We start from the raw sequence: 114,825 nt of genomic DNA on the forward strand, positions 1-114,825 counted from the left end.
TTTCGAGTATTTCGACGATATATCTTGTGTTTTGCAGGTCATCTAGGTTGACACGTAATGCAAAATGATAACGGTTGACTGTAAGACGGATGATTGCACTCGGATTTTTAAGAAATCGATTCACAGATTTCTCTAATGACAGATACGTAATTGGTGGAATGTTCGACATCATATTGAGTAATCGTGCCCTGCGCAGCTCAATCGAATCATCTGACTCTCGCTGCACCTTGAGCATTCTCTCCCACCGATTCAATCCCCACGTCGCTGTTAAAGGGAAGAACTGATCCGTTACATCAAAAATGGATTCGTCCAATTGTTCAAACTCTGGCGCCTCCGTTTTTAGTAAATGATCCACATCATAAATCTCTGTGAAATATGGCGGCAAGTAGTTTTTCATTTCATCAAGTTTGCTCAATAACCTTCACCTGCCTCAGACGTGGTATCTCAATGTCCTGTAATACTAAGTTTTTTGACTCCCCATTCAATAAGACGTTTGCATAATCGGACACGCTCTCTGAATGGTACAAAATATCATTTAAGGCGGACATTCGAATCGTACTTTTTTCAAATGCGATTGATTTTAACAGTGCTTTGACCTTTTCTTCTATTTCTTTTTGCGCACCTTCAAGTGTCCAGTCCATCTGAAGTTCGACGGACACTTCTATGTCAATATCTAGCCACTTGGCACTTTCCACGGTTGCTTTTGAACCAATAGGAGCTTGCCCTTCTCCTTCTCCCGGTACAGGGTCAATATACTCCTGGACCCTTTTGACAAGAAGCTCAGAGGCTACATCTAGATTGCCGTCTGTGATCACAATTTTGACCGTTCCCTCTCCATTCCATAACGGGAACACTTTCGCTCTGCCGACACCAACCACTTCCTCGGCCCACTTTTTGTAATGTGCTCTGTTGGCACTGACAGCCTCTCGCCTTGCGCGTATTAAATACCGATCGTATAATGACGCATCATCTTCTTCCTCTTGCCCTGGTATCACCAATTCCTTCATGATCATCGACTCTAGACCCGGAATTGTATCAAGCGATAGCAGCGGCTGACCTGTTAATTGCCCATTGCCGGCTGTACCTGTTGTCTCGCATTCTAGTGTACCGTCCTTTGAAAATTGAAAATAAACATCTTCAATAAAGAATCTTGATCCTGCTGGAATGTTTACGTTCTCTGGTTGAATGGTTACGGACCAGACCGCTGTGGTGGCTGGCTTTCGCTCAATCCCCACTTCTGCTGCTCGTCGATCTAAAAATTCCCCCTGTGCTGTATCAGCAAAGACAAGCTCAAACACTTGATCAAGCCAAATATACGACTGAGCCAGTTCAGCAGCAGCAGGTGCCAAGGCATTCCAAATGACGCTGTTTTCTCTTTTATCTATGTCATCTGGCAGCCTGTCCAGCATTCTTTCCATCAACGCCTCATACGTTTGCTCCTCAAACATCTCCCTCCATCACCTCCTCTATTTCTAATGTGCCTTCATCTGTGACAATGGCTAGTTTGACTTGAAAGGCATCATTTTGCTTCGTGACCTCTATCTCTTCAATATGATCAATCCGCTCATCAACGACCAATGCTTCTTCAAGCAATCTTGGAATCTCCATTTCTTTGTATTCATCAGTTGCTTCAGTATCAGTCAATAGCTCCTGAATTTCAGTGCCAATGTCGTGACTGTAAATGGGATGTGCATAGCGCTCTGTTCGCAATGTCATATAAATAAATTGACGGATCGCTTCAATGCCTGTAATGGCTTCATTTGTCAGCCTACCATTTTCAAAATCTATGCGATACGTCGTCGAGGTTTCTACCTCTTCGTCTTCTTCTGTTTCCTCGATTTCTTCCTCTGGTGAAAGTGCCACGTTCATCACCTCCCTTACAATTTGTCGATGATGTAGAAGGACTGCCCTCCTGCCATTGCGAGTACCATAATGCTGTCTCCCCTTTTCAACTCATCATCCTCACCCTTATTTAAGCGTTTAGGCCAAATAAGCAGTTCTTCCGGAATGATCAGCTTACTGTTTTCATTTAATCGGATGTGAAGAGGCGAAGCCATTGTGACCTCTCCAATCACCAGATCAATTGGAGAAGCTGCATCTACTGCATTGACAGCGAGTCGTTTAATTGCTTCACTTAATCTCATGCTTGATCACCCTTTGGCATGGAATTTTTCTCAACGACGTCAATTGTCATGGTGTGCTTCACTCCATTGAATTCATGCTTGTCTTGATCGATCCAGTAGGTTTTTTTGATGTTGATTTCAGGGATTTTCAAATAGATTGGCAGACCGCTTTGCAGTTCAGGGATTCCGAGTGCTTGTATGCTTTTCACTTCTTGTTTGACGCCTTTTTTCTCAGCTAGGCGTACTTTCGCTCTTTTTTGAAGCTGCGGCTGGTTGATTTGACCTGTGACCGTCTCCACATGCTGTAAAATGCCGTACTTACTCTGACCCGCTTTATCCTGTTCGATCACCACAATATCTGATTTGCTACCTTTTTTCTTATTCTTCCCCTGTTCGTCTACAGACGTGCGCATCTTCACACGTGTTGCTGTCTCTTCAATGGAGGTGCTGTACTGATAACCGATGAGGTTGACGCCTGATTCAATGACCCACACGTCCTCTGGATCGGGCCAAGCTCTCAGCCCCATCTTGCCTTTAGCAGAAAAAATTTGATAATTTCTACCGGTTTGCCGCTTCGTTTCCTTCAATGCTTTTAAAATGATGTCATATAAACTCGTGTCATTTTTAAAAACGAGAGACTTCATGACATGTCCTGTATTTGCGATGGATGTCATAGGAATTTGAAAGTCTGCCCCGATCCGCCTCAAAATTTGATCTGCCCGTTGATTTGAAAAAACATATACATCTTGGTTTTTCACTAAATATTGGAGCATATCGTATGCGGTAAAGGTCAGCTTTCCTTCAACAGGCGTCCTAGAAAACACGATGCCTCTGAACAGCTCTTTTCCTTTCCATTTAAAAAGAACCGTGTCTCCTTCTGAGACACGGTAATATGTTTGACTGCCTTGCTTTGTGATAATGTTCGCCTGAATAGAGCGAGGGGCCTGATACCTTTGCCCCTGAAGTGTCACACTCTCTGTGACAAGCTCATACATCGTGCCGCTTCTGATGGCAAAAAGCTCAATCAATGTCAGCCCCCCTATTGTGGTATTTTCAATTTTTGCCCTGGAAAAATCCAATATCCCGGCTGTTTAATATTGAGTTTACTTCGTTTGATCATCGCTGCTTTATTGGCATTCCAAATACGCCGCCATTTTGTACTATCGCCATAAAAACGGCCTGAAATGGCCCAAAGAGTATCTCCTTTTTTGACAGTGTACAATTTTGGTGGTGTTTTTGAGGGTCTTTTCTTTTTGGTTTGTTTCGCTTTTTTCTTTCGTTTGATTTTCCTAGGCGATGCGGTTTTATATTCCTTTAACGCGATCGTAAATTCACGATCGCCTATGTCATAAGACCCTTCCTTGTGAGTGAAGCTCTCAATGCTGCACGTCATATTGATTTTAGTCCCTGTCACAATCAGTCGCACAGACTTCTTTGAACGCATCATTCGTTCAATTTTCGCTATTGCATTCTCTGGTGATGGAATGCTTTTATATTCTGCAATTGGCGAATATTTCTTAGGAAATAATGAGGTGAATGATACTTGTTTAGCCGATGGTACATCAATAAAAGTCAGTTCTCCAAAAGAGGAGACCTTCACTGTTTCATTTTGCACATTATTTGTGATCTCAAGTTCGGATGGAAGCACAGGGAATCGCAGCTTCTCCTTGCCTTGGGAAATCCACAATTGATACACTGATTTACCCATCGATCACGACCCCTTTCGTTCCTGTCTGAAGTTCTACTTCCAATTCGTCTACAAGCATTTGTCTAATTTTTTCGACAAGCGATTGCTGATCCTGTCCATTATGGAAATGCTGATCACCATTGAACTGGATGGTGATTTGTTTATTACCTGACGTTGTTGCATTCCCAGCTGGCTGTGCTGAGGTGACTTGCTGCATCTGTGATTCTGGTAAAGGAGCAGATGCATTTGATGGATCATAGACTTGCATTCCAAGTGCCTTCGCTGCCTGCGTCAATAAATATCTCCCGCGAATACCTCTTTCTTCTGGAATAATCCATTCGCGTTTGTTTCCTTCACCGACTCTAGCTACCTGCTCCTGAGTAATCAATCCGCCATTGGCGTAGCCTTTATAAGGACCGCCTCTTCTCATACTCCGTAATCCCGGTGTATTGAAGACTGTTCCATATCTGCCCTTAATGTAGTTAATGGCTGCTACGGCATTATGAATTGGGTTCCAAATATCATTCATGCCCTTGCCTTTATTGGAATGGAAGGTCGGTCCAATGGTTTGCATTAACCCTTTAGAAGGCGTTCCCTTCTTGGCGTTGGAATCCCACAAGTTGATGGCTTTCGGGTTACCATTTGATTCGTGCTGAGCGATTGTCATAAGACCTGGAAGCCAGCTCATCGATGTACCAGTGGCCATCAGAGCTGCCATGAGCCATTGCTGAACACTAAGACCTGAAGCACCCATACCGCTGAACGCTCCGATTAATGAACCCGCTTGATTTTCAGCAAACTTTTTCACATCAACTGAATCGAGCCCTTTGACGACACCAATCGATGCGAATTTCCCTAGACTCATCATGACACGTGAAGGAGAATGAATGTCTAGTTCTTCTCTAAACGCCTGTTCCACTTTCTTCGCCATTTCTTTGGCAGCTTGTGTGACTTCACTTGCTTTTGAACGCATGCCGCTATTGAAGGCGTCGATCATTCCTGAACCCCATCCTGGTGATTCTTGTTTGGCTTGCAGGAATGGTTGTTTGACGTGTTGGTCTACGTATTGGCTTGTGCCAATTGATGTGGCATTTTGACCTGTTGCAAAGCCACTAACAGTTCCAGAACCCCAAGTTGGTGATGCTGTCATCACTTGTTGGTATGGTGCTTTTACACGACTTTGCAAAAAGCTATCAGTTCCTGTTGGTGTCATTTGCTGGCCAGTAGCAAATGCCGATACCGTTTGTTGTCCGTACTTTCCTGAATCTGATGTCATTTGATTAAAGGGCTGCTGAATGTTTTTTTGCTTCCATTGATCAAGTGAAACCACCTTTTGATTCAGCCCTTGTTCAAAATCATGATTAAATTGCTCGCCTATGCTGGCAGCTTGGATGTTTCCATTCATTGAAACCGTTCCACCAATCGAACCGGCAGAAGCATTTGGCGTTATTGGAGCTGGAGAGCTAGAAACTGGACTTGCTGCTCCGCTGCTGCTTGGCACAACAGACATTCCAAGATGAGAAGCAGCTTGTGCAAGCAACATCTTCCCACGGCCCCGGTTATTTTGAGTTGGAATGACAAATTCGTTACCCGCTTCACCAATCCATGATAAGGTAGGCTGGGTGATATAGCCGCCTGTGGCTTTTTGATCAGGTTTAAAATCTTTCCGACCTTTTTCCCGACCTTTTTCAAATTTTACAATATGCTTACCAATAACTTCCGCGCCTTTACTTTTAATTAAATCCCAAGTATCTCCTAAAATATTTTTACCCCAAGACTTTACATCATTCCACTTATTTGTCCACCAGTTCTTATTAAATAGGGTAGAAGAAGCAGTTGCTTTGGCAGCTGACCAAATTGTTTTGGATTGTTCCCATTTATTTTTCGACCAATTTTTTACATCATTCCACTTCTCGCCCCACCAATCTTTATTAAAGACAGTTTCACGGATTTTTCCTTTAATTGAGTTCCATATATCAACGGCACCATCCCATTTTTCTTGTGTCCATTTTTTTACGCTATCCCATTTTTCTCCCCACCACTCTCCGTTAAAAACGGTCTCACCAAGTTTTTTTGTGATAGAATTCCATATCTCGACTGCACCGTCCCATTTTTCTTGTGTCCAATCCTTGATAGCATCCCACTTCTCGCTCCACCATTCTCCATTAAATACAGTAGATTCCAAAGTTCCAGTAACGTACCCAGCCTGTTCTGCCCACCATTCTGAATTAAATAGTGTATTAGATGCTGTTGTTTTTATATCTTCCCATTTTTCACTTAAGTTCCCTAACGACTTCTCTGCGGAGGTTTTAACACTTCCCCACTTTTCACTCCACCAATCTTCACTAAATAACGTATTTGAAATATTCTCTTTTAATTTTGAGGTATCAAATACTTCCCCAAGTTTTGATCCACCTAAAGTTCCGGCGATGCTTCCAGCAACACCACCAACAGCAGCTCCTACAAATGGTATAGGAATTAGAGTTTGGCCTATTGCTGCTCCACTAATTCCTCCCGCTAGCCCTCCAGAGAATCCGCCTACTTTTTCTCCAACGTTTTCTTTCGTTGTTCCTATCAAATCTGTGGCACTTAATAAGTTCCCCAAGATAGGCACTCTCTTTAAAAGCTGGCTACTTCCTTTTCCTATATTTTTAAGTACATCTCCTAATCCACTTAGCCCCCCACTACCTTTCATCAAGCCCGCAAGTCCGGCTACAGAGGCTACTATACCTGTGGTTTTCTTCAATCCACTAGGTACTTTTTCAAAAATCTTACCTGCACTTGTTTTAAGTTTTCCTAATCTACCTTGAGGTCTTCTATACCTCTCAGTTCTTGTTATGGCGGTAGGATTTGAGGGTTGTCTTTGTGAACGTCCATTTCTATTTCTAGTCCTATTAGAGCCACGCCTACTTAAACCACGAGCACAACAAGGGCAACAACTACTACGAAACAAACCTTTTCCATCTCGATTATTTTGCTGCGTATTAGGAGTTGGATTTGTTGGGGTTTCTGTCGTTTGATTTTGAGCTGATGAGTTAGTGTTGTTTTCGCTCGATTGGTTTTTCGGACCAAGGATCAAATCTAATCCTTTGTTAAACCATTTATCTAGATACTCTTCAGGATTGATTTTAATTTTCTCACGAATTCGTCCGATTACTTCTTGCTTGTATTCGTCTATTTTCGTTTCAATCCAAGGTAGCGCCTTCTCATCCCAAAATTTCCTAGGGCTTAATTTTTCCTTCAATTTATCTGAGACGTCACCTGCATATTTTTCAATTTCTTTTAACGCCTTGTTCCCCAAATTCCCCAGCCAGCTTTGTTTGTTTTCCTGCGTTTTTGTAGCAGCTGTCGCATTAGGTTTCTTTTTGATTTTCTTTTCTTTCACAACTGACTCTGCCTGATCTCGTTTTTTCAACTTACTCTTTGCATTGTCTTGAACAGATACTCTGATCTCATGTTTAGCCATTGTCAAGCTTTTGAGTGTCTTTTTGATTCGTTGAATGGCAGCGGTGGCTTGGTCAACCATGTTTAATCTCATATAGTACGTTCTGTTCATGAGCTGAAGGATTGATTTTTTGATTGATGACATTTTTCCTGACAACTGATCATTCAGTTTGAACGTCAGCAGCATTGGACTTGTTCCGGATTGTTTCAATCGATCTATACTGGATTTAATGACATCTAGTCCTTTTGCTTGAATCGATATGACCATCTGTTTCGGTATCATGTTCAGCTGGTTTGTTAATGATTTGAGATCACGATAGATTCCTTGATCTAGCTTCATGGACAATACAGAAAACCTTCTCATCGATAAATTGAGGTTCCTTAGCTTCTTTTCATCCATTTCCAGGCTTATTTTCACCGGTTTTCTAAATGGTTTGAGCTGCTTCTCAAACGTTTGAAAACGTTTTTGAATGCGCAACAGCTTATTTGATACTTTGTCTTCTAATTCAAATCGTGCAGTGAGCTTCGCCAGTTTATTTCCCTCCTTTCTTTGCTTCTTTTTCTAGCATGTCGAGTTTGTAGCTGATGAGTCCGAATAAGAATGCCTTAAATTGTCTTGGTGCTTCGTATAAATCGAGGAGTTCTGATGGGGAATAGTGAAGCTCATGCATGGCGTAATATAAAAACACCGCTTCCTTATCCCCATCTTTTATTAGTTTTTTGCTGCGTCTTCTAAATCTTCAATTTCGTCTTCAAATCCGTTGATTTCAATGGCTTTGTTTAACCAGTTTGCGTATTCACCGCCGACAGATAAAACACGTTTTGCAACTTCAACTGGATCTTGTGTGCTGTAGGCTTCTCTTAATTCCTTTGAGCGGAAATCTGGATAAATCGTCGATTCAATGGCAATTCGTGCATAGAAGCGCTGGCTGTCTAAGTCTTTTACACGCCCTCTGCCTTTGACATTTTTGAACGTGGTGTTTTCTTTTTCCAGTTCATCAATACGTTCCGTGGTAATCGCTTTGAAGACAAAAGGAATGACATTCCCTTTTTTATCAACAAAACGCTTAGAAATTGGTACTTTGACCTCTTCTGCTTCTACTGTTTGTCCTGGCATAAAAAATGAAAGATCAAATGTTTGTTTTTCGCTCATGTTTAAAAACTCCCTTTTGTTTGTTTTTTGAATGCAAAAAAGCACATCCATTTTTGAATGTGCTTTCCAATCTTTTCATGTATAATATAACTCGTACAATTGAACGGCTTGCTCAAGGGTGTCTGGCTCATCCCCGATAGGAAGGGGGTGATGCTCATGTCAACGTTCCAAGCGATTTCCCTAATGCTTTTATTCGGGATGTTTATCCTTGCTTTGTTGACGTATATAAACAAAAAATAGACTCCCCTTGAGCTTTGGTAGGTGAAAGGGAAAGTCTATCCTTAAAACTATCTAATTGATAAGCCAGCCCCTTGAAGGGCCTCATTGTACATTGCCGGGATGTTAGCGCATCCTGGCTTCTTTTTATTGTATGCAAATCGCTTTGCATGTAAACATCATTTTGTGTGTCATTGAATGCCATGTGCATTACAAATGCATTCATTTTTCATTACATTTGCATTATAGCATATTTGGTCTTTATTTAGCTAATTAATTAGCTAATTTCCTCCACATTTCTTAGAAAGAATTCTTCAGCTTTTCAGGCAGATCAAAGTCTTCAAATGTAAATGGAACTTCTTCTTCAAGTGCCTCTGAATCGACATCTAGTCCAGCAATTTTAGCTGAATCAAAGTTGACATCGAATAATGTCACACGCTCTGTGCCTCGGCCTGATGATTTATCATCAATTACCGCTTGAAGAGTGAAATAAGGATCTTCCCCTTTTTTCACATAGTTGAGCATAAGTTGAACGAAACGTGACGTAACTTTATAGAATGTTGCCGTTCCTGTTCCGTTTGCCCCTGTTGTTTTATGACCAGTCATTCGGCGGCCCATTACGTTCACTTCTGATTTATTTTTCTCCACGTTTGCTTCAAACGTTTTGATAAAGGCAAGCTCCTCACCTTCTAAGAAAAGACGACCTTCTTTACCTGAGATTGTATTTTGCGCTTTAAAAGCCATCTTACTTCACCTCCACATTGAAATAGAATTTTTCTGCTGCGTCTACTGGCTGTACTGCTAAATCGATGATAAATCCATCACGATCTTCATTGAGGCCAATGACGATATCTGTTTCTGAGTTAAAGCCTGTAATGCCGCTTCCATCTTGAAGTTGTGTGAGATACTGTGTAATCAGTGTTTTCACAAGCTGCACACCGTCGTCTGATGCTGGAATGTCATTGCCATTGGCTTTGCGTAATTTAATCAAATTTTTCAGTTCAAATGTTAAATCATTGTTGATTGCATCTAGCACACGGATGATTTTGTTTTTCGCCATTTGCTGGTTCTTTTCAACCGTGAAGCTTGTCAAAGAGTTAATATCTTTTTCAACGCTCACCGTGCGGTCTCTTGCATCGAAAGTGAAAAGAAACTCTCCTTGTGATAAACGGTATTCTACTTGATCATTATCAAGACGCTCTAATGTATCGACTGCGCCTTCGTATTCAACAAAGGTCAGTGACTGATTAAAATTCGCTCCTGCACTTGCTCCTGCGACCCAAGCTGTTGTTTGAGCAGGCGTCAGTTCTGTTCCGTCTTCTAAAACAACACCGCTTGTGACATTGATGATTCCTTCTTGATCAGCTGCATAGTTAGCCACAACGCCTTGCACCTTACGTCCTTGCTTATCACGTAAACGCTCAATAAATGACGCGAATGTCGCTTTTAATTGCTCACTATTATCGACTGGAAGTGCAATGACATCAAAGTATTCCGTTTCAGCTGCTTCTAGGAAAGCTGTATAATCTGCGACACTTGCCACACCGTTTTTTCCGCCGCTTAAAGCCGCGCCAGCAGTAATGACCGCTTCACCTTCACCAGAAAATTGAACGTATTTGTTTTTCACAAGATCTTTGACATCTGTGACCACCTGTTTATCGACAATATCTGTTCCAAGATAGGTGATGACGTCACGCTTTGTGCTGTCGAGTACATTTTCTGCCACTTGAATGGTGATCTCATTTCCTTTTTGACCACCATAATTGGCTGTGACCACAAAGTTTTCTGCAATTTCCGCTTTGGCTGGCTCTCCTTCATTTAAACGATAAAGTAAAACCGTTTGCGCTTTTTTCTTCGCTTCACGGAAAAGAAGAAGTGACTTATCATCAATGTTAAGCCCGACCTTTTTATTTAAGTCTTCCATATCGGAAACGGAAATAAAGGTTTTTGGTTCTCCCCAGCTCATGACAAGAGGAAGTGCAACTGTTCCTCGCTCGCCTAAAGTAATTCGCTGCTCTGCTGTTGTTTTAAAATTAAAGTAAATGCCAGGACGCTTTTTCTCTGTACCTGGTGTAAAAGTGCCTCCGTTCATCCTTTAAACCTCCTTGGACAAAAAAGCATCGATGTGCTTCTTTGCTTCTGTTTTTGTAATTGGTTGATGTTTGATATAAAAAAGAGCACCTTCAAGGATTTCTGGTTTTACCCCAAAAAGATCCTTGCTGTGCTCTTTTAAGGCTTCAAATGAAAAGCCAAATTCTTTTTCTTCGCCCGCTGTTTGATCGAGCTGTGTTTTTTTAGTCTTGCTCACGTTTGATCACCCCATCTGAAAAATTGATATCTTCTAGGCTTGGCTGTTTATCTCGGTTGTACCAATAGCTGCTATCCCACGTCAGGACAATCGCTGCTACACCTTGATCTATGATTCTTGTTTCCACTCTTTTTATGCGGACATAATCATCAAGCACCTCTCCATCTTCACTGATCATCTGAATGATTTGACGATCAGCAAGCAATGCATCGACGACTGTTTCCGCCGCATCATGCGCTTTTTCTGTATCCATATGAAACACTTTCACTTGCAGCGAATAAGATTTCATAAAAGTAGACACTGTATCTGGACCACTAATGACAGTCACTGGCGGCACATAAACAGATGGCACTTGGAAACGCTCTGGCAGAAGACGATCATACATTTTCACAGGAAAGCGTGTGTATATATAATGCATGATTGCCCCGACTTCTTGATTCATTCCATCACCTCCCAAAATGTCGATCGATCCAGCTTTGAAGCTTTCGATCCAGCGAGTGTTCAAACATTTGTTCATAGAGCATGACGGCATGATCCCAGTACCCATTTCCTTCAATCCATTGAGATGAAAGCATCATGCCAGTACTGGCATTCGGATCATATTCAAAGCGGCTGCCGTTCCATCTGCCAGGCACCCATCTTCGTTCTCCATTTGAAGAAATGGCATGTCCATCGTTCACGTAAGAGGCATAATCAAGCTGTGTCCCCACTTCTAGCGTGAGCCCGCCTCGGGAAGTGAGAAAGTAATTCTCCTTGTCACCTTTTTGAAAGGAATTGAGGAGACGGCCTGTATCAACAGCCTTTTCTTTGATGATTTCATCTTGAATGATGTCTAGAAACTGTAAGCCCATTTCCTGTAACCACTCTTGATATTGCGCCGTTAAGCCGATACTATTTGCCTGTTGGAGCTGGGATAGCAGCCGGTCAAGTCCATCAATTTTCATAAGTTTTCCTTTCTGACGGCCATCACTTCCATGTGATGATTTTTCACTCTTTTTGGCTGCTGCAACTTGAGTGAGATGCCGTTCCACACCATTTTGTCATGCAAGCGAATGTCGCTTGCTAAAGGGAAATGGACGAGATAGGACTGATAGATAACTGTATTCGGTTCTTCTTGCACGAGTGACTGGCTTTTTTCTACAACATAGCAAGCCACATCTCTCATACTTGGTGTATCAGGATAAGTGAGGTCCGTTTGCAGATCCCCTGCTGGTATACCAAATTTGCCACGGACTGCCCCCTCATTCTCTAAGTGAAAAAGATCACAGCGATCCGTTAATAGAGAATCATAGCTCATAATGATCTCACCTTTAAATTGGCGCTGCCGCCAGTTAATGAAGGTTCAATATAATCAACAAGAAGGGCATACACATAAGGTCTGCCTTTCACTTTGTCCGCTGCCTTTGCATATGAATAATCACCCATTTTTTCTGAAGTCAAGCCTTTCATCATGGATTCATCATCATTCAGCATGGCAAAATACTGGGCCATTTTTAATAAGGCGATCCTTGCTTTTTCAGGAATGGGCTGATATTTTTCATGCGTAAAATCGTGCCCGACCATTTGAAATACCGCTGCTTCTGCTTCAATAATATCTGCCGCTAGTCTCTCTACAGAACGATTTTTCACGCGATCAAATACAGAATAGGCTTGTAGTTCCTCAGCAGAAATGATCATAGCCTGCTGTCACCTACTCTTTCACTTTCATGACTTTGGCTACAGCATCCTCTTCCTCAAATTTGCTGTCGAGCTTCGCTGTCAGAACAATGATAAACTTACGGCTGCGAATATCTTTTTCTACTTCAATGCGAATATTGCGAGAAAACCCTACGATAATGTTTTTCGGATGTGTCAGTAAAATATCTGATACATCTGTTCCTTCTTCATCATATGGCTGCATATTGGCAAGACCTTTGACCGGAACACCAAATGCAGAAGAAAGGCCGCCTTGAATCGCCGCATCTCCGAGACCTGTCTGACGGTTTGCTACTTGGTCTTTCCACTCGACCTCTAAACTTGGGGATGTATAAAAACGGAAATCCTGAGGTACACGTAAATATTTTGACGGCATCGCTTTATAGGCTTGTTTGAACATTTGACGGCTAATTTCCGCTCCATTCGCATCGACAATATGAGAAACTGCCTGTTTTCGTACGCCATCCATTTGAGCTAAAAATGGATCTTGTGATGTTGTATCACCGTTGACGATCAGTTCTTCAATATCGACTGCCGCTCGTTCCGCCAGCATTTGCATAATGGTCTGCTGAATCCCGTCTTTTTCAATGTTGTTTTCAATGCTGTCGTACGTCATATGAATCTCAGCAATGACTTCTTTTGCATTGAGCTGAACAGTGCTTGTCGCTGGGACAACACGGTCTTTTGCATCAAGCGCTTTGCCTTCTTCTGCTGGGCGTAAAATGCGCTGACCGAAGCCGATTTTTTCGATTTTTTGTGAATCACTTTCCATTGGAATGATACGTGCATCATTTAAAACGGTTGGTGTATTTTGCATCATTCTAATGAATGTGTTAGATTGGGCTGCGTTCATGAGACCGCCTGTTTTTAAGCTGGCAAGTGTCATTTCAGCCTTGCGAATCAACTCTTGATTTCTCACACTTTTTCCTCCTTATTTAGGCTTATAGTAAGCCATCCCATATGGGCTTTGTCATATCATTTTGTGTATCGTGATTTGTTTGTTTAGAAATGCCCCGCGCTTTTTCAAGCATGTGTATCCGCTCTGAAATAGGCAGTAGCTGCTGCTGAAGCACATCCTGAATCGCTGCTTTTTCTCTGCCTGCTGATTTCTCTAAGGAAGAGAGCTGATGGCGAATTGGCGCAACCACTTGCTCCAGCACTTTTTGTACAGGTTCTTCTTCACCTGTTTGATCTGTCCCTTGTTTATCCGCTTGTTGTAAAACGTTGTCGATGGCCATTTTTGCTTTTTCTAGTTCGCGTACTTGATCAGTCGTTAATCCGGCATCTTGCTTTTGAACGGATGCTGGTCTTTCACCAATCGTTTGGAGGACATCATTTGTTTTCAACACATCCTGCACAATTGGAATCAATTGTTCAAGTGCCGCTCTTACGCTAGACTCATCACCATCACTTGACTGCAACGTTTCCAGCAGATGATCTAAAACGCTCCAAAATTGTTGTGGCATATTTGCACCTTCCTCTTTCAAAAAGAAATTTTTCAGCAAAGAAAAAAGCCCTCTCTCGTTCGTTTCTTGAGATAGGAGCTGATCGTGTTCCTCTATTGCGATGATGTCTGCTGTTCCAGCCATTGAGTAGCCTGTAATATGGCCTTGCTGAATTTGGTCCCAAATATCTTGTGATGCCTTTGTCACAAGTACCCAAGATCCTTTTTGAATCAGCTCCCCGCCTACTTCAAAATCCGCTGGGGCAATGTATGATTCGACGACTTCGCCAACACCGTCTTGAAAATCATGCTGTTTATCAATATGACGGGCATCTTTCATAAAACCGTGTGCTGCTCTTTCAATTTCTTTGGCTGACATAAAGTCTTGATGTGCATCAGGTGTATTCGGTTCATACACGACGCCATATACGAGGCGATGCGCGTCCTCTGCCTTCGTCAGGACACTGACTTCTTTTTGAAAGTCAGGCTGCTTTTTCTTTGCTTTCATCAAGAAAAATTTCTTTTGGTTGGCGGCCTTGTCCACATAGGAAACATGCGTAATTTTTGCGTTTTTTAATTCCCTTGGCATATGTTCACCCCCTTTCAAAAAAGCTCACGTCCTTCTATTTCTCTAGCCGGTTTGGCTCAGATGGAGACAGCCCATCAGCTGTTTTTATGCGGCTTTCTAAAGGTCGGTGGTAGAATTCTTCCGGCCATTCCTCTAACGTCTTGCCAAGAATACGCCCCGCAAGATCTCGTAAATCATTTGGCGATACTGCCCCAGCCTGAATAAATGGTGTCAGAACCTTCGCTATCTCTAACGGATCTCTAAAGTCAGGGCCATTTAATAGAAAGCGGACATGCCATATATCTAAATCCGGGAGAAAAAGAGTATTGAGTTTCCCTGTAATAAGATGCCGCTCTGGCTGAAACACTTGCTCCTCCGTTGTTTTTCGCGCGGTATCTGCTGTGGCCTTGTTATAATCTTGTGACTCTCCTGTGTAAATAGGCGGCAGACGAAAAGCGGAGCGGATTTTGTTTCTCGTCTTTTCATCGTATTCTAAAAAGAGCGCATCCTCTTGTAGGATTTCCGCCAAGGATTTAAAGTTCACTTTGACATTTGATACATCTTCTTCACCTGTTAATCCTTTTTCTGTCGGAAGCCCTTCTACTTCAAGCAATAAAAACTTATGCGCATGGTCAGAGCCTTCAATATCATCCATATAATCTTGTAGCTGCTGATAAGAAGTCTCTGACAGCATGCCGTTTTCGACAATGATGGCACCAGGTACATGCCGTCCTTGCTTAAAATAAAGATAATTCAGCTCTTCTGCTTTTCGTGCGCCATACATATTGACGATGTTGCCAATCCAGCGGGGAATCCCATACGTCCCACTGCCAATTTTAAAATGAATGACTTCTGTTGCTTGAAGCGGTTCTGGTGTAGCATCATCGTACTTGCCTGTTTCACAATTTAATATGCGCGGATCACCATACTCCTTGAAAAAGACTTTCTTCTCATTGATGACCTGCACATATTTTCGGAATCGTTTCTTGCGATTCATCGTCTTTAATTCGCCGTTTTCTGTAAAGCGGAATTCGACGTCGACTGGCTCACTCAGTTTGCAAATGCGGATATGGAGTGCATCCAAATACTCGATTCCTGCCGGCTTTCCTTGTCCATCCCGCAGCACCTCTAAAAAGCCATTTCCTGTTTTCTCCCGGTCTTCTAAGACATAACCAAGAATCACGTCAGCAGACTCATCATAGTTCATGTATTTCGTAAACTCTTCGAGTCTTGTCCATTCCTTCTCGGCTGTCTTCTTTTTGACCGGTTTCACATCTTCCGCATTAAAATCAAAGGCGTATTCCACCCCAAATCCAAAACCTAAAATGTTTGTTCGATACGCATCTATACATTGCTGAAGAATCGTTGAGTATTCTGCCATGCTTTTTAATTCATTGATATGGTAGGGCGGGGGGACAATGTCATCTTTTTCGTATGAAAATTCATCCTCATACATTTGTTTTGTATGATCAGACATGTTGGCCTTCATAATCGTTGCTTTTAATTGTTTCATTGTATGGACCTCCTCTCTCGGTTTGGACGGACACGCTCTGAAGCAGTCTGTTTCAAATCGGTCACTTCATAATCATCTAGCGCATACCAAATGGCGGATAATGTGTGTGGATCGATTTGAAATTCATCTTCCTCTAAGCGGCCGTTCTTATCTGCCTTATAGGTTAGTGATTGAAGTTCATAGATGGTATAAGGGCAAGCATCAGAACAAATGATTTTCTTAAATCGTTTGATTTTCTTTGTATATTGCAAACGTGAGCCTTGGAACTTATGTGCAGCGACCATTTGAAATCCGCGCTGCCGAAAATAGTGAATCGTTTTAGGCTCTGCTGCATCTGCCTTAATCAGTTCCTTTGATTCAACAAATTCTTTCAAATCAACAGCTGTTTCATCATCTGTTTTCCCGCGGTCGTAATATTCCCAATAAATATATAAGTACTTTTTTTCATGATCGACAGCTAACCGAATGAGCGCATTGTAGGATTCGACAAATCCAAAATCCATCCCCGCCCGTTTCAGCGGTCTTTCAATCTGCCCGATCGCTTCTAATACGTCAGCATGCTGTCTGACCTCAAATTGCGGAAACACTTTTGTGCCATTGATACCGAAGTATCCCTTCCTTGCAATTCGATAAAGATCTGGATCGTATTCTTTCAGCTCATCCAGCTGCTTGACATAGCTTTTAGGAAGAAATAGATTGTCTTCTGCTGTTGAGTGGTGATAGTACGTATCTTTTATCACGATGGTTCGCTGTTTGTATAAGGTTTCGTCATCAAGGACAAAACGTTTCAGCTGCTCATCTCGAAAGAAATGTCTGTACGTCCAATTATCCTGACCAACGGGATTCGTCGATAACATCATATAAAGAGGTAAAACCGGATGTCTCAGCCTTCCAAGCAGTTCTTTAAACCCTTCATAAGAAACCTCGGAACACTCCTCAATCCAAATCATTGAGATGTTGTTGATCGACTTCAATTTCTCAGGCTTGTCCAGTCCTTTAAATAAAATGCTGCTCCCATTGCGAAAAGTGAGAGCAAGCGGTGAACTGCGGCACTTTACTAGATGATCGATGCCAAGATCGCTGACGATTTCTTGTAAAAGAGAATAGGTCGACTCCCGGTGCGTATCATACACTTCTCGAATGACAAGTGCTGTCCGTTTTTCCTCAAGCAGCTTTAAGATCAGCTTTAAAGCAATGTGATAGCTTTTGGATGAGCCATAGCCGCCTACTAAAAACTGAAACTTTTGATTCCAATCGAACAAAAAGTGTTCAAAGTGAGGATTGACTTCTTTTTCAATCAACGGCGTCATGAATCGTCCTCTTTTCTTTTGATCATGATATGAAGATCTTCTTCTTTTTCCTCACGAACTGCTTTTTTTGTTTTTTCGATTGTCAGCTCAATTTGCTTCAGCCTTAATCTTCGTTCATCTTTCGCATGAGCGAGCTCTTCAAACTGTTTAATCAGCCGTCTTAGCTCTCCCATTGCACGAGATTGGGCATTTAAAAAAGTGGCATGCCGATCCCATGAAAATTGAAACGAAAATTCCTCTGCCGTGATCTCTGGCTCTGGATGAATGCCTTCACCTGTTTCTTCCTCTAATGAAGAAGGCAAGTACGTCGCCTTTTTCAGTTCTTTGATCATGTCATCTTGATCTGCTACATGCATGATGCGCTGCGCTCGAATAATGGCTGCGTATTGAATTTGAATTTGATCCCAGATGATATCAAGAGATGTGCGCCCATCCATTTTTTCCATGATTTCAATCGTTTCATCTGAAAGAAATTGATGAAAAATCGAGTGCGCCTGCTTTGACGGTGTTTTTTGTCTTTGCCAGCCGTATCGTCTTTTCCATGATTTGACGGTATGGATGGAGACGTTGTAATGATCTGCTAGCTGCTGGTACGTCATCCCTTTCATATAATCCTGCTTAGCCTCTATCCGTTTATCTTTCATTTACATTCACCTGCCGCCTCCTTTTAGTTCGAATGATTCCCTGAAGAGGAATCATTTGTGCCGGGCTAGCAAACATTCGTTTGGTCTTTCTAACTATAGGTGGCAACTGTAAGACAAGCTTTTGAAGATTGAGTGATGAAAGAAAAAACGCCTATTCAGCAGCTTTGAATAGGCGTTCTTGTACTTTTTTGGACATTTTGGTCCGAGCTCTTTCCATATGTTTTTGGACTGTTCCTTTTTTTACATCTAGCATAATCGCAATCTCGCTAAATGACAGACCCTGCGTTGTGTGCATAAAAAATACGTCTTTCTCTCGATCTGTTAAAACAGACAAAGCTTCATCGATGCGCCTTTTGTCTCGCTCACTTACCTCTCTTTCTTTCTCTTGAATGAGGGTGTATTCATGTGATAAAGCCTCTAATACTTCTGGATTGGCAAGAATGGTGCGCTGATACACAGATCTTCTGTCTAATCCTCTGCGTGCGCCTGGCTCTCTACCGATTTGAAGCCATTCCACCACGTATTCTAGATCGCTGACCATACTGGCGATCATTTTTTGATCATGTTTGTCCTGATCTGACATCTGTTTCTCTTCTTTGTCTTTCAATTGTTCATATCGTTTTCTGGCATCTTTTAAACTTCTTTTATATTCGATCAGTAAATCTTGCATCTGTGCTCTCTCCCTTTTTTAAGAAAATAAAAAACGGACACCAATCAGCCCCTTTTTATAGGGTCTTGATCAGTGTCCGCAGGCTTTCCGTCTTGGACTTATTCAGTTATTCTTGTTCATCAGGCTAGCTGATTTTAAAACCAATCTCGTGATCGACTCTTGCAAAATGTCCTTTTGCTGTTTGAATAATCGTTTTTCCATGCTCAGGTACATCCATCATATAAGCCGTTCCTACGTTTCCATCTAACACAATGACTTGAATCTTTCCTTTTTCCATTTCACCGACAAATGTCTGGTTTTCTTGAATCATGAGTTGTTTTGGCTCGTTCATATGCTTGTCTCCTTATTTGGTGGTGAGGATCTCATATCATCACCCATCGTATTTAAAATGATTTCCATTCGAGGACGCATGCTATAAAACTGTGAAACTCTTAATTCTACAATCTGTAAAGAGGCGTCATCGGCAATGGCATGAAGTGCTTCTTGTATATACTGCAAACTTGGTTGAAGAATGCTGATGTGTACTGGGCGTATCAAGCCTTTTTCAGCAGATGTACGCGTGTCTTGGCTGTTCGCTAGATCAATGGGCATATTGTAAAATAAGCGAATGTCGAGTGATAATGCGCCTTTTATTCTGCTTGAGCATTGCGCTTTTGCGGCTGCTTGAATTCTGTTTATCAATGTCTCTTTTGTGCATAAATGTTCTTTTTCAATGATAAAATGAAGGACCATGCTACGATCTCCCGTCATCCTTCGCCCACTGCCGAATGTCTTGTTCGTTTTGACCCGCATTGAGCAAACATTTCAGGAATGTCATGATTTGCTTCAATCGATTCATGTCGCATTCATCCTTTCCTTCTTATTGTCATCAACGTCTTTTTCTGCCATGAGGGTCATGTATGTGCGTTTTTCTTCTGCCGTGGGGAAAGCAAACATCGGCTCTTTTTGATGAAAAGTGATCCAGCCGCCAGCTTGTACTAGGCAATGCTGTGCTTCTTTTCGGGCATCAAATGTCATCTGATGTCTCATCATCATCAAATCCTTTCTCACGGTTCTCGTCCTCTAATCGATAACCATTTCGGGACATTTCATATGGCCAGTAACGTTTTGGATAGCCGAAATCATTCATTTGTGTCACCATCGGATGTTCGATATTCATTCTGTTTGTCTCCCCTTTTTAAGAACGGTCTTCCTCAAGAATATTACTCTCTTTGTGTAACTTTTGACCAAAAAAAAGCTCTTGAACACCGATATTTAGCAAATCTGCAATATGCTTGGCTATTTCTAAGCTGGGCTTTGTTCGGCCCATTTCTATATTTGCATAGCCACTCGTGTACTTATATCCAAGTTTTTTCGCCATATACGTTTGTGTTTTTCCTTGTAATATTCGTTCTTCTCGTAAATTTTCAAGTTTCATGTTTCCACCTCTTACTCATTATGTGTAAGTTATATTCATTATGATAATATACACAAAACGAGTAAGTCAATCATATTTTTATTCTTTTTGTGTATTTATTTATCTTTTCCGTGTAATTCATGATAAAATTTACACATAATATGAAAAAAGGTGTTTCCGATGGATAATTTGACTGGAAAGATTCTAACTGAATTAAGAGAGAAACATGGATGGAGTAAGTCTACCGTTGCCAAAAAACTTGGATTAAAGGCGATGTCAACCTATGCTAACTGGGAATATGGATTGAGAAAGCCAGATGGTGAAATGATTGTGAAAATCGCCGAGTTATACGGTGTCTCAACAGATTATCTTCTCACAGGTAAAGACAAAAACGCCTCTGATGACGATCTTGCAGATGATCCTGATTTGCAAATTGCGTTTAAAGCTGCCTCCGATTTTTCTGAAGAAGCACGAAGACAAACCATCGACTTTATTAACTACATTAGAGAGAAAGAGAAACAAAAAGGCCGTCAGCCAAAACAGACAGACGACAAATAAAAGATCTCTTTTTATAAAGCATCACATAGCTGGGTAGATACCCAGCTTTTTTTATGTCTCTTTTTCCTCCTAAAAAAGAATGACATATGAATAAAAAATCATGTTTTTTTTGGGTAAAATCGTCTTCCCACACATAATATGTGACAATTTTCACCAAAAATACTCATTTTTCCACTTATTTTGATTGACATATAATTCTATTATTATTAATATATGTATATACCAAAAAAAGGAGTGTTACCGATGAAAAAATTAATGAAAGCTTGTACATTGTCTTTAGCTGCTTTAGGTGCTCTTACGTTCTTCCAAACTGAAGGTGCTCATGCAGCTGCACAGCCTAAAGAACCAGTTATAGCAAAAGCTCCTATTATGAATAAAGTGATTACAGTGAACCGCACACTTACTGTAGGTTCTTCAATTGCTGTCTCACTTCCAGCTAGCCAAATTTCTGTATCAGGCGCAACGTATGCCATTCAATTAGACCAAACTGCTCCAAATTTCACTTGGATCCGTGCTGTACAACGCGGTTCTGTTACAGTGTCTTACTATAATTCACTAGGTGAGCTCGTCATTAACTATATTACTGTTCGTTAAGCGATTTTTTTCATATGAAAAGGCGATGACTACATGTTCATCGCCTTTTTGTGTTTTTACTTTTAAGCTGCTTACCAGTGCTTGCCAATCTATATCTATTATGTTAACTTTTAATAAAAATAAGTTTACATATTGAGAGGGGCTTATGATGGGAAAAATAACGTCTTTGTCTTGGGAAACGATCGTGAAGAAAGCCATCAATCATGAACAGATTACGATGGAAGAAGGTCTAAAAATTCTTGGAGCAGACGACGCAGAGTTGCTGCCTATTATGCATGCAGCTTATCAGGTGAGATTTCATTTTTTTCAAAAAAAGGTGAAGTTAAATATGATCTTTAACGCCAAAAGCGGATATTGTCCTGAAAACTGCGGGTATTGTTCACAATCGGTGATTTCAACAGCTCCTGTTGAGAGGTATACAATGCTTGACCAAAAAACCATTGTGGCCGGTGCGCGTGAGGCGTTAAAAAGAAAAGCAGGGACTTATTGTATTGTAGCAAGCGGGAGAGCACCTTCGCACCGTGAATTAGATGAAGTCACCGCAGCAGTGAAGGAAATTACTGAGACAATGCCTTTGAAAGTTTGTGCATGCCTTGGGTTATTAAATGAAGAAAAAGCGAAGCGGCTGAAGGAAGCGGGTGTTCATCGGTATAATCATAATCTCAATACACATCAAGATCATCATGCTCATATTACAACGACCCATACGTATGATGACCGCGTATCGACCCTTGAGAAGGTCAAACAGTCAGGGATGTCACCATGTTCAGGGATTATTATTGGGATGGGCGAAACCAATCAGCAAATTGTCGAAATGGCTTTTGCGCTTAGAGCCCTTGATGCGGATTCGATTCCCGTCAACTTTCTCCATGCAATTGAAGGAACGCCTCTTGAACATCAAGAACGCACACATCCGATCAAAGCGTTGAAGGTTTTGGCACTGATGCGATTTATCAACCCGGCTAAGGAAATTCGAGTATCTGGGGGAAGAGAGTTTAATTTACGAACGCTTCAGCCTCTCGCATTATATGCAGCGAACTCTATTTTTGTAGGCGATTATTTAACGACAAAAGGACAGCAAGTTCAAACCGATCATCACATCATTGAAGATTTAGGTTTTGAAATAGAAGAATGTGCGCTTTAAAAAAGTCTGCCGATGAATCGGCAGACTTTTGACGTTGAGATTAGAATCTTTTATGGAAATCGACAGTACCGCTTCCTTCTTCGCGGTCAAAGCTGCCAACAAAAGTCCAGTTAATATAGCCGCCGTCACCATTGTTGACAAACGTACCATCTTCAAATACCCAAATACCAAACGTAATGCCGTCATATTCAACACTATCATAATAGACAACATTGTTCAGTCCGCTAAAGTCATGATCTTGGCTTAAGTTTTGAACAACTACGTTGTAATTTTGACCTGCTTCATAGAATGCACTGTATGCCGCATTTTTTACAAATCCATCACGATTTTGAGATGATTTTACTGCTTGTTCAATTTTATCGGCAATGGCTACTGGATCAATCGAGACACTTCCATCGACACCTGTTGTCGTAGCAGCTTCAGCCTTTTGACCAAAAGTCGTAAGAGATAAAGGGACAGCAACCATTGACGTAGCAATCACAGAGCTAACAAAAAATTTACTTGTTTTCCTCATTATTTCTAACTCCTCCTTTAATTGGTATGTTTATGTACTACCCTTTTCTTTGTCACTTAAACACTAATTTAAGAAAAAACTTCTTTTTCTACCAATTAAGAGGCTGTTTTTACTGTTTAAAAGGGCAAAACAACAAAAAAACTACTCTTTTAAAAGAGTAGTTTTCCATCATTACATAAACAGGATAAATAAAATCAGACCTAGGATGATTCGGTAGATCGCAAAAGGCACAAGTTTGATTTTATTAATCAGTTTTAGGAAGAATCGAACAACAAAGAGAGCCACAATAAACGCACTCACAAAGCCCACAATAAAGAATGGAAGCATGTCTGTTGTTAAATATTCGGCATTTTTAACAAGTGTCAAGAGGCTTGCTCCCGCCATAATCGGCATGGCCATAATAAACGTAAAGTCAGCCGCCGCTCGGTGATTCAGACCAAGAATAACACCACCTGCTATTGTAGAACCTGAACGCGAGAAACCTGGCCATAGTGCTAAACATTGAAATAGCCCGATATACAGCGCTTGTCTGTACGTCATATTATCCACAGAGCTTGTTTCTGTTTTACGTTTATTGATCCAATCAGCGACAAGCATCAGCACAGCCCCTAAAATCAAACCGACGGCGACCGTTCTCACATCAAACAAATATTTATCAATATAATCTTCAAATAAGAATCCTAAAATGACGGCTGGGACGAGTCCAACAGCAATTTGAGCAATGGTCAGCTTATGTCCGCTGCGTTTTTGTTCTTCTGTGATATTTTTCTTTAAGCCTAACAAGTTCAAAATACGATCTTTGAACACGATCATGACAGCTAAAATAGAACCTAACTGAATCACGACTTTAAATGTGTTTGCAGCCTCTGGCGTAATGATGTCTTTTGATTTTAGCCAAAGATCATCAACAATGATCATATGTCCTGTAGACGAGACAGGTGCATACTCTGTTAATCCTTCGACAATTCCTAAAACCAGTGCCACGAATAAATCCCATAGATTCATGATTTTCTTTCCTTTCAATTCTGATCTTTTGAACTGGCCAAACATCTATGTCCACATAAAGACAAGCTTCCTTTTTCGAAAGCTCGTCTTTATGATACTATATTTTTTTCTAAAAAAGATTATGACATCAAACCTTTTCTTCTTTATACAAATTGGATCGCATTTTGAACCAGTCAAACAGGTGGGTCGTGATCACTTTCAGAACGGCATACGTCGGAATCGCAACAATGATGCCGACGACACTGAACAATTTACCTGCTGTTAATAGAACAAAGATAATCGTGATCGGATGGATATGAAGGTTTTTCCCCATCACCTGAGGAGAAATGAATTTCCCTTCAATGAGCTGAACCACTGTCCAGACAATGATGAGTTTTAAAAGCATCACTGGTGATGTCACAAGCGCAATCACAATCGCTGGTGTAATCGCAATGGTTGGACCAAGGTATGGCACTACACTTGTACATGCCGCAATAATCGCCAGCAGCAGCGCATAGTCAAGTCCAATAATCATATAGCCAATTAAAAGAAGAATACCGATACAGAAGCTGACAATGATCTGCCCGCGTATATAAGAACTCAGACGATGGTTCATTTCGTGAAGCACGATATGAGTATGGTCTCTTAGCTTATTCGGAATAAATTTCAAGAAATAGTCAGGCAGTTTTTTGCCGTCTTTTAATAGATAAAACAGAATGAACGGAACCGTCACGATCGAGATAATAATTTCAGTAAGCGCCCCTAAGAAAGTGCCGACTCCGGTAAAAGTGCTTTCCAAAATCTTCGTCGCTTGACTTGACGCTTTACTTACCAATTCAGAGACGTTAAAGTTCATCGTTTTCTGCACTTGACTAATAAAGTTACTTCCAGTTAATTGTCTAATCTGTTCTTCTACCGTATCAACGTATTTTGGCAGATTATGAAACAGACTCATCGTTTGTGCTTGTAAAAAAGGAATAATGGACACGATGGTCACTGTAATAATCCCAATTATGAGAATATATAAAAGCAAGATCGAAAAGATCCGTTTGACCTTAAATTTCTCTAATAAATTCACAATCGGATTTAATAAATAATACACAACCCCCGTTAAAATAATCGGTAAGGCAATGGTTTTGATGAGTACAATGAGCGGTGTGAAAATAAAAGATGTTTTCATGAAAACAAGGATATTCAAACCTATTAATAGCAGAATGAGTAAAAAGAGAACAAACTTGTTATCAAGAAAAAATTTTCTAAATCGACTGCTCCACATTTGCATAGAATTCATATCTTTCCTCCAAACACGGGCTATTTTATTAGTAAATTGTACACTACTTGATCATCATTTTGTGATCATTGTTTCAGCTTTTTTTCACGTTTCGCAATGGACATGGCCCATCCAATCAATATCGGTTGTCCGATTAATCTCATCCATAACAAGGCTTGTTCTGTGCTCTCTTGCCCTGGAAATGGAATCCCTTCTCTCGCAGCAAAAAGGTTCGCAGGGAAAATGAGCACCAGATAGACAGCGATCATTTTTGCTGCCACAATCCTTACGTTTGGAAGAAGCAGTAATACGGCCAGCAGCCATTCCAAGCATGCGGTGGCATAAATGATGCCATAGGGAAATGGCCATCCAGACATCATGCGGGCAAAGCCGCTTGGCTCTATCACATGAAAAACACCGGCTGCTATGAATAAAAGCGCGAAAGCGTATGTACTTCCTATATGTAGGATGCGCTTCATGTTCGTTTCCTCCTCCCTCCTTCTCAAGTATTACCCGAATGAAGGAGGAAACTATCCACTTTTCGTACATTTATATTCTTTATGTAAGACGCATCAGCTAAGGTAAAGGTTTCATCCGCTTTTCAATAAAAAAGAAGATTCTTTCATACAAACGCTTTCAAAGCATGTATAATCAGAGAAAAGCAGAAGGAGGGAATGTGATGATTCGATTTGCTGTCATCGGAACGAATTGGATTACAGATCGATTCTTACAGGCTGGTGAAGGAGTGGAGGATTTTACATGTACGGCCGTCTATTCTCGGTCTGCTGAAAAAGGACAGGCATTTGCAGGCAAGTATGGCATTGATACCGTCTTTACTAATTTACAGCAAATGGCGGCAAGTGATGCGTTTGATGCTGTGTATATCGCAAGTCCAAACGCCCTTCACAAAGAGCAAGCGATGCTGATGATGGCGCATCAAAAACATGTATTATGTGAAAAACCATTGGCCTCTCACCGTAAAGAGGCTGAAGAAATGATTGCTGCTGCGAAAAAATATCAGGTGTGCTTAATGGAAGCGATGAAGACCACATTTCTGCCGAATTTTCTTCAAATCAAGCAGCATCTTGATCAACTAGGCCCCATTCGGCAAGTGATCGCTCATTACTGTAAATATTCCTCAAGATACGATGCCTACCGAAACGGTGAGATTCCAAACGCTTTTAAGCCGGAATTATCCAATGGCTCCTTAATGGACATCGGCGTGTATCTTGTCTTTCCCATCATTTATTTATTCGGGCTGCCACATCAAATCACCGCAAGAGGCTATACACTTTCTTCTGGAGTAGATGGGAGCGGTTCATTACTTTTACAATATGAAGGACATCAAGCACTTCTTTTCCATTCAAAAATCTCAACATCTCATGTATCTGCTGAAATTCAAGGGGAGGATGCCACAATGGTGATTGATCAATTCCATCGCCCTTCTCGTATCATCATCCATGATCGGAATGGACAGCAAACCGATATTTCTATCAAAGATGATCAACCGGCTATGTATTATGAAATCGATCACTTCATTCAATGCATCAAGCAAAAAAAGGGGCAGTCTCCAATCAATACATTTGCCTTATCCGTTCAAACCATGTCCGTCATGGACGAGGCGAGAAGACAAATGGGCATTATCTATCCAGCCGACAGACAAATGTAATGAGGCATTGAATGAACAAAGGGCGTTTTACAGCCCTTTGTTTGTTCGTGTGAATCTAGTTTGCCGCTAATACATCGGCAAATGCTTTCACATATGGCGGAAGGTCCGGCGGGCGTCTGCTAGATACAATATGACCATCTGTCACAACGGCTTCATCAAACCATTCTGCTCCAGCATTCATCATATCATCTTTAATACCAGGTGTACTCGTTACTTTTTTACCTTTCAGGATACCAGCTGAAATGAGCACCCAGCCGGCATGACAGATTTGTCCGATCGGTTTGCCCTTTGCATCAAACGTACGAACGATGTCTAATACTTCTGGATATCGGCGCAGTTTATCGGGCGCCCATCCCCCAGGAACGAGAACCGCATCATAATCATCTGCTTGAATGGAATAGAAGTCTGCATCTGATACAGCCGGCACTCCGTACTTCCCGATATATTCATGATCTGCTTTTTCGCCTACGAGATGGACAGTTGCCCCCTCTTCTCTTAATCGCAAAACGGGATACCATAGCTCTAAATCTTCAAAATCATCACTGACTAACGCAATGACCTTCTTATTTGATAAACGCATAACATCTCTCCTTTTCTTCGGATTTCCTCTATTGTACGAGATCATCTCTTAAAAAGAAAAGCGGTTCCCCTTGAGGAGAACCTCTTTCTATTATTCACTGATCTTGAATTTTTTAATTAAGTCACGCAATTCTTCCGCCATTTGGGAAAGCGTCGTCGAAGAAGAACTAATCTCTTCCATTGATGCCAGCTGTTCTTCTGCTGATGCCGCGATATCTTGAATACTTGCTGAACTCTCTCTCGATACATCTGCAATTTCATTCACTGCTTTAGAAATTTGCTCAGATCCTTTTGAAAGCTCACGAACTGTCGTATTCATTTCATTGATTCTTGTCGCAATTTCTGCCGTTTGCTGATTGATTTGTGAGAAGCTTTCTTTTGTTTGATCTGTAATTGATAGACCATTTTTTACTTCTTCATTCACAGATTTGAACATATTTTGAGACGTTTCAATTTCAGAGACAATTTCTTTGACGAGTTTTTCAATCTCTTTTGCAGAATCTGATGATTGAACCGCCAGCTTACGGACTTCTTCTGCTACAACCGAGAAGCCTCTGCCTGACTCGCCCGCACGTGCTGCTTCAATGGCTGCATTCAGAGCCAGTAAATTCGTTTGATCTGCTATACCGTTAATGACACCTAAAATGTTGGTGATATCTTTTGATTTATGCTCTAATCCGTTGATCACACTTTCAGCTTCTTTCACTGAATGATCAATCGTTTTCATTTGGCCAACTGTCTGTTCAACAAGCTGTCCGCCTGTTTCTGCGACTGTTTTTGATTGAACCGATGATTCTGTAATGACATCAGATGTTTGTGCAACTTCATTTAGCCCTTCGTTCATTTGTTTCAAGTGGGCTGCACTTTGTTCCACCATTTCACTTTGATTTTCGTTTCCGTTCGAGAATGTTTCAATGGATGATGTAATATGTTCGGTTGCTTTTGTCGTTTGACCTGCACTTGCCGTCAGTTCTTCCGACGATGACGCCACGTTTTCAACAGATGTCTGTACAGCTTGGATCACATCTCTGAGTGACTCACTCATTTCATTAAAACTTGTACCGAGCTGACCAATCTCATCCTTTGACCGGACATCAATTTTCTCTGTTAAATCTCCTTCGCTAATCTTCTTAGAAGAGGAGACAAGCATGGAAAGTGGTTTTGTAATAGAACGGATGATAAAGAAGATGAGAATACCGCCAATGATGAGCGCACCAGCTAATATAATGGCCGCCATATTGAAGACTGGCTGCGCCGCTTCTTCTACTTCATTGACAAACATTGTACCGGCAATTTTCCAACCAGTCGCTTTGTTTGTTGTGAACTCCATTTGCTTTTCTTTTCCTTCAAACATATAACTCATTGAACCTTTGTCTTGTGTATAAAGCTTGTCTACCCAATCACCTGTTAATTTTGTTCCTGCTTTTTTCGTTGGATGTGCCACGTATGTCCGATCTGGGCTTCCGATAAAAGCATGACCTTCTTTACCAATATTGATACTATTAGACTCTTTTACTAGATTCGCAATGTCCAGGTTCATCGCAATAACACCAGAACCATCCTCTAGTTTTTTAGAAATCGTCACAACAAGTGTACCAGTTGATGCGGTTGGATATGGAGCGGAAACTGACAGCTCACCGTTTTTCGCCCAGCCATCTTTGTACCAATCCCGCTCAGTTGCGACATAATCAGCAGGCATTTTTTGATTTGGATATCTTGAGAACACTTTTCCATCACTTGAAGCAACAAAGATGCCTTCTGTGTCATCATTCATGCTCATGAATTGCTCAAAGCGCCCTTGAATATCAGTCGTTCCTTTTTGCCCCAGCTTTTTCTTCGTAATCCATTTGCTAAAGAAATCGGCTGCGTCTGTTTTTACTTTCACAACCTTCGTAATGTTTTTATCCAGCTGTTCTACATTTTCCTTTGCACTTTGCATGATTTGATCATTTAAAGAGGTGCTCGCCGTATGATATGAAGAGAATGCCAATACGATAATTGGGCATAAAAGAATAAATAAGAAAGAGAAAACGAGCTTTTTTGATATAGATGGTTTTTTGAAATACTGTATGAAATTCATAAAAAAGAAAACTCCTTTTAGTAAGATAGTATATATATCGGAAGTACTACTAGGTTCTTTACTTTTTTAATTTATTAAAGTCTAGGTAAGTCCAAAATACCCAAATTATGTGCAAAGAACGGAAAAACACCTGACGTCAAAACGTCAGGTGTTCCAAATTATTGACAAAGGGCTAAAATGAATTTGATTTTAGCCCTTTTCTTCTTTTCAGCGTGATAGAAAACCTTTGCAGCCCTAGGAAGGACGAGTACTGGCGCGGAGCGAATTTGAATTCGTGAGCACCAGCACGCAGGACTGACACCGAATGCGAGGGTTTGTCTACACGCTGAAACACCTGACGCCAAAACGTCAGGTGTTCCACTATGACTCTTATATTTTAAATTGTTTGATGAGCTCTCTCAGTTCTTCTGCCATTTGGGATAAAGTGGCGGAAGATGAGCTGATCTCTTCCATTGATGCCAGCTGTTCTTCTGCTGAAGCCGCAATATCTTGGAAACCTGCGGAACTTTCACGTGAAAGCTCTTTGATTTGATTGACTGCTTGTGAAATATCGTTTGAGCCATGAGAAAGTTCTTGGGCTGATCCATTCATTTGTTTCATTTGTTCTGTCATTTCTGATGTCTTATGGGTGATTTTCTCAAAACTCACTTTCGTTTCATCTGTAATGTTTAATCCAGATTGAACTTCACCTGCTACTTGTCTAAACATCTTCTGCGACTTTTCAATTTCATCTACGATTTCGTTCGTCAGACTTTCAATTTCTTTTGAAGAGCTGCCTGATTGCTCTGCAAGCTTGCGAACTTCTTCAGCGACCACAGAGAAGCCTCTTCCTGCCTCACCTGCACGTGCGGCTTCTATCGCTGCATTTAAAGCAAGGAGGTTCGTCTGATCTGCAATGCCGTTGATAACTCCAAGAATGCTTGTAATGTCCTTAGATTTCTGTTCTAGCCCTGCAATCACAAGCTCCGCTTCTTTCACTGCTTGTTCAATCGTTTGCATTTGACCTGCTGTTTTTTGAACGAGCTCTCCACCAGCCTGAGCGGTTTTGCTAGACTCGATAGATGATTCCATCATATGAGAAGTCGTGTTGACCATATGTGATAAGCTGCGATCCATGTCGTTTAACTGGACAGAGCTTTTTTCGATCATCTCATTTTGATGTTCATTGCTGTTTGAAAACTGTTCAATAGATGAGGTAATATGCTCAGTTGCTTGGGCTGTCTGTCCTGCACTAGCTGTTAATTCTTCAGATGAGGCAGCCACATTTTCAATTGAATTCTGGACGGCTTGAATGACTTGTTTCAGCTTTGCCGACATATCGTTAAAGCTCTGTGCAAGCTTGCCGATTTCATCGTGTGTGCGCACCTCGATATGCTGGGTGAGATCCCCCTGACTGATTTTCTCAGCCGATTCAGAGAGCTCTATGAGTGGTTTTCGGATCGATTTAATAATAAAATAAATCGCGATTCCACCGATGACAATCGCAGCAGCTAGGATGATCATGGTTAAGTCAAGCACTGGCTGTGCGGCTTCCTTCACTTCGTTGACATACATTGTTCCCGCAAGCTTCCAGCCTGTTGCTTCATTTGTGTCATAAAACATTTGCTTCGGCTGTCCGTTGAATTCATATTCGAAACTGCCTTTTTTATTGTGATACATCTTTTCGATGAAATCGCCTGTCAGTTTCGTCCCGGCCTTTTCCGTTTTATGAGCAATGTAACGTTGGTCTGAGGTAGCGACAAACGCATAACCTTCTTGACCAATTTTGATGCTGTTTGTATCTTTCACAATCGTGTTCAATCGTACATTTATACCAATGACACCAGAACCATCTGCTAACTGTTCTGATATTGTGATGAGCAGGTCATCTGATGACTTGTCTGTAAAAGGATCTGAAATGATGAGTTTGTCGTCTCCCATTGATTGTTGAAACCATGGTTCATTTTTTGCGCTTTTGGCACTGCCTTTATGAATCTCGGAATATTCAGTTAGTTTACCATTCTGATCTGCAACAAATACTTCTACGACATCGTCGTCTGTTTCCGATAGTTGCTCTAATTTCACCTTAAGTAAATCCTTATTTTTAGAGGCCAGTTCCTTTTTTTTCACCGATTTAGATAAATATGAAACAATATCAATTTTAGGCTGTACATCTTTATTGATCAGTTCATTTAATTGATTCACACCATTTGCAGCGCTGGACATAATCTCATCATTGAGAGACTTAGACGCCACTTCATAGGAAAATGCGGCCAACACAAGAATGGGCACTAGGAGAATCGCTAAGAATGCAGTAATTAATTTCTTTGACATCGTAAAGTGCTTAAAAAAGTTGATTTTTTTCATGACTCTACTCCTTTTGGTTTATGATTTGGGATCATCCCCCTCTATTTTTAGGTAATACGGATTATTTTTCAAGGTATAATGTTCAAAAAACCACCAAAATAATCATATTTACCTATTTCTTTCGTTATATTCAGTTCAAAAAAGAACCCCCTAGCTGGAGGTTCTTTTCATTTTGTTTATTCAACTTTAAATTTGCTAATCAAATCACGTAATTCTTCTGCCATTGAAGAAAGGGTGGCTGAGGATGAGCTGATCTCTTCCATTGATGCCAGCTGTTCTTCAGCTGAAGCGGCAATGTCTTGAATATTGGCGGAGCTTTCACGTGATACGTCTGCAATTTCACGGACAGCCTCAGAAACATGTGCAGATCCTTTTGACAGCTGGACAACTGTTCGATTCATTGTTTGGAGCTGATCTGAGATTTCTTTGGTCATGTCGAAAATATTGTGGAAGCTGACTTTCGTTTGTTCAGTAAAGCTTAAGCCTGATTGAACTTCTTGATTTACTGCCGTGAATACTTCTTGTGATACATCAATATCTTGAACGATTTCTTTGATTAAGTTTTCAATTTCTTTCGCTGAGTTGGCAGATTGAACAGCAAGTTTTCTTACTTCTTCTGCTACAACGGAGAAGCCTCGACCAGATTCGCCAGCTCTTGCTGCCTCAATCGCTGCATTCAGCGCAAGTAAATTCGTTTGATCTGCGATGCCATTAATGACACCAAGAATCTGGGTGATATCTTTTGATTTGCTTTCCAGCGCACTGATGACATTCTCTGCTTTTTTCACTGATTGATCAATCACGTTCATTTGAGAAGCGGTTTTTTCCACTAGCTGTCCGCCTTCTCCTGCAATCTCTGTTGATTTGATGGATGAAGCGGTAATCGATTCAGCCGACTCATTCATGTGCTGAAGGCCTCTGTTCATTTCTTCTAACTCTTCTGAGCTTGATTCCACTTTATCATTCTGGCTTTCGTTACCAGTAGAGAATTGTTCAATGGCTAATGTAATATGCTCTGTTGCTTTACTTGTTTGTCCTGCGCTTGCGGTCAGTTCTTCTGATGAAGAAGCGACATTTTCAACAGAGGTTTGGACGGCGCCAATGAGGGATCTTAATGAGTCAATCATCGTATTAAAGCCTTTACCAACTTGTCCTATTTCATCATCTGATTGAATCTGAAGTTTATCACGTAAATCACCATCGCTGACCTTTTTCGAGAAACGGGCAAGATTGGATAATCTAGTTGAAATAGAGCGGACAATAAAGAAGATGAGGGTTCCTGCTACGATCAGTGTCACACTGAACACAATAATGGCTGTATTGAAAACGGGTTTAGCTGCATCCTCTACTTCTGATACGAGCATCGTGCCGCCGATTTTCCAGCCGGTTAGTTCATTGGTGACATACGCCACCTTTTTATCTGTTCCATTGAGTGTATAGCTGCCGTTTCCTTGTTTGTTTTTAAAAATAATGTTCGCCAAATTCTCATTGACTTTGCTTCCTGGCTTTTGGGTTGGATCTGCTAGCACGGTTTTATCCTTCTCCATGATGAAAGCATATCCTTTTTGACCTATTTTAATTTCTTTTAGCTTTTGAATGAGGCTGTCAATTTCCATATCAAGACCAATTACCCCTGAGCCATCTTTCGTTTTTTGGGCAATGGTGATGACCATTTTACCTGTAGATGCTGCGACGTATGGCTTCGTGATGACTTGTTTACCATCAGCACTCATGGCCTCTTGATACCACGGACGCTCTCGCGGGTCATAGCCTTCAGGCATTTTTTGAACTGGGTATTGCATGAACAAGCCCTTTTCTGAACCCGCATAAATGGCTGAGACATCTTTTTCATTAATTTTTCCGTATTGCTGCAATTCTTTAATGGTAGCTTTTCTATTTTTTTCTTGAAGATTAGCCGCTTTGAGATCATCTGTAAACAGAGTCACAGCCTCTGCCTTGTTCCCAATATTCTCATCGATTAAGGTATCAAATGCATTGACCTGACTCATCGCACTGCCCATAATCTGTTTGTCTAACTCTGTTTTTGATGTAAAAAATGCACTGATTGTGAGTGCGACGGTTGGCAGTATGAGGACTACCAAAAAGGCAATAACTAATTTTTTAGAAATGGATGGTTTTTTGAACCATTGGATCATTTTTCCCATTTTCTCTTTCCCCCTTTACTTCTCTAAAGTTATTATCGGATGAAAGGTTTATTTTTAGAGGGCTGGAAATGACGTTTAAAAATAAAAAAAATACCCAGACAATTCTGGATATTTTTTCATCGTTTTTTAATCAATTTTAAATTGACTTGTCAGCTCTTTTAGCTCCTCAGCCATATTGGCAAGTGTGACAGAAGAGGACGAAATTTCTTCCATAGATGCCAATTGTTCTTCAGCAGATGCCGCAATATCTTGAATGTTCGCCGCACTTTCTCTTGAAACTTGACGCATCTCCTGCATAGCTTGTGACACAAGTTTTGATCCGCTTGATAGGTCAACCGCTGTATCATTTAATTGAGTGAGCTTTTTCGACATACCTTCTGCCGCCTCATAGATGTTTTGGAAGCTTTCTTTTGCTTCTTCTGTCATCCCAAGTCCTGCATTTACTTCTCGGTTAACAGCTTTGAACATCTCTTGAGATTTGGAAATTTCCAACACAATTTCTTGGATCAGCTTTTCAATTTCTTTCGCTGAATCTGCGGATTGGACCGCTAGTTTTCTGACTTCCTCTGCTACGACAGAGAAGCCGCGCCCTGATTCACCTGCTCTTGCTGCTTCAATGGCTGCATTGAGTGCAAGTAAATTCGTTTGATCTGCGATGCCATTAATGACATTTAAAATGCTCGTAATATCTTTAGATTTGTATTCTAATTCTTTCATGACTTGTTCTGCTTCTTGTACAGATGTGTCGATATGTTTCATTTGATTCGCTGTGCTTTCAACGATACGTCCGCCTTGTCCAGCCGCTTCTGTCGATTGAATGGAGACAGCAGTCACTTCTGATGAAGTTTGTGACATACCTTGTAATCCTTCATTCATTGCGACAAGCTGATTCGTGCTAGATTCGACTTTCTCATTTTGTGCTTCATTCCCATTTGAGAATTGTTCAATCGACATTGTGATATGCTCTGTCGCCTGACTTGTTTGGCTGGCACTAGCAGTCAGCTCTTCTGAAGCTGAAGCCACATTGTCGACAGATTGCTGGACCGCTCGAATAACTTCACGCAAAGATTCACTCATCTTACTAAAGCTTCTTGTGAGGTCTCCTATTTCATCCTTCGATTTGGTTTCGAGGGTTTCCGTTAGATCCCCTTCACTCACCTTTTCTGAGAAATCAACAAGCCTTCTAAGTCCAATTGTGATGGAGCGAACGATAAAGAAGATAGCGATACCGCCAAGGATAAAAGAAGAAATTAAAAGAATAATGGCAGAATTCCAAACTGGCTGTGCTGCTTCTTCTGTTTCTGATACAAACATCGTTCCAGCAATTTTCCAACCTGTTAAATCATTTGTCACAAAAACGAGGCGTTTTTGCTCTCCTTTATTCTCATAAGTTGATGTTCCTTCTTTGCCGCTGTAAAGGATTGATGAAATATTTTCTGTAACTGCAGAGCCTGATTTTTCTTCTGGGTGAGCTACAATCTGTTTGTTTTTATTTGCAATAATTGGATATCCTTCTCGTCCAATTTTAATATCTTTGATTTTATCGACGATATCTTGAACATCAATATCAATCCCAATGGCTCCCGACCCGTCCTTCAGACGCTGAGCGATTGTGACAACCATGCCGTTTGTTGTGGCAGAGATGTATGGATTGGTGACCACAGGTTCGCCTTTTTCGTCCTGCATCGCCGCTTTATACCAATCACGAGTTGTTGGATCATAGCCTTTTGGCATGTCCACTTTAGGGAACTGAATAAAATCACGATTTTTACTTGCTGCATAAAATCCAACTACATCATCTTCATTGATTTTACTGTATATCTCAAAATGCTCATACAGTTCGTCCTGGTTTTTCTTTTTAAAGTCTGCAGCACTGGATGTTTCGGTAAACAGTTTGACTGCGTTCTCCTTATTCAAAAGCTTTTGCTCGATCATGTCATTCAGCTCATTGACTCTTGCGTTGGCTCCGTACATGATTTCATGATCTAATTCTTCTTTGGCAATCTGATATGAAATCGTACTGAGTGTAATGATAGGCAAGACGAGAACAAGTGTGAATGAAATAATCAGCCTTTTAGAAATCGATGGTTTTTTCAACCATTTTATGATACTTTTCATGTTTTTCCTCCTTTTAAACGTTATGTTTTATATCGGACAGCTTCATATTATTTTCATGTTTTTCAAATAAAAAGGATGTCTTTTTGTTTATTTTCACAAATTGATTCCTTGCCCAAGCATCCCGCATACGCTAATACAAAAGGGGGCGCTTTTCATATGATTATCCTTTCAGGACAGCCAGTGACAAATGAGCAGCTGGCATCGTTTCAGCTAGAAGGACAAAAGCGGATCATTTTGATGCAGTTACAAGCCTCAAATGATACGTTCCGTTATAGGCAGGCATCTGATTTGTTATTTGAGGTGACTTTACGATCGAATATCATGAATGCGGCAAGAGATTTGAACAAGAGCGGTGCCTCATTTGCTATCTTTCAAAGGTCCCGTGCGAATGACGCCTATTGGCGTGTATCAGAGGCCGGAGCGTTAGAACTGCGCTATCAAGTCGAGCCATCTACGGGGATTAAAGACATCTTTGAAAATGGCTCAAAATATGCCTTTGAATGTGCCACAGCGATTGTCATTGTGTTTTATATGGGAGTCCTGCAAACGGTAGGAGACGAGAAGTTCAATCGAAGACTTAGAAGTTTAACGCTGTATGACTGGCACTATGATACATTATCCATTTATACAGAGCGCGGAAATGATTTTATTTATGGGGATTGCCTATATTTCGAGAATCCAGAGTTTAGCTATCAACAGTCTCAATGGCGCGGAGAAAATGTGATTTTCTTAGGGGAAGATCAATATTATGGGCATGGGCTTGGGATCTTAACAGCTGCAGAGATTATCGATAAATTAAATGCCAGAAGACGGCCAGGGGCTGTTCAGTCCGCTTATTTACTGCCGCAGACTACTAGGATGGATGTTATTTATCTCAGGCAAATGTTTGGTAGCTAAAAAGGGCCTCTTGTCTATAGGTTATGACAAGGGGCCTTTGTATGCCTTGCGTTTGCGGTAATCATGGAGCGTGCCAAGCATTGTGTTTGCTAGGATTTCCATTTCTTCTAGATCGTTTCTTGTGACTGGAGGGTCGTGCTGATTCCATTTGACATAACGAACGAAATAGTAATGACGAATGGGGGTAAGGACGGCAGGGGAGTGCGGAAAATCATCAAATAGAAATTCAATTTGTCCTTTTTTCCGATATGAATGTTTTAAGATTTCCATCCTGTCACACCACCCATTATCAAATTATTTCTGCGTGAGTTCATGCATGATCTCTTCAACGGTTAAAATCGAGAGAATGCGGCCAACCCCCTGACCTGCCCAAAGAGCCATTTGTTCTCGGTTTCCTGCAGCAGCTGCCGCTTTTCGCATCGGTGTTGTCCATACATGCTGTATGGGATAGGGGAGAACCCGGTCTTCATTTCGTCTTTCTTCCTCCATCCACTGATTGACAATGCCTCTGGCTCTTTTCCCAGAGAAAAGCCGTGTCATCGCTGTTTCACTGCCTTCTGCCTGTAACAGCGCCTTTTTGTACACATCTGCCGCAGCACTTTCTTGACTCGCTAAAAATCGTGTCCCTATTTGAACCGCATCCGCTCCAAGTGCTAGTGCTGCTTTCATAGTGGTCCGGTCTGTGATCCCTCCAGCGGCGATCAATGGGATATGACAGACGGATATGACATCACTGATCAGGCAGAAAAGTCCCTGCAGAGCATCTCCCTTTGAAGGTAAGAAGGTGCCTCGGTGCCCTCCTGCTTCACTTCCCTGCAGGACAACGGCATCCATTCCTTTTTCTTCTAAAAGTAGTGCTTCTTCTTTTGTTGTAGCTGTTCCGATGAGAAAGATCCCCTTTTGTTTCAGGTGATGAATTGTTTGTTCGTTTGGACAGGCAAATGTAAACGACACAGCTGGGACTTCTTCTTCTTGAAGAATCTTGATTTTTTGTTCATAGTCCTTCCATAATTCTTCTTCTCTAGGGATCATCTGTGCTTCTTGTATGACAGGCAGCCGGTCTGTCCAAAATGATACATCTTCTGTTTTCGTTTCTGAAATGGGTTCAGGGACAAACACATTCACTTGAAATGGACGAGATGTCAGCTGTTTGACCTGTCTGATTTGCTGCCTCATCTTTTCAGGCTGTACATAACCACTTGCTAAGCTACCGAGACCGCCATATTGTGAAACAGCAGCGACAAGCTGCGGCGTCACCGCTCCTCCTGCCATTGGTGCTTGAATGATGCCATGTTCAATTTGAAGTAACGCTGTGAATTCTCCCATCTTCTCCCCCACCCTTACTCGTTAGATGATACCTGTACATAAAAGTGACGATGTCTCGGTCCGTCAAACTCACAAAAATAGATTCCCTGCCACGTTCCAAGCACAAGATCACCATGATGGACAAGAACGTGCTGAGATGCTCCCATATAACTAGCTTTCATATGCGCTGCTGTATTTCCTTCCATATGACGATCTTTTGGATGTTCCCACGGAAAGACTTCGTCAAGCCGGCGCAGCATATCTCGTTTGACGTCTGGGTCGGCATTTTCATTAATGGTGATTCCAGCCGTCGTATGTGGACAATAGACCATAACCGTTCCGTTTTGAATCCCAGTTTCCCGGACATATTGCTGAACTTCATGGGTAATGTCTATCATGTCATCGTGTTTGTCTGTTTGTACGTTGATTTTTTTCATTTCTCTGCTCCTTTTGATCATGTCTATAAAACCATACCCTTTTTATGTGAAACCAATCACTGCCGGTTGGCAGAAATAAATCTTCTTACCTAAAGTTTACCAAGCAAAAAAACCTCGTCAATAGCTCCGAGGTTTTTAGGAAAAGTGAACCTTTTTTACTTCTATGGTTCGAATATGATGATCTTCTGCATCGACGATTTTAAATTCACAGCCTTCTGCTTCAATGATATCTCCAATGTCAAAATCAATTTTATGCGTCATCATCCACCCTGCAATTGTATCAACATCATCATTTTCAATCGCTAAATCCAATAGATCATTTACTTCATCGATCAAGGCTTTCCCATCCATCACATAATGAAAGTCACCTTTTTTCACAATATGAGGGGTCTCATCTTGATCATATTCGTCCCGAATCTCCCCCACAATTTCTTCTAATATGTCTTCAACTGTGACGAGACCAGCTGTTCCGCCGTATTCATCTACAAGCACCGACATATGAATCCGTTCCTTTTGCATCAAAATCAGCAGTTCTTGAACCGGTGTACTTTCAATGACTCGAATAACAGGGCGCATTAAGTCTTCAATGGACACCTCTTGATTGAGAAAACTTGCTTTAAATACGTCTTTGCTATTGATCACACCAATGACATGATCTTTGTCTTCTTTAATGACAGGATAACGTGTATACCTTTCGTTCAGCATATAATGCGTCACGTCTTCCAGGCTCTGTTCAATTTCAATGGCTGAGATTTCTGTGCGCGGGATCATGATCTCTCTCGCCACTCGGTTATCAAATTCAAATATTTTATTGACATATTTGTATTCAGATTGGTTGATCTCGCCCTTTTCGTAGCTTTCAGAAAGGATGAGACGCAATTCTTCCTCACTGATCGCCACTTCATGTTCTTTGACAGAATGAAAACCAAATAATTTCACAATGCCTCGTGCAGCCCCATTTAATGCTTTAATAAACGGGTACATGACTTTATAGAAAAAAATAAGAGGTTTTGCCGTCACAAGACTGACGGCTTCTGCCTTTTGAATGGCAATCGTTTTGGGAGCAAGTTCCCCAACGACAACATGCAAAAACGTAATGATCACAAAGGCAATGATAAACGATATGATGTCTGTCAAAGCGGAATGAAGCCCTGCCTTTTCAAAAAGCGGATGCAGGAAATGTTCCACAGTCGGCTCCCCTAACCACCCTAAGCCTAATGCCGTGATGGTAATGCCAAGCTGACAGGCAGATAAATATTCATCAAGGTTGGTTGTCAGTTTCTGAACATGAATGGCTCTCTTATCACCGCTTTCAATCAGCTGATTGATTTTTGAGCCTCTAATTTTCACAATCGCAAATTCAGTGACAACAAAAAATGCTGTCGCAGCAATGAGTAATAGGACTAAAAATACGTTTAAAATATACAAAAAAACCCTTACCTAACACGGGTAAGGGCTCACCTCCTCTGGCGTCAATTAATCATTACGGCCATTTAGGAAGATCATTACAAAACGGAGCAATTCAAACAGGGAGACAAGGGCCGCTGCTACGTACGTAAGAGCTGCAGCATTTAACACCTTGTTCACGCCTCTTTCTTCACTGCTTCTAATGATTCCTTCTGAAACAATGATATTCTTTGCACGAGAACTTGCGTTAAACTCAACAGGCAATGTCACTAGCTGAAAGAACACAGCAGCTGAGAACAGAACGATCCCAAGCCCGATTAAGTTAAGGCTGCCGAGCAATAATCCACCTAGGAAAAGAAGCGGGGCAACACCAGATGCAAAGTTCACGACAGGGAAGATCTTATGTCTCAAGACAAGCGCACCATAGGATTCCTGATGCTGCAAGGCATGTCCAACCTCGTGTGATGCGACTGAAATGGCCGAAATGGAATGGCCATAATACACTGGTTCAGATAAACGAACCACACGCTGCGTCGGGTCGTAATGATCAGTCAAAGTTCCTCTTACCGGTTCAACGGGTACGTCGTATAACCCGTTGCGATCTAAAATATATCGAGCGGTTTCAGCACCTGTTTTCATACTGGCAGCTTCAACCTTTGAATACTTTTCAAAATTATTCTTTACTTTAAATTGTGCCCAAAAAGACAATCCCAATGCGGCAAATGTTAAAAAATAAAAAAACAGCATGCTCATCAGCTTCCTTTTATTTTATATATTTATTTACAATTTTAATGACTTTTATGTAACGTGTACAGCAAAAAGCACTAGGTCTTTTTAAGTGGAATCACTACACCAATGAAAAAGAAGAACATTCCGATGCATGCTGTATAAAATGTCACCGTTCCATATAGGTCTTGAAAAAAACGAAGCCACGAGAAATCATTCATGAAATGGTTCACCGCATTTAAATCAAACACGAGTAAAATCACCGCAGATGATAAAAAGTGGGCGCCGATAAAAAGAAGTACGGTCTTTTGAACAAACGACATTCGCATTCCCTCCTTCTTCTCTCTTATTTTAAGATATGGGTTCTATTTCAATACATGACGATGATGAAAAATTGTTTCCTAATCGGGCATACTGACATTAGCAGTCTCCCTGAAAGGACGAGTTCGATGAAATCAAACCGTATCTTTATTGCCTGGCTAAGATGGCCTCTTTACGTTCGCATTGCGATCATCATCTGTTTCTTGCTTCTCTTTTTTGGACAATTAATCGTCATACTTGAACCAAAGCAGTATCATACGATCTTTGATGGGATCTGGTGGGCGCTCATTACAGTGTCTACTGTGGGATACGGTGATTTTGTGCCGCAAACCATGCCTGGGCAAGTAGCAGGGATGGCGCTCATTTTGATCGGCGCCAGCTTTGTCACTGCATATTTTGCCACGCTTGCTGCCGCTGTATTTAGCAAACAGCACCATTATGTAGAGGGGAAGGTGGCTTTCAAGGGGAAAGGGCATCTTATTATTGTCGGCTGGAATGAGAAAACGAACAAACTGCTTCAATCGTTTCAAACCATTGATCCCGCCATGCCGATTGTACTCATTGATGATTCCTTAAAGGAAGGACCTCTTTTAGAGAATGTCCATTTTATTAAAGGCCATGGTACAGAGGATGCCACACTTCGCAGAGCAAATATTATGAGTGCTGATACATTGATGATTACCGCTGACCAGCATGAAAATGAAGTGACGGCTGATATGCAGAGTGTCTTAACCTTGCTTGCGGCAAAAGGATTAAATCCTTCGTTATATTGTTTAATTGAAATTTTAACCGATCGCTATGTGAAAAATGCTGAGCGGGCTGGAGCCAATCAAGTCATCCATACTTCTGATGCCGTGAATCATTTAATGGTGGAGCATTTTCTTTTAAAAGAACAGCTCATGGCGTTAAAAATAAAAAGAAACATGACCCTCCATAAACAGATCACCATCATTCCAGTACCGGCTTCATTAGCTGGAGAGACATTCTTAACGGCACTTCATCATTTTCTAGAGCATCATGTGATCATTGTAGGCGTACAAAAAAAAGAAGGACCCATGATGAATCCTCCTTTTGGGTATGAGCTTCATCCAGAGGATGAGCTGATCAGCTTTTAAAGCAGTACATCTTCTAATTCTTTGACGAGTGAAAAACCAATTTCGGCATAAGCCTTTGACACATCTCCGTCTTTCTCTTTCGGTTCTTGGAATTGGTTAAAAGATGCCCCGACATTTCCAACCATCGCATGGTCATCTAATTTATCTTGATAGACATGCTTTAAGAGAAATGGATGTCCCATTTTCACCACAACGCCTGGCTGATCCAGCTGTCCTTTCTCGGCTGTAAACGGAACTCTGAGAAAGGTATAGCCGTCACGGTTGTCAATTTTATAATCAAAATATCCATGATCATAATCCCAATTCCCATTAATGACATATCCGAGCGGCTTCATGTTTTCTTCTAAATGGTACAGTGAAAAGCTTTCACCAGTTAGCCTAGATGGTACATGAATCATACAGAACCCTCCTTTTTGTATAGGGTTCGTTAAAGAGAGGAATTCATACATTTGCCTTTCGTGATTTGCACATTGTTTGTAAAAGCAGCATCAAATAAGGCCTGGCTGGATGATGCATTTGTCTCGTTCGCACTGCCCGCTCCTGATGTTTCTTTCGTAGCACTCATTGGACAAATCCGCCCAACATTCCCAAAGTTAACGATGGCCTGCCCGGAAATGTCATGGATATAAATATGATTTGTTCTCATCGCTTCATCAACCTCCTCCATTGATTATTCTATGTATAGAGCTTAGTGAGGCTTGCACTGACACCATGAGAACATAAAAAAAGGCACACCTTATGCAAAGATGTGCCTTAGCGTGTAGACAAACCCTCGCATTCGTTGTCAGTCCTGCGCGCCGGTGCTCACGAAAGTCAAATTCGCTCCGCGCCAGTACTCGTCCTTCCTAGACTTCAAAGGTTTTCTATCACGCTAAAAAGAAGACAAAGGGCTAAAATACAGTTCATTTTAGCCCTTTGTCAACAATCTGAGGCACACCTTATGCAAAGATGTGCCTTTTATTCTTATGATTGCTTAAGACGGCTCTCAAGTTCTGCCTTTTTCTCTTCGAAGCCCGGTTTTCCTAATAAAGCAAACATGTTCACTTTATACGCTTCTACTCCAGGTTGGTCGAATGGATTGACGCCTAGTAAATACCCAGACATCGCACATGCTTTTTCGAAGAAGTACACGAGATATCCGAATGTATAAGCATCCATTTCAGGAATCGTCACAATCAGGTTCGGTACTTTCCCATCAGTATGTGCAAGCATTGTGCCTTCAAATGCTTTTTTATTGACGAAATCAACCGTTTTTCCTGCAAGATAGTTTAACCCATCAAGGTCTTGTTCTTCTGCTTCGATGACAAGTTCATGTCGTGGCTTGTCTACATTCACGATGGTTTCAAACAAGTCTCTTCTTCCTTCTTGTACATATTGACCAAGTGAATGAAGATCCGTTGAGAAGTTGGCAGATGAAGGATAGATTCCTTTTTCATCTTTCCCTTCACTTTCACCGAATAACTGCTTCCACCATTCCGCAAAGTATTGTAATCCTGGCTCATAGTTAATCAGCATTTCAATTGTCCGTCCTTTATTGTAAAGAACATTACGGACAACCGCATATTGATAAGCCGCATTTTCTGAGAGCTCAGATGAAGCGAAGTCTTCACTTGCTTTCGCAGCACCTTCCATCATTTGATCAATGTCTGCACCGCTTACAGCGATTGGCAATAGACCAACTGCTGTTAAGACGGAATAGCGTCCGCCGACGTCATCAGGGATGATAAATGATTCATAGCCTTCTTCAGTTGCTAATGTTTTGAGTGCCCCGCGTGCCTTGTCAGTTGTCGCATAGATGCGTTTTTTCGCTTCTTCAGCACCATATTTTTCGATAAGGAGCTTTTTAAAGATACGGAACGCAATGGCTGGCTCTGTTGTTGTACCAGATTTTGAAATCACGTTAATGGAGAAATCGGCATCTTCTAGCAGATCCATTACATCTGTTAAATAAGAAGAACTGATGTTGTTTCCAATAAAGATGATTTGCGGTGTTTTGCGTTTGCCTTTTGGCAAAGTATTATAGAAAGAATGGTTTAAAAACTCAATGGCCGCACGTGCCCCAAGATAAGATCCACCAATTCCAACAACGAGTAATACATCAGAATCAGATTTAATCTTTTCAGCACTTTTTTGAATGCGGGCAAATTCTTCGCGATCATATTGCTTCGGTAAGTCAACCCAGCCTAAATAATCACTGCCAGCACCCGTTTGTTCATGAATATTATGATGGGCCACCTTCACAAAATCTTTTAAATATGTAAGCTCATGTTCTTGAAAGAAAGGTAACGCTTTCGAGTAGTCAAATTGAATATGTGTCATCGCTTGTAAGCCCTCCATTACGTTAGTTCTGTCCCTTTCACTTTAGCGGAACTAGCTATTGAAATCAAGTGATCGTCATTGGTACAGCAAAAAGCCGCTCCTCATGAAGAGAAGCGGCCATCCAAATTATAGAGAGGCTTTTAAAATCGCTAAAATGTCATCACGGTTTAGTTTCATAAAGTTACCAAAACCGCCATATTCCATTTCTTTTGCTGCGATGTCAGCAATTTTGTCCAGTTGATCTTCACCAATATCATAATCCGCTAAACGGCTCGGTGCACCTAGGCTTGTCCAGAAGGCTGACAGCTTGTCGATTCCTTCTAATGCGATGTCACGATCCGATTTTCCTTCTGTCTCAATGTCAAACATGTTCAGCATGAGGTTTTTAAAACGTTCGACATTATGATCGAGTGTATGACGCATCCAGTTTGGGAAGAGGATCGCAAGTCCACCTGCATGCGGTATGTCATAGACTGCTGATACTGCATGCTCAATCGTATGAGATGCCCAGTCGCCAAAATAGCCCATTTGCAGCGTGCCATTTAAAGCAATCGTTCCTGCATAAAGGATGGTTTCACGGTGCTCATAGTTTTGTAAGTCTTCAAGTAGCTTTGGTGCTGTCTCGATGACTGTTTGAAGAACAGCAAAACACATCCGATCTTGTAGAGGCGTATTTTGGACATTATGGAAGTATTGTTCAAATACATGGCTCATCATATCAACCATGCCATACACCGTTTGATTCTCTGGCACAGAATATGTGTGCTCAGGATCTAAAATTGAAAAAGCAGGGTGCGTGACTGAACTGCCCCACACGTACTTTTCATTTGTTTCCCAGTTCGTGATCACAGAATCCGGGTTCATTTCTGAGCCTGTCGCTGCAAGTGTCAATACTGTGCCAAATGGCAGTGCTTTTTGAGCGGTCGTTTTCTTTGAAATAATATCCCAAACATTCCCGTCATATTCAGCTCCAGCTGCAATGGCTTTTGTACAGTCGATGACACTTCCCCCACCAACTGCTAATAAGAAATCAATGTTCTCATTTTGGCAAATGTCGATCCCTTTTTGCACTGTAGTGAGACGAGGGTTCGGTTCAACTCCTGACAGTTCAAATACGTCAGCCTCTGCTTCATTTAAAGCGCTGATTACTTTATCATAAAGACCATTTTTCTTAATACTGCCTCCACCATATACAAGAAGCACTCGTTTTCCATAACGAGCGAGTTCGCTTTTTAGTTCGTCTAGTTGTCCTTTTCCAAACATTAATTTCGTTGGATTATAGTAAATAAAGTTCTCCATCTGTTCTACATCTCCTTAAAACATTTATATCCAAAAACATGAAAGACTACTGTAACATATGTACATGCAGAACTCAAAAAAGATAACTGCTTAAAAGCAGCTATCTTTTCCATGTTCGATTATAAAGAAGCGTTTAAAATAGCTAGAACATCTTCTTTGTTCAGCTTTTTAAATTGGCCAAATTCACCACGTGCCATTGCACGGTCTGCAATCAGATCAATTTTCTCATCGTTGATGTCATAGTCAGCTAAACGGTTTGGTGCTCCTAAACTTGTCCAGAAAGCAGAAAGTTTTTCGATTCCTTCTAAGCCAACTTCTTCGTCTGTTTTGCCCGCAGGGTCTACATCGAATACACGCACTGCTAATTGCTTGAAGCGACCTGGGTTTTCTTGAATGACATGTTTCATCCAGTTCGGGAACAAGATCGCAAGTCCGCCTGCATGAGGGATGTCATACACCGCGGATACCGCATGCTCAATATTGTGAGATGCCCAGTCTCCGCGTGCGCCCATTGAAAGCATTCCATTCAGTGCAATGGTGCCTGTGAATAAAATCGTTTCACGAAGCTCATAGTTTTCCAAATCATTGATCAGCTTTGGTGCTGTTTCAATGACCGTACGAAGAAGTCCTTCACACATACGATCTTGGTAAGGTGTATTCTCCGTGTGATGGAAATATTGTTCAAACACGTGAGACATCATGTCGACCATGCCATAAATCGTATGGTTTTTTGGCACAGTAAATGTATTGACTGGGTCAAGAATAGAGAATTTAGGGAAGACAGCTGGACTGCCCCATCCGTATTTCTCATTTGTTTCCCAGTTTGTGATGACGGAGCCAGAGTTCATTTCAGAACCTGTCGCGGCAAGTGTTAATACTGTACCAAATGGGATGGCTTCCATTGGGACATGCTTACGAGTGACGATATCCCAAGCATCTCCATCGTATTTCGCACCAGCTGCGATCGCTTTGGTTGCGTCAATGACACTACCTCCGCCGACTGCCAAAATAAAATCAATTTGGTTCTCTTTGCAAAGCTCAACCCCTTTTCTAACCGTTGTTAAGCGCGGGTTTGGCTCAACACCAGCAAGCTCAGTGATTGCAGCTCCTGATTCTTTTAAAATGCTGACAACTTGGTCATAAAGGCCATTTCGTTTAATGCTGCCTCCACCATAGACAAGCAATACGTTTTTTCCGTAGTGTTTTAGTTCATCTGAAAGGGCTGATACTTCTCCCTTTCCAAAAATTAATTTCGTTGGGTTCCAATAAGTAAATCGATCCATGTGATCTCCTCCTCGCGCTACATTATGCGCCTCTTTCATTCCAAAAGTAAAGTAATTTGCTTTCATCCATTTTCTTACGCATAGTTTGGCTAAAAATCTGCAAAATATAAATGTATTGATACTGTAGCGAAAGGAGGAATCACGATGAGTGCTATTCAGCGTATTGCCCTCGTGCTCACGATTATCGGTGCTATTAACTGGGGACTAATCGGCTTTTTTCAATTTGACTTAGTAGCAGCGATCTTTGGCGGTCAAGGTGCTGCATTATCACGTATTATTTATGGTCTTGTTGGAATTGCAGGCCTTGTCAATCTTGGTCTGTTGTTCAAACCTAGTGAAGAAGCTGTCCGCCGTGACGAGCCAAATCCAGAGGTCCGCTAATGAAAAAGACATAAAAAAAGACTGCCTATGAGGCAGCCTAAGGCACCGTTTGAAGCGGTGCTTTTTTTATTTCTTGATAAGGTCTTTACGGTTTGATTGCTCAATCCACTCTTCAAGTTTATCTTTCAGTGTATTGAAACCTTGTGGTGCAGCAGCTTCTTCTTTCACTTGCTGTGGTCTTTGTTTCTTTGGTTTGCTTTCTTTTCTTTCAGGTGCTTCTTGCGTTGCACGGATAGAAAGGCTGATTTTACCAGCATTTTCATCTACAGAAAGAACTTTCACTTGTACTTCGTCACCAATCGAAAGGTGCTCGTTGATGTCTTTTACAAAACCGTGTGTCACTTCAGAAATGTGCACAAGTCCTTGAGTTTCTTCATCTAATGCAACAAACGCACCATACGCTTGTAATCCTGTTACTTTACCAGTGTAAACACTGCCTACTTCAAACTTTGTCGCCATGATAACAACTCCTAAATAAATGTTTTAATATTCGTTTATACGCAATTAAAAACTATATCACAGAACGGTCTTTTACGCAAAATATTTTTTAATTGGGTTTAGATCCGTTCAAAAGGGGGAATACCTGAAAACAAGAATGCTTTCTAGTATTCCCCCCTAATTTGAGAGGCATGAGTCCAGATGGATTGATGCCTTTTTTTATTTTAAGATAGCAGGTGCCTCTTCTTTCACTTGTCTATTCTGCAAAAAACGCTGGATTCTTGAAAGTGATTCCTGCAAGTGATCGAGTGATGATGCATATGAACAGCGAATATGTCCTTCACCACTTGGACCGAATACATTTCCAGGGACAACCGCTACTTTCTCGCTAAGCAGCAGCTCCTCAGCAAATTGTTCTGAAGTCATGCCTGTGCTTTTAATGGACGGGAAAGCGTAAAACGCTCCGTTTGGCTGGTGGCAAGTGAGTCCAAGTTCATTGAGAGAGCCGACAAACAAATTACGGCGTCTTCTGTAGCTTTTCTTCATTTTCTCCACATCTTCAAGTCCATTTTTTAATGCTTCTTCTGCGGCATATTGTGCCATAGCCGGTGCACACATCATAGAATATTGATGTATTTTCAGCATGGCATCACGGAGGACTGGCGGTGCTGCCACATAGCCTAAGCGCCAACCCGTCATAGCGAACCCTTTGGAAAAACCTGAAATCAAAATCGTTCTTTCCTTCATATCTTGAATCGCCGCTACGCTCGTAAAAGCTTCATCGTACGTCAGCTCTGCATAAATCTCATCTGTGATGATTAAAAGATCATGCTCCTTTGCAAACTGAGCAATATCTTCAAGCTCTTCTTTCGAGTAAACAGACCCTGTTGGGTTTGATGGAGAGCATAGCAAGATGGCTTTTGTTTTCGGCGTCAGCTTCGTACGAAGATCAGCAGAATCGGCTTTAAAATCTTTTTCAGCCGATGTACTTAAATAAACCGGTACACCGCCCGCAAGTGTCGTCAGAGCCCCATATGCGACGAAACAAGGCTCTGGGATGATCACTTCGTCCCCGCTGTTTAAAATGGCGCGAAAGGCCAAATCAAGCGCCTGGCTACCACCAACGGTAATAATGAGTTCTTCTTCAGGACTGTATTCAATTTGAAACCGCTTATATAAATAATGGCTCAATTCTTTTCGCAAAGAGAGCAGCCCAGCATTTGCTGTATACGAGGTCAGTCCTTGCTCTAAAGACATAATACTGGCTTCTCTCACATTCCAAGCTGTCACGAAATCCGGTTCGCCGACCCCGAGGGAGATAACCCCTTCCATTGTGGCTGCCAAATCAAAGAATTTCCGAATACCTGACGGCTGAATGCTTTGTACCGTTTCAGATAAATAAGACTTTTTCATTTAAGGAGACACCACGATTCTTTTGTCATCGTCCCCTGTTTCAAAGACTTTCCCATCATGCTTATATCTTTTCAAAATAAAGTGGGTAGTGGTTGAAACAACAGAATCAAGTGTCGATAATTTTTCAGATACGAAGCGGGCGATATCAGACATGGATCTTCCTCTGATCACAACAGATAAATCATACACGCCTGACATTAAATACACGGACTCTACTTCTTGGAACCTGTAAATGCGTTCAGCAATTTCATCAAAACCGACGCCTCTTTTTGGGGTCACTTTCACATCAATCATCGCTGTAACGCCTTCGTGTCCGTCTACTTTTCGCCAGTCAATCATGGTCGAATAATCAATAATGACTTTTTGATCTTCGAGCTTTTGGATAATGGCTTCTGCTTCTTCTGATGTCACACCTGCCATTTTTGCAATTGTATTTAAATCGGCGCGGCTGTTTTCATCTAAAATCTCTAATATTTCAGTTTCTTTTTCGGTTAGTTTCATTGATTTCACACCTCTGATTGTAAAAAGCTAGTTTTAAAAAATCTTCTGAACATTATAGCACGTTTTTCCCATTATGCTAAGCAGGGAAAAGATTCTAATCGTAGCTTAAAATCCACTTTTTAGGGTACAATACAGTCACCTAACAGAGAGTGAGTATCAAATATCGGAGTTGATGAGTGTGGACATTGTACAGCCATCCTATATGAAAAGTAAATTCGGTTTAGATATCTATTACGAACACTATCCAAATGAAGGTAAGAAGACATTGATTTTGATTCACGGCCTCTTCTCATCTACCTTCAGCTATCGAAAGCTCATCCCGCTTCTGAAACAAGACTTCAATTTAATTGCGATTGATCTGCCTCCATTCGGGCAGTCCGAAAAATCGAATACGTTCATTTACAGCTATCGCAACATGGCAAAAATCATTATTGAACTAGCTGGTTATTTGCAGATTCAGCATGCGATCCTCGTGGGGCATTCCATGGGGGGACAAATTGCTTTATATGCTGCATCTGAGCGTCCCGACCTATTTGAAAAAGCTGTTCTTTTGTGCAGCTCAGGGTATATGAATAAGTCCAAAAAGTCGCTTGTTTACAGCACATATATTCCTTATTTTTATCTTTATTTAAAAAGAAAGTTGTTCAAGCAAGGTATTATGAAGAATTTAACCGCTGTTGTGCATGATCATTCGATTATTGATCAAGAGATGGTGGACGGATATTTAAAGCCTTTTTCAGATGACCAAATTTTCAGAGGTATTTTTCGTTTGATTCGGCACAGGGAAGGCGATTTAGCGTCAGATGTCTTAAAGAAAATGGAGACACCTGTCCTGCTGATTTGGGGGGAGGAAGACCGGATCGTTCCTATTCAAATTGGCGAAAGACTGCACAAGGATCTGCCGCATTCAACCTTGCACGCATTAAAAAAAACCGGGCACCTCATCCCTGAGGAAAATCCGGTCTTTGTGTCTGATCAAATTGGTCATTTCAGCCTGTCTTAAAGCGAGCAGGAGTTACCTTCTCTTATGACAAAAAGCTGATTTGCGATATGCTGGCAGCTTTCCATCGGAAGAAGCTGATCAAACGAGTGATGGTAAATGGCTTGAATGTCTTTCGCGAAAGATAACGGGTCTTCTGCGTCGTATAAGGCACTGATGACGTCAGCAGGCTCCGTTTCGTAAAAGTCCTCTCCATATTGAAAAGGGTCCCATGCCTTAATGACTTGAATCATCTCTTCTACAGCTTGACTATCTTTCATGGGTATCACCGCTTATAATAAATTTTGTGATGTTTATTTTAGCACAACCAAGAATGGTTGAAAAACGGCTAGAGGTGGGTTTCATGAATTTCGACGAACAGATCATACGTAAAGGTTCAAAATCAGTCAAATGGGATCAAGCAGAGTCTTTGTTCCTGACAACAGATGCGCTGCCAATGTGGGTAGCAGATATGGATTTTAAAGCGCCCCAAGTCGTGCTTGATGCTTTAAAAGAACGATTAGATCACGGCATATTCGGCTATGCATTTCAGGATCAGGATACGCAGCAAGCAGTAGCTGACTGGCTCAAAAGAAGACACGGTTGGACGATACAAACAGAGGCCGTCACCTTCACACCAGGTATCGTGACAGCACTTAGTTTTGCGGTACAAGCCTTTACAGCTCCGAATGATGAAGTGGTCATTCAGTCACCGGTGTATACGCCCTTCTATCAAATGATTGAAAGAAACGGACGTATCGTCTCAACCAATCCTTTAAAAATAGAAAACAACCGCTACATGATGGATTTTGATGATTTAGAGAAGAAATTAAGCAGACCAGAAGCAAAGCTGATGTTTCTTTGTCATCCGCATAATCCTTCAGGGAGAGCTTGGTCAAAAGAAGAATTAAAGCGTGTAGGAGATTTATGTGTACAGTACGGTGTCACCGTCGTGTCAGATGAAATTCATTCTGATCTGATGCTTTACGGGCAGCCGCATGTGCCTTTTGCCAGCCTTTCTGATGACATAGCTAACATCACGGTAACGTGTATTGCACCGAGTAAAACATTTAATTTAGCTGGTCTTCAGGCATCTGCCATTATCATTTCTGATGAAGAAAAAAGAACCCTTTTCACCAATGAAGTGCAAAGAAATGGATTGTCTAAACTGAATGCCTTTGCGATTCCTGCCATGGAGGCGGCCTATCGCCACGGAGATGAGTGGCTTGATTCACTTGTTCTTTATCTCGAAAATAATATGAAGATCGCAATGGATTATATTGATGAATATCTGCCGAGCATGCGTTATATGAAACCAGATGCTTCTTATCTATTGTGGCTGGATATTCGTGATTATGAGCTCACTCAAGCAGAATTAAAACGTAATCTGCTGAAAAAGGGCAAGGTCATACTAGAGCTCGGAAACGTATATGGGCACGAAGGAGACGGCTTTATTCGAATGAATCTAGGCTGTCCTGCCGGAACAGTGAAAGAAGGTCTGAAGCGCCTTCATCAAGCATTCACTCTATCATCCGAATAAAACCATTTCTATCAAAAGAACATCCTAGCGGGTGTTCTTTTTAAAGAAAAAAACCCTCCTATTATCATATCTACTTTGTACATGAAATGATATAATGAGAGGAATTACAATTATTTACGAGGAGAGCATTTAAATGGAAATGTTCAAGGATTTTCTGCTCCATGTATCTTTTATTCTATTTCCAATCTTTTTATATCATGCACTATGGCTAAGCCGGACCCCTGCTCATTTCCCTAAAACGAATAAACTGCTCATCACCATATTTGCATCCATTTCATCAGCACTATGTATTATGTATCCAGTTGGTTCGATTTTAGATTTGCAGACTGGGCTTCAATCGATTCCCCTTGTACTGGCTATTTTATACGGGGGATATACCGCCGGAATCGTCGCTATCTTGGTTAGTTCAACCGTAAAGTTCGTGATGTATGGCTCTTTTTTATGGGTTGGATTGATTGTTGTACCGATTTACTTTTTCATCCCTTTCCTGCTTTACCGGAAATGGCGCCAATATTCTAAGCAGAGAAAGCTTTTATACGGAGTCCTGATTGCGTTATCAAAAGGGATGTTTATTTACATTGGACTGCTTGTGGTCAGCTTAATAGAGTACAGCCCTGCATTCATTATGCAGCAAAAGCTGCTTGAATTATTTTTCTCAACTCTTTACTACATATTCTTTCTTGTGCTGAGTATTTATTCCATTGAGTTTGTGAAAGAGAATGCGCAAATGAGAACACAGCTTGTCCAATCAGAGAAACTGACGATTGTGAGTGAACTTGCAGCAAGTGTCGCCCATGAAGTCCGCAATCCACTGACGGTGGTGAGAGGATTTATCCAACTGCTCTTTTCAAGTGACAATACGAAAGAGCCGTCAACCAATAAAGATTATAAAAATCTCGTTTTATCTGAACTTGACCGTGCGCAGGATATTATTACGAGCTATCTTGATATTGCGAAACAAAATTATTATCAAATTGAGTCTCTCAATTTATCTAAATTACTTGAAGAGTGTGCGTCGCTGATGACATCCTATGCGAATTTTAAGTCGGTCACGATTCATCAATCGATTGAACCAGACTTATACATCCAAGGTGATGAAACGAAAATCAAACAAGTCATGATTAATTTAATCAAAAATGCAATTGAAGCAGCGCCCGAACACGAAGGTAAAATCGAACTGTTTGCTTCAAAAGAAAATCATCGAATCTGCCTTTATTTCGTTGATAACGGTGTAGGCATGTCAGAAAGCCAAATGAAAAAGCTTGGTGAACCCTATTACACATTGAAAAATAAAGGAACAGGGCTTGGGCTGACAGTAACATTTTCCATCATTGAAAATCATCATGGAACCATTCGTTTCAAAAGCTCATTGCAGTCTGGTACAACAGTCACCGTGAAGTTTCCTGAAGATACAAGAAGAAAATGATCAATCCATTTTTTTTGTCCTTTTTTCATCGATCTGCTCCTGCTTCTTAGAAGCACGAACGATCAAACGAAAGCAAATAAATGCAGCAGCAAAGAAAAGCACCGTCGTGATTGCCGCAGGGATATACTCCCTTTTATTTTCAGGAAAATACAGTAGAAAGAATATGATGAACGACATGATTCGCTCTTCCCCCTTTTGCTCGTTTACTTCACTATATTGGCTAAAAGAAAGGAAATACCTTCTTATGCGAAGGAAATGGAGGAATTTCATATGACAGACATTCAGATTGGACAAATCGTGAAAGGTTTTTACAAAACAGGTGTTTACATTGGGGAAGTGACAGCCATTAAACCATCTACTTATCTCGTTCAAGTAAAAGCGGTTTTAACACACCCCACTCAAGGTGACCTGCATCATCCAAAAGAAGCGGACGTACCTTTTTTTCAGGAAAGACGGGCTTTGGCCTTTAGGGAACAGACGAATATCCCTCATCATATGGTCAAGCCTTATGATGGCGACATACCTGATTATCAAGTATCGCTGAAAGACGCCGTAGACAAATTGAAAAAAGGGCTCAGTGCGGATGATTCCAAGTGGGCTGAAAAATCAAGAGCGTGCCTCTCTTCTCTTGAAAAAGATTATTTTCCAGAAGACGCCCGCTAATCTGCCGAATCAAAAAAGTGAGAGAAGTCAATGAGTTCACCAATTTTGGTTGTTTGCGGATTTTCCACATAGGATCGATCTTTTTCAAAAAGGGTGAACAGCTGATAAGTGGTCATGGCATCATCGAGTGCTTTATGATGCTTACCAGCTCCTTCACTGCCGTACTCCTTAGCTGCTTTCCGAAGTCCTGTGAGTGTTCTATCCCCAAAAAAGGTTTTATATTCAAAAGCCAGATCCCTTTGATTCCCCTTAAAAGGAAAACCAATATGATTGAGCATACAGTTTTGCTTCAGTACCTTCATGTCCATATTTCCCCATGTGATAATCTCACAGTCTTCTCCCCCATCGAGTGACACGAGCTTCTCGATAAACGCCTCAAAAGAAATCCCGCTTTCTACATCCTGCTGCGTAATGCCAAGGAACGATTTACAGCGCTTTGTCAGCTTCGGGAACTTTTTCGGTTTGACATAGCTTGAGAATGTGTCTATGATCGTTTCATTTGATGCTTTGACGACACCGGCTTCAATGATTTCCGGGAAAAAATTTTGCGGATGATATTTCCCATCAGGCATCGTAAATTCAAAATCGACCACAAGCAGCGTCTTCTGTTCCATCAGTCTCACCCCACTTTCTCGTCTGTTTTCTATCCTGCTACTATTATATTAAGACGGACTTTGAAATCACTTCATTTTCGTGAAAATAATGCAGATTCACTATGCCCAACCTATTCATCAGATGAAAGATCGTTTATTTTCCTTTATAATTATTAAGGAACACGAAATAAATAAAGAAGGTGGTCTTTATCACAAACAGGAAGAAAAACTTGTACATCATGTGGTTTGTGAACTTTTTTGTATCTGCCAGCATTACAATGATCGTCCCTTTTTTATCACTTTACATAGAGTCTCTTGATAGCAGTTATTCGAATGAATTTGTTCAAAGATGGAGCGGCTATGTCTTTGGGGTTACGTTTTTAACAGCCTTTCTCATTTCTCCAATTTGGGGACGGATTGGTGACCGGCATGGCTATAAAAAGATTTTGCTCATTAACGGCATTGGGATTGCAACAAGTATTTTATTAATGGGGCTTGTTCAAACCGTTTATCAACTATTTGCGTTAAGGCTTTTCATGGGGCTTGTGACAGGCTTTATTTCGACTTCGATGGCACTGATTTCTGCACAGACCGAAAAGGCAACAGCCGGTAAGACCCTTGGTACGATGCAGATGAGTAATGTCGCCGGAGGGTTATTCGGTCCATTAATGGGTGGATTTATGGCAGACAGTGTCGGATTCATTTATACATTTTTCTTAACAGCTGCTGTCATATATGTGTCAGCGATTGTCATTATCTTCGGTGTGAAAGAACAGCCGATCCGTTCAAAAGAAGCAAAACGGGTTTCTTACTCACGGAAGGACGTCCTTGTCCATATTTTCAAACAGCCTTTACTTGTCGTCACCATGCTTCTCACATTTATTACGCAAGTCGGTAACTTTAGTATTCAGCCGCTTTTAGCCTTGTACATTCATGATTTACACGGCCCCGTCAATCTTGCCTTTTATGCAGGACTGGCGTTTTCTGCAACGGGGCTTGGCAATTTGCTGTTTACACGGAAATGGGGTGACCTTGGAGATCGTATTGGTCACGATAAGGTGCTGCTCGCCCTTCTCATCCTCTCCTCCATTTTATTCATCCCGCAAGCGATGGCGGATTCCTACGGGATGTTAGTGATCTTCCGTTTCTTATACGGTATGGCACTAGGCGGCATCATTCCTTGTACGACGGCCTATATTCGGATCAAAGCGCCTGCCTCTATGCAAGGGGAAGTGCTTGGTTACAATGTCAGCTTCCGCTTTCTTGGAAATGTCGTCGGACCCGTCATAGGCGGCATTGTGGCGAGTCATTACGGAATTCCAGCTGTCTTTTATGTCACCGCCGGCATTTTCCTTTTCGGGGCATTATTTTTATGGGCGGTCCGCTCACAATCAAAGACAAAAGAGAGGAGTGTCTGATCCATTATCAGATACTCTTTTCTTCTGTCTAAATGCCTTGTTTACTAGACTTCACGTCTATTCTTTTCTAAAAATAACCTTCTCGTAATCGCAAAAGAATGGTACGATATGGCTAGAAATCCGAAGAAAGTGAGTGACCTCATGTTTCGTGCAATCATTGGTTGGTTATTACTTGCTGCCCTCATCCCATTATTTGTTCTGACTTTTTATCTATCAAAGGAAGAAGCCGCAAGTGTAAAACCTGTTAACGAAGTGCTTGATCAAAAAATCAAGCTGGAAAAGGTAGACTTTTCCCAAAACAGTTATATGTATGATCGAGATGGTTCTCTTATCTCTGAGATCGTATCAAACGATGAGAACCGTGTTTTCGTGAAGTACGATAAAATTCCTGATTCCGTAAAGGAGCTGTTCCTCCGATCAGAGGACCGCAACTTTTATGACCATAAAGGCATTGACTTTATGGGCGTGATTCGTGCCCTTGCCGCAAATGTGAAAAACCATGGCATTAGCCAAGGCGCCAGCACCATCACACAACAGTTATCCCGTAATTTATATTTAAGTCATGAACGTTCATTCAGCCGAAAGTTTACAGAACTGCTCTATTCCTATGAGCTCGAGCGAAAATTTACAAAAGAAGAAATTCTCGAAAGCTATTTAAATACGATTTATTTCAGTAACGGGGTTTACGGTGTCGGTTCTGCGGCTAATTACTATTTTGATAAGCCGCTTAGTTCTTTGACGCTTGCACAGATGGCATTTATCTCTGCGATTCCTAACAACCCTACGCTGTATGACCCATTGAAACAATTCAAACATACAAAGAAACGCCAGGAACGGCTGCTTGGTATTTTAGAAAAAGATGGTGTCATTACTAAGAAGCAATACAAAAAAGCGGTGAAAGAAAAAATCAGCTTGTCCTTAAGTGAAAAGAAAAATCTTTACCCTGACTATGTGACATACGCCAATGAAGAATTTACCGATCTGGTCTCTGATCAGGAAGGCTTTACAAAACGATTGAAAAAAGCCAAAACAGCTGGCGCAAAAAAGGCAATTCAAAAAGAATTATCAGAAAAGGTCAGTGCATTGCTTCAAGATGGTGTGAAGATTTATACAGCACTAGACCCTTCCTTACAACAAAGAGCGGTTTATCAGCTCAATGCACAATTGCCTTATCAAGGTGTGGAAGGCGGTTCAGCAGTCATTAACCACCAAACCCATCAAATCGTCGCACTTGCTGGCGGGAAGAATTATAAAAAGTTTGATTTCAACTACGCCTATCAAGCGCAAAGACAACCAGGTTCCGCAATTAAGCCGCTGTTAGATTATGGCCCTTATATTGATCAAACCGGTGCCACGGCATCAAGTAAAATCAGTGCCGGCAAGTTTTGCAGTAGCGGATATTGCCCGCAAAACTATAATCATAAAACGTATGGAACTGTAACACTTGAAACAGCCTTTAAGAACTCTTACAATACACCAGCGATTCGTATGCTTGATACAGTCGGTGTCAAAAAAGGCTTCAGCTATTTAGAAAAGTTTTCATTCGAACATATTGTCGCAGATGATTACCGCCTCCCTTCTGCTCTTGGAGGATTTACAAAAGGCTTCTCGCCGCTAGAAATAACCGATGCCTATACCGTGTTTGGCAATCAAGGTGCCTATACGCGAAATCACTCCATTACAAAGGTCACAGACTTAAACGGCAAAACCCTTTACAAGTGGAAAGAGTCGCCGAAGCAAATCTACTCTCAGCGTACAAATGAAACAATGCGCAAACTGCTTGCCTCTGTTGTGAAAAGTGGAACAGGGAAAAAGGCGAATTTCAATTCTCCTTACATTGGGGGGAAAACAGGGACATCCAATGACTACAAAGACATTTGGTTTGTTGGCCTGACAGATCAATACACAATGGGTGTATGGGTAGGAAGAGATAGAGGAACCGTTGAATCGATTTATAGTTCAAGCCCGCACTTACGTATTTGGAAACAAACTATGCAATACGCTAGATAAACAGGAGGTTTGATTGCGATGCATTCCACACAACCCTCTCACTTCATTTTATTTGACGGTGTCTGCAACGTGTGCAGTGGTGCTGTTCAGTTTATCATCAAGCGCGACCCGAATGAGCGGATGATGTTTGCTTCTTTACAATCAGATACAGGGCAGCGTATTTTAAAAGAAAACGGCTTGCCTTTAGATGAGTTCAATTCATTCATTTATATTGAAAATGGGACCCTTTATATGAAGTCAACAGGCATCTTAAAAGCGGCGCGGCATTTAAAAGGGATATACAAATGGAGCTATTTACTCCTCGCGATCCCTCGTCCAATCCGTGACTGGTTTTATCAGCTCATTGCAAAGAATCGCTATAAATGGTTTGGTCAAAAAACATCCTGCATGATGCCTACACCTGATATTCAGAAGCGGTTTCTTCCATAAAAAAAGCATCCTCCATCATCGGAGGATGCTTTCTTTCGTCTGATTAAGCTGGCAGACTCGCCATCACACTGTTATAAAGCTTAATAAATAAGTACAAAATGCCGATCAAAAACGTGGCCCAAAACAGCAGAATAAACATCATAAACCCAATTAAATTCAGCATGGAAAGTGATTGATAAATGCGTACCACAACCCAGATAAAATAGACGAGACTTGCTAAAACAAAAAGCCCAACAAGCAAAATGAGCTGCTGCGTCAATAGAAATGCAAGTAAGCTGGCAAACAAATAGACAACCGATGCAATCCGAATTTTCTTTAAGTTCTCCCCTTCAGGGTCCTTTGCAAAAAAGAGCAGCGCTAGCTCTAACACCGTATCTGCAATGAGTTTTAAAGCAGATAAAATCATAAAATAAACAAGTGCAAATGCGGCAAACAAAGCAAGACGAATGCCCTGTTCAGAGAAAAATTCCAGCATTCCTTTTAAAATCCCTGCTTGGGTCAAGAAGTCAGTCGTGATACCTACTGTAAAAATAGAAAAGGCAGAGCTGAATAGCAAAATCGAAATCAGCGGAAAATATCCAGTCAAATATGTATTTTTCATAAATAGATCCTTTCTCATAAGCTCATTTTTATTATGGCTCACTTAAAACGGATTGACAAGATGCTTTCCAAGTAAACTGGAATCTAAATCAAATTTGTGATTTTGCACGTACATTCCTTCACAAACTTACATTTTCCCGTTAAAGTATTACTATTACGAAAAAATTGCGCGTTAGGGGTATACTCGTGAAAAAAACTTTAAGACTGCAAACACGGCTGACGATCTTTGTCTGTATTGTTGTCCTGATCTCCCTCTGTATCACATTCTTTACGATCTGGTCAGAAACAGCCAAAAATATTCATCAGCAGGAACGTGATATCGCCCTCTCCACTGCCAAAATGGTCGCAGAGGCTCCGATCACAGCAAAATCATTGGAAAAAGATCAATCATATACAGCACTGCGAAAATATACAACAAATGTTCAGCGTATTACCAAAACCGAATTCGTTGTCGTCATGGATATGAACGGTATCCGCAAAACACATCCGAATCCGCAAAAGATTGGGAAGCGATTTGCTGGCGGTGATGAAAAACCGGCATTACAGGGTAAGGAACATATTAGTACCGCATCTGGAACACTTGGCAAGTCCATGCGTGCCTTTGTTCCTGTTTATAACCAATATGGCAAGCAGCTCGGGGCTGTGGCAGTTGGGATTACATTAAAGGAAATTGATTTAATTATTCATCAAAGCCTGCTCCCGCTCTACTTTGTCACATCGCTAAGCCTTTTATCTGGCATTATCGGTGCACTCATTGTGGCACGCAAAGTGAAGAAGATTATGTTTGGACTAGAGCCAGATGAAATTGCCACATTATTAAAAGAACGAAGCGCCATGCTAGAATCAACAAAAGAAGGCATTCTTGCCGTCGATCAGCACGGTAAAATAAAGCTGGCAAATGCAGAAGCTAAACGCCTTTTTCATAATATGGGCATTATGGTTGACCCTAGAGAACAAGATGTACAGGCCCTTCTTCCTTCAAGCGGCTTAAAGCAAGTAATCGAAACACGGAAACCGCTGCTTGATCGCGATGTCAGAATGAACGGATTGGAGCTGGTCTTTAATGAGGTACCGATTACGGTAAAAGGAGAAATTGTCGGAGCGATCGCAACCTTCCGTGACAAAACAGAAGTCAAACATCTGGCTGAGCAGCTGAGCGGGGTGAAGATGTATGCCAATGCGCTTCGTGCCCAGTCACACGAATTTATGAACAAGCTTCATGTCATTTTAGGATTGGTTCAACTGAAGAACTATGATGACCTTGGCACCTATATTAAAGATATTGCGATTTATCAGCAGACAGAAACAAATGAAATCATCAACCATGTGAAAAACTCAGTCTTAGCAGGGTTTTTACTAGGAAAACAAAGCTACATCAGAGAACAAGGCGCAGCTTTAGAAGTCAATTGCAGTACACAGGTACCAAACTCGGAGGACCCAGCAGTCACTCATGACCTTATTACGGTCATCGGTAATCTGTTAAATAACGCACTCGATGCCGTTTCTCATACAGAGAACAAAAATATCTCCATCTCATTCAGATATGTCCAAGAGCAGCTTCATATTGAAATTACAGACACAGGTGTCGGTCTGACAAAAGAAGAACAGGACATCATGTTTGATCAGGGCTTTTCAACAAAAGGAGAAGACAGAGGATTTGGCCTTTACTTTGTTGACCAAAGCATCAAAAAACTGAACGGACATATGATCGTCACAAGCGAAAAAGGAGAAGGAACGACCTTTAGTCTCCGTATTCCATATAAACAAAAGGAGGATTCACATGATTAATGTGTTGATCGTAGAAGATGACCCAATGGTCGGGGAGCTGAATAAACGCTACTTGACCCAAATAGAAGGTTTTGAATTAAAAGGGATTGCCACCTCATTTCAGAAGGCACTAGACATCTTAAAATCAGAAATCATTCACCTTGTATTGCTTGATATTTATATGCCTGGACAAAATGGGCTCGCCCTATTATCAGAAATTCGTGAGCAAAATCATTCCGTTGACGTCATCGTCATTTCAGCTGCAAATGAAGTGGATGTCGTACAGCAAACGATGCGAAACGGAGCTGTCGACTATTTAATCAAACCTTTTGAGTTCGAACGCTTCCAATCAGCACTGGCAGAATATAAAAGAAAACATGCCCTATACCAAACGATGAACAGCATCTCTCAAAATGATTTAGACGCGAAGCTTTTTCATAAAAAAGCAGAGGCGGAAAAAGTCCTGCTGCCAAAAGGCTTAACGAAGAGCACACTCAAACTCATCTGGACAAGCATTCAATCATTCGGTCAGCAGGCTTTCACGACCGAAGACCTAGCCAATCATACAGAAATCTCCCAAGTTTCGATTAGAAAATACTTGAAATTTCTTGAGGATATCGAAGTGGTTGATGTAGAGATGGCATACGGGACAATCGGCCGCCCTGTTTTCCAATATAAACTGAATACAAGCAACATGAATTTGATACAGCAATATCTTTAATTTGACACATCTGACCTTTCACAAAGGCCAGATGTTTTTTTATGGCATACGATGTCACAAACCCCTTGATATCAGCGGTTTCACTGTAGTAGAGCACATCATAAAAGCGGCATTATATCATATTTCAGCACATAAAAAGACATCGAATTTAGCCTTTTAACATTTTTTTAAAAATAAAACAAATTTCTATTTATTTATTCGATGGGAAATGATAAATTATGATTGATTAGTTCAACGAGATATAAGTCTGATGTCTTACATCTTCTCTCCTGTTTCCATCAATTTTAAAAGAATGCAGGATAAAATACCCTTTTCAGAAGGATAGGAGAAGGCAAGAGTCGGTCTTTTTTCGCGAGACTTTTCTGAAACTTTTAAATTTTATAGGGGGTTATGTTTTGAAGAAGCGCAAAATTGGACTTGCATTGTCCTTAGTCGTAGCAGCAGGAACCATCCTTGGAGCATGCGGCAACTCTGGCTCAAACAGCGGTGAAAACAAAAAAGATAAAGATCAATTCACTGTTGCAATGGTAACTGATGTCGGTGGTGTCGATGACAAATCGTTTAACCAATCTGCTTGGGAAGGTTTACAAGCATTTGGGAAAGACAACAATTTAACAAAAGGTAAAAACGGCTTTGATTACTTACAATCTAAATCAGACGCTGACTATACAACAAACTTAAACACACTTGCTCGTGAGAAATTTGATTTGATTTACGGAATTGGTTTCTTAATGCAAGATTCTATTACTGAAATTGCGAATCAACGTAAGAAAAACCACTTTGCCATCGTTGATGCAGTTGTAAAAAAAGACAACGTAGCAAGCATTACATTTAACGAAAACGAAGGTTCATTCCTTGTAGGTGTTGCAGCGGCTCTTTCTACAAAATCAAACAAAATTGGTTTTGTTGGCGGCGTTGATTCTGAATTAATCAGAAAATTCGAAGTTGGTTTCCGTGCAGGCGTTGAAGCAGCTAATCCAAAAGCAAAAGTTGAAGTGAAATATGCTGGGGCATTCGATAAAGCAGACATCGGTAAAGCAACAGCTGAAAGTATGTACAAATCTGGCGTTGACGTCATTTACCACGCAGCAGGCGGAACTGGAACTGGTGTCTTCACAGAAGCGAAAAACCTGAAAAAAGCTGATCCTGACCGCAAAGTGTGGGTCATTGGTGTTGATAAAGACCAGTATGATGAAGGTAAAGTACCTGGAACAAAACAAAGTGTCACTCTTACTTCTATGATTAAGAAAGTAGACACAGCGGTACAAGACTTAACAACAAAAGCAAAAGAAGGTAAATTCCCTGGTGGCGAAGTGATCACTTACGGTCTGAAAGAAGGCGGCGTTGACATCTCTCCATCTCAAGAGAATCTTGATAAAGATGTATTGAAGAAAGTCGAAGAATGGAAACAAAAAATCATCAAGGGTGAAGTGAAAATCCCTGCAACACGTGATGAACTAAAAGATTTTAAAGCTTAATTTGTGCATCGGGATAAGCGCGCCTTATCCCCTTGCCTCTCCTTTACCTCCTCTTTATTCGTAAAAGGTGGTAAAAGAAAAGCTGCAGCCTTGTTTTGCAGCTTTTCTTTTGCTAGTTTTTATCTTCATCAGCACCCTAAAAAAGGAGCGGTTAAACCTGTGGATTATGTCATTGAAATGTTGAATATACGCAAAGAATTCCCTGGCATTGTAGCAAATGATAACATTACGCTGCAGCTAAAAAAGGGCGAAATTCATGCGCTGCTTGGTGAAAACGGCGCTGGAAAATCAACGCTCATGAACGTGCTTTTCGGACTGTATCAGCCTGAAAAAGGTGAAATCAAGGTACACGGAAAACCGGTTACAATCTCTAGTCCAAATGATGCAAGTGATTTAGGCATTGGAATGGTCCATCAGCATTTTATGCTAGTTGATACATTTACTGTGGCTGAAAACATCATTTTAGGAAAAGAGCCAAAGAAATTTGGAAAGATTGACAAAGAACAAGCCATTCAGCAAGTGCAGGAACTTTCTGACCGTTATGGACTGAAAATAGACCCTGCCGCTAAAGTATCTGACATCTCAGTCGGTATGCAGCAGCGAGCAGAAATCTTAAAAACACTATACCGCGGCGCTGATATCTTGATCTTCGACGAACCAACAGCCGTCTTAACACCTCAAGAAATAAAAGAACTCATACAAATTATGAAAAACTTAATCAATGAAGGCAAATCCATTATTTTAATTACCCACAAGCTAAAAGAAATTATGGATGCCTGTCATCGCGTGACCATTATCCGAAAAGGGCAAGGCATTCGTACACTTGATGTGGAACACACAAACAAAGACGAGCTTGCCAGTTTAATGGTCGGCCGCGAAGTCTCATTTAAAACAGACAAAAAAGCAGCCTCCCCTGCTGAAGAAGTCTTGCAAATTCAAGATCTCACTGTCAAAGATGCACGAGGAATTGAAGCCGTGAAACAACTCAATTTATCAGTGAAAGCTGGTGAGATTGTCGGAATTGCGGGTGTAGACGGAAATGGTCAATCTGAATTAATTGAAGCCATTACAGGTCTGAAAAAATCCGAATCTGGCACGATCATGCTAAACGGGAAAGCCATTCAAAATCTCCCGCCTCGTAAGGTCACAGAATCTGGTATCGGACATATTCCTCAAGACCGTCATAAGCACGGACTTGTCCTTGACTTTTCAATTGGAGAAAATATTTCCTTACAAACGTATTATCAGCGTCCATATTCGAAGTTTGGCTTGATGAATATGAAAAATATTTATCAAAAAGCAAAACGAATCATTGCTGAATACGACGTACGGACACCTAGTGAATATACAGAAGCACGTGCGCTATCAGGCGGTAACCAGCAAAAAGCCATTATTGGCCGTGAAGTTGACCGAAATCCTGATTTATTAATTGCCGCACAACCGACACGTGGACTTGATGTCGGAGCCATTGAGTTTGTTCATAAACGTCTGATTGAACAAAGGGATTCAGGCAAAGCTGTTCTGCTCATATCCTTTGAGCTTGATGAAATTATCAATGTCAGTGATAAGATTGCTGTTATTTTCGAAGGCAGCATTATTGCCATTGTTGATCCAAAAGAAACAACAGAGCAAGAACTTGGTCTGTTAATGGCTGGAAGTACGCAACAGGAAGTGGGGAAAGAAGCAAATGTCTAATCGCTTAACAAATCTGCTGATTCCGCTTATAGCCATTGTACTTGGTCTTTTCGTTGGGGCCATCATTATGCTGGCAAGCGGTTATAGTGTCATCGAAGGTTATAGCGCCCTTTGGAATGGCGTATTCGGTGAAACCTATTATATGGGAGAAACCATCCGACAAGTCACGCCTTATATTTTATCAGGACTTGCTGTTGCCTTTGCATTTCGGACAGGCCTATTTAATATCGGGGTAGAAGGTCAAATGCTGATTGGCTGGGTAGCTGCTGTATGGATCGGCACAACTGTCCATGCACCTATGTATATCCATCTGCCTCTTGCACTGATCACAGCAGCTGCTGCTGGTGCATTATGGGGCTTTATTCCCGGATTTTTAAAAGCTCGTTTTTACGTACATGAAGTCATTGTCACCATCATGATGAACTACATTGCCCTTCATGTCACAAATTATTTAATCTCAAATGTCTTAACAAACAATAAAGATAAAACAGAAAAAATTGATGCAACAGCTTCCCTTCGATCTGGTTTTTTTGAGCAGATCACTGATTTCTCTAGAATGCATAATGGGATTTTTGTTGCCATTATTGCGGCTGTTGTCATGTGGGTTATTATCCAGAAAACCTCTAAAGGGTTTGAATTACGCGCAGTTGGGATGAACCAGCAGGCCTCTCATTATGCTGGGATGAACGTTCGACGCAACATCATTTATGCGATGCTCATTTCTGGTGCCTTTGCAGGTCTTGCAGGTGCGATGGAAGGACTCGGAACATTTGAATATGCTTCGATTAAAGGATCATTCACTGGCGTTGGTTTTGATGGAATCGCTGTTGCCTTATTAGGCGGAAATACAGCTGTTGGTGTCGTCTTAGCGGCATTATTGCTTGGTGGATTGAAAGTCGGTGCTTTAAACATGCCGCTTGAATCTGGCGTACCGACTGAGGTCGTTGATATTGTGATTGCGATCATTATTCTTTTCGTTGCCTCAAGCTATATCATCCGTCTTGTCATTCAACAATTGAAGAAAAAGGGGGGAAAATAAGTGGGATTTCTGCAAATTCTTGAAATCATCGTCCCGGCTACACTTGTTTATGCTGCACCACTTATTTTAACCGCTCTTGGAGGCGTCTTTTCAGAAAGATCAGGTGTCGTCAATATCGGTCTTGAAGGTTTGATGGTCGTCGGAGCATTTTCTAGTATTATCTTTAACTTAATGTTTGCTGATACGTTTGGTGCCTTGACCCCCTGGCTCGGTCTTCTTGTTGGTATGGCCATTGGCGGCGTGTTCTCACTCATTCACGCTGTTGCCACTATTACGTTTAGAGCAGATCAAACGGTCAGTGGTGTTGCGATTAACATGCTTGCCCTTGGTGCTACGCTGTTTGTTGTCAAACTGATTTATGGCAAAGCACAAACGGATAAAATTACAGAACCTTTCTATAAAGGAGATATTCCCCTTTTAAGTGACATTCCGATCATTGGTGATATTTTCTTTAAAGATGTGTATTATACGTCCATTCTCGCATTGGTTCTTGCGGTTGTCGCTTGGTTTGTTTTATTTAAAATGCCGTTTGGCTTGCGACTTCGTGCAGTCGGAGAGCATCCAATGGCAGCTGATACAATGGGAATCAAGGTATACCGGATGCGCTATATCGGCGTCTTCATTAGTGGTCTATTTGGCGGTCTTGGCGGAGCTGTGTATGCATCGACCATCGCTCTTGATTTCTCACACGCCACCATTACAGGTCAAGGTTTCATTGCGCTAGCCGCCCTTGTTTTCGGGAAATGGCACCCATTTGGCGCTATGGGCGCTGCTTTATTCTTTGGATTTGCACAAAGCTTAAGCATCATTGGCTCTCTGCTTCCGCTGTTTCAAGATATCCCGAACGTATACATGCTCATTGCACCATATGTGCTGACGATCCTAGCTCTTACTGGCTTCATTGGACGAGCAGACGCACCAAAAGCACTTGGTACCCCTTATTTAAAAGGAAAACGATAAATAAATACCATGTATGATCAATCCCCTGAAGGACAAACTATCTTCAGGGGATTTTTGTATGATAAAAACGACAAAACCCCCGTTTATTTTACTTTTATTACACTTAATTTAGTTTAATAAATAGATGAGTGTCACAGAATCTTCTACAATTGAGACAAATAGCATTTGGGGGTGTTTATGTGGCTAATACACAACAATTGAAATCGATTACAAACGATTCTGACAATAATAAAAGCGTTTTCCGAAAAATTCTTTCTTGGAAAATTGGTGTTATTGATCTACCTGTGTATATAGTACTTGCAGCGATTATTTTAACTGCCGCTTATTTTAATAAAATTCCAGCAAATATGCTTGGTGGTTTCGCTGTTATTATGATTTTGGGGATTTTCCTAGGAGATGTAGGACAACGTATTCCAATCTTAAAAGATATTGGTGGACCGGCGATTCTTTCTTTATTCGTACCATCGTTTCTGGTCTTTTTTCATGTTCTGAATCCAAACTCGTTGGAAGCGGTTACGTCTCTGATGAAAACGTCAAACTTCCTATACTTCTATATATCTGCTCTTGTAGTAGGTAGTATTCTTGGGATGCAACGAACTGTTTTAGTACAAGGCCTTATTCGTATGTTTGTTCCTCTTGTTGCAGGTACAATTACAGCTGTAGCTGCTGGAATTCTAGTGGGTCTTCTAGTTGGTTACACACCGCATCATTCGTTCTTCTTTATCATTGTACCGATTATTGCCGGTGGTGTCGGTGAAGGAATATTGCCATTATCAATTGCTTATTCACAAATTCTTGGTGTATCAGCAGAGTCATTAATTTCTCAATTGATTCCGGCTGCTGTTATTGGGAACGTCATTGCCATCATTTGTGCTGGCGCAATGAAAAAGCTTGGTGAAAAACGTCCTGAACTAAACGGGAATGGACGACTTGTTAAATCAAAAGAAGCAAATGAAATCTTTGAACAGCCTGAAATGGATACTAAAGTTGACTTCAGCTTAATGGGTGCAGGTGTGCTTGTTGCATGTACAATTTTTATCTTTGGCGGCTTATTAGAAAGTTTTGTTCATATTCCAGGTCCAATCTTAATGATTGTTCTTGCTGCATTAATCAAATACTTAAACGTGATGCCTCAGCATTTGCAAAACGGCTCACAGCAGTTCTACAAGTTTGTATCGAAAAGCTTTACATGGCCTCTAATGGTTGGTTTAGGAATTCTATACATTCCACTTGATGATGTGGCCACTGTTATTTCGATTCCTTTCGTATGTGTATGTATTGCTGTTGTTCTAGGCATGGTTGGTTCTGGTTACTTTGTTGGTAAATTCATGAACATGTATCCAGTTGAATCTGCAATTGTGACTGGCTGTCACAGTGGATTAGGCGGTACTGGTGACGTTGCAATTCTTTCAGCTTCTGGAAGAATGGGCCTTATGCCTTTCGCTCAAGTCTCTACACGTCTTGGCGGAGCAGCAACCGTTATTTGCGCAACAATCTTACTCAGAATGTTTACTTAAAAAAGAAACAAAAAGCATGTCCTTTTCATAAGGGACATGCTTTTTTTATATTTCTTTTCTCCCATACATCCTCATTCATCAGCTAATACAATTCGTAAATATTCCCGAGGCTGAAAAGGATACTGTTTTGCCTGAGGATAGGTCATATGGAGGAGTTGTTCGGAAAATAGCGGCCATTCACTCCCGGCCTGCCACCTTTTTTGATCATTTCGTTCAATCAAGAATGCTCCTCCTAAAATCGTGCAGAATATGCTTAAGCTGATGGTGATCTTTCGTTTCATTTGATCAGCTCCTTTAAGAAAAGCATGTACGAAATACAAAACAATATACAACGAGTTTCATTTTTGATAAAATATTTTTTGTGGTCAAAAGAACTCAAAATAAATTCAATTTGCCGTAAATCAGTTCAAACCAATGCACTATGTCTGTATTTACGCTATAATTTTAATTACCAGTTCTTTAGAACGTGAATTTATATTGATCAAAGGAGGTTCATTTTCTTGCAGCTTATTCACTTCGCCATCCTATCACCTTTTTTACTTGCCTTTGTCGTCCCTTTTCTCTTTAAATACGTAAGGCGTATACATACAGGATGGTTTGTTCTCATCTTGCCTATTCTTTTATTTACCTATTTCATCCAAATGCTCCAGATCACCTCGAATGGACGAACGTTGTTCTCACAAGCTGAATGGATTCCCTCTCTAGGGATGAATTTCACTGTGTATGTAGATGGTCTCAGCCTGTTATTTGCTTTACTCATCACAGGTATTGGTGCACTTGTGGTACTGTACAGTATTTTCTACTTATCAAAGGAAAAAGAACAGCTTGGCTCTTTCTATACGTATTTATTAATGTTTATGACCGCTATGCTTGGTGTTGTCCTCTCTGACAACATGGTCGTACTTTATTTGTTCTGGGAGCTAACGAGTATCTCTTCCTTCCTCTTAATTGGATATTGGTATAAGCGTGAGCGTTCTCGTTACGGAGCAACCAAATCACTGCTTATTACTGTGTTTGGCGGATTAGCTATGCTTGGCGGCTTCATCCTCATTTACCTGATCACTGATTCATTCAGTATTCGCGAAGCAGTCAATCAGCTTCAGCTCATTATGGCATCACCTTATTTCATCCCTGCGATGGTTCTCATTTTACTAGGGGCCTTCACGAAATCAGCGCAGTTCCCATTTTATATTTGGCTGCCTGATGCTATGGAAGCACCAACCCCTGTAAGCAGTTATCTGCATTCTGCTACTATGGTCAAAGCCGGTATTTATCTGGTTGCCCGCTTTAGTCCGATTTTTGCTATATCAGAGGTGTGGTTTTGGACCATTTCGATTGTCGGACTTATCACACTATTCTGGGGATCTTTCCACGCCGTTCGGCAAAATGATTTGAAAGCCATTCTGGCCTTCTCGACAGTGAGTCAACTCGGTATGATTATGCTCATGCTAGGAGTAGGCGCAGCTGCCATTCATGAAAACAACCCTGCCTTTTTTGGCGCAGCCGTTCTTGCTGCTATTTTTCATCTCATTAACCACGCGACCTTTAAAGGTAGTCTCTTTATGGCAGCAGGGATTATCGATCACGAAACAGGTACACGTGATATTCGCAAATTAGGTGGATTAATGACCATCATGCCAATTACCTTTACAATTACGTTAATTGGTACATTCTCGATGGCTGGACTCCCGCCATTTAATGGATTTTTAAGTAAAGAGCTATTTTTCACAAGTATGATCCGGATTTCTGACATCAGCTTTACGGATGTTTCAACATGGGGGGCTGTCTTCCCTGCTATCGCATGGCTCGCTAGTGTGTTTACGTTCATCTACAGTATGATGATCGTCTTCAAAACATTTAGAGGCCGTCTGAATGTCGATCAATTGGAGAAAAAACCGCATGAAGCACCGATTGGTATGCTGATCCCGCCAATTATTTTAGCTGCACTTGTGGTCACGTTCTTCTTTTTCCCTAATATTCTTGCCTATTCTGTCATTGAACCTGCCATTCAAGCGATCATTCCAGAAGCCATTCAAACAGGAAGCCGCTTTGCCGTAAAAATTGAAGCGTGGCATGGATTCCAGCCAGAGCTTTACATGACAATTGGTGTAGTTGCGCTCGGTACCATTGGCTATTTAACGCTGTCAAAATGGCGCCCAATGTACAACATATTTAAGGAAAAATGGTCATTTAACGCTTTGTATGATCGTTCGCTTATAGGTGTAGAAAAAGGGGCTTACCGCCTAACAAACAGCTATATGACAGGATTCCTTCGTGACTATCTTGTCTATGTATTTGGGTTTATGATTATCGTGCTTGGCAGCGTGATGTTCTACAAGCAAGCCTTCTCATTTCAAACTGAGCACGCTGCATCAATCGGCACGTACGAAGTCATCCTTTCACTTGTGATGGTCGCAGCGACAGTCACGACTGTATTTGCTCGTTCACGCTTAACAGCTATTATTGCGCTAGGTGTTATGGGCTACACGCTGTCATTGTTCTTCGTGATTTTCAGAGCACCTGACCTTGCGCTGACACAGCTCATTATTGAAACCATTTCTGTCGCGCTGTTTTTACTTTGCTTCTATCATTTGCCAAAGCTGAGCCTGAAGCAAAAAACACGAAGATTTAAATTAACAAATTTGATCATCTCATTAGGTGTTGGAGTCGTTGTCACCTGTCTTGCTTTCGCTTCAACAAGCCAGCAATCTCTTGACACAATTTCAACGTACTTCATTGAAAACAGCTACAAACTGGCTGGCGGAGACAATATTGTCAATGTCATTCTTGTCGATTTCAGGGGCTTTGATACACTCTTTGAGATTACAGTGCTGGCCATTGCGGCACTCGGTATTTATGGATTATTGAAGGTAAAAGCACAAGGAAAACGGAAGAGAGGCGTACGGCGATGAGAAAGATTGATACGAATGATATGCTCTTACAAGTCACAACTAAAATTACAGCATTCATCATCTTGCTTTTCTCACTTCACCTATTTCTTGCAGGACATAACAATCCTGGCGGAGGATTCATTGGCGGTTTGATGAGTGCTGGTGCTGTCGTCCTTCTGCTTTTAGCCTATGACCTTAAAACAGTCAGACGCATTTTACCATTTGACTTTATTTATGTGGCTGGTGTCGGTTTGCTCGTTGCCATCCTAACAGGTATGGGATCTTTTCTGTTCGGAGCACCTTTCCTATCCCATGCATTTGATTATTTCCAACTGCCGTTTCTAGGGAAAACAGAACTGGCGACAGCGGTCCTGTTTGATATCGGTGTGTATTTAGTTGTTGTTGGTGTCACCATGACCATTATTCAAACGATTGGAGAGAAGGAATAATGGAATTTCTAATGTCTATTATCGTCGGAATCATTTTTATGGCAGCGACCTATTTAATGCTTTCAAAAAGCCTTCTGCGGGTCATCGTCGGTACTGCCGTTTTAAGTCACGGCGTCCATTTGCTTCTATTAACAATGGGCGGCTTAAAAAAGGGAGCACCTCCTATTTTGAAAGAGGGGCTCACATCCTATGTAGATCCATTGCCACAAGCATTAATTTTAACAGCCATTGTCATTGCTTTTGGTGTAACATCCTTTTTGCTCGTGATGGCCTTCCGTGCCTTCCAAGAGCTGAGAACAGATGACATGGATCAAATGAGAGGAAATGATCAGCATGAATAATCTCGTGATCCTGCCTATTTTAATACCATTACTAGCTGCTACATTATTGATCTTTATGAATAAAAACACCATGCTGTCGAGAGGCTTTAGTGTGTTTGCATCTCTTTTAGCCATTATCTGTAATGTCTATTTGGTCCAAACGATTTTCACAAACGGCATACAAACCCTTTATTTGGGCGGCTGGAAAGCACCGTTTGGCATTGCCCTTGTGGCCGATCAGTTTGCTGCGCTTCTTGTGCTGACCGCTTCCATTGTTGGACTTGTCACAGTTCTTTTTTCCTTTCAAACGATTGGGAAAGAAAGAGAGCGGCTGTTCTATTATTCTGGTGTCCAATTCTTGTTAGCTGGTGTCAGTGGTGCCTTTTTAACGGGAGATATTTTCAACCTGTTTGTCTTCTTTGAATTGTTGCTGATGGCATCTTATATGCTCATTGTTCTGGGTGGTTCAAAGCCTCAGCTTCGTGAATCACTGAAATATATTGTGTTTAATATTATCTCATCGGCATTATTTATTGTTGGCGTAGCGTGTTTATATGCAGTCACAGGCACACTGAACATGGCTGATTTAAGTGTGAAAATAGCTGAATCTGGGCAAACAGGGTTAATCACCGTGATTGCCATTCTGTTCCTGATTGTATTTGGCTTAAAAGCTGGGGTCTTCCCGCTTTATTTCTGGCTGCCAGGGTCTTATCATGCTCCGCCAGCAGCGATTTCAGCTTTGTTTGGTGCACTGCTGACAAAGGTCGGCCTATATGCAATTGCCAGGGTCTTCACACTTATCTTTATACATGATACAGGTTTTACACATACACTTATGGCTTGGCTGGCCGCTCTAACGGTTATATTCGGTGTCATTGGCTCTATCGCCTATTCTGATGTGCAAAAAATTGTGATTTATAACATTGTCACAGCTGTTGGTGTCATTTTGTTTGGGATTGCGGCCAATACACCGGCATCACTTCAAGGCGCCATTTATTACCTCATTCACGATATGGTGATCAAAGGAGCTCTATTTATGCTCGCAGGGGCACTGTTTGTGTATGCTGGAACCAACCATCTGAAAAAAATGGGTGGGCTGATTCAATCCCAGCCTCTACTCGGCTGGATGTTCTTCATATCGGCTTTATCACTTGCGGGTATTCCTCCGCTAAGTGGATTTGTTGGCAAGCTGAAAATTGTTGAAGGTGGGTTTTCTGCTGGGTACATGACGTTCTCTATCCTTGTTTTACTGTCCAGTCTTCTTGTCCTTTATTCTGTTATGAGGATTTTCATGCTCGCGTTTTGGGGAGAGGAACAGGATATGCGAAGAAGAAAGCCATCCATTAGAGGAATGGTGTATCCTGGGGTACTGCTTGTTGTCTTATCGCTTGCGATTGGATTAGGCACAGAATTCATTGCACCTTATATCAATCAAGCTGCGGAAATGCTTTCAACACCAGAAAAATATATTCAAGCTGTGCTGAAGGAGTAGATGAACATGGCCTTTCAAATATTATTAAACGCTCTCCTCGCCTTTACATGGATGTTTATGAATGATACATACAGAGCTGCAGACTTTGTATCAGGCTTTGCACTAGGGATGATCGCCATTTTTATGCTGCGGCGATTCTTCCCGCAACGTTTTTACGGCTATGCCCTTTATGCGATTTTCAAGCTCGTCATCATTTTTATCAGAGAGCTGCTTCTTGCTAATTTGAGTGTACTCAAGACGGTGTTATCTCCAAAGCTTAAAATCAAGCCTGGTATTTTCGCCTTTCGTACAGATTTAAAAACAGATTGGGAAATCACCATACTGGCCAATATGATTACATTAACACCTGGTACACTGGTCATCGATATTTCCGATGATCGCTCGATTTTATATATTCATGCGATGGATATTGAAGATGCTGAAAAAGCCATCCACGATATTCGGGTATCATTTGAAAAAGCGATTCAGGAGGTGAGCGGTAAGTAATGGAACTGATCTTGCAAATGTCACTTGGAATTCTTGCGCTGTCTACTTTGCTTTTTGTCATACGGGTCATCAAAGGACCTTCTATTCCTGATCGCGTTAGTGCGCTTGATGCGATAGGAATCAATTTAATTGGGATGACAGCCATCGTGTCTATCTTACTGAAAACCACTACGTTCTTTGAAATTATTTTACTGCTCGGTATTCTTGCCTTTATCGGCACTGTCGCTTTTTCCAAATTCCTTGAGAAAGGGGAAGTGATTGAAAATGATCGTCATCGCTAAAGCTATTGTGATTTTCTTTATTCTGCTTGGCGCTATCCTCTGTTTGATTTCAGCCATTGGTGTCCTTCGCCTGCCGGATGTTTACACACGTATGCATGCTGCATCAAAAGCATCGACACTTGGTGTTGTTCTCATTTTAGTTGGTGTATTCTTTCATGAATGGTTTCTTGCAGGGATCATCTCTGCGAAAATCCTGCTTGGGATTGTCTTTATCTTTCTGACCGCACCAGTCGGCGCTCATTTGATCGGAAGAGCCGCTTACAACACTGGTGTGAAAATGGACAAACGAAGTGTCCAAGATGATTATGGCGGTTTCCGTAACTTTGTCATTAAACGAAAAGAAGACTCTTATTTATAAATGAAGAACCTGACATTCAGGTCTTGTTCACTTTACCCGCATGTTCATAAAAGGGTATTAAAAAAAGCTTCCGCTGCACCGGGAGCTTTTTTATATGCGATCAATGACAGCGAGTGTACATCTTGACGTACAGATATGACGGTCTCGATCATCTTTTATATCGATTTGGAATACCATTGTACGCCGTCCTACATGTACAGGAACAGCTGTAGCTGTCACCACTCCATCACGTACAGATTTTAAATGATTGGCATTGATTTCAATACCTGAACAAACCTGCTGAGTTAAGTCTAAATGAGCAGCAGCACCCATGCTTGCCACTGTTTCTGCTAGAGCAGCTGATGCTCCTCCATGCAGTAATCCAAATGGCTGTTTTGTTCGGTGATCGACTGGCATTGTCGCCACGCATCGTGACGTATTGCATTCCACAATCTCAATCCCCAGTGCCTCAAGCAGTGTATTTGAACCACTCACATCCATCAAGGCCCTCTCCCTTCACACGTTTACAGGACACTTTCCGATTTTGCAATTAACACCGCTTCTGTTCGAGATCCAACATTCAGCTTATTAAAGATGGAGGTCAAACTGTATTCAATCGAGCGTTTGCTCAAATGAAGCACATCGGCGATCTCTTGGTTTGTGTACCCTTTTTCCACTTCTCTTAAGATTAAACATTCACGCTCTGTTAACAGCTCATGATCCGTCTGCTGCGCCTGTTCTGGCTTCTCTTGCTGCTGTGAAATTAATTTCTTTAAATAGGATAGCTGAATGACAACTTCTCCTTGCAATGTGCGGTGTATGTATTCAATAATTTTGTCTTTTGTCTCTGTTTTACTTATTGCACCATGCAATCCAGCTCGAATGGCCTCTTCGAAATAATCATCTACTTCATATCCTGTATAAATGATAATTTTCACTTGTTGATTCGTTTCTAGAATTTGTTTGGCAATGTCCATTCCATTGATATCCCCGAGATTTAAATCCATCAAGATCACATCATAGATGGAAAAGTCATGCGTCTTTAAAAAGGCGCCTTCTGCATCAGGACTTAAACAATCGACTGATAGCTGCTGATCTGATTCTAATATGCTTTTTGTCCCTTCCATGACAGCCGGATGATCATCAATGACCAATATCTTCTTCATGTCTTCCTCCCTTTAAATCACTCACTTCCATTTTATATAAAAGACTTGGCAGATGCCAAGTCTTATTCCTTAAGAAATCGTTACAATTCCATTTCAATTTTCACCTTGAGCCCTTTTTCAGGTGCCGTGTGAATTTGAAGCTTTCCATTTAGAGCTTTGACTCGTTCCCTTATGCCAGAAAGACCCATGCTCATCGTGTGCTGATCAAGCTGGCTTGCATCAAATCCGACTCCATCGTCCTCATAATGGAGAACAACTTGATCTTTAATACAAATGAGCATCACTAAGACTTGGCTGGCCTTAGAATGCTTCAACGCATTGGATAACAGCTCCTGCACAATCCGGTAAATATTCAGCTGTGAGTCAATATCAATGTCCAGTTCTTTATCAAAGCGGGTTGTATTCAGCCTAATATGAAATGGCGCTTCCTCTTGAATTTGCGAAGTCAGCTTCGAAATTGCCTTCACTAACCCCAAATCATAGAGGAGCTGTGGCCGAAGTTCATGACATGTTTCTCTCGTGGTTTGAATCACCTTAGACATTTGTTCATTCCATGAGATCAATGAATTTTCAATAGATGTTGGGCATTGGTTGTTTTGGAAATTGGTTAAGAACATCTCGGACTGTCTCTTCAGTGAAATCAAATCCTGCAGCACAGAATCATGAAGATCCCTCGCTAAATCTGAACGCTGCTTCTCTTCCATGGCGAACATGACTTTCTTCAGCCAGGCGGGATTGGCTTCCCGCTGTTTCAAATCCTCAAGATGCTCCATCAGTTCTTCGATCTTAACGACATTTTCTAAACTGACACTTGTGTAAAATGCCAATGTTTTCAGCCATGAGATTTCATCGCGGGTCAGCTTAGGTGTCCGTAAATTAGATAAACAGCAAATCACAAACGAGTGACCACCCCGCTCACCAATTTTCATCATGAATCCTTTATCCAACCCGATGATTTTACCAACTTCACCTAACATATCTTGAAATTGGTCCACATAATCTTTCCATAGCTGGCTTTCTTCTATTGATTCATCAATTTCAACAATTTGTCCATCTGCCTTCACTTCAAGCACAAAGGCTTTGTTCACAACAAGTACTTCTAAGATGGTGTATTTTAAATGATACAATACTTGATGAAGTGATGACGCCTCACGAATAAGCTGTGTGAATTTAAATATACTATCCTGATAATTATGCTTCTCTGAAAAACGCTTCAATCGAAAACGGAAATCGATAATTTCTTTAAAGTAGAAGACGGTAAGCATAAGAATGTACGTGATAATCGTAAATTTCACTGTATAGAAATTTGCATTTGGCTTTTGAATAAAATCAAAAAGAACAACCACTAGTATTGTTGGTGTAATTGCTAAAAAACCGTAGTATTTAATCCTTCCCATAAAGAAATCAACATTATATAGCTTATTTGACATAAATTGATAGACTAAGAAAAAAGGAATTAAAAGAACAAACGATGCAACAACATACGGTGAAATAAAATATATACCAAAAAAATAAGGAATGATAAAAAATAGCATGAATGGACTGAATGCTGAGATTAAAATGAGTGCAAATGCTCGAAGTACATTGCTGACTTCATTGTCTTTCAATTTTTTAGCAGCCCTTATAGTGATAATAATCGAAAGGAAAGCCAGAACAAAAAATGAAAGTAAATTGACATATGCTAATAGATCTACTGGTCCTGCTTTATTTTTATAGAATAAAACTAATAAAACGTTAGTCACTGGAACTAGATACAAATAAAAAAGAACTCGACGACGAATAATTTCTGTTCCTAATTCTTTTAAATATTGATACATAAAGTGCATATATAGTGGAGGTACAATATTCATTGTAACGATTACAAGAATACGACTGATAGCCTCTCCTTTTCCAGAACCACCAGAACTTACATAACCTATAGACACCGCCAAAAGAAATAAAGCTAAAATATAAGCTGACTCTTTTTGGTTTGCTTTATTCATTTTTAAAATCATAAATATACAAAATAGACAGATGGAATAAAGAATGACTGGTATTAGATAAATAAACAGATTCGCTTGACTCAATAACCTTACATTCTCTAAATCAATTTTATCACCATGTCTATCAACGACTAAACTTTTAACATTAGCTAAAAAACCTCTTTTAACTTCTTCAACTGGTTTTTTATTCCCATTCACTTCAAGTATGATATCGCCTTTCCTAACTCCAGCTAGATAGCTATCTGTAAAATTATCGACATCCACTACCTCAAGTTGACCGTGACTATTTTCCTTAACAGCTGCTCCAACAAAAATATTAAATACGTTGATATAAGAGATGTAAATCACATAGATGAAGCTAAGGATAACTAATATAACTGTTAACTTAGAGTAAAACTTTCTCATAATATTTATCTACTCAAGCAGTTGCCCATATGATTGCTTTAATAACGTCTTCTTTCTGGAATCCGTCAACAATAATACTTGCAGTTTCTTGATCAACGTGAAGCAATGATGCGTTCCCATTAGCGATTTGATTTAATGTTGAAGGATTCTCCACTAAATAACTAACCAATTCCTGAATTTTCATCTTCTCCATCTCCAATTAAAAAAAGTATCAGTTTTTTCTTTTTTGAAGCCTCTAAATGTAGTTTCTTGAATGCTTCTTTAAACTTATTTCTGAGAAGGTTTCTCATAATAAATACATATTGTTGAGCACCAGATTTTTTTAATTTATCCTTTAATTCTTCAGAGCCGGCACTCTTATCCTTTGATTGAAAATAACTGAGCAAGTCTGAACTAGATGGATTAAACTCATTTTTCAAGTAAACTAGCGGTAATGTTTGCATTCTTTTAAAGTCAATATTATCTTTATTAAAAAGACCTAGATAGTCATTTTCAAGCTGTTCCGCCATTCCTAGGTAATAAGCATATTCTTCTACCTTCTTTTCAAAAGAACCTGTTGCCAAAACAACCCCTAACACACAAGGTAATACAAACAGTGACCCTGCTTTTAACTTCATGATATTTAAACAATCCTGCTCATTTTCTGGCTCCAGTGTCATATCTATATGCTGCCCTTGCATTGACTGAATGGAATAAGAATATACATTGTTTAAAAGCTTCGCTCCATGATCAAGCTTTGAAAACACATCAAAACTCAATGCAAAGAGAACATTCGCCGCATTAATCGCAATTCCGCTCTGACATTTCATCCAAGGATACGAATCATTGTCCTGATCTTCAATATCATCTAATATATCGGCAGATAAGATGAGAAGTTCAATCCCTGCTGCCAGTTTTGTAATCGCTTGCTCGTCTTGTCCGCCAAATGCCTCATAATGTTGGTAAGCCAATTGTCCAAAAGGAAATTCATTCTTTATATCTGTAAATTCGAGAAGCAGCTTTTGTAAATCATTTTGCCTGACTGCATGTTGAATAAAATCAGACATTTTCTGCTTGATTTTTGTATTCTCTAGATAGTTTAGCATACTCGATCTTGATCCTCACCCTCTCGCCTCTTATTTTACTAAAAAGAAATAAGCAAATGTCCACTGACATCACTATTTAACAATTATATAATAATATATCCTTTTTTTGTATGTATTTGGATAAAAAAAAGACTTGATGGTTATCAAGTCTTTAAGAAATTTTCACATATTCATATTTGTCGTATTGATCAATGCTTTTGTTAATGTTATGAAGAGAAGCCGTTGTTTCTCTAATTTCGTTTTCAAGTTTCCATAATAATTGTTTAAGTTCTTCGATTTCATACTTTTCCATCGATTCCACTCTCCTTTTTTGGAAGATCAATGTATTTGTGTATGTTGATTGGGTCATAAGTATTTGATCTGTTACTAACAGTGTAAATGCTATTGAGTATTTTTTCACCGAAAAGTATGCACAAAATGTGTGCGTGATACCGCAAAATTCAATAGGTCTTTTTTCATCATTTTCAGACTTTTCAAATGATACTTTTATCTCAATTTCAAAGGAAATACGTCATTTTTGCGACATGAACAGGCATCATTCGTCACAATTCTTGTGTAACAGAACGTATGATCCCTTCTGTTTCCTCGGTTTTTCATGTTATAGGTCAGACTACAGGCTCTACTGTAGACACCGCAATTTTTTGGCGACATTCACCGAAATTGACCGCAAAAGTACCTATTTTTATGATGAATATGCAAAGGTAGAAAGATCATTTTGATTCTTTATTCGGATTTTCTTCATACATTTAGAACAGATATCCGTCCAAATTCACTTCAATGAGAGAAGAGGTGACCATGTGTTTTACTATGTTCCTTATCCTCCTTTGCAGGTTCCCGCAATGGGGAACGCATACCTGCGAACACCTATGACTTTTCCTCCAGTAGATGCTCATGCGTTTCAAAAGGCTGCAAAGGAATCAACCCGTCTCGTTGCTGATGCATCCCTCATTACACAGCAGATTTCCGGTTCGCTTTCGTTTGGACAGCGAATCATGGAAGCTGCTGAACGTGCTGACACCGCAAGTGTGATTCGAATGCTGAAGCAGATTGGGGTGAAAAGCAATATCGATATCCGCTTTAGTCCAGAAGGCATCCGCATCTACTTATCCCTCTCTTCAAGCAGGCTTTTTCTACTTTTACAGTGGGGATAACAAAGAAAGAAGCCGCTCTAGTGTGAGCGGCTTTTCTTAAGATTCAAACATTTTATGACACCATTCAATGGCTTCTATATAACAGCCGTAGGCTTCCTGCTTAGGGAGACTTCCACCTAACATTTCATCATCCCATTCATTTCGTTCAATACGTTTGGCAACGTCTAACACAAGGAAATAGTCATTTTCATAGCCAAGCAGTGCCTCACCTACTTCATCCGAAAGAGGCAGTTCTTTCACAAGTTCAGTAATGTCCGCCCTGACAAGCGTATCAATGAGTGAAAACATACCTGTTAGCATATAAGAAGCGGGATGTTCTCGTTCAGTTCGACTAGCAATGAGTTCACACGTTTTGGCACGAATGAACGACATTTTGATGATTTCCTTTTGGCTTGAGTTGGCTTGGACATTTAGTTCTTTAAATGAAAGGATAAAGATCCATCGCCGTATTTCATTAAACCCAAGCAGGATAATCGCCTGACGAATACTCTTGATTTGATAAAGACGTCTCATGCCGCCAGAATTCAGCATTTTTAATAATTGATATGAAAGGGAAAGATCACTTTCTATAAAGTGCGTCACGGTCTGAATATTCGGCTGCTCCTTGCTCAGCTCATTCAATAGCTGATGGTATGCGTGGAAGCTAGTCGATAAGGCTCGTCCCGAAATGACGTGCGGCTCACTAAAGAAATATCCTTGAAACAAATGGAAGCCAGCTTCTAACGCTTCTTCATATTCTTTTCGCGTTTCTACCTTTTCAGCAAGGAATCGAAGTCGATACTTTTTATATGTATGTAAAATGTCTCTTCGTTCTTCACATGTTGTTTTCAGAAAATCAATTTTTAAAATATCAATGCAATAGAGGAGTTCATCGAGTAACTTGTCATGAAAATGTGTTCCACTCAGAAAGAAATCATCGAGCGCAATCGTGTATCCCCACTTTTTTAATTGCTTACATCTCATAATAAGTGCCGGAGTAATCGGTACATTTTCTAATATTTCGATCACAAGCTGATGTGGATCAAAATAAGTGAGCAGATCAGACGAAAGCAAGCTTTCGGTGAAATTGATGTAGCATCGTTTTCCTTCTGTCAGTGTTTCGATGCCAATGTTTAAAAAACTATTGATAATGAGGTCGGTTGTCGCTTGATCACCATCTTCAGCGCTATATGTATTGGTTTCACTATCTCTATAAAGCAGCTCGTATGATACGACTTGTTCTTTTCTGTTAAAAATAGGCTGCCTTGCAACAAACACCCTCAACTGCTCCATTCCTCCTTTATGCAATGACAAACAAGATGTGCTTTCAGTATACCAAATGATTGCCCATAAGGTTCATTTTGAATCGTCCAACATTAAAAAAAGAGACCATCTGGCTTGATGATCTCCTTTCCCGGGGTAATCAGCTTTCATAAAGCTCTTTTTTGATTTTATTTTTCACATCATGGATAAACTGCATCTTATTATCCCAGCATTTTTGACTCAAATCGACTGGGTATTCTTCTGGTTTGCTGATTCGTTTGTATTCCTCCCAGAAGAGTCCGAGACTGTCCTGCACATATGCTTGAATCGTTTGGATATCTGGATTATCATACACCAGCTTCCCTTGTTCAAAAATTGGGACATGAAGGTCCTTTGCCACAAAATTTGTCACGAATTTGCTGATAAATGTATGAACTGGATGGAACATTTTCAGCTTATCTTCACTTTGAACATCTTCTTCTTCAAGGGCAATGTAGTCTCCCTCAGAGTGATGATTCAATTGATTGATAATGCGATACACTCGTTTACGGCCTGGTGTTGTCACTTTCTCTGGGTTAGAAGAAATTTTGATCGTGTCATTCATCTGACCGTTTTCTTCAATCGATACAAGCTTATATACAGCACCAAGAGCTGGCTGATCGAATGCGGTAATTAGTTTCGTTCCAACACCCCATACATCAATTTTTGCACCTTGTGCTTTTAAGTTCATAATGGTGTGTTCATCAAGATCGCTTGATGCAATGACTTTTGCGTCATGGAATCCAGCTTCATCCAGCATCGTTCTCGCCTTTTTAGACAAGTAGGCAAGGTCTCCGCTATCAAGTCTGACTCCAATAAAGTTGATTTTGTCTCCGAATTCTTTTGCTACCTTAATCGCATTTGGAATGCCTGATCTGACCGTATCATATGTATCCACTAAAAAGACACAGTCTGTATGTGTTTCGGCATATTTTCTAAATGCAGTATATTCGTCGCGATATGCTTGTACAAGGGCATGGGCATGTGTGCCTGATACGGGAATATTGAAGCGTTTCCCTGCACGGACATTACTTGTTGCCTGAAATCCGCCGATCAGTGCTGCTCTTGCTCCCCACATGGCTGCATCCATTTCATGGGCACGTCTTGTTCCGAATTCTAATGCTGTCTCATCTTCAATGATTCCTTTAATACGAGCCGCCTTTGTTGCAATTAGCGTCTGGAAGTTCACGATGTTGAGCAGTGCCGTTTCAATTAGCTGCGCTTCAACAAGTGTTGCCTCGATGCGCATAATAGGTTCATTCGCAAAGACAATTTCTCCTTCTCTCATTGAATGAAGTGTCCCTGTAAATGACAATCCGCTTAAGTATTCAATGAAATCGCTTTTATAACCGAGTTCATCTTTTAAATATGCAAGGTCGCTCTCGGTGAAGGAGAAGTCCGATAAATATTCAATCGCTTTCTCTAAACCAGCAAATACAGCGAAGCCGTTGTCAAATGGAAGCTTTCTAAAGAAGAGTTCGAAGACTGCCTTCTTCTCATGAATGCCGTCTCTCCAATACGTTTCTGCCATGTTAATTTGATAAAGATCTGTATGTAGTGATAAACTGTCGTCAATAAACCGATGCTCCAACTTCCATTCTCCTTCCCTTACTTAACCACTTTCGCACCAAGCGTATGCTCAAAGTGAGAAAGTGCCCACTCGTGCCCCGCTTCATTAAAACTCGCCACGGCATTCTCATGAATCACAAGTTCAAAGCCTTTATTGTACGCATCAACAGCTGTATGAAGTACACAAATATCGGTACACACTCCGGCTAGGTGAAGTTCAGTGATGCCACGCTCGCGCAGTTTCATTTCTAATTGAGTGCCTGCAAAAGCAGAGTATCTTGTTTTTTCCATATAATAGACATGTTTTAAATGTGTTGACGTGTGAAATAGTGAACTTAGTTTTCCGTAAAGTTCAATTCCTTCTGTCCCGCGAATATTATGGGGCGGAAATAACTTTGTCTCTGGATGATATGGATCTTGCTCTTCATGATGATCGACGGCAAAAACAACAAAGTGTCCTTCATCAATAAATAAAGAAGTGATCTCTGTGATCTTCGACTCAATCGCCTGTCCAGGCTTTCCGCACGTCAGTTTTCCATCGTCTGCAACAAAATCAACTGTATAATCAATACAAATCAATGCTTTGCCCATCCGCATCTCTCCCATATGCTCTTTTGAATCATTATAGCTTATTCATTTCACTAGGGAAACCTATTCAACAGATTCACGAGAAAAAGCTTTTTGAAAAAGCTCATCTTCTATATAGATGTGCTCTTGATTGATCGCATGCGGCACCTCTATCACAAGCCCAAAAGGTGAATGTGACTCGTGATGGTTGACCACTTTAAAAGAACAACTAGCGGCATTTGCCATTTTGACATATGGAGAATAAGAAGCATATGACAATTCACCATTTAAAAGAACAGTGGCCTCTCGGTTTGCCTTCAATACTTGCTCTACCTCTTGATACGGTTTATGTCTCGATACTTGCCCTTTTGTCAGAGCGAGAAGAGCACGTTCTCTTAATGAGCCGAGAAACATTCTTCGTTCATCGGGTTTTGTTTCAGCATGTCCAAATATCCCTTGCTGCAAATAAAAGTCTACGGATTCTTCTTTCATTGCTGTGTTCACTCCTGGTTTCTGAATTTACATTTCTGTGACCCAGTGCACAATTTTTTGTGCGAGTTCACGGGCTTCGTCTATTTCTACTCTTTTGTTTAAAGATTGTTCTAGTGCTTGCTCAAGCTGCGTTTTTTCGTCTTCATACGCGATAGAAATACTCCATTCCATATCAGGTACAGCGACAAGCGTTTTATATTCTTTTTTATTTTCATGTAAATATACATTGTAGGTTGTTGGTTGCCCGCTTGTCAGATGCGCTTTTCTTATTTTCATTTGATGTGTTTTACCCCCCTTTTCTTCTTCCTTCTTCTATCCATTGTACCATAAAAAAAGACAGCTTCTGAAAAGGAGACCCTTTCAAAGCTGGCTATGCGTTAAAGCTCTTTTGCTGGCTGATCAGGTTTGAATCCCAAACAAATGTGACGTTCGGATTGTTGAAGAATTGAACAAAGTCTCCTGCATTATAGGTGCCTGAACCACCAGCGGAATGATCCACACTTTTTGGCGAAATGGCAAACACATCGCCGAAATGTGCAGAACCGTTTCCTATGACACGGTCAATATGAATGGGTCCAACAATTGCTGGCATCTTTCCACCACCTTTACTACCCTCATCATATGCCTAGCGGAACAATACGTGTCTATCCAACATAAAAAAGACAGCTGATATGTCGTATGATCAGCTGTCTTTCTATGCATTAAATGATTGAGGCTGGCCAAACAGTGTAAAGTCCCAAAGCATGGTGGCATTCGGATCGCTTGTCAGGGACATATAATCACCTGAATTAAAAGCTCCCGCTCCACCGGTCGAGTGATCTACAGCCAAAGGGGCAATGGCGAGAACGTCACCAAAAGTAGCCGAGCCGTTTCCGCCTAAAGACTCAATATGAATGGGTCCAACAATCGCAGGCATCTTCCTTCTCCTCCCTATTCGCTTATGTGAGTTATGTTATGCAAAAAGGGAAAAGTTGTGCATCTGCCCTAAACGTTTAAATGCTGTTCTTTTCGAGAGCGCTGACGCAGCTGAACCAATCTGACAATATTGAGTGTGATGGCTTTAAGCAGCGCATAGACAGGGACGGCAAAAATCATGCCAAGGATTCCGCCAAAACTTCCTGCCCCAATTAATAGCAAGATAATTGTTAACGGATGTGTGTTGAGACGTTTTCCAATGATCAATGGAGAAATGACGTTTCCATCGATCTGCTGAACAACTAGAATGACAATAACAGTCACAACCGCTTTTCCAGGCGAATCAAGAAAAGCAATGAGCACAGCTGGTGCCGCACCAAGATATGGCCCAAGATATGGAATGACGTTTGTCACCGCAATAATGATGCCGAGAATGAGTGCATATTTCACACCAATTAATAAGTATCCGATAAAACAAGCAACTCCGACAAATAAACAAACAACGATTTGCCCTTGTATGTAAGCAGCAAGCGTATCGTTTAATTCTTTAAAAATCTTCAATCCTTCCTTACGGTAAGGCATTGGCAAAAATTGAACGAGCTTGTCCGGAAACTTATGCCCGTCTTTTAGCATGTAAAATAAAATGAATGGAACGGTAATGACTGCGAGGGCAATATTCGCAATCACGCCAAACACCGCCGACATACTTGAAGCAATATTTTCCGGTAAATCTTTTAATGTCGAAACGATCGACTGTTCAAACTTCGAAACAGACACATAATCTTGGTTCATCATCCATGTAAATGTTTTAGAATGCGAGAAGTCATTAATAAATTTCTGCATGTCCGTGACATACCCCGGGAAGCTTTTGACAAGTCCACCCACCTGCGTGACAATGACAGGTCCAGCAGCATTGACAACAAACGTGATAAGCCCGATGAATAGGAGATAAATAATCAGAATGGCGAGCGTCCTAGGTATCTTCTTCGACAAAAATCGAACAATCGGATTAAAGATGAAAAAGAGAATACCTGCCAGTAAAATAGGAACAAACAACGTTGAAGCAAATAAAATGATCGGCTGAAATAAAAATGAAACTTTTGTTGATACATACACAATCAGTAAAACCAGTAATATTTGGAATGTCCAAAAATGAACTTTAGATTTTAACAAAGATGCTCCTCCTGTTACGTATTGACCTTATTAAAAAACTACTATTCAACCCACCTTCTGTCAACTGCTTCTTGTTTTAGAACCATATTTTTTGAAAAAAAAAGAACAATTGGTATATCATGCACTTTTTCCAGATATACATTCTGTAAGCATTGAAAAAAGCAGACATCTGTGCGTCTGCTTGTTACACTCTTTCACTGTGATCAGGCATCACCGACACGATTTGCTGGATCCGCACATAAAACACTGATTTTGCCCCCGCCTCAATCACAATATGATCCGGCATCACTTCCTTCAATTTTCCACGTACTGTATCTTTCACTGTTTGAACAATCAATCTCATACCGACTACTTTCTGCAATGTTTGATAAACATATGGATCAACTAATGAAACAAGCTGTGGACTTCCTTGTTGTGCCATGCTACCTGCCCCTTTACTTGTGTATTTACCCACAGCGTATGCAATGACCCATGTGAGTGTCACTCAGCAAACCTACAACATTATTACCGTATTTTTACATTCCATATTTTTTTACAATTTTTAGAAGTATAATAGATTGGTGCTGCCAACATCTTAAATTATTTGAAGAGGTGAATGATCTTGAAAAAATTAATCTGTATCGTTGCTGTCATGCTCTTACTATCCTCTGCAAGTTATGCGCACGCAGGCACAATTGGAGATGCACCTGGTACACCAGGGAAGTGGTTTAAAGGCGAAGAACCGGTACAAAAAGACCTGTCAAAACCCCCACTTGTTTTTGTTCATGGCATAAACAGTTCTTCCTCCACATGGTCTGATCGAAACGATATGGCAAAACAAGCTGTTCTGAACGGATACGAAAGCGCGTTCATAGATTTGTATCCAGATCAGGACATGAAAAAGAATGGGAAACTATTAGCAGAAAAGTTAAAAGAAATCTATGAATTTTTCGGCAGAAAACTGATAGTAATCGGTCATAGTAAAGGCGGAGTGGATACGCAGGCTGCACTCGTGTATTACAACGCTCATCCATTTGTAGAGAAAGTCATCACACTTGGCTCTCCACATTATGGGACGCCGCTTGCGGATTTAGCCTATAGCAAAGGCGGAAGCTGGCTTGCGCAAATCCTTGGACAAAAGAGCGACGCGCTCTATTCTCTGCAAACCGGGATGATGGCAGCTTTTCGAAGTGAAACCGACCGGCTGGAGACGTTTCCTCATAAATATGTGACCTATTCTGGTTCAGATTGGGGAACCTTTGGCGGAGTGCTTTATTTAGGCGGCATGTATTTAAAAAGCTTTGGTGCAAACGATGGCGCTGTGACGGTCAGCAGCACAAAGCTAGCATATGCAAACAATATTTTAACAGGAAAGTGGGATCACTTTTCGATCAAAAACGGCACAAGCATGTTCCCCGTATTTCAGGCACAGCTGCATGCAAGTACCGCAAGCGCTGAAAGTGAAGACGAACAAGAGCAAGAACCAGTCTCTTCAGAGCTAAATACAAACGTTTATGTGAAAGGTGGAGAAAGTGAAAAGGATAAAACAGAAGCGTTCTATGTAGAGGAAGGAACGAATGGCCTATCGATTCAATGGTTAAATGAAAGAGAGGAAGTCAATCCAGAAATCGTTGCACCAAATGGCGATATCTTAACCAATTTGACGACATCCGAAGCATCATTCCCATATGAAGGCGCCTATTCACACCATGTACAAATCAATAAACCCGTTCCAGGAAAATGGACGATTCGATCAAATTCATTAAAAAAGGATCCTTATTTGCTACTTGTATCCTTTGATTCACCATTGAATGAAGAAATCAAAATCGTTGCAGCGAAATCAGGAGATGCATCGACACATTCGAGCAAGCTGATTAAACGATTAAGCAAAACTGTAGAGACCACATATTTTAAAGATGCCGAGAAGGATCATCCACTGAAAACGAGCTCTTCATCAGCCGTTCAATTGAAAAAAGAAGGTGCTTATTCCGTCACGGTCCATTACTCAGGCCTCACTGCATCAGGAACATCGGCATTTAACCGTACTGTGATCCGAACATTGTATGTGGATCAGCACGGAACGATTCATGGAGATATTCCATATTAAACAGAGCGTTTCATGGGCTGAAGCGCCTGCTGCACCTTCTCATCCAAATCAGCAATTTTTTTGAGCGCAAGTGATTCATCTATTTGTCTGTAATGATGGTGTCCACCAGGCTCTTCGTCCATTTCATCTGCTTTCTTCACAATTTGCTGGAGTGTGTCCTTATGCAGGTCGCCCTCTGGCAAATATGAATCTGTGTGAAGCAAAATCGCAAGGGCAATCTCTTTGGCTGCTTTTGGTTCCTCGCCGAGCCGTATGAGCAGTTTATGTGCCCGCTCTGCCCCTTTAATGGCATGAATATCATTCCGTCTATATGTCTCGTAATCCCATTCTCCGCCTGCTGTATACCATTCATAGTGGCCGATGTCATGCAAGAGTGCTGCTTTCACAGCAAGATCCGGGTTAATCCCCGCCTGCATCGCCAGTTTGAATGCGTGATAAGCACAAGCAATGGCGTGGGCTTTTCCTGAACGATTTAAATATTTTTGAGCGACTGGATGGGTGTAAACATCCATTAATGTAACCTTTCTCATGGAAACCCCTCCTTATCTATATTTTTAGCATCCTAACATATTCTGAAAAGAAACTCAAATGTTCTGTCATATTTCCGATGAGTCTCAAGTTTAGCTTATGCTCGATAAGCTGTCTTTGCTTGTACAATACGAAAAAAGCAGCCGTTATGACTGCTTTTTTTCATACTCACGGGCATCATATACACAACCACCAGCTGGGTCATCTGCTAGAAGGTCGAGTAAAATACCGGCCACTTCATCTGGGCTCTTTAGCGTACCTGTTTCATGTAATTGCTGAAACCGTTCAATTTGTTCAAAGTCCTGTTTGGAGGATTTCCGAATCTCTCCCTGCATATCCGTATCAATCGTACCGGGTGAAAAGGAAAACGTGGTGACAGGATAAGCTTCGTCCTGCTGTTCCTCATGTAAAGTCCTCATAAACATATCAAGCCCTGCTTTTGAGCTGCAATAGGCACTCCATCCTTTGTACGGATTTTTAGCTGCTCCAGAAGAAAGATGCACGATGGTTTTCTTCCCTTCAAGAGATTGTGTCTCTCTCACAAACACGTGACTGAGCAAAACAGGGATGACAAGGTTCAGCGTATAATGCTGATGAAGCGTATCTTCTCCGCCTTGCCCTGCACGTTTGATAGGAGTGACCATTCCTGCATTATTGACAAGCAAGACGTCATCAGCGTCTGCGAGAGTTTGCGAGGACAAGATGCCCTGAAGCCACTTTGCAGCCGATTCCTCATCAGTGAGATCGACCTGTGAATGCGTGAGGTGTGGATGGGATATTGGCGACTCACTTCTTGCAGCGGTGTACACGTTATCCCCGCGTGAAAGTAGCTGTTTGACAAGTGCTAAACCAAATCCTTTTGATCCGCCTGTGACGATTGAAATTCGAATGACAATCTCCTCCCTTAATAATACTATTTTAAATAGTGAATCGGTATCACATCAAGCAATCTGCATAAAGAAAAGCCTGCCCTTTTCAAAAGGCAGGCTATTTCTTTTCCGTCTTCACATTCACCTTTGGAATCAGAATGATCATGACAATGATGCCAAAGGCGATCAAGATGCCAAAAATGATTGGCAGAAGCGCCGATCTCTGCTTTTCATGATCATCGCCAGAAGGAGTTGATACAGCCGAATCGCTGAAAGAGATATTCATCTCTTTCATCATACGAGCTGGCGTTTTAGGCGGATTTTCTTTCAGATCACTAAAAATTTGCGGCGAAAGTTGACCACCAGAGGTCTTAGGCGGGTCAGCAAAGTGAATGTCCGTTTTAACTTTAGATGTTGTTTTGCTTTGTTCGTATTTCGTTTGATCCCTCAATATACTCGAATTAATATTGAGGTTCTTTTCTTGATATTCATTCGGCTTGACATTCGTATCCGTATCTTCACCTGTAGCAGCAAAAGCAGCAGGACTGAGGAGAAAAAGGGATATGACACCAAGTGCCATCCCTTTGACGAATAGATTAAGCCTCATGAGTGACATCACGTTCCTCTGTTTTGTCTTTCCATAGCTTCTTCACTAGTGGAATGACCATGAACAATATCGTTAAAATCAGTAGCCCTGTGATGCCCATACCGAAGTTGTCTCCATTTCCATATTGGATGGACAGATACACGTCTGTCACTGGATTTGTAAAATGGAAGTTTGGCATGACCAAATCAATTAACGGTGCAACAAAGAAGAAAATAAGCGCCGTTGCTGCCATCCATCCGGCAATTGAACCGAAAAGGAAAGCTGTGCGAATAAAGGCAGAGCATGCCACTAGCAGCAAAATCGTAAAGATCGACCATTGAATGGCTTGGTCATCAGCTAGTTTGTAAATGTTGAGTCCAAACAGGCTGATCATGAGCCCGACTAGCAGATTTAAAATACCAAACAATGCACCTTTGACCAGCATTGGCGCTGACGCATAGTACGAGCTAAAAAAGCCAATCAACAAACTGCTGATCATGACAATAACCAAAATGACTACTGGCGGTACAGTCTGCGTTTTTTCTTCAGGCACATCGCCGCTAATTTTCAGTGGATTGGCTAAATGGTTATACACATAGTTGCTGTTGCCTTGATCGTCTAAAGTGTTTCCTAAAATACCCTTCAAATCTTGTTGAACAAGCTTCGTAGAATTGACATTCTTGCTCCAGTTTTCGTTCAGCGTATCCGCTTTTTCTTGAACGGTTGTGACACTTTCTTCGATATTATTCGTATAATCTGCCACCCCTTTTTGACGGTCAGTTAACGAACTCATATTTTCAGAAAGACGAAGCACTTCCTGACCAATTGAATCCTGTGCACTCACAACAATCGAACTGCCCGCAAGGTCCGCCGTATACACCGCATCTCCTTGATCAGCCATTTGTTCAGCTACTGTGTCCGCACTTTCAGAAATGGCATTTAACTCCTGTTCCATGCTTGCCTGCTGAGTCGAAATGTATTCTGCGTAGCCATCTGAGAACTTTTGCATCTCATCAATAAAGGTAGACACATCATCATTTGACGTCAGCATTTGATTTTTGAGTGTATCCCAGTTTTCCGTTTCTTCTTTTTTGATGGAAAGGATGGACTGGATTTCATCTCCTTTTGTGTCTAGTAGAGATGAATTGTTTGTTGGTTGATATAGGTTCCCAAGCATCATCTCTAGCTGAGACAGTTGATTGGAGTATTCCATTAATTTTTTAGTATTTGTTGATTTTGTTTCAAACTTTTTCTCAAAAAGATTATCTTTAAAAACTTTAACAATCGGTGAATTTCTGCTCTCTAACTCTTTTACTTTGCTCAAAATAGTTGATTCCTGATTTTTGATTTCATTTGGAATCACATTATATCGATCTTGCAACAATAGGATCGTCTTTTCAAGCTTTCCTACTTTTTCAGAAAGTCTCTCAAGCTCTTTACTCATTTGACTCACTTTGCCTTTTAATTCTTCATTATGAGCAGCAGCTTTCTCTTGAATCTTCTTTTTTACTTCTTCTAAACGAGTCGAGAGTGCTTTAAGGTCATCCTTCGATGAATTCGTGCTGCCGGTATCTGGCTGAGCAGGATTTTCATCGTTGTCACCATCTTTATCACCTTCAATAGAAGGCGGTGTCTCTTGATTTGCTAATTGATCCGCGAGATCGTTCATTTCTGTTGAAATTTGAGAGAGCTCATTTGTTTCTTCATCGAGGTTAATTCCAATCTCTTCTGGGTTTTCATTATCTTGATCTGATGGCCCGTCGTTACTGGAATCATCTGGCGATTCAGTTTCAGCCAATAGCTGTTCTCTTTTTACGTTTAGCTTCGTCAGCAAAGCTGTTATTTTATTTTTATAGTCCTCTAAGTATTGACCTTCATAATCCTTCAACAGTTCTTCTTGAGACGTCTTCACAAGTTCCTTTAATCCCGACGATTGCTTAGGGATTGCGTCTTCTCTTGCCTTTTGAACAGATTGAATTGCGCTGTCCGTTGTTTTAAGCTGACTTTGGACCCCATTGATGTCGGTTTTGAGTCCGCCCATTTGATCGCTAAAGCTGCGGGCATTTTGGTTTTGAATCTCTGCAAGCTGTTTGAGTCCTTGCTGGATTTGTTTTTTACTTGTCGATTGCGCTTTGATCAAGAGATCCTTTTGTTTGTCTTGATACTGCTGATATCGATCGACTACTTTTACGAAATCCTTCAGCTGGCTTTTCGCTTCTTCTGTTGTACTTAAACCGTCTTTATACTGCTTTTGTGAATCGGCCATCGCATTTTTTAGTTCTTCTATTTGTTTCTTCTGCTGCTGGACGGCATCAGATAGTTTGTTTGAATTTGGCTTATAGAAGTTGTACATCGTGTTTTGGAATTCGACCTCTTTGCCAACAATATGCTCAAACTCTTCTCTGACATTGCCTATTTCCTGTGATACAAAACTCCAATATAAAGTCGACATTTGTTCATTCATTTTCTTTTGAGCATTTTCTAACTCTCTTTGTACTTTTTCTTTATTCACTGCATTGAGCTGATCTTGGATTGAGAATTGGATAGATGCCTTCTCAGGATGATCCTTATCATAGCTCAGCACATTTTTAGAGAAGTCAGATGGAATATAGAGAACTGCATCGTACTTTCTATTTTTCAGTCCATTTTCTGCCGCACTTCGATTGACGACTGTCCATGTGTAATCTGGACGCTCTGATAATGCCGCCACCACATCCTGTCCGAAACGAGCGGTATTTTCACTTTCGCTCGCCCCCATATCCTCATTGACCACGGCAATGTTACGTGTGGCATTCTTTTTCTGTTTTGCCGGATCATCCCCAATGAGATGGAAAAATAGAACCGGCAAGACGAGAATCAGTATCATGGTCGACACGATTTTGATGGAGCTTTTTTGCTGCTCTGTCATTGAACACTCTTCCTTTCTACCGCACATAAAGGAACCTGGATTTTCTTCTCTTTCCCGTTTTCAACCAAATATCCGAAACCTGGCTGAATCTCTGGTTCTTGTCTTGCATACGGAAGCGGTATGATGTTTTGCTCTGATTTTTTCATCAGTAACATGGCATGACGAACCTGTTTGATTTCGTTTGTGAGTGCATCATAGCCTTTACTGAATTCGGTATGATTCCCTGATGCGATCAAGCTGAAGCCTAAGTGTGCATATGACTTCATGAAATCAGCCAATTGATCTTGAAGACGCGGGTCGATCGTCTGCTGAAAACGTGTGATGCCATCGATGACGAGCACAACTTGAGGAAATGACAGCTGATCAGTCTCCCCGCGGCGCACAGCTTCGACATACATTTCTTCTCGAACCTTAAATAAACGGTCCAGTTCCTCTGCCCATTCCGTGATATCATCCTTTGTTTCAAGATAATCAATGTTTTCTTCTTTCGCATAATGAGAAAGACCACGATCAATGGAATCAAAGACGGCCAATTTTTCTGGTGCTGCTTCTAGTAGCTGATCAAGCATCAGTTTTGTCACGTTTGTTTTCCCACGCTGCGTTTGTCCGATAATGAGGCAGTGTTTATTCTTTTTCAAATCAAAGTAAACAGGTGCCACAGATTCCTCATCCAGTCCTACTGGAATGTCATATGGCTGCTTTTGATCATCTAAACGACTCTCAAGCTCATGAGCAGTCAGCTTATCAGGAAGCATCGGCACAGGTTTTGGTTTTTCAGCTGATTCAAAGCGAGCATCTAGAAGCTGAATCTCTTGTTTTAAATGCTCAAACAATTCAAGATCATTCTCTCCTTCGACTGGCAGGAACATTTGGGCAAAATAAAGCTCTTCTTTGTTGATAATGACTCTGCCTGGAACTGGCTCTAAGCTGAATTTCGGTCTGCCAATAATGGAGTATGCCTCTCCTTGATCCATTAAGTAATGGACAATCTTTGTTTTCAAGTTGTTCATAAGCGATTGACGGACTGCATTTACACGAGTCGCTGTGATTAAGAAATAAATGCCTAACGATTGTCCATCACGGCTTAACTGAATAAATTCAGATTCGAGTTCATGCATTTCGTCTTTCACAATGTCAAAGTTGTCAATCACGATAAATATGAATGGAAGCTTTTTCTCATTCAATGCATTATACATTTTGATATGACTCATTTCCTGCTGTCTAAATAAACGCTTGCGATATTCAACCTCTTCACGCAGACGCTTCATCGACTTTTGAATCTTCCTCATTTGATCCATTAAGAAATAATCAGCCGTATGCGGAAGTTTGGCAAGCGGTAGCAAGGTGCCGTTACCGAAGTCATAAATATATGCATGCCATTCTTCAGGTGAATATCTTTCTGCGAAGCTCATAAGCAATGTTGTTGCAGCAAGTGATTTGCCATAGCCGGATGAACCGAAGATGCCAATATTTCCATCCTCCATCATTTGATAAGATAGTGGATGCTGGCTTTGCTGATCTGGCTCATCGACAAGAGCGAAATGGAAGACGTGCTCTTCACTTGATGCATAACGTGTTTTTGGAATCCGCTCTTCAAGCGGTGGAAGCCATGGACTCGGAAGCTTTTCAATTCCAAGCTCCTGCTGCATACGTTCAATTTCATCCACAACAGCGGAAATTTCCGTCACTGTCTCTTTTTTCACCGCTGGCTCTGTACTTACCCCTGATAATGGGATCAGTCCAGTGTCCGTTACAATGGCAATGTCATCTTCTGATCCATAGCCATCTTCCATATACGGTGCACCACTCCAAGCCGACTGGAATAATTCATAGATTTCATTGTTCCCCACTTGTAAATATCCACGACCTGTCACAGTAATTGACGCTGCATCACTATTTTTCAAAATTTCCTTACTGTCTGATGCATCTTGTACCTTTAATGCGACCTTAAAGCGGGAGTTACTCCAAATTTGATCATCAATGACCCCGCCGGGCTTTTGTGTCGCTAAAATGAGATGGACACCGAGACTTCGTCCAATCCGCGCGGCACTGACAAGCTCTCTAATAAAATCTGGCTCTTCACTTTTTAATTCAGCAAACTCATCAGAGATTAAGAACAAATGAGGCATCGCCTGTTCCGCCTTTTTCTCTTTATAGAGTTTCGTATAGTCATTGATATGATTCACATGATACTGATCAAACAAGCGCTGTCTTTTCTTCAGTTCACTTTTAATAGAGGCAAGCGCTCTTTCACTAAAGTTTTTGCTACCTTCAATGTTTGTGATCGTACCAAGTAAGTGCGGAATATTTCGGAACGGCTGCGCCATTCCGCCTCCTTTGTAATCAATAAGCAGGAACGCCACTTCATGCGGGTGAAAGTGTACAGCCAAGGATAAAATATACGTCTGTAAAAACTCACTTTTTCCTGATCCCGTTGTTCCTGCTAACAGACCATGTGGTCCATGTGCTTTTTCATGCAGATTCAGATCGACAATATCGTTTTTTCCTTTATAACCGATAGGCACAGATAATGACTTTGCTGTTTCAGATGTCAGCCATTTTTCACGAATGCCAATGTCATCTACCTGTTTGGCATGAAACAGGTCAAGGAAGGAGACCGTTTCTGGAATCGAGTTGGTCATCCCGACTTGATGATCTAATGTTCTTAAGGTTCTGGCAAACAGCTCATTGTCCGCTCGCTCATGTGCATCCAGCTGAAATGGAATTCGTACGGCCTTCTTATGCTGAATGAGAATATCTCCTTCTTCTTCGTTAATGTAACGAACAAGCGTTGAAATATTTTCAGCCAAGCTTTCCTTTGTTTCTGCCGCAAAGATAATTGAGATGCCTAAATCCGTCCGGCTGCCTTCTAGGTATTCTAAAATCACATGTTCCGCAATGAGTTCATGGTTTGTCACGATAAACACAAAGTGAGGCGTAAAGATTTTCTTCTCTTTTTCCTCTTCCAGATCACGCTCTCGTAAAATTTCATAAATAGAAGACAAGAGCTGATCACGTGTTTGTTCGTTATATATAAACCCTTTCCCGTATGTATGAGGAAGTTGGAAGTGCGGCAGCCATTTCATCCATTCCCAGTTCTCATACTCCTGTTCATTAAAGATAAAAACAAATCTCAAATCATGATAGCTGTGCGAGAAAGCAAGCTGGCCGACAAGCTGGTGAAGCTCATTTTTGACAATTGCTGGTTTTCCTATTAATCCGGTTGGACCGTCCGCAAGACCGAACGTAATCGGTACATCTTTTACCTCGCGATAGACGTTTTGCATATGCTGGGTTTGTTCCATTAAGTCATCGATGTCACGATTGGCCATATCGCCGCCGCTCGTCGATAATTCATAACTTGAAGGAACTGCACCTGTCCCTAGACGCAGCTGTAAAAAATCATCACTGACAAGCGTCTTTTCCCAAATACGCCCGCTGATTTCTGATGTCAAATATTTCATTTGTTCAAATGATGGATAATGATACGTTAAAATAAATTGTTGACGGTCATACAGCTCTTGTAACTCTTTCCGCTTATTTTCTAAGTAAAGAGAGTAAACGCGTTGCCGCTTCTCTTCTCGTCTTTTGCGCTGGGATTTCTCTTTAAAATATTGAACAGACGATGTAATTAACGTCATAATAAACATTGCCATCGACACGACAATAAAGATGCCTCGCGGCTGTACAAGGGCCACGATCCCCATGACAATCAGCATGACAAGCGGCGGAAGAACCACGAGCCAAAGTCCTCTGCCGTTATTTTCACTCTCCTGTGAAGGAAAGCTGAAAGACACCCGGTCATCTGGCAGATCGTAAATCAAACGTGGTGTTCGTCTATATAAAGGATATTTTTGTTTCGTTTCGGTACTCGGCGGCCTTGTTTTTTCTAAACGTGTTTGAAATGGTTCAAATGCTGTTACTTGCAATAAATCATCATCTTTCAATGACAGCGTCAAAAAGTTCCAAAACAGCTCATCTCCAGCAAGAAGCTGCTGTGGACCGTGCAGCTGTTTCCCGTTCACATAGATCGTTTCATCTTGGGGAATGACATACCAAGTGCCTTCTATTTTTTCCAACGTGAAGGATTTGGCATCTTGAAACATTGAATGAGCTTGTTCTTTCCACACATCCGCTTCATCTATTTCTTCACTTGAAATAGTCACTTCGACTCTATTTCCTAGGTAATAAATGGATTGATCATGATGTGAATCCATCAACATGAGTGTGAGTGAACCAACCTGACATGGTTCATGTGGAAGTAAGTGACCTATCTTCTTTTCGCCCTGATAAAGAGAAAAGCCATCATTCGTTTCATCTGGAGATAAACGAATCAATCCTTCATCAAACGAAAGGGAAGGAATTGTTACTGTATGCTCTATTTCAGGTCCAATCACAGCTTCCCGGTTGAACTGCTCATCTAAACGGACGGTTTGATAATCTTCCTCATAAAAAACCCATAGAAGACTCAAACGCTCCACCTCCTCATCGGACAGCACCAACTGTCAGTTGTATCGAAAGAATTATTTTTTCTCATCTTTTTTCGTCTGAGAGGTTTTCTTTTTTGCATCAGATTCTTTCTCTTTTTTCTCCTGATCTGCTTTTGACTGCTCTTTTTGTTCAGCTGTTTCATCTGTTTGGCTTGCATCTGAGGAGTCATTGGTGCTCGTCTCCGTTGTTTCTTTTTCTTCATACTTCGCCATTTCCTTAATGATTGGATCTAGCTGTTTTTGTTTTTCTTCAGCAGATAGGCTGTCGTCATTTTGAATTTCATTGCGGTAGGCGACGAGCGCTGTGAATATGTATCGGTCGTCCCCGAGCACCCTTGCAATATCCAGAGCTTCCTTGCTATTGCCTTGTCCAATATGAATCCAGAACAGGAAGTATTGCGGGTCTGTCTGCAATGTGTACGTATCCGTGATTTCTTTTTTGTGCTGGTCAAGCAATAGATTTCCTTGATTCGTTTGCACATACGAAATGGCCAGTTCATATTGAAGAGAGACTGGCATTTGATCGGCTTTGTATTTTTCGAGCGTATCCACCACTTGGCTGTACTGTTTGTTGAGATAATATTTGTTCGCTTCCACATACGCTTCTTGTTTCGGCATGGCGAAAAAGAACGTGTAAATGGTATACACCAATGCAGGAATCAAAAGAACAAGGAGACCAAGTCCAATGTATCGTTCAATCTTCCATTTCTTTTTTGGAATGGTTAAGAGCGTCTTTTCTTTTGCTTCGATGGCTTCTATTTTTTGTTGAATTAAAGCAGACAATTCTTCCAGTGACTGTGTATCACTTATTTCCTTTGCCTGCTCAGATAATTTCAATGTATCATGATAAGCCAAATATTCTTGAAACTGATATTCATGGTCCACCACTCGAAGAATGACTGCTTTGACCTCTTTTAACAAACGATGTTGGTCGGTTTCATATGGCGGGATGCTTTCTTTAACCCCGTAATGCAAAAATGCAGGCGCTAAGCCTTGATGAAAAACAATGTTTTCAGGAGAAACAATAGGATGCAGCCGCTTCACGTCGTGTTTGCACACTGCATCGACAAGCTGGTATGAAAAAATCCATTTGCTTTTTTCATCCTTTGCATGGATGAAACGAAATTCCTGATAGGCAGGAGGCGGTTGAATCGAAATGATGACCTCACCTTCGGTTAATTGGATCTCTTTTTTAAATGAAGGATTGATGTCTTTAATCGGTGCCGCTTCTAAACCGTCTAAGAGTTTAATTGTCTCTCTTTGAAAAATGAAGGTGTAAGTGCCTTCCTCTTTTTTCATGACTGCTTCTAATTGTTCTTCTAAATAGGAACTCTTTTTATCTGCCATTTACAAAAGTCCTTTCATAGTATTTCCAGCCTGTCTCCTGTGGTGATTCCACAGTCTGACAGCTTATATTCGCCTGAAAACACAGCTTTCTTATTGACTACACGCACCCATCCGCCATCTCGTTTAGGTAGTGAGATTTGTTTTGCCTGCCAGGCGATATGGATGACTTGTTTAATATGTAAATAATTTGATAGTCTCAAATCAAACACACTGCCATCATAGTTTTTTAAGTCGATGGTAATATCGATATACACAAATTTCCACCTCACAAAATAGAAAGAGCGCCGGCATCAACTGACAGACTCGGCGCTTTTTCTGCTTTTCACACTTAGAAAGGAAATCCCTTTGATTAGCCGCGGATTTGGCTAGCGATGTCTTGGTCAGTGCTTTCAAGTGTATTTGCAGTTTGATCAAGCTGATTGCTGACATCTGTTAATAGATCAGACATTTTGATGAATGAAGGTTTAAGCTGTTCGTATTGATCAGCGAATGCTTCACTAGAAGCACCTTCCCACATTCCTTTTAGGTCAGAGATCATTCTATTTAGACGATCAACTTGGTTTAACACTTCTTGACTTTCAACACCATATTGCTTAGCGGTCGCTCTTAGTTCTTCTGGGGTTACGCGAATAATTCCTGACATATTCCTCATTACCTCCCGTGCATAGCCGCCATATAATGGGCTAATCCACTTATTTTTTGACGTTATTATTATAAAAACAGAAATGATACACAGTCAAACAAATCTGTTTTTATTTTACAAAATGAGTCTATGGAATTACTGTTTTTTCGCTCTTTATCTAGTATTTAACATTTTTTTGGTCATATATTCTTAATAAAAGGGCGTGCACTTCGATGAATCTTTCCGCCTATTGATTTTTTACTACATTATTATTGTACTATTTCTTTTTGTGATCAACGCATGACCAATGTGCTCATTTCTCAAGCTTTTTGTTTTTTTAATGATTATGGCATTTTCTTGTTGATTTACGTACCTGATTCTCTTCATAATGTAAGTACGTGAAATATTCGAAAAAGCAGGGGTTTTTTATGACAAAAAAGACAGATCCATTTAAGTATAGCCTTGATCGTTTAGAGGATGTGGCAGACCAAATTAGTGATGTGCTCAATTGCCCTATTACTATAGAAGATACTCATCATCGATTATTAGCCTATAGCACACATAATGATTTCACTGATCCCGCCAGAACTTCAACCATTATCTCCCGCCGTGTACCGGAAAAAGTCATTAATCGGCTTTGGAAAGACGGTATCATTCCTACACTCCTTAAAACAGATGAACCGCTTCGCGTACCTCAAATTGCAGAAGTCGGTCTATCCAGCAGGGTTGCCATTTCCATATGGAAAGACAAAGAGGTGCTCGGCTTTATCTGGGCGATTGAATCCACGCAGCCTTTTTCAGATGAAGAAATGGACCTTCTCAAGATGGCAGCACATGCCGTGAAAAACAAATTACTCAATTTACAAATTCGAAAAACGAAAACAGAAGAACGCAATCAGGAGCTATTTTGGAAGATGCTCACAGGACATATTCATGAAAAGGATGAGATGCTTGATCTCTTCTTGAGGCTTGGGATGAGATGTCCAGACACGTATGCCATTATTATCTTTCGCCTTCGTGATGAACTCACAGAAGATACGGAAAAGAAGCTCTCCTATCTGCTTGAAACAACGCAGCAAGTGCAGGTGCTTTTAACAACTGTTGATTTTAACGAATTCATTATTCTTGTCTCGCCAAAAACAGAACATCCGCTTCAAGATATTAAACAATTCACAAGCGGCATGCTAAAGCAGCTGTCTGATCGGTATCAGATCCATCACGTTCAGGCGGCCATTGGTGGAATTTACGATCACATTACTCATATTCAGCCATCTTATAAAGAAGCACTGGCAGTCTTAAAAACAAAAGAACGCTTTCCTGTGGAAACAGAACAATTAAACAGCTTTTCTGAACTGGGTATTTATCAATACTTAGATGTGCTTGCTGAAAAACGAAAGGGATCGTCTTATTCCAGTTACTCTTTATCAAAGCTTGAGGATTACGATCTCAGGCATCATTCCAACCTTGTCGAGACCCTTGAACGATTTATTGATTGTGACAGCAACGCCAATATCGCCGCAAAGCAGTTAAATATTCATATCAACACACTGAATTACAGACTGAAGCGGATTACGGACATTGCAGAAATTGATTTAAAAAACATGAATGAGAAAATGACCATTTATCTTGATATGAAGCTAAAAAACGTCCCTTTGTGAAATTTCACAAAGAGGCGTTTTTTAATTTTTTCATTCAACCGAAGAATTTTCTAAACTTTCAGGATAAACTAGACATACAATATCAATAGATAAGCATAGGAGGAATTGATATGATCATCGGCATTCCGAAAGAGATTAAGAACAATGAAAACCGGGTCGCATTAACACCAGGAGCAGCATCTCAATTGCTTTCAGCTGGACACCAGATTTTAATTGAAACGAACGCTGGTTTTGGAAGCGGATTCACTGATGACGATTATGTATCTGTTGGTGCAGAGATTCTTGATCAAGCGAAAGATGTGTGGGCATCTTCTGATATGATTATGAAGGTAAAAGAACCATTACCAGAAGAATATTCATATTTCAGAGAAGGTCTGATCTTATTTACGTACCTGCATCTTGCAGCAGAGCCCTCCTTGGCTGAAGCATTAAAACAAAAAGGTGTGACAGCCATTGCTTATGAAACGGTAACGGACGGAAAATCACTCCCTCTATTAACGCCAATGTCTGAAGTTGCAGGTAGAATGGCTGCTCAAATTGGTGCTCAATTTTTAGAAAAGCCAAAAGGCGGAAAAGGCATTCTGCTCGCAGGCGTGCCAGGAGTATCGAGAGGGAAAGTCACCATTATTGGCGGCGGTGTCGTTGGAACAAATGCAGCGAAAATGGCGATCGGACTTGGCGCAGATGTCACCCTTATTGATGTAAATGCGGAACGATTACGTCAGCTGGACGATCAGTTTGGTCATCAAATGAAAACGTTAATGTCTAATCCTGTTAACATTGCAGATTCAGTGAGCGAGGCAGACCTGCTCATTTGTGCAGTTCTCATCCCAGGTGCCAAAGCTCCAACCCTTGTCACAGAAGAAATGGTGAAACAAATGAAGCCTGGTTCTGTCATTGTCGATGTAGCCATTGACCAAGGCGGGATTGTGGAAACAATCGATCATATCACAACACATGATCAGCCTACTTATGAAAAGCACGGCATTTTACATTATGCTGTTGCCAATATGCCAGGAGCGGTTCCGAGAACATCGACTGTTGCTTTAACAAACGTCACGGTCCCATATGCACTGCAGATTGCAAATAAAGGCGCTGCAAAAGCGATCAAAGAAAACAAGGCGATTGCTGAAGGCGTCAATGTGATAAACGGACATATCACCTATGAAGCTGTCGCTCGTGATCTCGGCTATGATTATGTGCCTGTTAGTAAAGCCCTTGAAACCTCTTCCATGACCGAAGCTTAATATCCAGCCCGCCCTTTTCAGGGGCGGGTTTTATTGTTAACCTAAAATAAAAATAAGTTGACAAAAGAACCTCTTCCCCTTAATCTATTTGTACAGATAAGACAGGGGGAAATATCATGCAAAAGAAGACAAGAACAGCTGACTTTGTGCTCGTCGGGATGTTTGCTGCACTCATGGCTATCGGAGCCAATATCACATCCATTGTGCCATTTTTACAGGTCGGCGGAATCCCACTTACGATGCAGCCGTTTTTTTGTGTGCTTGCTGGTCTTTTGCTGGGCAGACGACTTGGCGCATTGGCCATGATTGTCTATGCTCTTGTTGGGATCGCTGGTGCACCTGTATTCGCACAGTTCTCGGCGGGTCTCGGCGTTATTTTAGGAAAAAGCGGTGGCTTTGTGTTATCATACATTCCTGCTGCATGGCTTGCCGGATTCATTCTTGAAAAAAGACAAAACCCTGGTTTTGTCCGCTTTTTATTTGCAGCCATTGCAGGAACGACCGTGATGTATGTGATTGGGACAACTTATACGTACATCGCATTAAATGTATGGCTAAACGCACCAATCTCTTATCAAACCACATGGTTCTTCATGATTTGGTTTATGGTAAAAGACTATGCGCTGACCATCCTCCTTGCGATGCTAGCACCTAAAATTTATCGATCAGTTTCAAAAGCCACATCCTTTCGAAAAGAACAAACAGCTTCCTAATATCAGAAAAGGTTCCTTTACTCTAAGAGTAAGGAACCTTTTTTCATTTATAGCATAATTGCCGCAAGCCAGCCGAACAAGACGAGCGGGATATTATAAAAGGCGAATGTTGGGACACATGTACCCCAAATGTGGTGATGCTGTCCATCCATATTCAGTCCAGATGTTGGTCCGAGTGTACTGTCGCTTGCAGGTGAACCTGCATCTCCTACAGCCGCAGCTGAACCAATAATCGCAATAGTCGCCATTGGGCTGAACCCTAAGTGTAAACAAAGCGGTACAAAGATCGTCGTAATAATCGGAATCGTTGCAAATGATGAGCCAATGCCCATTGTCACTAGCAGACCCACCAGTAGCATTAAAATGGCCGCTAAGCTTTGGCTGTTTCCGATAAATTGAGAAGATGCCTTGACGAGAGATTCAATATCTCCTGTTTTCGTTAAAACATTGGCAAATCCAGCTGCAACAAGCATGACAAATCCGATAAATGCCATCATGTTCATGCCAGATGTAATCAGCGCATCTGCTTCATCGCGTTTCATCATTCCCGTTACAAACAAGACAAGCAAGCCTGCAAGCGCACCGAAGATCATCCCTTCGACTCCAAGACTTTGAGAGAGATATAACTGAACAATAAGTGATACAAGGATCGCAAGTCCAGCAAAGAATAAGCTCTTTTTTGTATATGCTGATTTTTCTACATCCGTAATGTCACGATTTTCATATGTTTTTGGCTTACGATATACAAAGAGTGAAACGATTAAGCCAAGAACCATGCCGCCTACAGGAATCAGCATCGCATACGGAATGTCTGCTAAATTCACTGTTAAACCTGCATCTTTCATGTTGTCACGAAGCATTCCATGAAAAATCTGTCCAAAACCGACCGGAAGTAAAATATATGGTGCAGTAAGTCCGAAAGTCATCACACATGCTAGCAGTCTGCGGTCAATTTGAAGCTCGTTAAACACCTTTAATAATGGCGGGATTAAGACCGGAATAAAGGCAATATGAACAGGAACAACGTTTTGAGAAAAACAAGATACGATCAAAATGACCAGAATAATGAGCACTTTTGATAATGTTTTTCTTCTTGAATCGCCTTCTTTTCCAAGAAGCTTCACAGCTCCTTCGACCATGGCATCAGGAAGACCCGTTTTTGTCAGTGCGGCTGCGAATGCACCTAATAGTGCGTAACTAATCGCCACTGTCGCATTTCCGCCAAGACCGTCAGTGAACGCTTGAACTGTTCCCCCTAGACCTAATCCACCTGCAAGTCCGCCCGCTAAAGCGCCAAGTGCCAGCGCAATCACGACATTGACCCGCAGCAAGCTTAATATCAACATTAAAACAACCGCTAAAACAACTGCATTCATGGTGAAACCTCCGAAATCCTTTAGTTTACTAATGTAGTAGATAATTAAAGTACCAACGTATGGTACCATAGAATATTTACTTCGTCAAATGGCGTATGTCCTACATAAAAAGCTCTGCCAGTTGGCAGAGCTCAGATTGTTGACAAAGGGCTAAAATGAATTTTATTTTAGCCCTTTGTCTTCTTTTCAGCGTGATAGAAAACCTTTGCAGTCTAGGAAGGACGAGCATCGGCGCGGAGCGAATTTGACATTCGTGAGCACCGAAGCGCAGGACTGACACCGAATGCGAGGGTTTGTCTACACGCTGAGCTCTGCCAGTTGGCAGAGCTTCCGTCGTTATTTCTTCGATTCAAATCGTTCCACAAATGTCGCTAATGATCTAACCATCACACCTGTTGCTCCTGTTGGACCAAAGCATGAAGGTTTTTCTGTCGTGGCTGTTCCTGCAATATCTAAGTGAACCCAAGGGGTGTCTTCAGCGAATTCCCCAATGAATGCACCTGCCATGATCGCATGACCATCACGACCTGGTGAGTTATTCAGATCAGCCATTTTGCTGTTTCTTACTCGTTTTTTATCTTTTTCGGTGATTGGCAGCTGCCAAATCATTTCCCCGCATTCTTCTGATGCCTCTTTAAACTGGGCATACAGTTCATCGTTATTGGTCATCACGCCTGTTGTTTCATTCCCAAGTGCCACAATGACACCGCCTGTTAATGTCGCAACATCCACAAGCACAGAGGCGCCATGCTGCTTCGCATAGGTCACACCATCTGCTAAAACAAGACGACCTTCTGCATCCGTGTTAAGCACTTCGATTGTTTTGCCGCTTAGTGAGACAATGACGTCATCTGGCTTCATCGCATCTGCTGAGACCATATTATCTGTTGAGGCGATGACCGCAATGACATTCTGCTCTGGACGAAGTTCACCGATGATTTCCATTGCGCCTAAAACAGAGGCTGAACCGCCCATATCTGTTTTCATCCCCACCATACTTGCTCTTGGCTTTAAGGAATACCCACCTGTATCATACGTAATGCCTTTACCGACAAGGCCGATGACGTCTGTCCATTCTTCCTTGCCTTGATATTTCAATACAATCAGCTTCGGTGGTTCTGTTGAGCCTCTATTAACGGCTAGAATAGCGCCCATTCCGAGCTCTTCCATTTGTTCTTTATCTAAAATTTCAATCTCGAATTCATATTTATAAGCAAGCTCTGCCGCATAGGATGCAAGATCAGAGGACGTGAGCATGTTCGGCGGCATATTCACAAGTGTACGAGCCGAATTGACCGATTGTCCGTAGACTTCGCCCACTTTCAAACTTGCCTGAATTTCGGCAGCATCATGATCCGTTGTTGCATAAACAAATTCGATAAAGCGATCCGGTTCATTTGTTTTATGTTTAAAATCTTGTAATTCATATGTAGCTAAAAGGCAGCTTTCAGAAAGGGCATGGGCTGCATCTTGAACAGGCAGATCCTTTCCTGTGAATGTATCAAGCAAAACCGAAACTGCTTGCTTTTTATCTTGATGAAGCTTTTTAAATAAATGAGCAAACACTTCCTTTGCCTCTTCAAACGTGTAATCTGACTCCTTCCCAAGCCCGACAAAATAAATGCGTTTAATGCCGGTTTCAGGGGATGGGAAAAATTTCGAAAGCTGATTTCGCTTGGACGAAATATCGCCTTCTTTTAATAATTCAGTGATTCTTCCTCCATGTAACTCATCCATTTCTTTTGCTTTTCCTGATAATTGGCTCTTTTGAAAAAGTCCGATGGCCAGTGTATCTTTATGTTGCAACTCATTTGTCGAGAAAAACATATTTATCACACGCTCCTTCAATGAACTCCATATTTCACATTGGAACTTCTATTATATCAAAATTTATCTGCTGATACGATCATTGCCAGCCTGTCTTCCCTTGAAGAACATTTATATTTTGGCACGCGGAAGGGCATCATGAAAAAGCGGCAGCGATCCATAGCAGCCTGTCCATGGTCTCCTCGTTCCACATCTACTTTCTTTAATGTTATAATGAACATGGACTTGGCAACAGTTCTTACTGCCATCATTTTTTTATCTTACTAGGGTAAATACTTTATCATTTTGCACGTTATTTTTTCTTAAAGAGAGGATGTTTCTTGTTCATGAGCGTACTGACGAATTTTCCGCTGCTTGCCAGCCTTGCAGCCATCTTTTTTGCACAATTTGTAAAAGTACCGATTCAATTTATCATTTCTAGACGACTAGATTGGTCGCTCATTACAAGCACAGGCGGAATGCCAAGTTCACACTCCGCAGCAGTAACAGCACTCTCAACAGCAGTTGCTTTAGAGCACGGGCTAGGAACATCTATTTTTGCCATTTCCGCCATCTTTGCCATTATTACGATGTTTGATGCGACAGGTGTTCGCAGACAGGCGGGAGAACAGGCAACTGTCCTGAACAAACTGGTCACAGATTTTAACCGGTTTGTTGCCGAGGCAAAGAACTTCCCAAGTGCGGAAGAAAAAGAGAAGCAAAAGAAATTGAAAGAGCTTCTTGGGCATAAGCCGATTGAAGTCTTCTTCGGCGGCTTAACAGGAATCTTGCTCACACTCATCTTAGATTATTACTTCATGTAGAAACGAAAAAGCTTTGGACCTTTTGAGATCCAAAGCTTTTTTATTCTTTATTGGCTTGAAACTGCTGCCGGAACACTTGCATCGATTCTGCTTCATTCAACTGATTTAAGTCTTTTTCTGTCAGCGTTCCTTCACCCTTTTTAATCACATAAACGTCCAGCACTTTTTTACCCCATTCTCTATACACATCATCAACCGTTTCATAATATAAATCAAGCTTATGACCTTTAATCGCTTTCCCAGTATCTGCGACTACACCATAGCCATAATTGGGGATAAACAGGACAGTTCCTATCGGAAAGACAGATGGGTCCGCTGCCACGGTTGAATATAAATCACGTTTTACTTTGACGCCTGAATATGTAATGCCATATGCATGATGTTCTTTCGTCTTACCTGTTGATTCTACACCTGCTGTATAACCTGTGGCGACAACTTTTTGCTTCGGATAATCGTTCCAATTAAATGCTTCTTCGAGAGAAACAGCACGCAAATCGTCACTTTTCACCGCCATCGTCTGCCTTTTTGGATACTTTAAAAAAGAAGATACGTGCTTACCGGCATCGGTCTCTTTCACCCATGCAGCTAAATCACTTGGTTCTACGCCAGATATGCCCGTAAAGCTTGTCATCAAGGCAAGCATAAACAGAACTGTCATGAACAATCGTTTCATCCATGTTTTCATTTCTATTTGTCACTCCTCTACCCATCTATTTGTTTCCAAACAAAATGGAAACTATGCAAAGGAGAAACAAAAAAAACCACTTGCGTGTAGACAAGTGAGTTAAAACATTTGATAGCCTCTTTTACGAAGAGCATTGATGACAAAACCTGAGGCAATGGCACCAATTAGACCACTTAATAAAATAATGATATCTGCCGCAGCAAGAGAAACGATGCGGTCTCCTATCCCGGAAAAAGCAATACCTGGTTCTCTTACATAAGCGATCATCTTTTGATTATTGATAATGAAAAGGCATACAATTGGATATAAAATTGCCATAATCCATGACATTCTCAGCAGCATATTCAGCAAAAAGCCAATGCCGAAGAATAACACGAAAAATAAAATAACTGAAATGATAACGACTGGTAAACTGATCACTTCATCTCCACCCCCAAATATCCCATCATTAGTTTAACTTGGAAATAGAGATGAAGTCAATCAATGGAAAAAGCCGTAAGATTAATGCTTCTTTCCTGTCCCTTTACATTCCTCACATGTTTCTGATCCGCCGAGCAATAACTGAAAATATCCTTTTCCTGAACAATACTGACAAGTTGACTTTTTTTCTTTCGTTTGTGCATTCATATTGCTCACTCCTTAATCTAAATTTTCTGATAATTCATCATAACATATTTTTCTGTCCAGTACCAAGTGAGAAAATATTCCGTCAAACATTAAAAAACGTGTACCACATGGATACACGTTTTTGTCTATATCGGTTTAGAAGAACTTGAATTTTCCTTTTTTCAGAACAAGTCCTGGTCCGCCAACCATGAATAATGAACGGTTGTCGATGATTTTTTTCATAGCAGAAGCTTTTGTTCCTTGAAGTTTTTTACCAAACGCAACACCTACAGCGTCGTGTTCACCAAGAGAAGCAACTGTTCCTTTGATGTCTGGCTTAAAGCTTTCAAGCGTGCCACCTTTTACTAGTGCTGCAAGGTTTTTCGCTACTGTTTCACCTTGCTGCATCGCAATTTGTGCAGTAGGTGGGTATGGACGATTAATTTCTTCATTGATGATTAATGAGCAGTCACCGATGATGAATACATCTTCATTTTCTGGTACACGAAGATCTGGAGACACTTTTACGCGGCCGCGCATGTTTTCAAATCCAGCTTCTTCAACGATTGGGTTACCACGTACACCAGCAGCCCAAACAACTGTTTCTGCTTTGATTTCTTCTGTATCATCGTCTTTTCCAACAATGATGCCTTCAGGCGTACATTCTTTGATCGCTGTACCGATTTTGAACTCAACACCTTTACCTTGAAGGTAGTTCATCGCATAGTCGATCAATTCAGGATCGAATCCTGGAAGAGCTGTTGGTGCAGCTTCTACACAGATAATACGCACGTCTTTTTGATCAATATCATACTCTTTGCAAAGCTCAGGTACACGGTTTCCAAGCTCACCAAGGAACTCAATACCTGTGAAGCCTGCACCGCCGACAACGATTGTCAGACGCTCTGGACGCTTTTCAGCATCTGTATTATAAGTCGCAAATTGAAGCTCAATATGCTCACGAAGCTGACGAGCAGAGTTGATGTTAGAGATTGAGAATGCATATTCTTTCAGTCCTGCAATACCAAATGTTTCAGGAACAGCACCAAGCGCAACAACAAGGTAGTCATAAGAAAGTTCGCCATCTGATGTCACAACTTTCTTCTCTTCCTTATTAATGCTTTCAACTGTTGCTTGTACAAAGTTGACACGGGAACTGTTAATCACATCTTTGATTTGATAACGACAACGGTCATGATGAAGAGTACCTGCACTTGCTTCATGTAACCATGTTGTTTCGTAATGATAATTGTGCTTGTTCACAAGAGTAATGTCCGCATCATTTGTGCCAAGCTGTTTTGTTAATCTTGTTACAGTCATTAATCCGCCATAACCTGCACCTAATACAACGATTTTCGGTTTATTCACTGGAATCACATCCACCTTTTTTAAATTTGCTGTAAAACGGATAAAGAATTACATATCGTTATTCTCAACCGCTTTGCGGCATTTTATGAAATTTAAACAAAAAATAAGTATGTGAAAATCTGAACTTTCACCTACAAAAAACGAAAGCATTTGACCGTATCCGACAAAAATTCATAAAAAATTAATATTTAGTTCCCTTAACAATAATAGCGAGTTCTGCTCCTTTTTTCAAGGCTTTAAACTGAAAATCCTTAGGATAAACGGTCTTTCTCTCTTTTTTCCCCTTTTCACAGCATCAGCATCAAAAAACGACAAGTTTTTCAAAACAAGTCAAACGACGATATGTGGTATGATATGATATAGTGATAACAATTTTCATTTGGGAGGATTAAGGAATGCAAGAAGATTCTAAGGTATATGACATTACCGTTATCGGGGGCGGCCCAGTCGGATTGTTTACTGCGTTTTACGGAGGCATGAGACAGGCAAGTGTGAAAATCATTGAGAGCCTTCCTCAGCTCGGCGGTCAACTATCCGCTCTTTACCCTGAAAAATACATTTATGATGTGGCTGGTTTCCCAAAAATCCGCGCACAAGAATTAGTTGATAATTTAAAGGAACAAATGGATAAATTTGATCAAACCATTTGCTTAGAGCAAGCTGTGGAAACGGTTGAAAAACAAGCAGACGGTATTTTCAAACTCGTTACGAATCAAGAGGTTCATTATTCAAAAACAATCATCATTACAGCTGGTAACGGTGCATTCCAACCGAGAAAGCTTGAGCTAGATGCAGCAGAATCATTTGAAGGAAGCAACCTGCATTACTTCATCAATGACCTGAACCAATTCGCTGGCAGACGTGTTGCTGTTCTTGGCGGTGGAGACTCTGCGGTTGACTGGGCACTGATGCTTGAGCCAATCGCAAAAGAAGTGTCGATTATTCACCGTCGTGATAAATTCCGTGCACATGAGCACAGTGTAGAAAACTTGCACAACTCGAAAGTCAATGTGCTGACACCATTTGTGCCAACTGAGCTCATTGGTGAAGAACGCATTGAACAAATTGTACTTGAAGAAGTGAAAGGCGATAAAAAACAAGTACTAGATGTGGACGATGTGATCGTCAACTTCGGTTTTGTTTCCTCCCTTGGACCAATCAAACAATGGGGCCTTGAAATCGAAAAGAACTCTATCGTGGTCAAATCCACGATGGAAACAAACATCGAAGGCTTCTATGCGGCAGGAGACATCTGTACGTATGAAGGAAAAGTCAAATTAATCGCAAGCGGATTTGGTGAAGCACCAACTGCTGTGAACAACGCGAAAGCCTACATGGACCCGAAAGCCCGTGTACAGCCGCTCCATTCCACAAGCTTATTTGAAAATAAATAAGAACGGATCAAAAAAAGGAGTTCCATCTGCGGAACTCCTTTTTTGTTTATTTAAAAATCCCAATATAGGCATTCGCCATTCCAAGTACCATTGCAGCAAGTAACACCACAACAATTCCTGCCACAACCAAAATTACCCGATCCTTCACACGTTCCTTTTTCGGAAGCGGCTTGTCTATCCCGCAAGACGGACATGTTTTTGAACGATACGGAATCAGTTCATGACAGTTCCTGCAATTGATTTGTTCACTCAAACCTCAGCAACCTCTTTTCTGATGACAGTATATGTTTGGTTCTCATGATACTCTTTTCGAGGGGAAATAGCCAGTTGTGAGGACAAGCTGTAACAAAATTGAGCGATTTACAAATTGTTTAAGAAGGAATGGAATGAATGAAGGTTTGATTGGTTCAACCGATATAAGAAGTAGAAGATTGTCATGAAGGATAGGTGGAAAGATGATAAAGCGTTTCATGATTAGTTTGAGCTTGTTACTGATGATTGGCGGCTCAGTAGAAGTGTTCGCAAAAGATTATAACAAACATTATGCTCAATTCGCTGCCGGATCGAATATGGATGTTGATCAGCTAGAACCTTTTTTAACACATGTGTCCACTTCGATTTTAGATGCTGGTTTGAGTGATCAAGAAATCAAACAGATACTCACCAACGTTCAAAAAATGAATAAAAACAACGAAACGAAAAGAATGGGCACTTTTAAAGTGATGTATCTTGGAGAACCAGCCAATATGAAAATTGAGGTTGAAGTTCATGTGGAAGATGGCAATAAAGAAGTGGTGATCTATTTGTTTAGCACCGAAGAGTTGGTAGATGTCTTGGATAAAGAACTATTGAAAATAGAGGAAGCAATATAGAAAGAGACACTGAATGAGTAGTGTCTTTTTTTGTCACCTTTCCTCTTCAAAAACAAAAAGCCTCCGCGATCGTGTTGTTTACAAGAAAAAAGAACAAGGAGGCTTTTATCCATGATCAGTTGCTAATATAACACCGGGCGACAAAAACAGACAGGTAATGTATTAAACACACTTCATTAAACTCAATCAATTAAAAATACTTTAGAAAGCACCATGCAAACCTTCGATGTTAAATATAGTAGTTTAATTTTGGTTAGTACCTACTGTCTTACTTATGTTTGAAAGTCGTTCAGTACGAATAAAAACTAAGAAATCATTTGGTGTGGCTTGTGCTTCTCTAAGAATGTCTGCTGCTTCTATTCTCCATAATAAGTCACCTTGCTCAGAAAAACTTCTTCTTAATTTTCTCACACCATCAATTGCTCTAATAGCCCAATTGACAAAATCCATTCTATTTACATACCATACGTCTTGCCCATGAATAGCAGCTGGCTCTTCAATCAATTTTGATGAGGTAATCATAATGGTCTCAATTAATGCGTCTCTTCTTAATGTTTCTAACTTTTCTATAATCCAATTTTTATGAGTAGCAGCCTGTTTTACATGTTTAACTGGTATAGGTTTAGTTTCCGACTCATATATTTTATCCTCGGAAACAATACATAATTTATCATTAATTATCCACCATGGATCAGGATCTGCAACACCTTCTGAATTTTGAGAAATATAACCTAGAAGCGTTCCTAATTCTTGATGACCACGTTCAAATTCATTACCATCATTACTATTTAGATTTTCTAGTATTTGTTTAACTTTCCTTTCAAATTTCCTATTATTTCTTATACCATCATTAATAATTTGAGATTCTATTCTTTCTATTATTTCAAATAAACCATCCTCAGATTGATTATCATTTGACTTCTCTTGGTTGGATAATAACTTATTAAACCAATTAATGGATTTAGATGAATTTGAAGCCTCTTTAAAGTATTTTTTTGATACTTCTAAATATCTGTCTTTTCCACTTTTATATATTTGAAAAGCAACAAAACCAGCAGCATAATTCCAAAACCCCTTATATCCCTTTAGAGCACTTCCATCTAATTGTGGTAAAATTAAATCAATGTGTTTCAGCGCTTCATCATAATCCTCCTTCCATAACGCATATTGATATTCGACTTCATGTTTTACTGTATTCTTCAATCTTTCAAAATTTTCTCTTTCATTTTTTTCGTATCCCTCTTCAATATATTTATCTCTTAAACCAATGATAGATTTCTCTGCTTCCTCCCAGTCCTCTCCCCGCTCAAAGAATAGTTTTAAAAGATCTATTAATCCTTCAATACTTTCATGGTTGGTAGATTGTTCATACCCAAACTCTATTTCTGCTCGCAACTCAGGTTGATAATTCATAACTTTTTTAGGGGAAATTAACGAACTTTCCAATTCGTTACCGAATACACATACTGCTGCAAAATCAACATCTGACCTGGTACAACGACCGATGGCTTGTACTACCCGTGTTCTAACTCTCTCATTAAACAATACAGATGCAGCCATTCTTTTTGTAAAAAACTTCTCTTGTAGATGTGTAGCACTAGGAAGATCACCAAGCACTAACATATGGCATTTATCCCCATCCATATCAATACCATCATATCTATTAGCCAGTATCGCAATGCCATCATTTGAGTTTATAAAATCTTCTTTACTTTTTTCAATATCCTTACTTAAAAAAACTTCCGCATCTGTATTCTCTTCAAATAATTTTTTTAACCTTTTTACTGCCTTATCATCCTGAACAAGATGAAGAGACCTGTTAACTATCTCATTAATCTTTAATAGTACTTCATCATTTTTAGAGGAATTAAAGGATGAGTTTGGAAATACAAAAAAACGTCTGCCTATACTTTTTTTATCCCAGTCCGC

General features: G+C 40.9%; 124 protein-coding genes (2 of these 124 cut by a window edge). 37 read left to right on the forward strand and 87 right to left on the reverse strand.

Annotated elements, in window-relative coordinates:
• The 9 genes from MHI41_RS14315 to MHI41_RS14355 form a co-directional block, all read right to left on the reverse strand.
• Window positions 1-415, reverse strand: partial view of a YmfQ family protein gene (locus tag MHI41_RS14315; RefSeq protein ID WP_268449079.1) — the 5' portion only. 509 nt of this gene lie to the left of the window's left edge; only the first 415 of its 924 coding nucleotides appear in the window; its start codon is at window positions 413-415; its stop codon lies beyond the left edge, outside the window.
• Entirely contained in the window at window positions 402-1,448 is a 1,047-nt protein-coding gene (locus MHI41_RS14320; protein ID WP_142155841.1) for a baseplate J/gp47 family protein, read from the reverse strand. Before MHI41_RS14320 ends, MHI41_RS14315 begins: the two co-directional genes overlap by 14 nt.
• Window positions 1,441-1,863 carry a DUF2634 domain-containing protein gene (locus tag MHI41_RS14325; protein WP_024719684.1) on the reverse strand — a complete coding sequence of 141 codons (423 nt, stop codon included), beginning with the start codon at window positions 1,861-1,863 and terminating at the stop codon, window positions 1,441-1,443. Before MHI41_RS14325 ends, MHI41_RS14320 begins: the two co-directional genes overlap by 8 nt.
• Window positions 1,864-1,877: 14 nt before the next feature.
• Complete coding sequence (locus MHI41_RS14330; RefSeq protein WP_017358996.1) at window positions 1,878-2,144, reverse strand: DUF2577 family protein; 267 nt, start codon at window positions 2,142-2,144, stop codon at window positions 1,878-1,880.
• On the reverse strand, window positions 2,141-3,151 hold the full coding sequence (locus MHI41_RS14335; RefSeq protein WP_008344092.1) for a hypothetical protein: 1,011 nt from the start codon (window positions 3,149-3,151) through the stop codon (window positions 2,141-2,143). Before MHI41_RS14335 ends, MHI41_RS14330 begins: the two co-directional genes overlap by 4 nt.
• An 11-nt stretch (window positions 3,152-3,162) precedes the next feature.
• Window positions 3,163-3,831 (reverse strand): LysM peptidoglycan-binding domain-containing protein, encoded by a 669-nt coding sequence (locus tag MHI41_RS14340; RefSeq protein WP_061420038.1) that lies wholly within the window; start codon window positions 3,829-3,831, stop codon window positions 3,163-3,165.
• Complete coding sequence (locus MHI41_RS14345) at window positions 3,824-7,594, reverse strand: transglycosylase SLT domain-containing protein (RefSeq protein WP_342494772.1); 3,771 nt, start codon at window positions 7,592-7,594, stop codon at window positions 3,824-3,826. The genes MHI41_RS14340 and MHI41_RS14345 overlap by 8 nt, the downstream gene beginning before the upstream one ends.
• A 193-nt stretch (window positions 7,595-7,787) precedes the next feature.
• Window positions 7,788-7,925: a hypothetical protein gene (locus tag MHI41_RS14350; RefSeq protein ID WP_008344097.1), complete on the reverse strand. Its 138-nt coding sequence runs from the start codon at window positions 7,923-7,925 to the stop codon at window positions 7,788-7,790.
• A gap of 41 nt (window positions 7,926-7,966) precedes the next feature.
• Window positions 7,967-8,407, reverse strand: a complete 441-nt coding sequence (locus MHI41_RS14355) for a phage portal protein (RefSeq protein ID WP_008344099.1) — start codon at window positions 8,405-8,407, stop codon at window positions 7,967-7,969.
• A 183-nt stretch (window positions 8,408-8,590) separates the two neighbouring features.
• On the opposite strand from MHI41_RS14355, the gene MHI41_RS14360 reads away from it, so the two are divergent.
• Window positions 8,591-8,647, forward strand: a complete 57-nt coding sequence (locus MHI41_RS14360; protein ID WP_229200408.1) for a putative holin-like toxin — start codon at window positions 8,591-8,593, stop codon at window positions 8,645-8,647.
• A gap of 276 nt (window positions 8,648-8,923) precedes the next feature.
• Here MHI41_RS14360 and MHI41_RS14365 read toward each other — a convergent pair whose 3' ends face one another.
• The 18 genes from MHI41_RS14365 to MHI41_RS14450 form a co-directional block, all read right to left on the reverse strand.
• Window positions 8,924-9,367 carry a phage tail tube protein gene (locus tag MHI41_RS14365; protein WP_003213309.1) on the reverse strand — a complete coding sequence of 148 codons (444 nt, stop codon included), beginning with the start codon at window positions 9,365-9,367 and terminating at the stop codon, window positions 8,924-8,926.
• Window position 9,368: 1 nt separating this feature from the next.
• Entirely contained in the window at window positions 9,369-10,715 is a 1,347-nt protein-coding gene (locus tag MHI41_RS14370) for a phage tail sheath family protein (RefSeq protein WP_046344348.1), read from the reverse strand.
• 3 nt (window positions 10,716-10,718) lie between these two features.
• On the reverse strand, window positions 10,719-10,931 hold the full coding sequence (locus MHI41_RS14375; protein ID WP_008344108.1) for a hypothetical protein: 213 nt from the start codon (window positions 10,929-10,931) through the stop codon (window positions 10,719-10,721).
• Window positions 10,918-11,373: a DUF6838 family protein gene (locus MHI41_RS14380; RefSeq protein ID WP_046344349.1), complete on the reverse strand. Its 456-nt coding sequence runs from the start codon at window positions 11,371-11,373 to the stop codon at window positions 10,918-10,920. The genes MHI41_RS14375 and MHI41_RS14380 overlap by 14 nt, the downstream gene beginning before the upstream one ends.
• Before the next feature lie 4 nt (window positions 11,374-11,377).
• The gene (locus MHI41_RS14385) at window positions 11,378-11,875 is read right to left on the reverse strand and encodes an HK97 gp10 family phage protein (RefSeq protein ID WP_017358988.1); all 498 of its coding nucleotides are present in this window, start codon (window positions 11,873-11,875) and stop codon (window positions 11,378-11,380) included.
• Window positions 11,872-12,228, reverse strand: a complete 357-nt coding sequence (locus MHI41_RS14390) for a YqbH/XkdH family protein (RefSeq protein WP_017358987.1) — start codon at window positions 12,226-12,228, stop codon at window positions 11,872-11,874. Before MHI41_RS14390 ends, MHI41_RS14385 begins: the two co-directional genes overlap by 4 nt.
• Window positions 12,225-12,608 (reverse strand): DUF3199 family protein, encoded by a 384-nt coding sequence (locus MHI41_RS14395; protein WP_007500574.1) that lies wholly within the window; start codon window positions 12,606-12,608, stop codon window positions 12,225-12,227. Before MHI41_RS14395 ends, MHI41_RS14390 begins: the two co-directional genes overlap by 4 nt.
• A gap of 13 nt (window positions 12,609-12,621) precedes the next feature.
• Window positions 12,622-13,545 (reverse strand): phage major capsid protein, encoded by a 924-nt coding sequence (locus tag MHI41_RS14400; protein WP_008344119.1) that lies wholly within the window; start codon window positions 13,543-13,545, stop codon window positions 12,622-12,624.
• A gap of 22 nt (window positions 13,546-13,567) precedes the next feature.
• Complete coding sequence (locus MHI41_RS14405; protein WP_025207874.1) at window positions 13,568-14,659, reverse strand: XkdF-like putative serine protease domain-containing protein; 1,092 nt, start codon at window positions 14,657-14,659, stop codon at window positions 13,568-13,570.
• A gap of 34 nt (window positions 14,660-14,693) precedes the next feature.
• Window positions 14,694-16,151 (reverse strand): phage portal protein, encoded by a 1,458-nt coding sequence (locus MHI41_RS14410; RefSeq protein ID WP_146270399.1) that lies wholly within the window; start codon window positions 16,149-16,151, stop codon window positions 14,694-14,696.
• Window positions 16,148-17,449 (reverse strand): PBSX family phage terminase large subunit, encoded by a 1,302-nt coding sequence (locus MHI41_RS14415; RefSeq protein WP_161630747.1) that lies wholly within the window; start codon window positions 17,447-17,449, stop codon window positions 16,148-16,150. Before MHI41_RS14415 ends, MHI41_RS14410 begins: the two co-directional genes overlap by 4 nt.
• A gap of 8 nt (window positions 17,450-17,457) precedes the next feature.
• On the reverse strand, window positions 17,458-18,105 hold the full coding sequence (terS, locus tag MHI41_RS14420) for a phage terminase small subunit (RefSeq protein WP_008344125.1): 648 nt from the start codon (window positions 18,103-18,105) through the stop codon (window positions 17,458-17,460).
• Window positions 18,106-18,256: 151 nt separating this feature from the next.
• Window positions 18,257-18,775: a sigma-70 family RNA polymerase sigma factor gene (locus MHI41_RS14425; protein ID WP_007500562.1), complete on the reverse strand. Its 519-nt coding sequence runs from the start codon at window positions 18,773-18,775 to the stop codon at window positions 18,257-18,259.
• A gap of 124 nt (window positions 18,776-18,899) precedes the next feature.
• Window positions 18,900-19,106, reverse strand: a complete 207-nt coding sequence (locus MHI41_RS14430; protein ID WP_008344129.1) for an XtrA/YqaO family protein — start codon at window positions 19,104-19,106, stop codon at window positions 18,900-18,902.
• Window positions 19,103-19,507 carry a hypothetical protein gene (locus MHI41_RS14435; RefSeq protein ID WP_019743564.1) on the reverse strand — a complete coding sequence of 135 codons (405 nt, stop codon included), beginning with the start codon at window positions 19,505-19,507 and terminating at the stop codon, window positions 19,103-19,105. The genes MHI41_RS14430 and MHI41_RS14435 overlap by 4 nt, the downstream gene beginning before the upstream one ends.
• A 102-nt stretch (window positions 19,508-19,609) precedes the next feature.
• Complete coding sequence (locus MHI41_RS14440) at window positions 19,610-19,804, reverse strand: hypothetical protein (RefSeq protein WP_223255589.1); 195 nt, start codon at window positions 19,802-19,804, stop codon at window positions 19,610-19,612.
• A complete protein-coding gene (locus tag MHI41_RS14445) occupies window positions 19,782-19,934 on the reverse strand; it encodes a hypothetical protein (protein ID WP_008344135.1) in 153 nt (50 codons plus the stop codon). Before MHI41_RS14445 ends, MHI41_RS14440 begins: the two co-directional genes overlap by 23 nt.
• 18 nt (window positions 19,935-19,952) lie before the next feature.
• Entirely contained in the window at window positions 19,953-20,192 is a 240-nt protein-coding gene (locus tag MHI41_RS14450) for a helix-turn-helix transcriptional regulator (RefSeq protein WP_019743563.1), read from the reverse strand.
• Window positions 20,193-20,351: 159 nt separating this feature from the next.
• Between MHI41_RS14450 and MHI41_RS14455 the strand changes: the two genes are divergently transcribed.
• The 3 genes from MHI41_RS14455 (at window position 20,352) to bioB (ending at window position 22,467) form a co-directional block, all read left to right on the forward strand.
• Complete coding sequence (locus MHI41_RS14455) at window positions 20,352-20,729, forward strand: helix-turn-helix transcriptional regulator (RefSeq protein WP_007500560.1); 378 nt, start codon at window positions 20,352-20,354, stop codon at window positions 20,727-20,729.
• 243 nt (window positions 20,730-20,972) lie between these two features.
• A complete protein-coding gene (locus MHI41_RS14460) occupies window positions 20,973-21,323 on the forward strand; it encodes a hypothetical protein (RefSeq protein WP_003213146.1) in 351 nt (116 codons plus the stop codon).
• Window positions 21,324-21,471: 148 nt separating this feature from the next.
• Complete coding sequence (gene bioB / locus MHI41_RS14465) at window positions 21,472-22,467, forward strand: biotin synthase BioB (RefSeq protein ID WP_019743562.1); 996 nt, start codon at window positions 21,472-21,474, stop codon at window positions 22,465-22,467.
• Window positions 22,468-22,507: 40 nt separating this feature from the next.
• Here the strand turns inward: bioB and MHI41_RS14470 are convergent, their stop codons facing one another.
• From MHI41_RS14470 to MHI41_RS14485, 4 genes are all read right to left on the reverse strand, one after another.
• Window positions 22,508-22,981 (reverse strand): hypothetical protein, encoded by a 474-nt coding sequence (locus tag MHI41_RS14470; RefSeq protein ID WP_008344156.1) that lies wholly within the window; start codon window positions 22,979-22,981, stop codon window positions 22,508-22,510.
• A 171-nt stretch (window positions 22,982-23,152) separates the two neighbouring features.
• Entirely contained in the window at window positions 23,153-23,986 is an 834-nt protein-coding gene (locus MHI41_RS14475; protein ID WP_024719699.1) for an undecaprenyl-diphosphate phosphatase, read from the reverse strand.
• 127 nt (window positions 23,987-24,113) lie between these two features.
• Window positions 24,114-25,256, reverse strand: a complete 1,143-nt coding sequence (locus MHI41_RS14480; protein WP_116306123.1) for an AI-2E family transporter — start codon at window positions 25,254-25,256, stop codon at window positions 24,114-24,116.
• A 65-nt stretch (window positions 25,257-25,321) separates the two neighbouring features.
• Window positions 25,322-25,714 carry a DoxX family protein gene (locus MHI41_RS14485; RefSeq protein WP_008344160.1) on the reverse strand — a complete coding sequence of 131 codons (393 nt, stop codon included), beginning with the start codon at window positions 25,712-25,714 and terminating at the stop codon, window positions 25,322-25,324.
• Between the two features lie 200 nt (window positions 25,715-25,914).
• On the opposite strand from MHI41_RS14485, the gene MHI41_RS14490 reads away from it, so the two are divergent.
• Complete coding sequence (locus MHI41_RS14490) at window positions 25,915-26,904, forward strand: Gfo/Idh/MocA family oxidoreductase (protein ID WP_282833465.1); 990 nt, start codon at window positions 25,915-25,917, stop codon at window positions 26,902-26,904.
• A 55-nt stretch (window positions 26,905-26,959) separates the two neighbouring features.
• Here MHI41_RS14490 and MHI41_RS14495 read toward each other — a convergent pair whose 3' ends face one another.
• The 5 genes from MHI41_RS14495 to MHI41_RS14515 form a co-directional block, all read right to left on the reverse strand.
• Window positions 26,960-27,484 carry a type 1 glutamine amidotransferase domain-containing protein gene (locus tag MHI41_RS14495; protein ID WP_282833464.1) on the reverse strand — a complete coding sequence of 175 codons (525 nt, stop codon included), beginning with the start codon at window positions 27,482-27,484 and terminating at the stop codon, window positions 26,960-26,962.
• A gap of 90 nt (window positions 27,485-27,574) precedes the next feature.
• The gene (locus MHI41_RS14500; RefSeq protein ID WP_017358970.1) at window positions 27,575-29,563 is read right to left on the reverse strand and encodes a methyl-accepting chemotaxis protein; all 1,989 of its coding nucleotides are present in this window, start codon (window positions 29,561-29,563) and stop codon (window positions 27,575-27,577) included.
• Window positions 29,564-29,932: 369 nt separating this feature from the next.
• The gene (locus MHI41_RS14505) at window positions 29,933-31,909 is read right to left on the reverse strand and encodes a methyl-accepting chemotaxis protein (RefSeq protein ID WP_007500548.1); all 1,977 of its coding nucleotides are present in this window, start codon (window positions 31,907-31,909) and stop codon (window positions 29,933-29,935) included.
• Between the two features lie 176 nt (window positions 31,910-32,085).
• Entirely contained in the window at window positions 32,086-34,074 is a 1,989-nt protein-coding gene (locus MHI41_RS14510) for a methyl-accepting chemotaxis protein (RefSeq protein ID WP_025207886.1), read from the reverse strand.
• 126 nt (window positions 34,075-34,200) lie between these two features.
• Complete coding sequence (locus MHI41_RS14515; RefSeq protein ID WP_008345759.1) at window positions 34,201-36,192, reverse strand: methyl-accepting chemotaxis protein; 1,992 nt, start codon at window positions 36,190-36,192, stop codon at window positions 34,201-34,203.
• A gap of 156 nt (window positions 36,193-36,348) precedes the next feature.
• Here MHI41_RS14515 and MHI41_RS14520 point away from each other — a divergent pair, with 156 nt between their 5' ends.
• The gene (locus MHI41_RS14520) at window positions 36,349-37,089 is read left to right on the forward strand and encodes a protein-glutamine gamma-glutamyltransferase (protein ID WP_342494266.1); all 741 of its coding nucleotides are present in this window, start codon (window positions 36,349-36,351) and stop codon (window positions 37,087-37,089) included.
• Window positions 37,090-37,110: 21 nt separating this feature from the next.
• Here MHI41_RS14520 and MHI41_RS14525 read toward each other — a convergent pair whose 3' ends face one another.
• The 6 genes from MHI41_RS14525 to MHI41_RS14550 form a co-directional block, all read right to left on the reverse strand.
• A complete protein-coding gene (locus MHI41_RS14525; protein ID WP_017358966.1) occupies window positions 37,111-37,359 on the reverse strand; it encodes a hypothetical protein in 249 nt (82 codons plus the stop codon).
• 24 nt (window positions 37,360-37,383) lie between these two features.
• Window positions 37,384-38,415: a nitronate monooxygenase gene (locus tag MHI41_RS14530; protein ID WP_342494267.1), complete on the reverse strand. Its 1,032-nt coding sequence runs from the start codon at window positions 38,413-38,415 to the stop codon at window positions 37,384-37,386.
• A gap of 14 nt (window positions 38,416-38,429) precedes the next feature.
• Window positions 38,430-38,831: a secondary thiamine-phosphate synthase enzyme YjbQ gene (locus tag MHI41_RS14535; RefSeq protein ID WP_007500538.1), complete on the reverse strand. Its 402-nt coding sequence runs from the start codon at window positions 38,829-38,831 to the stop codon at window positions 38,430-38,432.
• Window positions 38,832-38,966: 135 nt separating this feature from the next.
• On the reverse strand, window positions 38,967-40,259 hold the full coding sequence (locus tag MHI41_RS14540; protein ID WP_007500537.1) for a hemolysin family protein: 1,293 nt from the start codon (window positions 40,257-40,259) through the stop codon (window positions 38,967-38,969).
• Window positions 40,260-40,307: 48 nt separating this feature from the next.
• Window positions 40,308-40,982 carry a zinc metallopeptidase gene (locus MHI41_RS14545; protein ID WP_024719711.1) on the reverse strand — a complete coding sequence of 225 codons (675 nt, stop codon included), beginning with the start codon at window positions 40,980-40,982 and terminating at the stop codon, window positions 40,308-40,310.
• A gap of 80 nt (window positions 40,983-41,062) precedes the next feature.
• On the reverse strand, window positions 41,063-41,287 hold the full coding sequence (locus MHI41_RS14550) for a hypothetical protein (RefSeq protein ID WP_008345775.1): 225 nt from the start codon (window positions 41,285-41,287) through the stop codon (window positions 41,063-41,065).
• A gap of 126 nt (window positions 41,288-41,413) precedes the next feature.
• On the opposite strand from MHI41_RS14550, the gene MHI41_RS14555 reads away from it, so the two are divergent.
• The gene (locus tag MHI41_RS14555) at window positions 41,414-42,400 is read left to right on the forward strand and encodes a potassium channel family protein (protein ID WP_148944034.1); all 987 of its coding nucleotides are present in this window, start codon (window positions 41,414-41,416) and stop codon (window positions 42,398-42,400) included.
• Here MHI41_RS14555 and MHI41_RS14560 read toward each other — a convergent pair.
• The 5 genes from MHI41_RS14560 to MHI41_RS14580 form a co-directional block, all read right to left on the reverse strand.
• The gene (locus MHI41_RS14560; protein WP_024719713.1) at window positions 42,397-42,798 is read right to left on the reverse strand and encodes a YugN-like family protein; all 402 of its coding nucleotides are present in this window, start codon (window positions 42,796-42,798) and stop codon (window positions 42,397-42,399) included. The two genes, MHI41_RS14555 and MHI41_RS14560, sit on opposite strands and share 4 nt — an antisense overlap.
• A 29-nt stretch (window positions 42,799-42,827) precedes the next feature.
• On the reverse strand, window positions 42,828-43,046 hold the full coding sequence (locus MHI41_RS14565; RefSeq protein WP_008345782.1) for a spore germination protein: 219 nt from the start codon (window positions 43,044-43,046) through the stop codon (window positions 42,828-42,830).
• 317 nt (window positions 43,047-43,363) lie between these two features.
• On the reverse strand, window positions 43,364-44,719 hold the full coding sequence (locus MHI41_RS14570; RefSeq protein ID WP_017367943.1) for a glucose-6-phosphate isomerase: 1,356 nt from the start codon (window positions 44,717-44,719) through the stop codon (window positions 43,364-43,366).
• A 126-nt stretch (window positions 44,720-44,845) separates the two neighbouring features.
• Window positions 44,846-46,018: an iron-containing alcohol dehydrogenase gene (locus MHI41_RS14575; RefSeq protein ID WP_342494268.1), complete on the reverse strand. Its 1,173-nt coding sequence runs from the start codon at window positions 46,016-46,018 to the stop codon at window positions 44,846-44,848.
• A 119-nt stretch (window positions 46,019-46,137) separates the two neighbouring features.
• Window positions 46,138-47,301 (reverse strand): iron-containing alcohol dehydrogenase, encoded by a 1,164-nt coding sequence (locus tag MHI41_RS14580; RefSeq protein WP_017358962.1) that lies wholly within the window; start codon window positions 47,299-47,301, stop codon window positions 46,138-46,140.
• Between the two features lie 144 nt (window positions 47,302-47,445).
• Between MHI41_RS14580 and MHI41_RS14585 the strand changes: the two genes are divergently transcribed.
• Complete coding sequence (locus tag MHI41_RS14585) at window positions 47,446-47,682, forward strand: DUF378 domain-containing protein (RefSeq protein WP_008345792.1); 237 nt, start codon at window positions 47,446-47,448, stop codon at window positions 47,680-47,682.
• Between the two features lie 66 nt (window positions 47,683-47,748).
• Here MHI41_RS14585 and yugI read toward each other — a convergent pair whose 3' ends face one another.
• From yugI to MHI41_RS14600, 3 genes are all read right to left on the reverse strand, one after another.
• Entirely contained in the window at window positions 47,749-48,141 is a 393-nt protein-coding gene (gene yugI, locus MHI41_RS14590; protein WP_008345795.1) for a S1 domain-containing post-transcriptional regulator GSP13, read from the reverse strand.
• 198 nt (window positions 48,142-48,339) lie between these two features.
• Window positions 48,340-49,533, reverse strand: coding sequence for an aminotransferase (locus MHI41_RS14595; RefSeq protein ID WP_243824467.1), 1,194 nt, complete (start codon window positions 49,531-49,533; stop codon window positions 48,340-48,342).
• Window positions 49,534-50,034: an Lrp/AsnC family transcriptional regulator gene (locus MHI41_RS14600; protein WP_007500517.1), complete on the reverse strand. Its 501-nt coding sequence runs from the start codon at window positions 50,032-50,034 to the stop codon at window positions 49,534-49,536.
• Window positions 50,035-50,212: 178 nt separating this feature from the next.
• On the opposite strand from MHI41_RS14600, the gene MHI41_RS14605 reads away from it, so the two are divergent.
• Entirely contained in the window at window positions 50,213-51,037 is an 825-nt protein-coding gene (locus MHI41_RS14605; protein WP_017367944.1) for an alpha/beta hydrolase, read from the forward strand.
• On the opposite strand, the gene MHI41_RS14610 is transcribed toward MHI41_RS14605, so the two are convergent.
• Window positions 51,034-51,294: a YugE family protein gene (locus tag MHI41_RS14610; RefSeq protein ID WP_019744047.1), complete on the reverse strand. Its 261-nt coding sequence runs from the start codon at window positions 51,292-51,294 to the stop codon at window positions 51,034-51,036. The genes MHI41_RS14605 and MHI41_RS14610 overlap by 4 nt on opposite strands.
• Before the next feature lie 83 nt (window positions 51,295-51,377).
• Between MHI41_RS14610 and MHI41_RS14615 the strand changes: the two genes are divergently transcribed.
• Both MHI41_RS14615 and MHI41_RS14620 read left to right on the forward strand, forming a co-directional pair.
• The gene (locus tag MHI41_RS14615; protein WP_317327935.1) at window positions 51,378-52,553 is read left to right on the forward strand and encodes a MalY/PatB family protein; all 1,176 of its coding nucleotides are present in this window, start codon (window positions 51,378-51,380) and stop codon (window positions 52,551-52,553) included.
• A 133-nt stretch (window positions 52,554-52,686) separates the two neighbouring features.
• Window positions 52,687-53,979 carry a HAMP domain-containing sensor histidine kinase gene (locus MHI41_RS14620; RefSeq protein WP_008345807.1) on the forward strand — a complete coding sequence of 431 codons (1,293 nt, stop codon included), beginning with the start codon at window positions 52,687-52,689 and terminating at the stop codon, window positions 53,977-53,979.
• On the opposite strand, the gene MHI41_RS14625 is transcribed toward MHI41_RS14620, so the two are convergent.
• On the reverse strand, window positions 53,980-54,156 hold the full coding sequence (locus MHI41_RS14625; RefSeq protein ID WP_342494269.1) for a hypothetical protein: 177 nt from the start codon (window positions 54,154-54,156) through the stop codon (window positions 53,980-53,982).
• Between the two features lie 93 nt (window positions 54,157-54,249).
• Between MHI41_RS14625 and MHI41_RS14630 the strand changes: the two genes are divergently transcribed.
• The gene (locus tag MHI41_RS14630; RefSeq protein WP_041091822.1) at window positions 54,250-54,642 is read left to right on the forward strand and encodes a kinase-associated lipoprotein B; all 393 of its coding nucleotides are present in this window, start codon (window positions 54,250-54,252) and stop codon (window positions 54,640-54,642) included.
• Here MHI41_RS14630 and kapD read toward each other — a convergent pair.
• Window positions 54,639-55,256, reverse strand: coding sequence for a 3'-5' exonuclease KapD (gene kapD / locus MHI41_RS14635; RefSeq protein ID WP_008345814.1), 618 nt, complete (start codon window positions 55,254-55,256; stop codon window positions 54,639-54,641). The two genes, MHI41_RS14630 and kapD, sit on opposite strands and share 4 nt — an antisense overlap.
• A 218-nt stretch (window positions 55,257-55,474) precedes the next feature.
• On the opposite strand from kapD, the gene MHI41_RS14640 reads away from it, so the two are divergent.
• The 3 genes from MHI41_RS14640 (at window position 55,475) to MHI41_RS14650 (ending at window position 59,092) form a co-directional block, all read left to right on the forward strand.
• A complete protein-coding gene (locus MHI41_RS14640; RefSeq protein WP_220482436.1) occupies window positions 55,475-56,653 on the forward strand; it encodes an MFS transporter in 1,179 nt (392 codons plus the stop codon).
• 108 nt (window positions 56,654-56,761) lie between these two features.
• Window positions 56,762-58,663: a transglycosylase domain-containing protein gene (locus tag MHI41_RS14645; RefSeq protein WP_017358954.1), complete on the forward strand. Its 1,902-nt coding sequence runs from the start codon at window positions 56,762-56,764 to the stop codon at window positions 58,661-58,663.
• Window positions 58,664-58,681: 18 nt separating this feature from the next.
• The gene (locus MHI41_RS14650) at window positions 58,682-59,092 is read left to right on the forward strand and encodes a thiol-disulfide oxidoreductase DCC family protein (protein WP_008345820.1); all 411 of its coding nucleotides are present in this window, start codon (window positions 58,682-58,684) and stop codon (window positions 59,090-59,092) included.
• Between the two features lie 43 nt (window positions 59,093-59,135).
• Here the strand turns inward: MHI41_RS14650 and MHI41_RS14655 are convergent, their stop codons facing one another.
• The gene (locus tag MHI41_RS14655) at window positions 59,136-59,693 is read right to left on the reverse strand and encodes a YufK family protein (protein WP_008345822.1); all 558 of its coding nucleotides are present in this window, start codon (window positions 59,691-59,693) and stop codon (window positions 59,136-59,138) included.
• A 185-nt stretch (window positions 59,694-59,878) separates the two neighbouring features.
• Here MHI41_RS14655 and malK point away from each other — a divergent pair, with 185 nt between their 5' ends.
• The 7 genes from malK (at window position 59,879) to MHI41_RS14690 (ending at window position 68,869) form a co-directional block, all read left to right on the forward strand.
• The gene (gene malK, locus MHI41_RS14660; RefSeq protein WP_342494270.1) at window positions 59,879-61,480 is read left to right on the forward strand and encodes a malate sensor histidine kinase MalK; all 1,602 of its coding nucleotides are present in this window, start codon (window positions 59,879-59,881) and stop codon (window positions 61,478-61,480) included.
• Window positions 61,473-62,180: a response regulator gene (locus MHI41_RS14665; RefSeq protein WP_008345826.1), complete on the forward strand. Its 708-nt coding sequence runs from the start codon at window positions 61,473-61,475 to the stop codon at window positions 62,178-62,180. The genes malK and MHI41_RS14665 overlap by 8 nt, the downstream gene beginning before the upstream one ends.
• Before the next feature lie 395 nt (window positions 62,181-62,575).
• Window positions 62,576-63,658: a BMP family protein gene (locus MHI41_RS14670; RefSeq protein ID WP_008345828.1), complete on the forward strand. Its 1,083-nt coding sequence runs from the start codon at window positions 62,576-62,578 to the stop codon at window positions 63,656-63,658.
• Between the two features lie 159 nt (window positions 63,659-63,817).
• A complete protein-coding gene (locus MHI41_RS14675) occupies window positions 63,818-65,353 on the forward strand; it encodes an ABC transporter ATP-binding protein (RefSeq protein ID WP_008345830.1) in 1,536 nt (511 codons plus the stop codon).
• Entirely contained in the window at window positions 65,346-66,392 is a 1,047-nt protein-coding gene (locus tag MHI41_RS14680) for an ABC transporter permease (RefSeq protein ID WP_048002202.1), read from the forward strand. Before MHI41_RS14675 ends, MHI41_RS14680 begins: the two co-directional genes overlap by 8 nt.
• Window positions 66,393-67,352: an ABC transporter permease gene (locus tag MHI41_RS14685; protein ID WP_008345835.1), complete on the forward strand. Its 960-nt coding sequence runs from the start codon at window positions 66,393-66,395 to the stop codon at window positions 67,350-67,352.
• Between the two features lie 179 nt (window positions 67,353-67,531).
• Window positions 67,532-68,869 (forward strand): 2-hydroxycarboxylate transporter family protein, encoded by a 1,338-nt coding sequence (locus MHI41_RS14690; RefSeq protein ID WP_342494271.1) that lies wholly within the window; start codon window positions 67,532-67,534, stop codon window positions 68,867-68,869.
• Window positions 68,870-68,940: 71 nt separating this feature from the next.
• Here MHI41_RS14690 and MHI41_RS14695 read toward each other — a convergent pair whose 3' ends face one another.
• A complete protein-coding gene (locus tag MHI41_RS14695) occupies window positions 68,941-69,150 on the reverse strand; it encodes a hypothetical protein (RefSeq protein WP_035389253.1) in 210 nt (69 codons plus the stop codon).
• A 219-nt stretch (window positions 69,151-69,369) separates the two neighbouring features.
• Here MHI41_RS14695 and MHI41_RS14700 point away from each other — a divergent pair, with 219 nt between their 5' ends.
• From MHI41_RS14700 to mnhG, 7 genes are read left to right on the forward strand one after another with little or no spacing between them, the layout of a single operon-like run.
• Window positions 69,370-71,781: a Na+/H+ antiporter subunit A gene (locus MHI41_RS14700; RefSeq protein ID WP_035389255.1), complete on the forward strand. Its 2,412-nt coding sequence runs from the start codon at window positions 69,370-69,372 to the stop codon at window positions 71,779-71,781.
• Window positions 71,778-72,209, forward strand: a complete 432-nt coding sequence (locus tag MHI41_RS14705) for a Na(+)/H(+) antiporter subunit B (protein ID WP_008345843.1) — start codon at window positions 71,778-71,780, stop codon at window positions 72,207-72,209. Before MHI41_RS14700 ends, MHI41_RS14705 begins: the two co-directional genes overlap by 4 nt.
• Window positions 72,209-72,550, forward strand: a complete 342-nt coding sequence (locus tag MHI41_RS14710) for a Na(+)/H(+) antiporter subunit C (protein WP_003213576.1) — start codon at window positions 72,209-72,211, stop codon at window positions 72,548-72,550. Before MHI41_RS14705 ends, MHI41_RS14710 begins: the two co-directional genes overlap by 1 nt.
• On the forward strand, window positions 72,543-74,021 hold the full coding sequence (locus MHI41_RS14715) for a Na+/H+ antiporter subunit D (RefSeq protein WP_265786131.1): 1,479 nt from the start codon (window positions 72,543-72,545) through the stop codon (window positions 74,019-74,021). Before MHI41_RS14710 ends, MHI41_RS14715 begins: the two co-directional genes overlap by 8 nt.
• 6 nt (window positions 74,022-74,027) lie before the next feature.
• On the forward strand, window positions 74,028-74,507 hold the full coding sequence (locus MHI41_RS14720; RefSeq protein WP_008345848.1) for a Na+/H+ antiporter subunit E: 480 nt from the start codon (window positions 74,028-74,030) through the stop codon (window positions 74,505-74,507).
• Entirely contained in the window at window positions 74,507-74,788 is a 282-nt protein-coding gene (locus tag MHI41_RS14725) for a Na(+)/H(+) antiporter subunit F1 (protein ID WP_008345849.1), read from the forward strand. The genes MHI41_RS14720 and MHI41_RS14725 overlap by 1 nt, the downstream gene beginning before the upstream one ends.
• Window positions 74,772-75,146, forward strand: a complete 375-nt coding sequence (gene mnhG, locus MHI41_RS14730; protein WP_003213369.1) for a monovalent cation/H(+) antiporter subunit G — start codon at window positions 74,772-74,774, stop codon at window positions 75,144-75,146. The genes MHI41_RS14725 and mnhG overlap by 17 nt, the downstream gene beginning before the upstream one ends.
• Before the next feature lie 90 nt (window positions 75,147-75,236).
• On the opposite strand, the gene MHI41_RS14735 is transcribed toward mnhG, so the two are convergent.
• From MHI41_RS14735 to degQ, 6 genes are all read right to left on the reverse strand, one after another.
• The gene (locus MHI41_RS14735) at window positions 75,237-75,626 is read right to left on the reverse strand and encodes a hotdog fold thioesterase (protein WP_008345855.1); all 390 of its coding nucleotides are present in this window, start codon (window positions 75,624-75,626) and stop codon (window positions 75,237-75,239) included.
• 23 nt (window positions 75,627-75,649) lie between these two features.
• Window positions 75,650-76,291, reverse strand: coding sequence for a response regulator transcription factor (locus MHI41_RS14740; protein WP_007500477.1), 642 nt, complete (start codon window positions 76,289-76,291; stop codon window positions 75,650-75,652).
• An 80-nt stretch (window positions 76,292-76,371) separates the two neighbouring features.
• The gene (locus MHI41_RS14745) at window positions 76,372-78,678 is read right to left on the reverse strand and encodes an ATP-binding protein (protein WP_342494272.1); all 2,307 of its coding nucleotides are present in this window, start codon (window positions 78,676-78,678) and stop codon (window positions 76,372-76,374) included.
• Between the two features lie 13 nt (window positions 78,679-78,691).
• Window positions 78,692-78,862, reverse strand: a complete 171-nt coding sequence (gene comX / locus MHI41_RS14750) for a competence pheromone ComX (protein WP_017358941.1) — start codon at window positions 78,860-78,862, stop codon at window positions 78,692-78,694.
• A complete protein-coding gene (locus tag MHI41_RS14755; protein ID WP_017367962.1) occupies window positions 78,840-79,763 on the reverse strand; it encodes a polyprenyl synthetase family protein in 924 nt (307 codons plus the stop codon). The genes comX and MHI41_RS14755 overlap by 23 nt, the downstream gene beginning before the upstream one ends.
• Before the next feature lie 151 nt (window positions 79,764-79,914).
• Complete coding sequence (gene degQ, locus MHI41_RS14760; protein ID WP_003213123.1) at window positions 79,915-80,055, reverse strand: degradation enzyme regulation protein DegQ; 141 nt, start codon at window positions 80,053-80,055, stop codon at window positions 79,915-79,917.
• A 505-nt stretch (window positions 80,056-80,560) separates the two neighbouring features.
• On the opposite strand from degQ, the gene MHI41_RS14765 reads away from it, so the two are divergent.
• On the forward strand, window positions 80,561-80,914 hold the full coding sequence (locus MHI41_RS14765) for a hypothetical protein (RefSeq protein ID WP_017358939.1): 354 nt from the start codon (window positions 80,561-80,563) through the stop codon (window positions 80,912-80,914).
• A gap of 36 nt (window positions 80,915-80,950) precedes the next feature.
• Here the strand turns inward: MHI41_RS14765 and MHI41_RS14770 are convergent, their stop codons facing one another.
• From MHI41_RS14770 to MHI41_RS14810, 9 genes are all read right to left on the reverse strand, one after another.
• Complete coding sequence (locus tag MHI41_RS14770; RefSeq protein ID WP_035701209.1) at window positions 80,951-82,177, reverse strand: HDOD domain-containing protein; 1,227 nt, start codon at window positions 82,175-82,177, stop codon at window positions 80,951-80,953.
• A gap of 139 nt (window positions 82,178-82,316) precedes the next feature.
• A complete protein-coding gene (locus MHI41_RS14775) occupies window positions 82,317-83,786 on the reverse strand; it encodes a nicotinate phosphoribosyltransferase (protein WP_007500472.1) in 1,470 nt (489 codons plus the stop codon).
• A 17-nt stretch (window positions 83,787-83,803) separates the two neighbouring features.
• Complete coding sequence (locus MHI41_RS14780) at window positions 83,804-84,355, reverse strand: isochorismatase family cysteine hydrolase (protein ID WP_272511068.1); 552 nt, start codon at window positions 84,353-84,355, stop codon at window positions 83,804-83,806.
• Between the two features lie 60 nt (window positions 84,356-84,415).
• Window positions 84,416-84,823 (reverse strand): YueI family protein, encoded by a 408-nt coding sequence (locus MHI41_RS14785; protein ID WP_272511069.1) that lies wholly within the window; start codon window positions 84,821-84,823, stop codon window positions 84,416-84,418.
• 27 nt (window positions 84,824-84,850) lie between these two features.
• On the reverse strand, window positions 84,851-85,099 hold the full coding sequence (locus tag MHI41_RS14790; protein ID WP_008345876.1) for a YueH family protein: 249 nt from the start codon (window positions 85,097-85,099) through the stop codon (window positions 84,851-84,853).
• Between the two features lie 94 nt (window positions 85,100-85,193).
• Entirely contained in the window at window positions 85,194-85,415 is a 222-nt protein-coding gene (locus MHI41_RS14795; protein ID WP_008345878.1) for a spore germination protein, read from the reverse strand.
• Window positions 85,416-85,517: 102 nt separating this feature from the next.
• On the reverse strand, window positions 85,518-85,739 hold the full coding sequence (locus tag MHI41_RS14800) for a spore germination protein (RefSeq protein WP_008345880.1): 222 nt from the start codon (window positions 85,737-85,739) through the stop codon (window positions 85,518-85,520).
• A 68-nt stretch (window positions 85,740-85,807) separates the two neighbouring features.
• Window positions 85,808-86,911: an AI-2E family transporter gene (locus MHI41_RS14805; protein ID WP_008345881.1), complete on the reverse strand. Its 1,104-nt coding sequence runs from the start codon at window positions 86,909-86,911 to the stop codon at window positions 85,808-85,810.
• Between the two features lie 184 nt (window positions 86,912-87,095).
• Window positions 87,096-87,332 (reverse strand): YuzF family protein, encoded by a 237-nt coding sequence (locus tag MHI41_RS14810; protein ID WP_003213721.1) that lies wholly within the window; start codon window positions 87,330-87,332, stop codon window positions 87,096-87,098.
• A 180-nt stretch (window positions 87,333-87,512) separates the two neighbouring features.
• Here MHI41_RS14810 and MHI41_RS14815 point away from each other — a divergent pair, with 180 nt between their 5' ends.
• A complete protein-coding gene (locus MHI41_RS14815; protein WP_336619517.1) occupies window positions 87,513-88,997 on the forward strand; it encodes an alpha/beta hydrolase in 1,485 nt (494 codons plus the stop codon).
• Here MHI41_RS14815 and MHI41_RS14820 read toward each other — a convergent pair.
• The 8 genes from MHI41_RS14820 to MHI41_RS14855 form a co-directional block, all read right to left on the reverse strand.
• A complete protein-coding gene (locus tag MHI41_RS14820; protein WP_007500462.1) occupies window positions 88,994-89,527 on the reverse strand; it encodes an HD domain-containing protein in 534 nt (177 codons plus the stop codon). The genes MHI41_RS14815 and MHI41_RS14820 overlap by 4 nt on opposite strands.
• A gap of 144 nt (window positions 89,528-89,671) precedes the next feature.
• A complete protein-coding gene (locus tag MHI41_RS14825; protein WP_073412615.1) occupies window positions 89,672-90,415 on the reverse strand; it encodes a (S)-benzoin forming benzil reductase in 744 nt (247 codons plus the stop codon).
• Between the two features lie 97 nt (window positions 90,416-90,512).
• Window positions 90,513-91,010 (reverse strand): type VII secretion protein EssA, encoded by a 498-nt coding sequence (gene essA / locus MHI41_RS14830; RefSeq protein WP_041091830.1) that lies wholly within the window; start codon window positions 91,008-91,010, stop codon window positions 90,513-90,515.
• Window positions 90,991-93,888, reverse strand: a complete 2,898-nt coding sequence (esaA, locus tag MHI41_RS14835) for a type VII secretion protein EsaA (protein WP_342494273.1) — start codon at window positions 93,886-93,888, stop codon at window positions 90,991-90,993. Before esaA ends, essA begins: the two co-directional genes overlap by 20 nt.
• Window positions 93,885-98,360: a type VII secretion protein EssC gene (gene essC / locus MHI41_RS14840; protein WP_342494274.1), complete on the reverse strand. Its 4,476-nt coding sequence runs from the start codon at window positions 98,358-98,360 to the stop codon at window positions 93,885-93,887. The genes esaA and essC overlap by 4 nt, the downstream gene beginning before the upstream one ends.
• A 51-nt stretch (window positions 98,361-98,411) precedes the next feature.
• Entirely contained in the window at window positions 98,412-99,725 is a 1,314-nt protein-coding gene (gene essB, locus MHI41_RS14845; RefSeq protein ID WP_045034547.1) for a type VII secretion protein EssB, read from the reverse strand.
• A 14-nt stretch (window positions 99,726-99,739) separates the two neighbouring features.
• Window positions 99,740-99,979: an EsaB/YukD family protein gene (locus MHI41_RS14850; protein ID WP_008345897.1), complete on the reverse strand. Its 240-nt coding sequence runs from the start codon at window positions 99,977-99,979 to the stop codon at window positions 99,740-99,742.
• Between the two features lie 95 nt (window positions 99,980-100,074).
• Complete coding sequence (locus MHI41_RS14855; RefSeq protein WP_003213769.1) at window positions 100,075-100,368, reverse strand: WXG100 family type VII secretion target; 294 nt, start codon at window positions 100,366-100,368, stop codon at window positions 100,075-100,077.
• Window positions 100,369-100,775: 407 nt separating this feature from the next.
• Here MHI41_RS14855 and MHI41_RS14860 point away from each other — a divergent pair, with 407 nt between their 5' ends.
• The 3 genes from MHI41_RS14860 (at window position 100,776) to MHI41_RS14870 (ending at window position 103,965) form a co-directional block, all read left to right on the forward strand.
• The gene (locus tag MHI41_RS14860; RefSeq protein ID WP_046526545.1) at window positions 100,776-102,005 is read left to right on the forward strand and encodes a PucR family transcriptional regulator; all 1,230 of its coding nucleotides are present in this window, start codon (window positions 100,776-100,778) and stop codon (window positions 102,003-102,005) included.
• Window positions 102,006-102,115: 110 nt separating this feature from the next.
• Window positions 102,116-103,252 carry an alanine dehydrogenase gene (ald, locus tag MHI41_RS14865; RefSeq protein ID WP_342494275.1) on the forward strand — a complete coding sequence of 379 codons (1,137 nt, stop codon included), beginning with the start codon at window positions 102,116-102,118 and terminating at the stop codon, window positions 103,250-103,252.
• Between the two features lie 116 nt (window positions 103,253-103,368).
• Window positions 103,369-103,965, forward strand: coding sequence for a biotin transporter BioY (locus MHI41_RS14870; protein WP_046526544.1), 597 nt, complete (start codon window positions 103,369-103,371; stop codon window positions 103,963-103,965).
• A gap of 47 nt (window positions 103,966-104,012) precedes the next feature.
• Here the strand turns inward: MHI41_RS14870 and MHI41_RS14875 are convergent, their stop codons facing one another.
• The 3 genes from MHI41_RS14875 to MHI41_RS14885 all read right to left on the reverse strand — a co-directional run bounded on the left by MHI41_RS14875 (window position 104,013) and on the right by MHI41_RS14885 (window position 107,416).
• Window positions 104,013-105,341: a Na+/H+ antiporter family protein gene (locus tag MHI41_RS14875; protein WP_008345907.1), complete on the reverse strand. Its 1,329-nt coding sequence runs from the start codon at window positions 105,339-105,341 to the stop codon at window positions 104,013-104,015.
• Window positions 105,342-105,677: 336 nt separating this feature from the next.
• Window positions 105,678-107,168: a leucyl aminopeptidase gene (locus tag MHI41_RS14880; RefSeq protein ID WP_342494276.1), complete on the reverse strand. Its 1,491-nt coding sequence runs from the start codon at window positions 107,166-107,168 to the stop codon at window positions 105,678-105,680.
• 56 nt (window positions 107,169-107,224) lie between these two features.
• Window positions 107,225-107,416, reverse strand: coding sequence for a hypothetical protein (locus tag MHI41_RS14885; RefSeq protein ID WP_265154717.1), 192 nt, complete (start codon window positions 107,414-107,416; stop codon window positions 107,225-107,227).
• A 78-nt stretch (window positions 107,417-107,494) separates the two neighbouring features.
• Here MHI41_RS14885 and MHI41_RS14890 point away from each other — a divergent pair, with 78 nt between their 5' ends.
• Complete coding sequence (locus MHI41_RS14890) at window positions 107,495-107,971, forward strand: divergent PAP2 family protein (RefSeq protein WP_024719744.1); 477 nt, start codon at window positions 107,495-107,497, stop codon at window positions 107,969-107,971.
• 40 nt (window positions 107,972-108,011) lie between these two features.
• Here MHI41_RS14890 and MHI41_RS14895 read toward each other — a convergent pair whose 3' ends face one another.
• The 4 genes from MHI41_RS14895 to MHI41_RS14910 all read right to left on the reverse strand — a co-directional run bounded on the left by MHI41_RS14895 (window position 108,012) and on the right by MHI41_RS14910 (window position 110,636).
• Window positions 108,012-108,656, reverse strand: a complete 645-nt coding sequence (locus MHI41_RS14895) for a 3D domain-containing protein (RefSeq protein ID WP_110487410.1) — start codon at window positions 108,654-108,656, stop codon at window positions 108,012-108,014.
• A gap of 99 nt (window positions 108,657-108,755) precedes the next feature.
• Window positions 108,756-109,076, reverse strand: a complete 321-nt coding sequence (locus MHI41_RS14900) for a YuiB family protein (protein WP_003212933.1) — start codon at window positions 109,074-109,076, stop codon at window positions 108,756-108,758.
• An 81-nt stretch (window positions 109,077-109,157) separates the two neighbouring features.
• Window positions 109,158-109,283 carry a YuiA family protein gene (locus tag MHI41_RS14905; protein WP_008346797.1) on the reverse strand — a complete coding sequence of 42 codons (126 nt, stop codon included), beginning with the start codon at window positions 109,281-109,283 and terminating at the stop codon, window positions 109,158-109,160.
• A 135-nt stretch (window positions 109,284-109,418) separates the two neighbouring features.
• A complete protein-coding gene (locus MHI41_RS14910; RefSeq protein WP_162149727.1) occupies window positions 109,419-110,636 on the reverse strand; it encodes an NAD(P)/FAD-dependent oxidoreductase in 1,218 nt (405 codons plus the stop codon).
• A 389-nt stretch (window positions 110,637-111,025) separates the two neighbouring features.
• Between MHI41_RS14910 and yumC the strand changes: the two genes are divergently transcribed.
• The gene (gene yumC, locus MHI41_RS14915) at window positions 111,026-112,024 is read left to right on the forward strand and encodes a ferredoxin--NADP reductase 2 (RefSeq protein ID WP_008346801.1); all 999 of its coding nucleotides are present in this window, start codon (window positions 111,026-111,028) and stop codon (window positions 112,022-112,024) included.
• 46 nt (window positions 112,025-112,070) lie between these two features.
• On the opposite strand, the gene MHI41_RS14920 is transcribed toward yumC, so the two are convergent.
• Window positions 112,071-112,277: a hypothetical protein gene (locus tag MHI41_RS14920; protein WP_008346803.1), complete on the reverse strand. Its 207-nt coding sequence runs from the start codon at window positions 112,275-112,277 to the stop codon at window positions 112,071-112,073.
• Between the two features lie 202 nt (window positions 112,278-112,479).
• Between MHI41_RS14920 and MHI41_RS14925 the strand changes: the two genes are divergently transcribed.
• Window positions 112,480-112,896, forward strand: a complete 417-nt coding sequence (locus tag MHI41_RS14925; protein WP_342494277.1) for a hypothetical protein — start codon at window positions 112,480-112,482, stop codon at window positions 112,894-112,896.
• Between the two features lie 243 nt (window positions 112,897-113,139).
• Here MHI41_RS14925 and MHI41_RS14930 read toward each other — a convergent pair whose 3' ends face one another.
• Window positions 113,140-114,825: the 3' portion of a DEAD/DEAH box helicase family protein gene (locus MHI41_RS14930; RefSeq protein ID WP_342494278.1), read on the reverse strand. 936 nt of this gene lie beyond the right edge of the window; only the last 1,686 of its 2,622 coding nucleotides appear in the window; the start codon falls outside the window, past its right edge; the stop codon is at window positions 113,140-113,142.

This window comes from Bacillus sp. FSL M7-0307 (assembly GCF_038627835.1).
Classification (GTDB): Bacteria; Bacillota; Bacilli; order Bacillales; family Bacillaceae; genus Bacillus; species Bacillus altitudinis.

Excerpts from the sequence above, each read along its gene's own strand:
- MHI41_RS14320 (WP_142155841.1), bottom strand. The coding sequence starts at position 1,448 with ATGTTTGAGGAGCAAACGTATGAGGCGTTGATGGAAAGAATGCTGGAC.
- MHI41_RS14330 (WP_017358996.1), bottom strand. The coding sequence starts at position 2,144 with ATGAGATTAAGTGAAGCAATTAAACGACTCGCTGTCAATGCAGTAGAT.
- MHI41_RS14340 (WP_061420038.1), bottom strand. The coding sequence starts at position 3,831 with ATGGGTAAATCAGTGTATCAATTGTGGATTTCCCAAGGCAAGGAGAAG.
- MHI41_RS14345 (WP_342494772.1), bottom strand. The coding sequence starts at position 7,594 with ATGAAGCTAGATCAAGGAATCTATCGTGATCTCAAATCATTAACAAAC.
- MHI41_RS14350 (WP_008344097.1), bottom strand. The coding sequence starts at position 7,925 with ATGCATGAGCTTCACTATTCCCCATCAGAACTCCTCGATTTATACGAA.
- MHI41_RS14355 (WP_008344099.1), bottom strand. The coding sequence starts at position 8,407 with ATGAGCGAAAAACAAACATTTGATCTTTCATTTTTTATGCCAGGACAA.
- MHI41_RS14365 (WP_003213309.1), bottom strand. The coding sequence starts at position 9,367 with ATGGCTTTTAAAGCGCAAAATACAATCTCAGGTAAAGAAGGTCGTCTT.
- MHI41_RS14370 (WP_046344348.1), bottom strand. The coding sequence starts at position 10,715 with ATGAACGGAGGCACTTTTACACCAGGTACAGAGAAAAAGCGTCCTGGC.
- MHI41_RS14380 (WP_046344349.1), bottom strand. The coding sequence starts at position 11,373 with ATGAATCAAGAAGTCGGGGCAATCATGCATTATATATACACACGCTTT.
- MHI41_RS14385 (WP_017358988.1), bottom strand. The coding sequence starts at position 11,875 with ATGAAAATTGATGGACTTGACCGGCTGCTATCCCAGCTCCAACAGGCA.
- MHI41_RS14390 (WP_017358987.1), bottom strand. The coding sequence starts at position 12,228 with ATGAGCTATGATTCTCTATTAACGGATCGCTGTGATCTTTTTCACTTA.
- MHI41_RS14395 (WP_007500574.1), bottom strand. The coding sequence starts at position 12,608 with ATGATCATTTCTGCTGAGGAACTACAAGCCTATTCTGTATTTGATCGC.
- MHI41_RS14405 (WP_025207874.1), bottom strand. The coding sequence starts at position 14,659 with ATGCCAAGGGAATTAAAAAACGCAAAAATTACGCATGTTTCCTATGTG.
- MHI41_RS14410 (WP_146270399.1), bottom strand. The coding sequence starts at position 16,151 with ATGAAACAATTAAAAGCAACGATTATGAAGGCCAACATGTCTGATCAT.
- terS (WP_008344125.1), bottom strand. The coding sequence starts at position 18,105 with ATGAAAGATAAACGGATAGAGGCTAAGCAGGATTATATGAAAGGGATG.
- MHI41_RS14425 (WP_007500562.1), bottom strand. The coding sequence starts at position 18,775 with ATGCAAGATTTACTGATCGAATATAAAAGAAGTTTAAAAGATGCCAGA.
- MHI41_RS14430 (WP_008344129.1), bottom strand. The coding sequence starts at position 19,106 with ATGAACGAGCCAAAACAACTCATGATTCAAGAAAACCAGACATTTGTC.
- MHI41_RS14435 (WP_019743564.1), bottom strand. The coding sequence starts at position 19,507 with ATGGTCCTTCATTTTATCATTGAAAAAGAACATTTATGCACAAAAGAG.
- MHI41_RS14440 (WP_223255589.1), bottom strand. The coding sequence starts at position 19,804 with ATGAGACATCAGATGACATTTGATGCCCGAAAAGAAGCACAGCATTGC.
- MHI41_RS14445 (WP_008344135.1), bottom strand. The coding sequence starts at position 19,934 with ATGAATATCGAACATCCGATGGTGACACAAATGAATGATTTCGGCTAT.
- MHI41_RS14450 (WP_019743563.1), bottom strand. The coding sequence starts at position 20,192 with ATGAAACTTGAAAATTTACGAGAAGAACGAATATTACAAGGAAAAACA.
- MHI41_RS14455 (WP_007500560.1), top strand. The coding sequence starts at position 20,352 with ATGGATAATTTGACTGGAAAGATTCTAACTGAATTAAGAGAGAAACAT.
- MHI41_RS14460 (WP_003213146.1), top strand. The coding sequence starts at position 20,973 with ATGAAAAAATTAATGAAAGCTTGTACATTGTCTTTAGCTGCTTTAGGT.
- bioB (WP_019743562.1), top strand. The coding sequence starts at position 21,472 with ATGGGAAAAATAACGTCTTTGTCTTGGGAAACGATCGTGAAGAAAGCC.
- MHI41_RS14470 (WP_008344156.1), bottom strand. The coding sequence starts at position 22,981 with ATGAGGAAAACAAGTAAATTTTTTGTTAGCTCTGTGATTGCTACGTCA.
- MHI41_RS14475 (WP_024719699.1), bottom strand. The coding sequence starts at position 23,986 with ATGAATCTATGGGATTTATTCGTGGCACTGGTTTTAGGAATTGTCGAA.
- MHI41_RS14480 (WP_116306123.1), bottom strand. The coding sequence starts at position 25,256 with ATGAATTCTATGCAAATGTGGAGCAGTCGATTTAGAAAATTTTTTCTT.
- MHI41_RS14485 (WP_008344160.1), bottom strand. The coding sequence starts at position 25,714 with ATGAAGCGCATCCTACATATAGGAAGTACATACGCTTTCGCGCTTTTA.
- MHI41_RS14490 (WP_282833465.1), top strand. The coding sequence starts at position 25,915 with ATGATTCGATTTGCTGTCATCGGAACGAATTGGATTACAGATCGATTC.
- MHI41_RS14495 (WP_282833464.1), bottom strand. The coding sequence starts at position 27,484 with ATGCGTTTATCAAATAAGAAGGTCATTGCGTTAGTCAGTGATGATTTT.
- MHI41_RS14500 (WP_017358970.1), bottom strand. The coding sequence starts at position 29,563 with ATGAATTTCATACAGTATTTCAAAAAACCATCTATATCAAAAAAGCTC.
- MHI41_RS14505 (WP_007500548.1), bottom strand. The coding sequence starts at position 31,909 with ATGAAAAAAATCAACTTTTTTAAGCACTTTACGATGTCAAAGAAATTA.
- MHI41_RS14510 (WP_025207886.1), bottom strand. The coding sequence starts at position 34,074 with ATGGGAAAAATGATCCAATGGTTCAAAAAACCATCCATTTCTAAAAAA.
- MHI41_RS14515 (WP_008345759.1), bottom strand. The coding sequence starts at position 36,192 with ATGAAAAGTATCATAAAATGGTTGAAAAAACCATCGATTTCTAAAAGG.
- MHI41_RS14520 (WP_342494266.1), top strand. The coding sequence starts at position 36,349 with ATGATTATCCTTTCAGGACAGCCAGTGACAAATGAGCAGCTGGCATCG.
- MHI41_RS14525 (WP_017358966.1), bottom strand. The coding sequence starts at position 37,359 with ATGGAAATCTTAAAACATTCATATCGGAAAAAAGGACAAATTGAATTT.
- MHI41_RS14530 (WP_342494267.1), bottom strand. The coding sequence starts at position 38,415 with ATGGGAGAATTCACAGCGTTACTTCAAATTGAACATGGCATCATTCAA.
- MHI41_RS14535 (WP_007500538.1), bottom strand. The coding sequence starts at position 38,831 with ATGAAAAAAATCAACGTACAAACAGACAAACACGATGACATGATAGAC.
- MHI41_RS14550 (WP_008345775.1), bottom strand. The coding sequence starts at position 41,287 with ATGTCGTTTGTTCAAAAGACCGTACTTCTTTTTATCGGCGCCCACTTT.
- MHI41_RS14555 (WP_148944034.1), top strand. The coding sequence starts at position 41,414 with ATGAAATCAAACCGTATCTTTATTGCCTGGCTAAGATGGCCTCTTTAC.
- MHI41_RS14560 (WP_024719713.1), bottom strand. The coding sequence starts at position 42,798 with ATGATTCATGTACCATCTAGGCTAACTGGTGAAAGCTTTTCACTGTAC.
- MHI41_RS14565 (WP_008345782.1), bottom strand. The coding sequence starts at position 43,046 with ATGAGAACAAATCATATTTATATCCATGACATTTCCGGGCAGGCCATC.
- MHI41_RS14570 (WP_017367943.1), bottom strand. The coding sequence starts at position 44,719 with ATGACACATATTCAATTTGACTACTCGAAAGCGTTACCTTTCTTTCAA.
- MHI41_RS14575 (WP_342494268.1), bottom strand. The coding sequence starts at position 46,018 with ATGGAGAACTTTATTTACTATAATCCAACGAAATTAATGTTTGGAAAA.
- MHI41_RS14580 (WP_017358962.1), bottom strand. The coding sequence starts at position 47,301 with ATGGATCGATTTACTTATTGGAACCCAACGAAATTAATTTTTGGAAAG.
- MHI41_RS14585 (WP_008345792.1), top strand. The coding sequence starts at position 47,446 with ATGAGTGCTATTCAGCGTATTGCCCTCGTGCTCACGATTATCGGTGCT.
- yugI (WP_008345795.1), bottom strand. The coding sequence starts at position 48,141 with ATGGCGACAAAGTTTGAAGTAGGCAGTGTTTACACTGGTAAAGTAACA.
- MHI41_RS14595 (WP_243824467.1), bottom strand. The coding sequence starts at position 49,533 with ATGAAAAAGTCTTATTTATCTGAAACGGTACAAAGCATTCAGCCGTCA.
- MHI41_RS14600 (WP_007500517.1), bottom strand. The coding sequence starts at position 50,034 with ATGAAACTAACCGAAAAAGAAACTGAAATATTAGAGATTTTAGATGAA.
- MHI41_RS14610 (WP_019744047.1), bottom strand. The coding sequence starts at position 51,294 with ATGAAAGATAGTCAAGCTGTAGAAGAGATGATTCAAGTCATTAAGGCA.
- MHI41_RS14615 (WP_317327935.1), top strand. The coding sequence starts at position 51,378 with ATGAATTTCGACGAACAGATCATACGTAAAGGTTCAAAATCAGTCAAA.
- MHI41_RS14620 (WP_008345807.1), top strand. The coding sequence starts at position 52,687 with ATGGAAATGTTCAAGGATTTTCTGCTCCATGTATCTTTTATTCTATTT.
- MHI41_RS14625 (WP_342494269.1), bottom strand. The coding sequence starts at position 54,156 with ATGTCGTTCATCATATTCTTTCTACTGTATTTTCCTGAAAATAAAAGG.
- MHI41_RS14630 (WP_041091822.1), top strand. The coding sequence starts at position 54,250 with ATGACAGACATTCAGATTGGACAAATCGTGAAAGGTTTTTACAAAACA.
- kapD (WP_008345814.1), bottom strand. The coding sequence starts at position 55,256 with ATGGAACAGAAGACGCTGCTTGTGGTCGATTTTGAATTTACGATGCCT.
- MHI41_RS14640 (WP_220482436.1), top strand. The coding sequence starts at position 55,475 with ATGTGGTTTGTGAACTTTTTTGTATCTGCCAGCATTACAATGATCGTC.
- MHI41_RS14645 (WP_017358954.1), top strand. The coding sequence starts at position 56,762 with ATGGCTAGAAATCCGAAGAAAGTGAGTGACCTCATGTTTCGTGCAATC.
- MHI41_RS14650 (WP_008345820.1), top strand. The coding sequence starts at position 58,682 with ATGCATTCCACACAACCCTCTCACTTCATTTTATTTGACGGTGTCTGC.
- MHI41_RS14655 (WP_008345822.1), bottom strand. The coding sequence starts at position 59,693 with ATGAAAAATACATATTTGACTGGATATTTTCCGCTGATTTCGATTTTG.
- MHI41_RS14665 (WP_008345826.1), top strand. The coding sequence starts at position 61,473 with ATGATTAATGTGTTGATCGTAGAAGATGACCCAATGGTCGGGGAGCTG.
- MHI41_RS14680 (WP_048002202.1), top strand. The coding sequence starts at position 65,346 with ATGTCTAATCGCTTAACAAATCTGCTGATTCCGCTTATAGCCATTGTA.
- MHI41_RS14695 (WP_035389253.1), bottom strand. The coding sequence starts at position 69,150 with ATGAAACGAAAGATCACCATCAGCTTAAGCATATTCTGCACGATTTTA.
- MHI41_RS14705 (WP_008345843.1), top strand. The coding sequence starts at position 71,778 with ATGAGAAAGATTGATACGAATGATATGCTCTTACAAGTCACAACTAAA.
- MHI41_RS14710 (WP_003213576.1), top strand. The coding sequence starts at position 72,209 with ATGGAATTTCTAATGTCTATTATCGTCGGAATCATTTTTATGGCAGCG.
- MHI41_RS14715 (WP_265786131.1), top strand. The coding sequence starts at position 72,543 with ATGAATAATCTCGTGATCCTGCCTATTTTAATACCATTACTAGCTGCT.
- MHI41_RS14720 (WP_008345848.1), top strand. The coding sequence starts at position 74,028 with ATGGCCTTTCAAATATTATTAAACGCTCTCCTCGCCTTTACATGGATG.
- MHI41_RS14725 (WP_008345849.1), top strand. The coding sequence starts at position 74,507 with ATGGAACTGATCTTGCAAATGTCACTTGGAATTCTTGCGCTGTCTACT.
- mnhG (WP_003213369.1), top strand. The coding sequence starts at position 74,772 with ATGATCGTCATCGCTAAAGCTATTGTGATTTTCTTTATTCTGCTTGGC.
- MHI41_RS14735 (WP_008345855.1), bottom strand. The coding sequence starts at position 75,626 with ATGGATGTGAGTGGTTCAAATACACTGCTTGAGGCACTGGGGATTGAG.
- MHI41_RS14740 (WP_007500477.1), bottom strand. The coding sequence starts at position 76,291 with ATGAAGAAGATATTGGTCATTGATGATCATCCGGCTGTCATGGAAGGG.
- MHI41_RS14745 (WP_342494272.1), bottom strand. The coding sequence starts at position 78,678 with ATGAGAAAGTTTTACTCTAAGTTAACAGTTATATTAGTTATCCTTAGC.
- comX (WP_017358941.1), bottom strand. The coding sequence starts at position 78,862 with ATGAAAATTCAGGAATTGGTTAGTTATTTAGTGGAGAATCCTTCAACA.
- MHI41_RS14755 (WP_017367962.1), bottom strand. The coding sequence starts at position 79,763 with ATGCTAAACTATCTAGAGAATACAAAAATCAAGCAGAAAATGTCTGAT.
- degQ (WP_003213123.1), bottom strand. The coding sequence starts at position 80,055 with ATGGAAAAGTATGAAATCGAAGAACTTAAACAATTATTATGGAAACTT.
- MHI41_RS14780 (WP_272511068.1), bottom strand. The coding sequence starts at position 84,355 with ATGGGCAAAGCATTGATTTGTATTGATTATACAGTTGATTTTGTTGCA.
- MHI41_RS14785 (WP_272511069.1), bottom strand. The coding sequence starts at position 84,823 with ATGAAAGAAGAATCCGTAGACTTTTATTTGCAGCAAGGGATATTTGGA.
- MHI41_RS14790 (WP_008345876.1), bottom strand. The coding sequence starts at position 85,099 with ATGAAAATAAGAAAAGCGCATCTGACAAGCGGGCAACCAACAACCTAC.
- MHI41_RS14795 (WP_008345878.1), bottom strand. The coding sequence starts at position 85,415 with ATGCCAGCAATTGTTGGACCCATTCATATTGACCGTGTCATAGGAAAC.
- MHI41_RS14800 (WP_008345880.1), bottom strand. The coding sequence starts at position 85,739 with ATGCCTGCGATTGTTGGACCCATTCATATTGAGTCTTTAGGCGGAAAC.
- MHI41_RS14810 (WP_003213721.1), bottom strand. The coding sequence starts at position 87,332 with ATGGCACAACAAGGAAGTCCACAGCTTGTTTCATTAGTTGATCCATAT.
- MHI41_RS14820 (WP_007500462.1), bottom strand. The coding sequence starts at position 89,527 with ATGAGAAAGGTTACATTAATGGATGTTTACACCCATCCAGTCGCTCAA.
- essA (WP_041091830.1), bottom strand. The coding sequence starts at position 91,010 with ATGTCACTCATGAGGCTTAATCTATTCGTCAAAGGGATGGCACTTGGT.
- esaA (WP_342494273.1), bottom strand. The coding sequence starts at position 93,888 with ATGACAGAGCAGCAAAAAAGCTCCATCAAAATCGTGTCGACCATGATA.
- essB (WP_045034547.1), bottom strand. The coding sequence starts at position 99,725 with ATGGCAGATAAAAAGAGTTCCTATTTAGAAGAACAATTAGAAGCAGTC.
- MHI41_RS14855 (WP_003213769.1), bottom strand. The coding sequence starts at position 100,368 with ATGTCAGGAATTATTCGCGTAACCCCAGAAGAACTAAGAGCGACCGCT.
- MHI41_RS14860 (WP_046526545.1), top strand. The coding sequence starts at position 100,776 with ATGACAAAAAAGACAGATCCATTTAAGTATAGCCTTGATCGTTTAGAG.
- ald (WP_342494275.1), top strand. The coding sequence starts at position 102,116 with ATGATCATCGGCATTCCGAAAGAGATTAAGAACAATGAAAACCGGGTC.
- MHI41_RS14870 (WP_046526544.1), top strand. The coding sequence starts at position 103,369 with ATGCAAAAGAAGACAAGAACAGCTGACTTTGTGCTCGTCGGGATGTTT.
- MHI41_RS14875 (WP_008345907.1), bottom strand. The coding sequence starts at position 105,341 with ATGAATGCAGTTGTTTTAGCGGTTGTTTTAATGTTGATATTAAGCTTG.
- MHI41_RS14880 (WP_342494276.1), bottom strand. The coding sequence starts at position 107,168 with ATGTTTTTCTCGACAAATGAGTTGCAACATAAAGATACACTGGCCATC.
- MHI41_RS14885 (WP_265154717.1), bottom strand. The coding sequence starts at position 107,416 with ATGGCAGTAAGAACTGTTGCCAAGTCCATGTTCATTATAACATTAAAG.
- MHI41_RS14890 (WP_024719744.1), top strand. The coding sequence starts at position 107,495 with ATGAGCGTACTGACGAATTTTCCGCTGCTTGCCAGCCTTGCAGCCATC.
- MHI41_RS14895 (WP_110487410.1), bottom strand. The coding sequence starts at position 108,656 with ATGAAAACATGGATGAAACGATTGTTCATGACAGTTCTGTTTATGCTT.
- MHI41_RS14905 (WP_008346797.1), bottom strand. The coding sequence starts at position 109,283 with ATGAATGCACAAACGAAAGAAAAAAAGTCAACTTGTCAGTATTGTTCA.
- yumC (WP_008346801.1), top strand. The coding sequence starts at position 111,026 with ATGCAAGAAGATTCTAAGGTATATGACATTACCGTTATCGGGGGCGGC.
- MHI41_RS14925 (WP_342494277.1), top strand. The coding sequence starts at position 112,480 with ATGATAAAGCGTTTCATGATTAGTTTGAGCTTGTTACTGATGATTGGC.